We start from the raw sequence: 115343 nt of genomic DNA, 5'->3' as shown, positions 1-115343 counted from the left end.
TCCCCCACGTTCGGCGCTTTCTTTGCCTACGGCGGCGTCAGCTGCAAGGACTGGCCCTACCCCAGCACCCGCACCCCGGCGCCCGTGGCGTACACCGGATCTGCACCCATCGTGGTGGTAGGCACCACCGGCGACCCCGCAACTCCGCTCGAGTGGTCCCAGTCGCTGCGCAAGCAGCTGGAGAATGCCTCCCTCGTCACGTGGGAAGGTGAGGGTCACACAGCCTACGGCCGCGCGAACTCCTGCGTCAGCACCGCCGTCGATGACTACTTTGTTGATGGCAAACTGCCCCAGGACGGCATCAAGTGCTAGAGGTGCCTGGCTTCGCGCTTCTCCACCAGGAGCGGGAGCTGCTTGATGGAATCCACGACGGCGGTGGCTCCGGCCGCGCGTAGCGTCGCCTCGGAATGGGAACCGGTGAGGACACCCGTCACGAGGGATGCTCCCGAACGAACGCCCGAGAGCATGTCCGAGCTGGTGTCGCCCACCACGGCCACCTCCCGTACGTCGTCGAGGTCAAGGGCGAGCACCGCCGTCAGGATCATGTCCGGGTAAGGCCGTCCACGTCCAGCATCGGACGGGCACAGGCTTAGGTCCGCCAGCCCCATCCACCCGAGCGATTCCAGCACCATGTTCTGGGTATGCCGGCCGAATCCCGTGGCCAGGCAAACCTGCATGCCGGACTCACGCATCCATTCAATGGCATCTTCCGCGCCGGCAATGGCGCGGACACCGCCGTCTTCAATGAGCTCGTCATAGGTGTTCTCGAAGACCTTATTGGCACTTTCGGCAACAGCGGGGTCCTCGAAAAGGTGGCTGAAAACAGTCATTTTCGAGAAACCCATGGTGTCCCTGGCATAGCCGAGCATGCTCTCGAAGCGAGTGCTTCCCGGGTCAATCCCGTGGTCAACAAGCGCCCGGGACATGGCCCGCTCAGTCCGGCCGTCGTCCGTAATGGTGGTGCCCACCATATCCACCACAGCGAGCCTCAGCCGGTTCGGTGCGTGGCTGGCGTCCTTGGGCAATGCATCCTTCGTCATGGGGCGGCTCCTTCAGCGTCTGGCGTGGCCTCATGTCACCGCCACAGTTGATTCCCCAGCTTCCGGCTACCGGGAAACCTCCGCCTGAACCCGGCCCGACGCGAGGGTGAACATCCCCGCAACGGCCGCCGTCGCCCTCGTTTTGACCCGGGTGCGGTGCCTCTATTACAGTTATGTCTTGCGTGATCGCCCGGGAAACCGGTGATGAACGCGGTGCTTCCTTAGCTCAGTCGGTAGAGCGTTTCACTCGTAATGAAAAGGTCATCAGTTCGATTCTGATAGGAAGCTCAGAGAAAAAGCCCCGCTGGCTCGTTGAACCGGCGGGGCTTTTCGTTTGCCGAAGTCCAAGCCAGAGCCGTCCGCGCATGCCTGATGATGGAAATATCGAACATTCGCCCAAGTCATTGAAATGTTCAAGATATAGGACATTTGCAGTGTTGAGTCGTATGATCGATATATGGAACATTCCGATGAGCTGACACCGTTCTACCGGGCTGTTGATGCCGCCTCCCTAGGGCGGTCCATCGCCGAGGCGCGCAAGGAGGCCGCACTCACCCAGCACGATCTCGCGGTGAAACTGGGCGTCACCCGCGGAACCATCGTGCGCCTTGAAGCCGGCGAAGCAGTCTCCATGGTCGTGGCTATGCAAGCCATCAGGGCCGTGGGCCGCGACGTGGCCCTGGTGCCGCGCTTTTCGAAGCTGCAGGTGCGGCCATGAGCCCGCGCAAGACCCTTGATGTGTACCTGCGCGGGGACCGAATCGGTGAGCTGCGCGGCAACGGCCTCAAGCTGTCCTTCCAGTACGCCCCGCAGGTGCTAGCCGCATACGGTGCCGGGTCCATCCTGCTGTCACTGTCCTTGCCGCTGACCAGAAAGCGCTTGGACGGGGTGGAAGTCTACAACTTCTTTGACGGTCTCTTGCCCGAAGGCCAGGTCCGTTCCAACCTGGCCAAAGAACACGGTGTCACCGTCCCGGACGCTTTTGGGCTGCTCCGCGTCCTGGGCGCCGACTGCGCCGGGGCCGTCCAGGTCCTGCCGCCCGGGGAAGCCCCCACACGGGAAGGCGCTGCAGAGCCCATGACCGATGAAGAGGTCATCAGCGTGGTCGAATCCCTGCCTACGTGGGACCTGCCGGTTAACTTCCTGGTCACTGCGTCCCTGGGCGGCGTCCAATCCAAGGTGCTGCTGTCCCAACATGGCGACGGCTGGGCCTGGCCAGGCCGTGGTTCGGTGTCGACCCACATCATCAAGCCCGAACCACTCGAGTCCACCATCCCGGAGCTGCTCCCCGCCGAGGACTGGGCTTTGCGGACAGCAGCCGCGGCAGGGCTTCCCGCGGCCAAAGCCCATCTGGAAAGCTTCGGATCCCGTCGGGCCATCATCGTGGAGCGCTTCGACCGCACAGGCGAGGGCAGCCGGCTGCACCAGGAAGACTTCACCCAGGCCTTGGCCCTGGCCAGTGAAGCGAAGTACGAAGGCACCACCGCACCGCCCTCGCGCCTGACCCGGCTGGTCAACGCCGCGGTGCCGCACACCCGCGACGAGGCCGCGTTTCGCCGTGACCTGTTGCGCGCCGTGACGTTCAACCTGCTGATCGGCAACGGCGATGCACACTCCAAGAACTATTCCCTCACTCTGCGCGACGGTGGAGAAGTGCTGCTGGCTCCGCTCTATGACGTTGCGCCCACCCTGCTGCTGTACCAGCCGAGTGGCCTTGCCGGGCACGCCGTCAGCGGCCAAATCCGGCTGGGCTACATCACCTTGGAACATCTGGTCGCCGAAGGGGCAGCCTGGGGCATGGACGACGACGATGCCCGGCAGACAGCGGCCTCAACACTGGAGAGGGTGGCGGCAGCGGCGTCGGAAACAACGCCACCCGAGTCCCTCGGCTTCCTGCCCGAGCTCATCGCGGTCCGCGCCCAGGACCTGCTGAACGGCGGAACAGCTAGGCGGGTCCTGGCCCCGAAACACCAGTAGACGTCCCGCTCCTCTTGAGTGGCCACGCGCTCCACCCATCCGGAACGGTTCGGAGCCGCTCCTCAGCAGCGGCGAGTTGAGCGGTTGTGGCTCCCCTAGGACCAGAGCCGCTTTCGTTGCCGGATCCGTCTGCAGCGAAGAGTGCGTACTCCGCCCACTTCTTCCGGCCCACGGGGTAGCGTTCGCCGTAGCCGCCCGCTGCAACACCAAGGACCAACGTCTCCAAGCGGGACGCTTCGCTCTCAGCAGTCTCGTCACAAGCGTCGCAACCGCAGATAGGGAACGGAAAGTCGTGCAGGGCACCGGCGTGGACCACCACCCCCGGGGAACCTGTCACCACGAACGTCAGCGGAGCGGCGAGTGGGTCCCGAGGTGTAAGACGCGCGACGTCGATCACCTCGTCAGTGTTCATGGACACGTCCGCCGCGTGGGCCGGATCCCTGCTGACATCGACGTCGTACTCGCTCTCCAGATACTCGATCAAAGCCCGGGCCACCTTATGGAGCCCTTCGAACCGTTCCCCGTGAGTTTCCACGCTGTAGGAGTCCTCGGGTGGGCTATCGGCGCCCCATCGGTTCCCATATCCGATCGCTACGCCGTCAGCGTTGCGATACTCACGTGATGGCAGCTCCGGCCGTACAAAAGGTTCCCGGGCTTGCCCGGTGGGGACCGGCCGCAGCTCGGGGAGCGTCGGACCGTCAGGCTCGTCGCCCGCCCACTCCTCAAGGTGCGTGAGGAGGCCGGCCACCATCCCGTCGTCGGCCTCCCCCAGACCCTCAATCAAGCGGTCCACCGTGATCATCATGCTGCGGGCACCTACTTCTCGGGATCCGTCCGCCATCACTCTCCAGTGCGCTTCCGGGCGCATGGCCGCAATGACGTTTCCGACGAAGACGGTGGCGGCCTCACTCAGCCCGGGCTCAGCCGAGATCTCGCCGATGTTGGTGCGCAAGAACGCCAACAACGCGCTCACGTCCGACGCGAGCTGCTTGGCAGGAACTCCGCTACTTTCGCAAAACACCACGAAGGGCGCGTACCCGGCAAGGTGCTTGACCGGGGGCTCTTCCTCCGCCGCTGGCCTGTATTGGGCCGTCCGTCGAGACAGCACAGCTTTGTTCGAAAGCAGTGCAGGCAATCCTGATGCAAGCCCGCCAAAAAGATCTTCAATTTCCCCCATGGGCCCCATACTAGGGCGGGCCCGGACGTTTGGCACCCCGGACTGCTTGGGGCTCTGGACTGTTTGGGCCCTGCACTTTTGGGCCCCTGGGCCTGGGGATCAAGGGCGTCAGTGGCCCAGCCGGGACATCAGCGCGGCGACGGCGGCCGAGACTCCCCCAGCCAGCGAACCTTCCAGCTCGGGTGCGAAGTACGGGGAATGGTTGACGGGGACGGGACCAGGTCCTTCATGTCCGGCAGCGGGTGTGCCGCCAAACATCCAGAACACGGACGGCACTCCGATTGCGGTGCCCAGGTGCCCGAAGTCCTCGCTGCCCATCATGGGAGGAGTGATCTCCACAGCCTCGGGGCCAAGCGCAATCCGCAGGGCTTCGATGACGGGAGGAGCGGCGTCGGGATCGTTGAAGCATTGCGGGAAGCGGTACATCTCCTCGATATCCGGCCGCGGTGCCCCGGACGCGGCGGCCTCTGCCTCGATGATTCGGTGAACGGCGGCGAGAACCTGGCCGCGGACGTCCTCGTCGAAGGTTCGGATGTTGAGGGTGAACTCGGCCGAGGCTGGGATGATGTTCTCTTTGAGGCCCGCGTGGAATGTACCGACGGTGACGACGGCGGACTTCCGCGGATCCAGTTCGCGGGACACGATGCCCTGCAGCCGGGTGACCATGTGCGCGGCCATCACGATGGGATCAATGGAATCCTGCGGCTGCGAGCCATGGGACTGCTGTCCGTGAACCGTGACCCTGAGCGAATCCGCCATCGCGGCCACCGGCCCGGTGGAAATCGCAACAGTGCCCACCGGACGGGGCATGACATGCTGCCCGAAGACCACCTCCGGCTGCGGCGCCTTGTCCCACAGTCCGTCGTCGAGCATGGCCAGCGCACCGGCGGCAGTCTCTTCTCCGGGCTGGAAGATCAGCACCAGGGTCCCGGACCAGGCGTCCAGGCTGCCGGCCAGCACCTCGGCGGCACCCAGCAGGCTGGCCACGTGGGTGTCGTGCCCGCAGCCGTGCATCACCGGGACCGTGGTGCCATCAGGCAGAGTGCCCGTGTCCGTGCTGGCGTAGTCCAGCCCGGTGGCTTCTTCAATGGGCAGGCCATCGGAATCGGCACGGAAGGCCACCACGGGACCATCACCGTTTCGCAGGATTCCCACCACCCCGGTGCCACCGCAGCGGAAATGCTCAATGCCCAGGCCGTCCAGTTGGTCCTCGATCAGCGTGGCCGTTGCGAACTCCTGCATGGACAGTTCCGGATGCGAGTGAAGGTGCCGGTACAACGCGTGGAGCCGGGCGGTCTGGTGGGTATCGAGCTGAAGGGCTGTGGCTGTTGACGTCATGGGTCCTGTCTTTCCTGGTGGTGGCGGGGCTTTGGCTTGTGGTGTGGGCGTTGCTACTCGATGTGGATGGGCTTCGCCTCGGCAATGGTGGTCTTTCCGCGGAAGAACCACGCCAGCAGGATGGTGCCCAGAACGGCAATGGCGGTGGACACCATGGCGAGCGAGGGCACCAGCGGCAGCACCACGAAGACGACGACGGCCGAGACCAGCAGTGCGAATACGGTGGTGCGGGGCTGCTTCATGGACACGATGGCCTGCACCAGTACGGCTCCCAGGACGGTGGGCAGCACGTAGAGCCGGGTGACGAGCAGCACCGACGGCGGGATAACGCTGATGAGCCAGCTGCCCAGGAGACCGACGAAGATCGCCAAGGAGACCAGGTGGACTACCGCTGCACCGCAGATGGCAACGACGGCGGCGAGTTCCGCCCGCTTGCTGCCCGGCTTGGCACCGATATTGGTTTGGGCGATCAGTGCCGCTGGGAGGAGCTTATTGGAGATGTTGCCGATCATGAAGGCCTGGTACATCGCGGCCGGGCCCAGGATCGGATAGTACGTGAGGGGCTCGACGATCCAGATAATGCCGAACGTTGCGGCCACTGCCGCGGAGGCGATCCACAGCTGGGCGGGCGCAATATCCAGTCCGGTGGCGAAAACCAGGTACAGCGGACCCGCCACGGAAATCAGGAGGCCTGCGATCATGGTGATCTGGCCCCAGCGGGACGTGGTGCGGCTGAAGTCCGCCATGGCGGTGTTGTTGGCGGTTGGAGCAGAAGTGATGGAAGACATGAGGGGTGTTCCTTTCGGGCTCAGGGAATGACGACGTCGTTCGGCTTGCGGCAGCGCGTTTAGGCGCCGACGGCCGGTCCGACAGCAAGCAATGCGGCACCCAGGCCAATGACGATCGAGATTCCGAGCCCCCATTCACGCAACCAGCTCTTGCCGAGTTTCTTGGCCAGCAACAGGCACGTGCCCATGACCGCTGCGGAGACGACGAAGGACAGCACGTGGATTCCCGATTTGGGCAGCTCGGTGAGCCCCAGGCAGGAGAAGGCACCGATCAATGCCGCCGCAGGGACGATCGCCATGGCTGCCGGGTTCACCGAGCGGATCTTGGCGTCGCCCTTGCGCAGCAGTGGGGTCAGGATCAGGGTGGCAAGCATCCACATCGCTCCGCCGATGCTCATGGCGAAGAACGCCACCGCGAAGACACTTTGCGTGTAGCTGGCATCGCCGAGCTTGGCCCCCATGGAACCTGCTGCGATGCCTGCGGCCGAAACATCGTAGGCAGCTGAACCGATCAGGCCGATCCTGGACAACACAGCCGGCGCCCCGAAGAGACCCAGCAAAGCAATGGCCACCAGCGATACCGCGAGGGAGGGTCCGATGGCCGAGACAGCGCCGGAGCGGAACGAGGTCTTGATGTCCTGCGCACTCATGTCCACGGAGGGAGCGGCCCGCCGTGCGGCTTTCATGAAGATGAGGGACTGAATGATGATCACGCCGAAGACGCCCGCCACGCAGATCCACAGGACGGGATTGTTGGCGATGGCCATGATGTCGGTGGAGTCGTTGGGTGCGAGCGGTTGAAGAGCCAGGGGTTGGTGCATGGGAACCTCCGGTGATGGCCCCTCGGCAAGTCCGCATCCGGACGACGCTGTGCGGTATGTGGCGCTGTGGGGCAAATCCTTACCCATCGACCAGATCGGCCAGTGGGTTACCAATACCCTCCGCTATGAGCCGGATCACACACAATAGATGACGAAATCAGCCTCAGTTGTGGCCGAATCGTTCAAAGCTTGCCATTGGTTGATTCAGGACTTCCCCCCATCAATGTGACCCGGCACACTTTCAGGCAGTAGCAATCCAGCAAAGGAGCATCATGTCTGACACCCTTGGCGAGCTGTCCGCCGTCGAACTTTCCGCAGCCATTCGCAACAAGAAAGTCTCGGCTCGCGAAGCGTTGGCCGACCACCTGGAGCGCATTTCCGAGATAAATCCGGTGGTCAACGCCGTGGTGACGCTCGAAGAGGAAGGCGCCCACGCCTTGGCACACCGGGCAGACCAGCTCACCGTTTCCGGAGCAAAACTGCCACCACTCCATGGAGTGCCCATGACCCACAAGGACACCAATAACACCGCCGGGATGCGCACCACCCAAGGCTCACTCGCCTTGCGGGACTTCGTTCCCGACGCCGATGACCTCATCATCGCGCGCCTGAAGGCGGCCGGAGTGGTCAGCACAGGAAAATCCAATGTTCCCGAGTTCGGCGCCGGCTCCCACACGTTCAACGAGCTCTTCGGGACCACCACAAACCCCTACGCGCCCACACTGAGTGCCGGCGGCAGCAGCGGCGGGGTGGCCGCCGTCGTCGCATCCCGCGTCCAGAGCATCGGCGACGGCAGCGACATGGGTGGATCGCTCCGAATCCCGGCCTCCTTCTGCAACGTGGTGGGCTTCAGGCCATCGACGGCGGTGATCCCCATGCCGTCCGCCGTCAACGCCTACGCGTGGCTGGGAAGAACCGGCCCCATGGCCCGGAGCGTGGAAGACATCGCCTTGTTTATGTCCGTGACCGCGGGCAGCGATCCCCGCGTTCCCTATCCCTCCGGGCTGGACCCGGAGGTGTTTCGATCCACCCTGGAGACTGACATGCGCGGTGTGCGGATCGGGTGGTCCCGCGACTTCGGCATAGGGGTGCCGGTGGACCCTGAGATCGTGGATCACCTTGAGCGGCAACTGACCATCTTTGAAGATCTCGGAGCGATCATTGAGGAGGCCACCCCGGATTTCAGCGAGGCAGACCTGGTGTTCGGCAATACCCGCGCCCTGGACTTCGCAGCAGGGCTTGGCCCGATCCTGGAGCGTGCCGGTGACGTTATCAAGCCCGAAGTCCACTGGAACGTGGAGAAGGGGTTCGCCCTGACGGCGCGGGATGTCCTTGAGACCGCGGCCGCCCGGACCCGGCTGGAATTGAGTGTTCAGGACTTCTTTGGACGGTACGATCTTTTCGCCAGCCCCTGTGCGCAGGTTCTCCCCTTTGATGCCACCCTCCGGTACCCCGCGGACATTGCCGGGACGGCCTCGGAAACGTACTTGGACTGGATGCGGTCAGCCTGCCTCCTGTCCGCAACCGGTTTGCCTGTGCTCAGTGTTCCCGCGGGATTCAGCTCCGCCGGACTACCTATCGGCCTGCAGCTCGCCAGCAACCATTTCACGGACATGCAGTTGCTTCGCTATGGCCGCGCGTTCGAGCAGCAGACGGGGTACGCCGCCGTCGCACCCGCTATCAGGGCAGCGCAGGCGCCCCTTACGACGGTGACCGCATAACCCTTCCGCCGCGCTTCCGCGCATCAAGAAGGATGGAAACGTCTACGCCGGAGGCGTTTTGTGCCCATTCGGAGGTGGTGATGAAGCGGTAGAGCGCTGCCATGTCCTCCACGGTCACGTCCGCCATGATCTGGTAATTGCCTGCGATCGCCGCGGCATATCGGACGGTGGGAAGCTCAGCCAAGCTCTTCCCCACGTGCTCGACATGCTGCGGCGAAGCGCGGATCCAGAGCAGCGCTTCAACGCCAAGGCCAAAGGATGCGGGCTCCACGATGGCCCTCAAGTGGACCTGGTTATTGGTCAGCAACCATTCGCTGCGGCGGCGCGCAGTTGCCTCTGAAACGCCAACCCTGCGGCCCAAAGCCTCAAAACTCATCCGACCATCGGCACACAGCGCGTCCACGAGCTCGGTGTCCTGACGGCTCAAATCCTGCCGTGGCACCAGGGCGCCTGAATCCTGGGTGAAGGTAGAGCGGAGTGCCTCGGCTTTGTCCGCGGTGAGAATCTCCGGCCGCCAACCGCGGATGGTCCGGAAGTACCGAAGCACGGGATAACTGGTGGAATCGCGCAGACCAAGGGTGGCCGGCAGCTCATCAGAGAGGACCTCCGCCATGCGCGACGGCTCAGTGAGCACTTCGGCCACGCAGTCACCGGTGCCGGTAGTGGTGTAGACGAAGGTGGTGTCCGAGCGTTGAGAGAGTGCGTGGACTGCGGCACGTACCGTCCCGGGCATGCACCGCATTTCAACCAGCACCACCGACGGCTTGGGGCGGATTCCCACCACGGCCACTGCACCGGATTCCAGCAACTGCGATCCCCGGCGGGCAACAGTTCGTTCGGCTTCCCCTAAGACGGCCGCCATCTTCCTCCAAGGGCAGCGCGGATCCAGTTGCAGGGCAGCAACGATCTGCCGCTCCAATGCGTCAAACACCACCATGCCAAACTCCGTCCGTCTGCGTCGCTCAATTTCATCACGGACTCCGGCGGCGACGCGTCGCGAAGGCGGGAAGCGACGTCGGGCGTTAACTGCAGGTGCCCGGGCGTTAACTGCAGGTGCCCCCGTACCCACAAAGGGACAGGGGCACCGCGGTCAACCCGGTTAGGCTCGGGATTTAGGCGAAGTCAGAGACTGCCGGGTCCGGGCCGATGCGGCCTTCAGCACCGCGGTCCAGGCCGTTGATGGCCTCGACGTCGGTAGCGTCCAGCGTGACGTTGAGCGCCGCGAAGTTCTCCTGGATGCGGGACTCGGTGACGGACTTGGGGATCACCACGTTGCCGATGGCCAGGTGCCAGGCGATGACGACCTGAGCCGGGGTGGCGTCATGCTTGGCAGCAATCTCAGCCACGGTTGCACTCTCGAGGAGTTCACCACCCTGGCCCAGCGGGGACCAGGCCTGGGTCAGGATTCCCTTGGACGCATTGAACTCGCGAAGGTCAGACTGGTTGAAGAACGGGTGCAGTTCCACCTGGTTAATGGCCGGAACAACGCCCGTCTCATTGATGATGTGCTGCAGGCCTTCCTTGGTGAAGTTGGAAACACCGATGGACTTAACCCGGCCGCGCTTCTTGAGCTCGATCAGGGCCTTCCACGTGTCCACATACTTTTCCTGCTTGGGCTGCTGCCAGTGAATCAGGTAAAGGTCCAGGGTCTCGAGGCCGAGACGGTCCATGGACTCCTCGAAAGCGGCGAGCGTGGATTCGTAGCCCTGGTCAGCGTTCCACAGCTTGGTGGTGATGAAGATTTCCTCGGCGGAAAGACCGGAGGAAGCAATGGCACGGCCGACGCCTGCCTCGTTGCCGTAGATCTTGGCGGTATCAATGTGGCGGAACCCTGCCTCGAAAGCCTGGCGCACCACCTTTTCGGCTACATCGTCTTCAACTTGCCACACCCCGTAGCCGAGCTGGGGGATGGTGTTGCCGTCGTTGAAAGTAAGTGTTGGTGACGAAGTCATGTCTGCCATCCTGCCAGCCTCGGGCCACCAAAAGCTCGGAATATTACGCAGATCAGCTATGCGCGTAACTTTTTGCATGCAGGGAATAAGAGCGCACGCTGGTAGTTGCACACGCGCACCATTAGCCAATGTCAGCCTCAGGCGCCGAGTTGACGCTCCGCGTCGGCAACCTGCTCGAAGACCGACTCGGCCCGGCGCCTCACCGATAACGCGCCAACGGGAACAGGCCCCACCGCCAACCTCAACATGGCCGCAGCCTCAGCAGTGGTGGCCAAGGAATTTCCTGCTTTAGACAGCGCGCGGTGCACACCGGCAAGCGCTCCCGGGACATCCAGACCGTCACTCGGAGACCTTTTCTGCGCCTCAACACAGATGGTCCTCACGCGTGAGGACAATTCGGCCAGCTCGTTGGCTATTTGCACGAGCTCGTTGTAGAGCTGCTCATCATCAACACCCTCAAGGACTTGGTGGTACCGGTCCAGTCCCCGGTGAAAACGGTCATGGGCGCGGCGCCACAGCCCCTTGCCAAGCTCCAGATCGTCCTTACGCCCTTGCCGGACGGCCCCAAAGAAACCCACCTGCGAACTCAGAGGTACTGGCCCGGGCCGTGATCGGGGTCTTCCCGGCGGCCTTGGTTGGCAGCACCGGGCGCACCGGGTGCAGCCGCCCGCTGCGGTTGGCCGTTCTCGCCAATGACGATGCCCGGCGCAATGACAGTTCCCGGCGGGAGCTGACGGAGCTGCATCTGCGCGGCCGCGTGTTCCTTGGCAGCCTGCTGCGCGGCGATGGCAGCCTGGATGCCATGAAACAAGCCCTCCAGCCAGCCAACGAGTTGCGCCTGCGCAATGCGAAGCTCCGCATCGGAGGGCGCTTTCTCGTCAGGGAAAGGCAAGCTGATGCGTTCCAGTTCCTCGATGAGTTCCGGAGCCAGCCCATCCTCGAGTTCCTTGATGGACCGCTCGTGGATCTCGGCTAGGCGACCGCGGGCGGCGTCGTCCAAGGGCGCTGCTTTAACTTCCTCCAGGAGCTGGCGGATCATGGTGCCGATCCTCATCACCTTGGCCGGCTCATCAACAAGTTCGTGAAGGTTGGCTTTGAGTTTGGCATCCTTCGCCACCTCATCCGCCACCGGGTGCTGTCCCCCGGGCTGCTCAAGGCCCTCGTCCAGCGTGGTTCCCTCCACGGGGGTGTCGTCCGAAGCCTCATCCTTGGGCTGAATGTTGTTCAGATCGCTCATCCGTTCATACTCTCACGTGCTTCACGCGAACCCCTGTCCAAGCCCTGGTTTTGGACTTCGTTCGTAGCGAAACTTAGTACCGGACGCTTACGTCAGCAGCACCTGCCTTGCGGGTTGCTGTCCTGCCGATCCATCCGGTCCCGCCAGAACTCGCGTTCGGTCATGGCGGGACCGGAATGGCCGGTGGCTTCGAAGTGTTCCAGGTACTTCCGGTAGGCATCAGCCCCCATGAGCGAGCCCATGTAGGTGGCAAAGCCCCGAAGGCCCCTAACGACGGTATTCATCAGCTGCGCACTTCATGAGTGGTGCCGTTCATCATGGTGGTGTTCATCAGTGGTGGCCGGCCTTTTGGGTCCGCTTCTCCACCGGCAGGGCGTTCCATTCTGCGAGCAACTTCTTCTCGGCAGTGGTGGGGAACAGCCCTGCCGGTGCGTACACCTTGGAAGGAACGGGTGGGTCTTCATTATCCTGGCCGCCGCCTGCGCGGATTGCTTTGATGGTTGCCAGGAGTGCGGCAACGATCACGATGATGCTCAGGGTCACGAAGATGACGGAGAGCACGCCTTGGATCATGGTGTTGCGGACCACGGCCTCCATGGCGGCAACGGTCTTGGCAGTGCCAAACTCCGTCTTTCCGTCAGCCAGGGCCTTGGAGAACGCCTGGTTGTTGGCAAAGTAGCCCACTGCCGGGACCGGCGAGAAGATCTTGTGGAAGCTGGCGGTGATGGTCACGACGGCCGCGAAAGCCAGCGGAACTGCCACGATCCACAGCCATTTGAACACTCCGCGTTTGGCCGTGATGGCCAGGCACACAGCCAGCGCAATGGCTGCCAGCAACTGGTTGGCGATGCCGAACAACGGGAACAGCGTGTTGATGCCGCCCAGCGGATCGGTGACACCCATGATCAACACCGCGCCCCACGCTGCCACCATGATGGCTGTGCACAGCCAGGCCCCGGGACGCCATGAGGCTTCCTTGAACTTGGGAATGAAGTTGCCAATGGAGTCCTGGAGCATGAACCGCGCCACGCGGGTTCCGGCGTCTACGGCGGTAAGGATGAACAGTGCTTCGAACATGATGGCGAAGTGGTACCAGAAAGCCATCATTCCGGGTCCGCCAATGAACTGCTGCATGATGTGCGCCAAGCCGACAGCCAAGGTGGGAGCGCCGCCGGAACGGGAAATGATGCTTTCCTCGCCCACGTCCTTCGCGGTCTGCTCCAGCACGTCCGGGGTGATGTTCACGTTGGCCAAACCAAGGCTGTTAACCCATTGCGCTGCAGACTCCACGGTGCCGCCGGTGAGAGCCAGGGGTGCGTTCATGGCGAAGTAAATGCCACGGTCGATCGAGATTGCCGCTACCAAAGCCATGATGGCCACGAAGGATTCCATCAACATGCCGCCGTAACCGATGAAGCGGGTTTGCCGCTCTTTCTCGATCAGTTTGGGCGTGGTTCCGGAAGAAATGAGTGCGTGGAATCCGGACAGGGCGCCACAGGCGATAGTGACGAACAGGAAGGGGAACAGGGCACCGGAGAACACGGGGCCGTTTTCCCTGCCGGCGAACTCACTGAACGCCGGGACGGTGATCTCCGGGCGCACCACAATGATGGCGAGCGCGAGCATCACGATCACGCCGATCTTCATGAACGTGGAGAGGTAATCGCGCGGGGCAAGAAGCAACCAGACTGGCAGGATCGCGGCGATGAATCCGTAAATGATGATGCCCCAGGCAATGGTGACCTTGTCCAGGTGGAAGAAGGCCGCGCCCCACTCCGTTCCGGCAACGGCGCCGCCACCAATGATGGCAGCCATCAGCAGGACGAAGCCGATGATGGACACCTCCATCACCTTGCCCGGCCGGATGAATCGCAGGTAGACACCCATGAACAGCGCAATGGGGATGGTCATGCCCACCGAGAACACGCCCCACGGGCTTTCACCCAGGGCGTTGACCACTACCAGGGCAAGGATGGCCACAATAATGATCATGATCAGCAGCGTGGCCACCAAGGCCGCCGTACCGCCAATGACACCGAGCTCCTCGCGGGCCATCTGGCCAAGTGAACGGCCACCGCGGCGCATGGAGAAGAACATGACCAGGTAGTCCTGCACGGCGCCGGCAAGAACGACGCCGATGATGATCCAGATAGTGCCGGGAAGGTAGCCCATCTGAGCCGCGATGACAGGGCCCACCAGCGGTCCGGCGCCGGCGATGGCGGCGAAGTGGTGGCCGAACAATACGTTCCTGTCAGTACGGACGTAGTCCTTGCCATCAGCTTTGTACTCAGCAGGAGTGGCGCGGCGGTCGTCCGGCTTGAGCAAGTAACGCTCAATAACCTTGGAGTAGAAGCGGTAGCCGATCAAGTAGGTGCAAACAGCCGCGAAAACGAACCAGATGGCATTCACGGTTTCGCCGCGCACCAGTGCGAGCATAAACCACGCCACCGCTCCCAGCAGCGAAATGGCAATCCAAAGACCGATCTTGGCCGGGGTCCACCGGCTTTCCTCAGCTTCACGCACGGAGTCCTCCACAGCCGGAGGAGGCAGCGTGGGATCCAGTCCTTCCGCGAGTTTGGATTGGTCAGAAATCTTGCCCATATCTCCTCCTTGAGAACTGCTGCGGTGACGGGTACTGCTGCGGTGATTCAAACAGCGGCGGTGGGGACCGCGGCGTCGGGTACTTCTCTTCACCGTAACAACCGACACGGACAGGATAGGGCGGTACACGCCAATCGTCTGCAGGTACGCGGTGAACGGTCATTCCCCTGCGCCGGACGTCAGCCCTGCCGCCGGGGAGACGCCGCTTGGGCCGATCCGTTCACCTGGCCTTGGACCATACGGGCCTCACAGAGATCCAACCAGCGGACTTCCGCTTCAGCTTGGAAAATCAAGGAATCGAGCACCAGGAGCCAGGCAGTATCCGAGGACCGTTGGTTGGCCGAGACCACTTTCCTGGCCTGCGTGTGCTCCTGCAGGGCTTTGACCGAGACCTCGCGCTGGGACTGGATCACCGCGGAAGTGTCCACGCCCGGAATCGTCACTGCGAGCGCCAACTTGATGGCGATTTCGTTCCGTGGAGGATTGCCCCGGTCCACTGCACCGGCGAACCATGCCTCGACTTCCTCAGCCCCGGCGTCAGTGATGCTGTAGATGACGTGCCCGCCGCCGTCGTCGCCGTCTTTGCTGACCAGACCGTCGCGCTCAAGCCGGTCCAGGGTGGTGTAGACCTGCCCGATGTTCAACGGCCAGGCAGCCCCTGTACGGTCCTCGAATTCGACCCGCAGCTCATAGCCGTAGCGCGGCTGGTCCTGGAGCAGGGCCAGCAGGCTGTGCCGGATGGACATGTGGCTCCTTGCTGCAGTGACGGACACGCGTGAGGGGGTGGATCAGAGGAGCAGGAGGACCTTGCCCACGTGTTCACCGGAGTCGAAGTACTGGTGCGCTTCGCGAACCTGCTCCAGAGGGAAGGACTTGGCGACGAGGGGCCGGATCCTGCCGTCAGTGATCATGGGCCAAACGAACTCGCGGACCGCGGACATGATGATTCCCTTTTCCGCAACCGGCCTCGGCCTCAGCGCTGTTCCGATGACGGCCGCCCTTTTACTGAGGAGTTGCCCGAGGTTGATCTCGGCTTTTGCGCCGCCTTGCAGGCCGATGACGATGAGTCGTCCGTAGTCGGCGAGTGCGTCGATGTTTTGCTGCAGGTATTTGGCGCCCACGACGTCGAGGATCACGTCCGCGCCTTTGCCTCCGTTGTGCGCCTTGAGGCTTTCAGCGAACTCTTCTTCGGTGTAGTTGATGGCGATATCGGCGCCGAGGAAGGCCTTGGCTGTGCCTACTTTCTCGTCAGTTCCGGCCGTGGTTGCCACCTTTGCACCATAGGCTTTGGCCAGTTGAATGGCCATGGTGCCAATGCCGCCGGTTGCGCCGTGGATGAGTACGGTCTCGCCGGGTTGCAGCTGTGCGGTCATGATCAGGTTGGAGTACACGGTGGCTGCAACTTCAGGCAGGGAGGCCGCTGTTATCAGGTCCACGCCTTCGGGAACCCGCAATACTTGCTCCGCCGGGACTGCCACCTGCTGGGCGTAGCCACCGCCGGACAACAATGCCACCACCTTGTCTCCCACGGAGAATGCTTTGGTGACGCCGGGGCCGAAGGCGGCAATGCGGCCGGAAACTTCCAGGCCTGGTACTTCCGATGCACCCGGGGGCGGCGGGTAGAACCCTCTCCGCTGCTGGACGTCCGCCCGGTTCAACCCCGCAGCCACGACGTCGATCAGGACCTCGCCCTCGCCGGGCACCGGAGAAGGGACCTCGCGGATTTCGAGGACTTCGGGCCCGCCCGGCTCTGAGATGTAGACGGCTTTCATGACGAACTCCCGGTTTCTTGCTTGTCTTCCGGACCCCGGGGCAGGGGCCGGAAGACGTGATGTTTTGGAACAGCCAACTCCCTATGAAACACTACTAGGCGAGGAAGGTTGTCCGAGCGGCCTAAGGAGCTGGTCTTGAAAACCAGTGTGCGGTAACCCCGTACCAAGGGTTCAAATCCCTTACCTTCCGCAAGTAAGATGCCCCGGGTCCCAGGACCCGGGGCATCTTTGTGTCTGAGGCGAAGCTCCCGTACGGAACTGAGAACTGACAACCGGAAAATCATTGAAACTGTCAGAGGCCCCACATAGTGTTCTGTCTGTCTCCACATCGCAGACATCAGCTGCAGCTTTTGCAGCGGCATAACAACAGGAGCCTCACCCATGCCCAAGCCTGAAATCACTCCCGGTTCCCCTTGCTGGATCGACCTTGTGACGTCCGAAACGGAGAAAGCCAAAGCCTTTTACACGGCACTTTTCGGCTGGACCTACGAAACCGGAGACCAGGAGACGTACGGCGGCTACATCACGGCCTCCAAGGACGGCCGAATGGTTGCGGGCATCATGGAGAAGCAGGCGGATATGGGTGCCATGCCGGACGTGTGGTCCACTTACCTGCGCACTGACGACATCGCAGCCACTACCGCAGCCGCGGCGGCCAACGGCGGACAGGTGCTCCTGGAGCCCATGGAGGTCCCTGAGCAAGGCAGCATGGCCATGTACGCAGATGCCTCCGGCGCCGCCATTGGTGCTTGGCAGTTCGGTGGGATGAAGGGCTACGAGGTGGCGGCGGAGGCAGGTGCCCCTGCCTGGCACGAACTACTCGCCAAGGACTACGAGTCAGCTGTCACCTTCTACCAGAAGGTCTTTGGCTGGGACACGTCAGTCATGAGCGACACCCCGGAATTCCGTTACGTAACGCTTGGGGCCGGTGATAACGCCAAGGCAGGCATCATGGATGCCTCAGGCTTCCTGCCCGAACAAGTCCCCTCCATGTGGAGTGTGTACTTCGCGGTAGCGGACACAGACGCCAGTGTGGAGCAAGCCACGGCCCTGGGGGCCACCGTCATGCAGCCCGCGGAGGACACACCTTTCGGCCGGTTGGCCACCTTGTCGGACCCCACCGGAGCTGTCTTCAAGGTCATCCAGGATTTGGGTCAAACCAGCTAGTCGTGGAACTACCGGACCGTTGCACGGTCCCTCATTGTTGACCCTGGGTCAACCCTCCATTCATCCGTCCGTGTTCAGCTAGGTCCGAGGCAGCTTTACCCGGGAGTAACTTCCGGCATTCGCCCACTTCACAAGACAGTGGGCGCCATTCATGGAGCTCCACAGGGCTCACTGATGAAAGTTCGAGCGGATGAAATTTATGCATTGGAAATCCTTGGCGGGAACGGTCCTGTCGGTCGGGCTGCTTGCGGCCCCGCTGACAGCCGTCCCGGCCATGGCAGCGGACGATCCTGCCGCACCCGGTACCTCCCCGGTGGTGATCAACGAGGCCTATCTCAGCGGCGGAAGCAGCGGGGCCGCCTTCAAGAATAAATTCGTGGAGCTCTACAACTCCTCGGATGCACCGGTTAGCCTGGCGGGCTGGTCGCTGCAGTACCGGTCAGCCACCGCTACAGCAGCGCCCACGGGGATCACTCCCCTTGCTGGCAGCATTCCCCCAAAGGGGTACTTCCTGGTCAAGGGTGCCACCAATAGCGGGACTTCCACGGCGCCAGAACTGCCCGCTGCAGATGTTCAGGCAACCGGCACGCTGAACCCCGGCGGAACTGCCGGAACCCTGATCCTCGCCAAGCAGCCAGGCGCAGTCTCTCCCCTTCCGGCGGGTTCGGTAACGGGCAACGCCGCCATCGCTGACCTCCTCGGCTACGGCACGTCCAACACCTTTGAGACCGCCGCGGCCACGGCACCCACCAGCAATACGGACGTCAAGAGCCTGAACCGCACCAATGGTGGGGACAGCGACTCCAATGCCGCTGACTTCAGCCTGAACGCCACCATCACCCCCACGGTTTCCACCGGCGGCGGAACTCCTCCGGTTGATCCCCAACCGGAGCCCGGCGTCAAGGCCATCGCCGAGATCCAAGGAACCGGTACGTCCAGTCCGTTTGCGGGTAGCACCGTAACCACCAGTGGCAAGGTCACAGCCGTCTACGCAACCGGCGGCTTCAACGGCTACTACGTCCAGACCGCCGGAACCGGCGGCGAAAGCGCGGGGGCGGCAAGGACGGCGTCGGACGCTTTGTTCGTCTATTCACCCTCGACGACGGCCACCGTCCAGCCGGGCGACTACCTGCAACTCACCGGCGTTGTCAGCGAATTCGCCAGCCAAACGCAGCTCACCGTAGAGGCCGCCGGATTGAAGAAACTCACCGAGGCGGCACCGGAGGTCAAGTCCACTCCGTTCACTTTGCCTGCAAACGAGGCCGCGCGGGAAAGCCTGGAGGGTATGCTCCTGGCTCCCCAGGGTGACTTCACGGTCACGGACAACTACTCCCTGAACCAGTACGGCGAGATCGGCCTCGCGGCCGGCACATCCCCTCTGGTGCAGCCCACTGCGGTGGCAGCCTACGGCTCCGCCGAGTACGCGGCTGTGGTGGCGGACAACGCCCTGCGCGGCATCAAGCTCGACGACGGCGCGTCCACCAACTTCCTCAAGGACGCCACCACCAAGGCCCAGCAATTGCCGTACTTGACCACCTCTGATCCCGTTCGCGTGGGCTCCCCGGCACAGTTCCGGACCGATGTCATCCTGGGCTACGGCAACAATTCCTGGAAGTTCCAGCCCCTCACCGCACTGACTGCTGCCAACGCTGACTCCGTCCAGCCTGCAAGCTTCACCACCACCCGGCCGGACGGTCCCGCGGATGTTGGAGGCAACCTCAAGCTGGCTTCCTTCAATGTGCTGAACTACTTCCCCGCTACCGGTGACCAACTGGCTGGCTGCGTCTTCTACACCGACCGCGACGGCAACCCGATCACGGTCAAGGAAGGCTGCAACGCCCGCGGTGCTGCCAACGCTGAGAACTTCGAACGCCAGCAGACCAAAATCGTCGCCGCCATCACCAAGTCCGGCGCCGACGTCGTGTCCCTTGAAGAGATCGAGAACTCGGCACAGTTCGGCAAGAACCGTGACGACGCCCTGTCCAAGCTGGTGGACGCCCTCAACGTCAAGACCCCCGGCGTCTGGGACTACGTGCGCACACCCGCCAACGCTCCCCCGCTGAGCGATGAGGACATGATCCGTACCGCGTTCATCTTCAAGAAGGCCGTGGCCGAGCCCGTGGGCGAGTCCATTATCCACAACGACACCGTGGCGTTTGCGAGTGCCCGCAAGCCGCTGGCACAAGTTTTCAAACCGGTTGGCGGCGCTGATGACAAGAAGTTCATCGCAATCGTGAACCACTTCAAGTCCAAGGGCTCAGCAGCAACACCGGACGACACCGACAAGGGCCAGGGTGCCTCGAACATTGCCCGCACCAAGCAGGCCGAATCCCTGCTGGCCTTCTCCAAGGACCTTCAGGCCTCGAAGGGCACAGACAAGGTCTTCCTCATTGGTGACTTCAACGCCTACTCCAAAGAAGATCCCATCAACGTCTTGACGGGCGCCGGTTATACGGATCTGGAAGTCGGTACCGGCAAGCACTCTTACCTGTTCGGTGGCATGGTGGGCTCCCTGGACCACATCCTGGCATCCCCCGCCGCCCACAAGGTGGTCACCGGAACCGACATCTGGAACATCAACTCCGTGGAGTCCGTCGCACTGGAGTACAGCAGGTATAACAACAATGTGACCAACTACTATGCCGGTGACGAGTTCCGTGCCAGCGACCACGACCCCGTGGTGGTGGGCCTGAACCTGACTGCCGACGAAGCGACTACCGTTGACCTGCAGTTCCTGGGGATCAACGACTTCCACGGACGGATCGACTCCAACACAGTCCTCTTCGCCGGAACAGTCGAGAAGCTCCGCGCGGCAGCTGCCCCCGGCGCTACGGCCTTCATTTCCGCCGGCGACAACATCGGCGCTTCCCTCTTCGCGTCCTCCGTGGCGAAGGACCAGCCCACTATCGACGTCTTGAACGCCCTTGAGTTGCAGGCTTCCGCTGTGGGCAACCACGAGTTCGACGGCGGTTGGGCGGACCTGCGGGATCGCGTTGTTGCCGGAGGGAGCAACGCGAAGTTCGCCTACCTGGGTGCGAACGTGTACCAGAAGGGCACCACCACACCGGTCCTGCCGGAGTACAAGGTCCTGGACATGAACGGCATGCGGGTGGCGGTTATCGGTACCGTGACGCAGGAAGTACCGTCGCTGGTGACGCCGGCCGGAATTGCCGACCTTGAATTCGGCGATCCTGTGGAAGCCATCAACCGGGTGGCTGCCAAGATCAAGGCTGAGAACCTGGCCGACCTGATCGTCGTGGAAAACCACGACGGCGCTGCATCCGGAACCCCAGAGGGCGCCACCCTGGAACAGGAAGTTGCAGCCGGCGGACCGTTTGCCAAGCTCGTCAACGAAACCACTCCTGACGTCGCCGCGATCTTCACGGGGCACACCCATAAGGAGTACGCCTGGGACGCCCCCGTACTGGACGCCAACGGCCAACCGACCGGCAAGACCCGTCCAATCGTGCAGACCGGAAATTACGGCGAGAACGTGGGCAGCGTGACCCTCACAGTGGACACGGCAAGCAAAACGGTGAAGGCTTACAAGGCCGCCGTGGTGGACCGCACCACCGAGACCGCTGAAAGCCTCGTTGCTGCCTACCCCCGGGTGGCTGCCGTGAAGACGATCGTGGACAAGGCCCTCGCCCAGGCAGCAGAGATCGGCAACCAGCCGGTAGGTGCAGTGACCGCTGATATCACCACAGCCTTCACCCCGGACCCGACCGGCGGCGCCCCCAAGCGGGACGACCGCGCGAGTGAGTCCACGCTGGGCAACCTGGTAGCGGACTCGCTGGTGGACACGCTCAAGGCTCCTGAGCTGGGTGCGGCGGAGATCGGCGTCGTGAATCCCGGCGGCTTGCGCAACGAGCTCTACTACGCCCCGGACGGCACCATCACCTACGCCGAGGCTAACGCTGTCCTGCCGTTCGTGAACAACCTCTGGACCACTTCCTTGACGGGTGCGCAGTTCAAGACCCTCCTGGAGCAGCAGTGGCAGACCAACGCTGACGGCACCATCCCCAGCCGCCCTTACCAGCAGCTGGGCGTGTCCAAGAACGTCAACTACACCTACGATGCCGCTCGCCCCGCCGGGGACCGCATCACCGGCATCTGGGTGAACGGTGCTGTCATCGATCCTGCCAAGCAATACAGGATCGGTACCTTCAGCTTCCTGGCTACCGGCGGCGACAACTTCCGGATTTTCAAGGAAGGCAGCAACACCAAGGACACCGGCCTGGTGGACCGCGATGCGTGGATCAAGTACCTGCAGGCACACAATCCCGTGTCTCCGGACTTCGCGCGCCGCTCCGTTGCCGTGGCCAACACCACTGCGGCTGAGGTGAAGGCCGGAGACTCCATCGCCTTGGCTGTCTCCAAACTGAACCTGACCTCCATCGGCAGCCCGGCCAACGCAACGCTGAACGCTGTGTTCCTTGATTCCAAGGGCACGGCTGTTGCCCTCGGCGCGGTCCCCGTGACCGCGGGCGCCGCCACAGTGGATCTCAAGGTACCCGCAGCAGCGGCCGCAGGCACCGGAACCTTGGTGCTCACCGCCGTCGAAAGTGGAACCGTGGTGAAGGCGCTGGTGCAGGTGGCTGAGAGCGGTCCGAACCCGCCGCAGTGCACCGCACCCACCAAGCCGTCCAAGTGGTACGACATCGTGGGATGGCTCCGGTACGCGTTTGCCTGGCTGGAGTACCAGAGGTGCCTGAGGGGCTAACCGCTCCTTGGAGTGAAACAGCCGGGCCCCTCACGAATTCGTTCGTGAGGGGCCCGGCCTTTTGTTGATATTTTTGGCTACTTGTTTGCCGGTACCGCTTCCTGGTCTTTGTCCGAATCGACCCTGTCCGCATCCCGCTGGAGCTCAGCTTTGAACTCTTCGTAACGGGCCAAGTGCGCGGGGCGGCGGCGGAGAATCAGCCAGGCGACCCCCAGAACTACGAACCACGCGGGGGTGGCCAGCAGTGCCATGAGCGTGTCTGGCTGGGTGGTCAGTGCCCAGAGAACGAAGGCAAAGAAGGCGAACACTACCCACACCATCACCACTCCGCCGGGCATCTTGAACGCCGAGGACTCGTGCAGGTGCGGGCGACGCTTCCGGAAGGCCAGGTAGCTGGCCAGGATGATGGACCACACGAAGACAAAGCAAACAGCGGACACGGTGGTCACCATGTCGAACGCCTTGCCGATGTCCGAGCCTGCGTACATGAGGACGACGCCGGACAGCAGCAGGATGCAGGACAGGAACAGGGCGTTGCGGGGTACTTTGCGTCCGGAGAGCGCGCCGAACACCTTGGGCGCGTCGCCTTCCTGAGCCAGCCCGAACACCATGCGGGACGTGGAGTAGATTCCAGAGTTGGCGGAGGACATTGCGGAGGTCAGCACCACAAGGTTGACGATGGTGGCCGCTGCACCGAGGCCCGCCAGGGAGAACATGGCAATGAAGGGGCTGTGTCCGGCAGCGAACTGGGTCCACGGCGTGACGGACATGAGGATGATCAGCGCGCCGACGTAGAAGAGCAGCACACGGATGGGGATCGAGTTGATGGCCTTGGGCAGGTTCTTCTCAGGGTCCTTGGCCTCGGCTGCCGTAGTGCCCACCAGTTCGATGCCCACGAAAGCGAAGACGGCGATCTGGAAGCCGGCTACGAAGCCCATGAACTCGTTGGGGAAGAAGCCGCCGTGGCTCCACAGGTTGGAGAAGGTGGCAGGTCCGGCGTCGGACTGGAAGCCGCTGAAAATCATGAACAGACCAACAATGATGAGCGCGGCGATGGCCACGATCTTGATGAGGGCGAACCAGAACTCGGTCTCACCGAAAGCTTTCACAGTGGCCAGGTTCAGGAGCAGGAGGATGCCGATGGTGATCAGTCCCGGCACCCAGAGGGGCAGGGAGGGCCAGAGCTCCTGGGAGTACCCGGCGATGGCAATCACGTCCGCGATCCCTGTGATGACCCAGCAGAACCAGTAAGTCCAGCCGGTGAAGAAGCCGGCCCAGGGTCCCAGGAGGTCCGCGGCAAAGTCGCTGAAGGACTTGTAATTGAGGTTGCTCAGCAGCAATTCGCCCATGGCACGCATGACGAAGAACAGCATGAAGCCGATGATCATGTACACGAAGATGACGGACGGGCCGGCAGCGGAAATGGTCTTGCCGGAGCCCATGAAAAGGCCGGTGCCAATGGCTCCGCCGATGGCGATGAGCTGGATATGGCGGTTGCTGAGTTGTCGCTCGAGGTGGGGTGAATCGGGACCAGTGGAAGGCGGGCGCTGAATCGTCAAAGGAACTCCATCGTTCAGGCGGCACAGGGTGCCACATTGATTCGGGTTCCTCCCCGCTCTGTACGTGGACCTGAGAGTTTCCGCGGTCCTGCAGGGCAGGAACGCTTGCACCTTCGGTGAGCCCGGTGACCGGACTGCTTTCCAGAGTTGCCTCGCCGCGGCGGTACATGGGCCTGAGAGATTCCTGGGGAGGGTTTGCTCCTACGGCGCCTGACGGGATGTACCGGCAGGACTCTCCCGCCGCAGATCAAAAGCGCGCACCATCTATTCGGTGATGCAGCTCACACCCTAGCGAAGAGCGGAAGCACCTGCAAGCTGGTGTCGCTGGCGGCCCAGAATGCTGCAGGCAATCTCGTCCGCATCGCGCAAGGTCCGCTGTCCGCTCGCGTAGGCCGGGCCGGTGCGCGGTTTCGCTTCCGCAGCAATGGCTGTCCCCCACTGTGAAGCCGAGAGTTGGAGGCCCAGAACGTACATTCCTTCGGTGACCGATCCGTTGGCCGCCAGGGGCCGGTACGGGTGTGGTTCCACGTCAAGCCCGGTGGTCTGCATGGGCGTTCCTTCAACACTCATCATGATTTTGGTGCGCACCAGACCATCGGCCATGAGCTGTTCCAACAGGGGCGAGAGGTTGATGCCCACCCTGTTTGCCGGCGACATCGCCTCAATAAGAGTCCGGGCTTCAACCGGGGAATCGTGCACCCACGGCGAAACCGCCCGGAACACTCTGGCACCCCGGTCCACGCTGAACTTCGGATCCGGGCCCACAAAACTCACGACGCCGGCACGCGCCAACGCGGCCAGCTGCTCCGAACGCAGGGCGGGCGCTCCGCTGGCCAACCCTTCAACGAAGGACTCGAACCAGCCGCGCAACCCTGCCAGCCAGGACTCATCAGTGATGCCGCCGTCCGCCACGACCGATTTGAGGATGGCCCGTCCAGTGTGAAGCGCGCCGATGGCCATCTTGACTGGGTCCGCCTCGCCCAGTGCTGATCGGCGGGCATCGTCATCAAGGTAGGCCGTGATAGCTGAGTCCAGCTCGCTCCGGGAAGCGAACGTCCGGCCCGCGAGCGGCGCAGCGAGCCCCCGCAGATTCAAGCGGCGGGAAGCGAGGACGTGCTTTTCAACGAGGTTTCCCACCTCAATTTCCCAGTTGGCCGTGGTGTGAGCATGTGGTTGGAGCGCATCTTCAAGGTCTGTGAGGAACTGGGCGGGGTCCTTGATCGAGGCAGGTTGGGACCGGGCAAGCGTTGAGTAATAAGCCCACAGGGCATCGCGGTGCAGCAGCGGCCAGAGGTCGTGATCGAAACCGGGCTGGATACCGGCCGCGCGGAACCGGTCCACGGCGTCCTCGGTCAGGTAGCGCATGGTGATGCTGCTGGGGTAATAGCCCGCCAACCCCGCCTTGGCGCGATAGGGGGTGCCCCTTCGGGATGCAGCGATGATCCTTGGCTCCCTGCCCGAGGCCCGGTACTCCAGGACACCAGCGCCCGGCGAACCAGCCTCGACGAACTTGCCGCCGCGCCCCTCCGTCAACTGGCCCATGACGTCAAAGAAGTTCAAACCCATGCCGCGGACCAGCACGGGTTCGTTGTCCGGCACAGCCTGCCAATCGACGTCGGCCGGCGGAGCAGGTGGGAAATAGAGCAGCCCTCGGTCCAACGCCGCGCTCTTGAAGGACCGCTGTTCCGGATTGAGCCGCGACTCAATGTGGCCCAGCGCGAGGACCACGGAACCGACGGCGAGCGTGGTGCCGTTGGCGAGTTCGACGTCGAACCCGTCTTTAATCGGGCGCGCCGCAACGGCAAGCGTTCGGTGGAAGGTGACCTCGACGCCGTCGGGCAGCCGTTCCAGCAGTCCATCCAACGTCTGGCGAAGGTAGCGTCCGTACAGCGCGCGGCTGGGGAAGTCGTGCGATTCGAGCGTGGCCAGTTCGGCTTTCTCGGCGTCGTTCAGCCCCTCGCCATCACGACGACGTACCTCCCGCCACTGGTCGAACGGACCGCCCGTGAGCGGAGGGGCAAGCTCGGGGTCCTCCGGAATGAGGGTGGGATAGAACGACTGGGTGTTCATCAAGAACAGGCGTGACTGCTCCGGCTGCCACACGTGGCCCGAACCGGCCGGGTACGGATCCACAACATTGATGCAAAGCGTGGTCCCCGGCTGGCTGTCCGCAGCCCAATTCGCGAGCAACCGCTCAAGGACACTGGTGCCCCGGGGGCCGGCCCCAATCAGGGCAACACGGTTGGTTTGCGATTTAGCCACGCTCTAGCCTAACTTCTGCGTGACTTGCTTACTGTTGAACAGTGTTGCTTGGATGGGGCGATGACCACCACAGAAGCTGATCAGACGCCACCTCCCCAGAATGACGTAACGGCTTCCGGCCCGCGCCATGCAGCGGACGTCGCGCCTGAGCCCACGGATGAAAACGTTTGGCTCGAGGATATCCACGGCGAAGAGCAGCTGGCGTGGGTCCGCGAGCAGAATGCACGCACCGAAGACCTGCTGGAAGACACTGAGTACGAGGCCGTCGAGGCCGGCATCCTGGAGGTCCTGGACTCCACGGACCGGATCGCCATGGTCAACAAACGCGGCAATTTCTACTATAACTTCTGGAAGGACCAGGAACACCCCAAAGGACTCTGGCGGCGCACCACGTGGGAAAGCTATCTCACCGACGAACCCGAGTGGGATGTCCTGCTTGATATCGACGCCCTCGCTGCCTCCGAAGGCACCGAGTGGGTGTTCCACGGGGCCGGTTTCCTCCGCCCCGCCGACGGTTCCGAGTACCGCCTGGCCATGGTCTCGCTCTCCCCCGACGGCGGCGACGCGGACCGCCACCGCGAGTTCGACGTCGAATCACGCACCTTCGTGGACGGCGGCTTTGACCTGCCCACAGCCAAAGGCAACGTCAGCTGGCTGGATGCCGATACGTTGCTCGTCTCCAGCACCGCCGAAGGCTTGCCCGCGACTACCTCGTCCTACGCGCGGACCGGCGTCAAGCTTCGCCGCGGTCAATCCCTTGCTGACGCTGAACGGCTTTTCGATATCCCCGAGGACCACATGCTGGCCATGGTGGCCCACGACTCGACCCCGGGCTACGAACGAACCTTCGCCGTGGACTACATTGACTTCTACAACCGGAGCACCTCCCTGCTGCGCGAGGACTCCTGGCAGGTCATCGACGTTCCCACAGACGTGAACATCAGCGCCCACCGGGACTGGCTGTTGTTCCGCCCGCAGAAGGACTGGGACATTGCCGGCGTTGTGTACCCCGCCGGTTCCTTGCTGGCCGCCGATTTCGAGGCGTATCTGGCAGGGTCCCGTTCACTGCTGGTCCTGTTCACGCCGGATGCCCACACGTCATTGCAGTCCTGGAGCTGGACCAAGGACTACCTCCTGCTGAACCTCCTGCGCGATGTCTCCTCCGAGATCCGCGTGCTTGACCCGTCTGTTGTTGACTCGGATGGGTTGTGGGCATCCACTGTCTTGGACGCCTGCCCTCCGCTGCACGACGTCAATGCCTACGCTGTGGACGACGAAGACGCCGGCGCTGAAGGCAACGACTTCTGGCTGGTGGCCACTGGCTTCACGACGCCCACAACGTTGACTCGCGGCACACTCGTTGCTTCCTCGTCGGGTGGTGCTTCCTCGCCTGGGAGCTCCGGGGTGGCGAGCCGTCACGCCGAAGTGAAGCGGTCGCCGTCGTTCTTCAACGAGTCCCGCTACGAAGTCCAGCAGCACTTCGCCGTTTCCGCCGACGGGACCAAGGTTCCCTACTTCCAGGTCGCGTCCAGGGACCTGGTGTTGGACGGCCAGAACCCCACCCAACTGTCCGGCTATGGCGGCTTCGAGATTTCCCGGACACCGGCGTACAGCGGAACCATCGGCCGGGCATGGCTTGAGCGCCGAACCTCCGGTGCGGCCTCCGACGACGGAGCTGCCGCACACTCACGGGGCGGCGTCTACGTGGTTGCGAACATCCGCGGAGGCGGCGAGTACGGTCCCTCCTGGCACCGTGCGGCGCTTCAGGAGAACCGGCACCGCGCCTACGAGGACTTTGCCGCAGTGGCGAAGGACCTCATTTCGCGAGGTGTCACCAGCCGCCGCCGGCTCGGTTGCGTCGGAGGTTCCAACGGCGGCCTCCTGGTAGGCAACATGCTGACGCAGTACCCGGAATTATTCGGCGCGGTGTCCTGCGGCGTGCCACTCCTGGACATGCGCCGCTACACCAAGCTTTCCGCCGGATACTCGTGGATTGCCGAATATGGCGATCCCGACGTCCCGGTGCAATGGGACTTCATCCGCACATTCTCGCCCTACCACCTGCTTCACGACGGTGTTGAATACCCTGAGACCTTCATCTGGACTGCCACCTCGGACGATCGTGTGGGCCCTGTCCAAGCCCGCAAAATGGCGGCACGCATGCAGGCCATGGGCATCCCGAACGTCTGGTTCCATGAAGCCCTGGAAGGCGGACACGCGGGAGCGTCGGACAACAGGCAGGCGGCAGCACTTCAGGCCCGGAGTAACCACTTCCTCTGGCGTTCCCTGGCTGGGAGCCACTGACACCCAGGCTTCTGGACCCGGCTGCGATGGTTCCCTGCCCACCATGCCGTGCGCACGGCACTGCTGGCAGGGAACCATCGAAATGGGCAGCTTGACCGAGGCGTTTTGCGCTGGAAGGCACGTTCTGCGTATCCTTGGTGGGCTAGCAATAGCAAAGGGAGACGTGCCAGAGCGGCCGAATGGGCTTCACTGCTAATGAAGTGTGGGGCACAACTCCACCGGGGGTTCAAATCCCCCCGTCTCCGCGAATTGGTCCCGGTTTTCGAACCGGGACCTTTTGCGTTTAAGCGTGCTTCCTCCCGCGGGAATCCGCAGCCATAGCCAATGTGCGTAATTCCCGGGCGCGCAAAGGGCGGGAGCTCAACCGCGCTTCGCTCCGCCGCCGGGCCAGCTCAGCCGCGCTTCGTTCCGCCGCCGGGCTTAGCTCTTCCGGATTTGGCTCCGCCGCTGACTTCGGCTCCTGCATGACGGTGGAGGCTCAGGCTGTCCGCAGTGCTGATCAGCATCAGGACGGCCATGGCAATGAACGCCCCTTTGTAGGCCGCCACATGGTCCGCCCCGAACACATGGGTGGTTTCGAACAGGCGCAGGAACAGGGCGCCCACCGCGATTCCTGCCGCTGCCGCCAACTGAACAAGCGTTGCGGAAATGGCATTGGCTGAGGGCAACTGTCCCGGGACGATGTCCGCGTATTGGACGGAGGCGTACGCGGAGAAGCCGATGGAGCGGAACGCACCGCTGAACAGGAGCAGGGCGAAAATCAGAGGCTCGGGTGTTTGGGCGTCTAGCAGGGCGCACAACGCAAAGGTCACGGCGGAAGCAAACGATGCAAAGACGAGCACCGGCTTGAATCCAAAGCGCCTTATCAGGGGCGTGGTGGCCGGTTTGATGCCGATGTTGCCAACGAACACCGCCGCCACCATGACTCCGGCCTTCAGGGGATCCCAGCCAAAGCCGTCCTGGAACATCAAGGGCAGGAGGAAAGGAACCGAACTGATGGTCAGCCGGTAGATGAAACCTCCCGTGGAGGTGGCCCTGAAAGTCCTGGTGCCAAAGACGCTGAGATTGAACAGTGGGATGCGCGTTTTCCTCATCCACCACACGGCACCGGCCAAGGACAGCAAACCTCCAACTACCACCCCCACGGCGAGCACATTGGAAGCGTGGCCTCCCAGTGTTTCCAGTCCCACCACCAAGGCGCCCACGCCCAGAGTGGTAAGAAGCAAACCAAACCAGTCGAGGCGGCGCTTGGCATCAAAGGTGGTTCGGGGCACCAGCCTGAGCGCTGCAATGAAAGCGGCAAGGCCCAGCGGGACGTTGATGATAAAAATCCAGTGCCAGGACAGGAAAGTGGTCAGTGCGCCGCCCACCATCGGAGCCAGGACCGGAGCCAGCAAGCCAGGCCAAACGAGATACGCGGTGGCACGGAGGAGCTCCGATTTGGGGGTGCCCCTCAAAACCACCAGAGTGCCCACGGGAACCATCATGGCTCCACCCATGCCCTGGGCCACGCGGCTGAGAGTCAGCATGGTCAGGTCCGTGCTGAGGGCGCAGAGCAAGGAAGCTATGGTGAACACCGATATCGCCAGGCAGAAGATCCTGCGGGCGCCGAATCTCTCGGCCAGCCAGCTACTCAAGGGGATGCCCATGGCCACCGTCACCAAATAGGCGGTCATGGTGATGTTGATGTCCGCCGGCGCCACGCTGAAGTCGGAGGCGATGCTGGGAATGGCAGTAGTAAGGATGGTGCCGTCGAGGAACTCCATGAAGAACGTTGCCGCAACCAAGAGGGCCAGGCGCGGCCGCCAACTGGTTTCGTCGGAAGTTTCGACGTCGGCGCTGGGTTTTGTGCTCATGGCTCCGGTCCAAGTTCTGGCTGGTGGCCTGCGACGGGCAAGCAGGCGTGTTTGCTCGATCCTATAGACGCAGGGTGGGAGCGATCACAACATGACGTAGTTCTACCCAAGGCGAGCCCTCCAGTCTGCCTGGCAGCTACCCGGCGTCGGAAGCCATCAGTTCCGGCATCCCTAGCCCGCCTGAGCCAGCGCCAACGGCAGCACGGCGCTTACACCAGCTTGACGCAAGGCCCGGGCAGATACGGTCATGGTCCAGCGGCTGTCAATGAGGTCGTCCACCAGCAACACCGGCTGCCCTCCCGTACCAGCCAACGCCTGGGCAAGCTCGGGTCCCACAACGAGGCGGTCCCACACACCGGCCAACCTGTAAGCGCTGTTGCCTCCACGCGCACCGGTGGGTCCACCGTGGTGGGGCTGCAACTGTCCTAGGTAAGGCATCCGTCCTATTCCGGCAATTCCTTGTGCCAAGGACTCCACCAGTTGCGGCTTGCTCCGGGACGGGATGCTGACAACTGCCGCCGGGCGTCCGACGCCGCTCCACGGTGTTCCTCCTTCGGCCCCCGACCACTCGCGCAGGACTTGGACACAGGCCTGCAGCATGGCAGGATCCACGGCACGGTCCGGAGCCCCTGCGGCGAACAACTCCCTCAGGGCGCCGCCCCAACCCAGATCGGTGAGCCTGGCAAGGATCCGGCCTTCGGAGACGCTCTCATCCGGCTTGATCTTTCCCTTGACCGCCACACCCAGCCGGTCCATGCCGCTGGGCCACTGAAGGCGCGGCTCAATGGCTATGCCTGCGCGCCGGAGAGTTTGGCCAGCGGCGTCTGCTGCCGAAGCCGCCACGTCTACGGGGAACCAACGTCCGGCGCAGTTGTCGCAGCGTCCGCAAGCGGCTGCGGTTTCGTCATCCAGGACGGAGGTGATGAATTCCATGCGGCAGCCGGCTGTGTCCTGGTAGATCACCATGGAATCCTGCTCGTCCACTCGGGCCTCGGCGATGCGTGCGTAGCGCTCGGCGTCGTAATTCCACGGCGTGCCGGTGGACCGCCAACCGCCCCCAACCCGTTCGACGGCACCATCAACCGCCAGGACTTTGAGGAGCAACTCCAGCGGTGTGCGGCGAAGATCTACGCGGGCTTCCAGCGCGACTGTGGAAAGAGCCGACCCGGCCTCCCCCAGCACGCTCAGCACGGCGTCGGCTTTCTCGGCCGAGGGCATGGATGCCGTGGCGAAGTACTGCCAGATTTCGCGGTCCTCGGAGCCCGGAAGCAGTAGGACATCTGCATTAGCTGCTCCACGGCCCGCACGGCCTACCTGCTGGTAATAGGCAACCGGAGACGACGGAGCACCCAGGTGGATCACGAAGCCCAAGTCCGGTTTATCGAAGCCCATACCCAGTGCGGATGTGGCCACAAGGGCTTTCACCTGGTTGTCCTTGAGGAGTTGTTCAGCGCGCTCCCGGTCTGCGGGGTCAGTCCGTCCCGTGTAGGACAGGACGTTGTGACCGGCCTCCGCCAGGAGCCGCGCAGTGTCCTCGGCTGCCGAGACAGTGAGGGTGTAGATAATGCCGCTGCCGGGCATGTCTGCAAGGTGCGTCAACAGCCATCCGAGGCGATCCCGGGAATCGGGCAGCGTCAGGACACCGAGCCTCAATGATTCGCGACCCAGCGCGCCACGGATGGTCAGCACTCCCGCACCCAGCTGTTCCTCGATGTCGTGAACCACCCTGGAGTTGGCGGTCGCGGTGGTGGCCAGGACGGGGACAGAGTCCGGCAACTGGGCAATGAGGTCCGCAATGCGGCGGTAATCAGGGCGGAAGTCGTGTCCCCAGTCCGAAATACAGTGAGCCTCGTCAATCACCAGGAGACCGGTTCGACGGATGAGCTCCGGGAGCTGGTTCTCCCTGAAGGAAGGGTTGGTGAGCCGTTCAGGGGAAACCAGAAGGACATCTACCTCGTCCGCGGCCAACTGGGCCAGGACCGTGTCCCATTCCAGGGCGTTTGCGGAGTTGATGGCGACGGCCCGCACCCCTGCCCGGGCAGCAGCGGCCACTTGATCACGCATGAGGGCAAGCAAAGGCGACACAATGAGGGTTGGTCCGGCGCCCCGTCGACGCAGCAGCAATGATGCAACGAAGTAAACCGCTGACTTACCCCAACCGGTGCGCTGGACCACCAGGGCGCGACGGCCCGCGTCCACCAAAGCCTCGATGGCTTCATACTGCCCGTCATGGAACTGCGCTTCCGGGTGCCCCACCAACTCGCGAAGGACCGCCAGCGCCTGCTGATGGGTAGGTGATTGCACGGAAACTGCAGCGATTGGGGAGTTGTTGGCCATCAACCCAGTATTCCAGCCGACCCTGACAGCCAGAACCCTGTTGCTCCGCTATGTGGACAAAGCTATCCACAGGTCACGTGTTCAGGTTCAACCTCAGCTGCGTCGCCACAGTAGGATTGAGCCCGTGACTAGCGAGCAGAACAAGACATTCGACCTCTCGGCTTCCTTCAAGGCGTACGACGTCCGAGGCATCGTGGGTGAAACCATCACGGCTGAAATCGTCGAGGCCGTCGGCGCTGCCTTCATCGACGTCCTGGGCTTGGAAGGTGAAACGGTACTGGTTGGCGGCGACATGCGCCCCTCCTCTCCCGAGTTCAGCCAAGCCTTTGCCAACGGTGCCGCCACCCGTGGCGCGAACGTTCAGTTGCTGGATCTCATCTCAACCGACGAGCTTTACTACGCTTGTGGGGCCCTGAACGCTGCCGGCGCAACGTTTACCGCCAGTCACAACCCCGCCGCGTACAACGGGATCAAGATGTCCAAGGCTGGCGCCCAGCCCATCTCTTCAGAGAGCGGGCTCAAGGAAATTCAGGCCCTCGCTGAGCAGTACCTGAATACCGGCATGATCCCCGCGGCAGCCACCCGCGGCGAGATCGGCGTCCACGACGTCCTGAAGGACTACTCCGAGTACCTCCGGAAGCTCGTCGACCTTTCCGGCTCCCGCCCCCTGAAGATCGTGGTGGATGCGGGCAACGGCATGGCCGGTCTCACCACCCCGGCAGTACTCGGCGACAAACTCCTCCCGGCGCTGCCCTTCGACATCGTTCCCCTCTATTTCGAACTCGACGGCTCGTTCCCGAACCACCCGGCCAACCCCCTGGAGCCGGAAAACCTGCGAGACCTGCAGGCCGCCGTCGTCAAGCACGGCGCGGACATCGGCCTCGCATTCGACGGCGACGCGGACCGCTGCTTCGTCATTGACGAGAAGGGGGAGCCTGTTTCCCCGTCCGCAATCACCGGCATGGTGGCCCGGCGTGAAATCGCCCGCGCCCAGGCCGCAGGTGAAGAGACTCCGGTGATCATTCACAATCTCCTCACCTCCAAGGCTGTGCCCGAGCTCGTAGCCAAGGATGGCGGCCGTGCCGTACGGACGCGCGTTGGACACTCATTCATTAAGGCTGTCATGGCCGAGGAAGGTGCCGTGTTCGGTGGGGAGCACTCAGCTCACTTCTACTTCCGGGATTTCTGGAATGCTGACACCGGCATGCTTGCCGCCATGCACGTCCTCGCTGCGCTGGGTGAGCAGGACGGTCCGCTCTCAGAGCTCGGCCGCCAATACGAGCCCTACGTTTCCTCCGGTGAGATCAATTCCGAGATCGAAGACAAGGCCGGCGCTGTCGAACGCGTTCGCGTCGACTTCGAAACCGAAGACATCGACATCGACCACATGGACGGCAGCACGTTCACTGCCAGGGACGGCAGCTGGTGGTTCAACCTCCGCCCGTCCAACACTGAGCCCTTCCTGCGCCTGAATGCAGAAGCCAAGGACCAGGCCACAATGGAAAAGATCCGCGACCGCGTTTTGGCGCTGGTCCGGGCCTAGGAACAGGCCGTCATGACTCAGATTCCGTCCGAGGCTCGCACCTCCCCCGAATCCGAATTGGCTGCAGTCGTGGCCGAAGCCCTCAAACTGGCCGATGCTCAGTTGGTAATCAACAAGAGCCTTGCCCCGTTCGTCTTCATGCTCGACACTGCCGGCACCATCCACCGCGGCGAAGTCCCCAAGGAAATCCAGGGGACCATGCCCCCGGACCCACTCCTGTCCGTGAAGCTGACCATTGACCTCTTCTCGGGCAATGCCGAAAACCTCCTCGCGATGGTTGCTGTACTGGATCCGCAGGCGAGTAAGAACGAGGACACGCTCCACCTCTGGGCTGAACACCGTAGTGGCATCAGCCAGATCATCCGAGTGGACTTCACCCGCAAGAAGTTCTTGAAGCACCCCACCTTCAGTGAACCTCGGGCCGAGATTCAGGATGCCCACGTATGGACTGGAGAAGCGCCTGCATCTGCCGGGGAATGGTGGCATGAAGGGCTCTCAGAGCAGGCCATCCAAGACGTTTTCGATCTTGTTGGTGCAGCCGTTCCCTTCGCCCAGGATCAGTTGGGAAAGTACGGCTCGTTGGCGCCGTACGGCGTGACTACCGATCTCGGTGGCGAGATCGGCCAGCATATGGCCTACCAGGATCCCAACGAGGATGACGAGATCGATTCTGCAGAATCCGTCCGGATGATGACCGAAGGCTTCCGCCACAAGCTGGAGACATTGCGCGGGACGTGCATTATCAGCGATGTCCGTCTCACCCCCAGTAGCGGTGAGGGCGTTGCCCTTGACGCACTCAGGCTCCACATTGAACACACCGAGGGTCTTTCCATGCTCCTTTTGAAACCCTATGAGATTGACGAACAGTCTCAGACTGTCGCCTTCGGGGAGACGGCAGTGGTACCAACTCCTGCCCAGGTGTGGTCCGCATGAGCGAGCAGTCCTCCACCACACCTGGCGAGGGTGAGTCAGTCCAGGACCGGGAACTCCGCGAGACGCTGGGCACAGCCCTCGGGACCGCTCAAGAGCATCTCCAGCAGAACGGCGGGTTCCTTCCGTTTGCCGTCACGCTATCGGACGACGGCGAGCTCCGGATTGTTCTGGTCACTCCAGGGGAACCTGACGAGGATGGTGACATCGATGCCGGCGGCATGCTAGCCGACATCCACGAACTGCTCCGCCAGGGCCGTGATGACTTCAAGGCTGTAGCCGTTGTGAGTGACGTCAGCCTGCCGGATCATGGATCTGACGGCATCCATGGCGCAGCCGAACACCGGGACGGGGAAGTCCGTGCAGCGATTATTCCCTACACCCCCACCGTGGACGGCTTCGCCTTCAGCGCTATGGAGCCCGATACCCACGAACCATCCATTTGGGTGGACTAGACACTACCCGTGAGCTGATCCCATGAAAATCAACGCCTTCGCAGATGTCAGCCTCCGCGCCATCATGGTGTTGGCTGCGGCTCCCGAAGGCACACTGCTGACTACCCAAGCGGTGGCCGATGCTGTGGGAACGCCCTACAACCACGTCAGCAAGGCAATGGTCCGCTTGCGTGCGCTGGGTTACATCGATGTTGAACGGGGACGGCTCGGCGGTTCCCGGCTCAACGAATCCGGGCGCAGGGCCACAGTTGGGGAAGTCCTTCGACACTTGGACAGCCGCCAGGATCCAGCGGAGTGCCAATCCCCCACAAAGAACTGCCCACTCATCAATGAGTGCGGCCTGCGACATGCGATGAACCGGGCCCGGGAAGCCTTCTACACCGAACTCGATTCCGTGGTTATCGCTGCCCTCCCCCATGCACGCCAGATGAACCCGGTATTCCAATCCATCGGGCTGCGGCCGGAGTTCAGGACACCAGCACAGGCACAGTGATCGCTACGGCTGGCGACTCCTGCCCCTAAAGCTCCCCCACGTCGGCTCGCACAAGCTCCCCCGAATCGGCATGCCCTGGCGGGAATCCCTTTAGTTTGCACAACTCTTCTACATGGTGTAGAACTTGGGATATAAATATACGCATTCGAAATGCCTATATATATATCCGGTCGCCACCCCGACCCGACAATCAGGAGAACCATGCTCTCGGAAAAGTCCCGCCCCATCATCAAAGCCACGTTGCCCTTGGTGGGTTCACGGATCGGCACGATCACCGTCGACTTCTACAATCGACTTTTCACCGCGCACCCCGAGTTGCTCGACGGACTCTTCAGCCGTTCCAACCAGCGCTCCGGGGATCAGCAGCGGGCCTTGGCCGGGAGCATCGCAGCGTTCGCCACCCACGTGATCAACAACCCAGGAACCCTCCCGGAAACAGTTCTGTCCCGCATTGCGCACAAGCATGCTTCCCTCGGAATCAGCGAGGATCAGTACGGAGTTGTCTACGAGCACCTCTTCGCAGCCATCGCCGCTGACTTGGCCGAGGTCATCACCCCGGAAATCGCCGAAGCATGGACAGAGGTCTACTGGCTGATGGCCGATGCCCTGATCAAGCTCGAGAAGGACCTCTATGCTTCACAGTCAAACGGCAAGATGTGGATGCCATGGCGGGTCACAGCCAAGGATCCGGCGGGCACGGACGCCATGACCTTCACTCTGGAGCCCGCTGACGACACCCCTGTCACAGCAGCAAAGCCAGGCCAGTATGTGAGCGTAAAAGTCCAGCTCCCCGACGGACTCCGCCAAGTCCGCCAGTATTCACTGTCCGGTGACACCGGCACCAGCAGGGTCTTTACCACCAAGCTGAACGACGGCGGTGAGGTATCCACCGCCCTCCATACCGGCGTCGAACCTGGCGACATCCTTGAGATCTCGAATCCTTACGGCGAAATTTTCCTCAAAGAGGGAGATGGCCCGGTCATCCTGGCATCGGCGGGTATTGGTTGCACTCCCGCGGCGTCCATCCTGCGGGCGCTCGCGCAGACAGGTACCGGACGGCAGGTCATGGTGCTTCACGCTGAGAAGACCATGGACAATTGGGCGTTGAGGGGCCAGATGACAGCGGACGCCGCGAAAATCAACGCAGATCTGAAGCTCTGGCTCGAAACACCGCATGCCTCTGCCAGCCACGGTTTCATGTCGCTGCGCGAAGTGGACCTGCCCGCCGACGCTTCGCTATATCTTTGCGGTCCGCTCCCTTTCATGAAGAAGATCCGCGACGAAGCCATCGACGCCGGGATTCCGGCAACACGCATTCACTACGAGGTATTCGGCCCCGACGTTTGGCTCGCCAACTAGATCAAACGGCCTAGGTCACAGCACGACGGCGGCCCGCCACCTTTCATGCGAAAGGTGACGGGCCGTCGTCGTTCACTTAAGAACGCCGTTGTTCCTAAGAGGTCTAGCCCAGACGGGTCTTGAGACCGTCCAGCTCGGATTGGAGTGCCGCCGGGAGAGATTCGCCGAAGTTGGCGAACCATTCCTCGATGGACGCCAGCTCGGTTGCCCATTCCTCAGGGTCGACGCGAACAGCGGACTCAACCTCGGCAGGAGTCATGTCCAAGCCTTCGAGGTCGATGGATTCACCGGTCGGCACGAAACCGATGGGGGTTTCCACAGCGTCAGCCTTGCCTTCAAGGCGCTCGATGGCCCACTTGAGCACACGGGCGTTGTCCCCGAAGCCAGGCCAGGCAAAGCCGCCTTCAGCCGTGCGACGGAACCAGTTGACCAGGAAGATCTTGGGCAGACGATCCGGATTGGCTTTGGCGGACAGGTTCACCCAGTGGTTCAGGTAGTCGCCAGCGTCGTAACCGATGAACGGAAGCATTGCCATGGGATCGCGGCGGACAACACCAACGGCACCAGCGGCAGCGGCCGTGGTTTCCGAAGACAGCGTGGAACCCATGAAGATGCCATTGGACCAGTTGCGTGCCTCGGTGACCAGCGGGATGGTGGTCTTGCGGCGGCCACCGAACAGGATCGCGGAAAGTTCCACGCCGTCCGGGCTGAAGTACTCTTCGGCCAGCATGTCGATCTGGTTGATCGGCGTGCAGAAGCGGGAGTTCGGGTGTGCAGCCGGGGCGTCCGAGTCCGGAGTCCAGGACTCACCGCGCCAGTCGGTCAGGTGCGCCGGAGTTTCCTCGGTCATACCTTCCCACCAGACGCCACCGTCATCAGTCAATGCGACGTTGGTGAAGATGCTGTTTCCCTTGGCGATGGCACGCATGGCGTTGGGGTTGGTGCCCCAACCGGTGCCCGGTGCGACGCCGAAGAGGCCTGCCTCGGGGTTGACGGCGCGGAGCTCGCCCTCCTTGCCGAAGCGCATCCAGGTGATGTCGTCGCCAAGGGTCTCAACCTTCCAGCCCTTGATGGTGGGGTCGAGCAACGCGAGATTGGTCTTGCCGCAAGCGGACGGGAAGGCAGCGGAGACGTAGTAGGTCTTCTGCTCGGGGGAGGTCAGCTTGAGAATGAGCATGTGCTCGGCCAGCCAGCCCTCGTCGCGTGCCATCACCGAGGCGATGCGCAGTGCGTAGCACTTCTTGCCCAGGAGGGCGTTTCCGCCGTAGCCGGAGCCGAAGGACCAGATGGAGCGCTCTTCGGGGAAGTGAACAATCCACTTATCGGTGTTGCACGGCCACGCGACGTCGGCCTGGCCGGCTTCGAGCGGTGCGCCCAGCGAGTGCAATGCCGGAACGAAGAAAGCATCGGTCTGCGTGATGCGGTCAAGGACGTCCGTACCGATGCGGGCCATGATGCGCATGGAGGCAACAACATAGGCGGAGTCGGTGATCTCGACGCCAAACTTGGGATCTTCAGCATCCAGGTGGCCCATGACGAACGGTATGACGTACATGGTGCGGCCGCGCATGGAGCCGGCGAACAGTCCGCGCAGCTTCTGCTTCATCTCGGCCGGAGCCATCCAGTTGTTGGTGAAGCCTGCGTCGCGCTCGTTCTCGGAGCAGATGAAAGTCTGCTCTTCCACACGGGCAACGTCAGCGGGGTCGGAGAACGCCGCGAAGGAATTCGGGAACGTTTCCGGGTTCAGCCGCTGAAGCGTGCCGGCCTCAACCAGCTCGTCCGTCAGCTTCTTGTTTTCTGCTTCGCTGCCATCAACCCAGTGGATGCGGTCCGGCTGAGTCAGCTCGGCAACTTCCTCAACCCAGGCCAGCAGGCGTGCATGCGTAGTAGGTGCCTTCTCAAGCAGCGGCAGTCGCGCCAGATCGCCCATTGCGGTTCCCTTCCTCGGGTTCAGTGGTGTGTCCTAAACGATAGGGGCCGCGGACCAGACCAATCCGCTGTCAGACATCGGACATCCAAGGGGGCAGGAGGGGAAAACCGCTAGAAATAAGGGTTTGAAGATCACAGAAGCGGAATTTAAGTGACGAAGGTCACCTAGACCGGTCTAGTTGCCTAGATTACAGCTTTTCGATTTGGAACTTCACATGAACTTCTGTAAAGTTTATTGAGGTTCGAGGGGGTCAGAGAAACAGACCGCCGAGAATCACACGAAATGCGCCCATAGCTCAGCTGGATAGAGCGTCTGTCTACGGAACAGAAGGTCAGGGGTTCGAATCCCTTTGGGCGCACAGATGAAGACCCGCACCGGCTCACCGGTGCGGGTCTTTTGCTTTGCCCGTGCGGGCCCAAGTAGGTCGCAATTGATGCCGTTGTGAGCCCTCAGAACGGCATCAACTGCGACCTACTTGGGTGAGGCGAGCGCAGCGGCAGGTGACGTAAGCGCAGAAACGGCAAGGGCCGCCGTCGTACTTTCCGAAAAAGTACGACGGCGGCCCTCGCGTTCGGGCGTCAGCGCCCGGAAGCGGAGCGCTACTCCCCTACGGCCTCAGTAATGCGGCGACGGATGCCATCGAAATGGCGGTTGAGCAGCTCGGACGCCGAGACTTTGTCCCCGGCTGCGACCGCGGCATAGATGCTCCGGTGCATGGCGGCAGTTTTCGCCAGGTCCTCATTGCCAGGACCGATCTCCACATGGATTTTCCGGTAGACCTTCCAGAAGACACCCATCAGGTTGATCAGGAGCTCGTTGTTGAGGGGCTCGAAAAGGCGGCGGTGGAACTCGGCGTCCGCGGCAACAAAGTTTTCGCCGGCGGCAGCGAGTTCTTCCATCTGCTTCACGGCTTCTTCAATGGAGGCGAGCTGTTCCTTGGTCATGACATCCATGGAGGAGCCAATCAGCCCGGATTCGAGGGCTTGGCGCACGTCCACCAACTGCAGAGCTTCAAGTCCCTGATGACGCAGCGAAAGGCGGCCGCGGAAGGTCAAACCGTCGGCAAGGGCATCGAAGTTGCTCGGCGCCACGAACATTCCGAAGCCGTGCCGGATCTCAATGACACCAAGAGCCTGAAGAACTTTGAGGGATTCTCGGAGCGTATTGCGGCCAACACCAAGGGCTCCGGAAAGTTCGCTCTCGGTGGGCAATGGATCGCCTGCCTCGAGCTCGCGCTCAAGGATCAATTCCATAATGTCCGACTGCAGGGCACGCAGCCGGGCCTGTGCACTGAACCGCGCCTGCGGAACCACACCGGAAGTTGTCATGGCTTTCTCCTTGCCGATGCACCTGCCCCTGGACCCGCAAAAGCCAGCCCGGGAAACACGTGCGGTGTTAATATTGAGGCGAGCTTAGTGCCCAGCCAAGATAAGTGACTCGCAACATACAATATCGGATGTCCCACCTCCGTCATAGCTATGTACCGTGAAATCGCTGAGATTTCCCCCACGAACCGGCCGCAGCCGGCGAACCGCCCGGCGCGCGGCCGAGACCCAGGCGCCAATTCTTACTTGACGTTCCGTTGTGACCGCCCTTACAGTTTCAATACGAGCATCGGACGTCCTACATCCGATAACCCACGAAACGCGAATGGTGAGGCACCCTATGAGCAAGACGATCCAAAGCCTGCCGCTGGTCAACGACGCCAGCCGCCGGAACTTCCTGAAGCTAAGCGGCGCAGTTGGTGCAGCAGCCGCCTTCACGGCAACCCTTTCCGCGTGCGGCGGCGCTGCCAGCACCACCACGGGTACAACCACCAACACGGCGGCCGTCAACAAGGACCTCACCATTGAGGCCGGTATCTCCTACGCGCTGTCCACCGGGTTCGATCCCCTGAGCTCCTCCGGCGCCACCCCGATGGCAGCCAACCTCCACATCTTCGAAGGCCTCATCGAGCTCCACCCCGCCACCCGCCAGCCATACAACGCGCTGGCAGCAACGGATCCCAAGAAGATCAACGACACCACGTACCAGGTGACCATCCGCGAGGGCGCCACGTTCCATGACGGCTCCCCCGTCACCACCGAGGACGTCGCCTTCTCCTTCACCCGTGTGATGGACCCTGCCAATAAGTCCCTGTTCTCCCAGTTCATCCCTTTCATCCAGGACGTCAAGCCCTTGGACGCGAAGACGGTGGAGTTCACCCTTAAGTACGCCTTCCCGGGCTTCGGCCCCCGCATCTCCGTGGTGAAGATCGTTCCGAAGGCACTCGCCACAGATCTGAAGGCCTTCGACGCCTCACCCGTAGGTTCGGGTCCGTACAAGCTGATCTCGGCAGTCAAGGACGACAAGATCGTCTTCGAAGCGTTCGCCGCCTACAACGGTCCCAAGCCGGCACTGGCCAAGGGCATGACCTGGCTGCTGCTCTCCGACGCGGCAGCCCGCGTCACCGCAGTCCAGTCCGGCCGCGTTCAGGCGATCGAAGACGTTCCCTACCTTGACGTCGACGGCCTGAAGTCCAAGGTCAAGGTTGAATCCGTCCAGTCCTTCGGCCTGCTGTTCCTCATGTTCAACTGTGCCAAGGCCCCGTTCGACAACAAGCTGGTCCGTCAGGCGCTCCACTACGGCATGGACAAAGAATCCATCATCAAGAAGGCCCTGTTCGGCAACGCCAAGGCCGCCACGTCCTACTTCCAGGAAGGTCACCCGGATTACGTCAAGGCCAAGAACGTGTACGGCTTCGATACGTCCAAGGCAGAAGATCTTCTGAAGCAGGCCGGAGTCACCAACCTCGAGTTCGAACTCCTCACCACGGACACCGCCTGGGTCAAGGACGTTGCACCGCTGATCCTCGAATCCTGGAACAAGATTCCTGGCGTCAAGGTCACCGTGAAGAGCCTCCAGTCCGGCGCTTTGTACAGCGACCGCGTGGGCAAGGGCGATTTCTCCGTGGTTGCAGCTCCTGGCGATCCGTCAGTCTTCGGCAATGATGCAGACCTCCTCCTGAGCTGGTTCTATTCGGGTGCAACCTGGATGGACAAGCGCGCCTTCTGGACCACTCCCGAGCGCACCAAACTGCAGGAGCTCATGAACAAGGGCTCCCAGGCATCCGGTGACGAGGCCAAGAAGATCGTGGGCGAAATCGTGGACATGGTGTCCGATGAAGTGCCCCTCTACCCCATCTTCCACCGCCAACTCCCCAGCGCCTGGGATGAGAAGAAGCTCAACGGCTTCCAGCCCCTTCCCACCACCGGCTTGTCGTTCATCGACGTCGGACGAACTGCCTAAGCACCCTTCGAGTTGTGGGGCCCGCTCTGCGGCCTGAATCCCCCAAATAGTCCGCAGAGCGGGCCCCGCAACCAGCAGCACCCAACCAACCGGAGAACAAATTGGTCACGATATTGCGTCTGCTTGGTCGCAGACTTGCAGCATTGCCATTGATGATCCTGGGCATCACGTTGCTCGTCTTCCTCGTCTTGCAGGCCGCTCCCGGCGATCAGGCAAGCTCCGCCCTCGGTGACGGCGCCAGCGAGGAAGCCAAGCAGCAGTACCGCCAGGACAATGGCCTGAACGATCCCCTGGTCCTGCAGTACTTCCGATTCCTCGGCAAGCTCCTGCAGTTCGACCTCGGCGTCACCACCCCACCGGCCAAGTCGGTGGCATCCATGATCGGCTCGGCGTTTCCCCTGACGCTGCAGCTCACCTTCCTTGGCGTCCTCATTGCGATCGTGCTTTCCCTGGCGTTCGGCATTCTGGGAGCCCTGTATCGCGATAAGTGGCAGGACCAGTTGGTTCGTGTCTTCTCCATCGCCGCGATCGCCACGCCGTCGTTCTGGCTCGGCATCCTGCTCATCCAGTGGTTCGCCCTGGGTGAGAACCCGATGTTCCCCTCGGGTGGAATTGCGACGCCGGAATCCGGCTTTGGCGGTTGGCTCAACTCGATGGCCCTCCCGGCACTCGCCCTCGGCATCCCCGTGTCAGCATCGCTGATCCGCGTGGTCCGCACCTCGATGGTGGAAGAACTGGACCGCGACTATGTCCGGACCGCCATCGGCAACGGTGTCCCCTACCGCGAGGTGGTCTCCAAGAACGTCCTCCGCAACGCGCTCGTCACCCCGGTGACCGTGCTGGGACTCCGCGTCGGTTACTTGCTGGGTGGCGCCGTCGTGATTGAAATGATCTTCGCCCTGCCCGGCATGGGCCAGCTGATCCTCAACGGCATCACCAACCTGGACGTCAACCTGGTCCAGGGCGTGGTGCTCACCATCTCGGTCACCTTTGTTCTGGTGAACATCGTGGTGGACCTCCTCTACCTGCTCATCAACCCCCGAATCAGGACGGTATAGCTCATGCGCAGCAAGCTCGCAGAACGGCTAAGTGCCCCGGGCATTCGTTTCAAGGCCCTGCCCTGGGGCTCCCGTATCGCCCTGCTCTTCCTCATCGTGATTGTCCTGGCAGCAATTTTCGCGCCGGTCATCGCACCGCACGATCCTCTGGAGACGTTCATTCCGGCCACCCCACCGGGTGCCGAGCACTTCTTCGGCACCGACCGCCTGGGCCGCGACATCTTCTCCCGCCTCCTGTTCGGCGCGCAATCGTCGCTGATGATCGGCCTCGGCGCGGTTGCCCTGGCCATCCTTGCCGGTGCACTCCTCGGTTCCTTCGCGGCCACTTCCAGCAAGTCCGTGAACGAGATCATCATGCGGCTCATGGACATCCTCATGGCGTTCCCCGGCATCGCCCTGGCAGCCGTACTGTTGGCAGCGTTCGGCAACTCGGTGCCCACCATCATCATCGCGATCGCCATCATTTACACGCCGCAGCTGGCCCGCGTGGTCCGCGCCAACGTGCTGGCCCAGTACGGCGAAGACTACGTCCGTGCCGAACGCGTGATCGGCGCAGGCCGTTTCTACATCCTGGTCAAGCACATCGTCCGCAACACTGCCGCTCCCGTGCTGGTGTTCGCCACGGTCATGGTGGCCGACGCCATCATCCTGGAAGCCTCGCTGTCCTTCCTGGGCGCCGGCGTGCAGGACCCCGCACCGTCATGGGGCAACGTCATTTCCTACGGCCGCAACCTGGTCCTGTCCGGCGGCTGGTGGGCCACCACCTTTGCCGGCGTCACCATCCTGCTGACCGTGCTGTCACTGAACATCCTGGCCGAGGGCCTCACCGACGCCATGGTGAACCCGAAGCTGCGCCGCGCGCCTGTAGTAAAGGACGACGACGGTTCCGCAGCTGTTATCGCCGTGGACACCGAGGTGGCCACGTCCGTGGCCCAGCCTTCCGTGGTTGAGGAACACGAGCTCGACGGCGTCCGTGCGGCTTCCAGCGACACCGTCGCTTCAGAGGCGGGAACCTCAGCCGTCCTCACCGACGTGAAGCTGGCCGCCACGAATCCGCACCTCCTCCTGGACCGCGAACTGGAACTGCTCGCAGCCATCGAAGCGAAGCGCACCGACCGCCTCCCGCAGGTTTCTCCCGAAGCGCGAAACGTGCTCGAGGTGAAGAACCTGTCCATCCGATTCCCGGGCCGTTTCGGCGACATCGCGATCGTGGACAACGTCTCCTTCACCGTCCGCGAGGGCGAAACCATGGGCTTGGTGGGCGAATCCGGTTGTGGCAAGTCCATCACTTCCCTGGCCGTGATGGGGTTGCTCCCCAAGACTGCCCAAGTCACCGGCTCCATCAAGTTCGATGGCAAGGAACTCCTGGACTCCGCCACCATGCACAGCAACCCGAAGGCCTATGAGGGCCTCCGGGGCGAACAGATCGCCATGGTCTACCAGGACGCGTTGAGCTCCCTGAACCCGTCCATGAAAATCAAGGACCAGATGGAGCAGCTCACCAAGCGCGGCGGGCGCAAAACTCCTGCCGAGCTGCTGGAAATGGTGAAACTGGATCCCGTCCGGACACTCGCCAGCTACCCGCATGAGCTCTCCGGCGGCCAGCGCCAACGCGTGCTGATTGCCATGGCCCTCTCCCGTTCGCCCAAGATCGTCGTTGCCGATGAGCCCACCACCGCCCTGGACGTCACGGTCCAGAAACAGGTTGTGGACCTGCTCAACGAACTGCGCGAACAACTCGGCTTCGCCATGGTTTTCGTCAGCCACGACCTCGCCCTGGTGGCCTCACTGGCACACCGCATCACCGTGATGTACGCCGGCCAGGTGGTGGAATCCGCACAGGCTTCCGAGCTTCTGCAGAACCCCAAGCACGAGTACACCCGCGGCTTGCTCGGCGCGGTGCTCTCCATCGAGGCCGACGCTGTGCGCCTCCACCAGATCCCCGGCACTGTCCCGTCCCCGCGGGACTTCGCGACGGGCGACCGCTTCGCGGCCCGCTCCCTGCGATCCGACGCCGATCCCCACCAGAAGCTGGTCCTCACCACCGTCTCTTCGGTTTCCTCGGCGAACGGTGACGATGCCGACCACTACTGGGCGAGCCACCTGAAGGAGGATGCGAAATGAGTCAGTCAACCGGCAAGGCGGTCATCGAGCTCAAAGACGTCAAGGTATACCACCATGCACGAACCGGTGGCCTGTTCCGTCCGAACATCGTCAAGGCCGTGGACGGCGTGGACTTCACCATCAGCCGCGGCGAAACCGTGGGAATCGTGGGTGAGTCCGGCTGCGGCAAGTCCACGCTCGCGTCAGTTCTTGTGGGACTGCAGCCGCCGACGTCGGGCCAGGTTTTGTTCCATGGAAAGCCGGCCATCAAACGGAACGCAGCCATGCGCAAGCAGTTTGGCCGCTCCGTGTCCGTGGTTTTCCAGGACCCGGCAACAGCACTGAACCCGCGCATGACCATCCAGGACATCCTCACCGATCCACTGCAGATCCACGGCATCGGCAACGCGTCAACACGCGCCGCCAAGGTCAAGGAACTGTTGGCGCTGGTTGGCTTGCCGCAATCGGCAGCCGAAGTGACGCCGTCGCAGGTTTCCGGCGGTCAGCGCCAGCGTGTGGCGATCGCCCGGGCCCTTGCCTTGGACCCGGACATCATCGTGGCGGACGAGCCGACGTCGGCGCTGGACGTTTCGGTCCGTGCGCAGGTCCTGAACCTGCTGTCCGATCTGAAGACCCAGCTGAACCTGGGCATGGTGTTCATCTCGCACGATATCCAGACAGTCCGCTACGTCTCGGACCGTATTTGTGTCATGTACTTCGGCAAGATCGTCGAACAAGGCTCAGCCGCGCAGGTCTTCGACAACCCCAGTAATGACTACACCAAGAAGCTGCTGGGCGCCGCGCCAAGCCTGCTTCACATCTAGTTTTTCCCTTCACAAGCTACAAACAACGGAGAATTCTGTGTCCACTCAGTTCCAGGGCGTCATCCCCCCGGTCATCACCCCCCGCCATGCAGACGGAAGCATCGACACTGCGTCGCTGAAGAACGTCACCAAGCACCTGATCGACGGCGGTGTGTCCGGCCTTTTCGTCCTGGGCTCCTCCGGCGAAGTCCCCTACCTGACCAACGATGAGCGTGAAGTGGTGGTCTCCACCATCGCCGACGCCAACGCTGGAGCAGTTCCGTTGATCGTGGGCGCCAACGAGCAGACCACCACCCGCGTCATCGAAGAAGCGCGCAAAGTGGTGGACCTGGGCGCTGACGCGATCGTGGTTACCTCCATGTACTACGCAATCGGCAACGCAGCGGAGACGGAGACCCACTTCCGCGACATCCACGCCGCCATCGAGAAGCCGATCTTCGCCTACGATGTCCCGGTCCGTACGCACTTCAAACTGCCCACGGACCTCCTGATCCGTTTGGGCCGCGACGGCGTCATTGCCGGCGTCAAGGACTCCTCCGGCGACGACGTTTCCTTCCGCCAGTTGCTCCTCGCAGCCAAGGACATCCCCAACTTCGACATCTTCACCGGTCACGAAGTTGTGGTGGACGGCGCCCTTCTGGGCGGCGCGCAAGGTGTTGTCCCGGGCCTCGGCAACGTTGATCCGGCCGGCTACCGCCGCCTCTTCGACGCCGCGCAGGCCGGCGACTGGGCTCTGGCGGCAAGGGAGCAGGACCGCTTGGCCGACGTCTTCGAGATCGTCTACACCCCTAACGGCCGCGTGTCCGGCGGAGCCGCTGGTCTGGGTGCGTTCAAGACCGCGCTGCAGGTGATGGGCGTCATCGAGTCCAACACCATGAGCTCGCCGATGCTTTCCTTGAACGATTCCGAGACTGCTGCGATCCGTTCGATCCTGGAACGCAACGGGCTGGTCTAGGTTTCAATGCCCACCTCCATGACCCACGTGATCGGCGTTGACCTCGGCGGCACCAAAACCGCCGCCGGGGTGGTCTCCGCCTCCGGTGAGGTTCTGATGTCGGAGACCATTCCGACTCTGAACCGGGATGGCGGCGAAGCGATCCTCGACGCCACCGCAGCGCTGATCACGGGCTTGGTGGAGCGCGCTGCCGACGCCGGAATTTCAGTTTCCGGCGTCGGCATCGGCTCCGCTGGGGTCATCGATGCCTCTTCCGGGTCCGTCGTGTCTGCGACCGACGCGATTCATGGCTGGGCCGGGACTGAGCTTGTTGCCGGGCTTTCATCCCGTCTATCGCTTCATGTTTCGACCGTGCGGGCCGTCAACGATGTCCACGCCCATGCCCTCGGTGAGGCCTGGCTTGGCGCGGCCGCAGGTTCCTCAAGTTCGCTCATGGTGGCGTTCGGAACGGGCGTCGGCGGAAGTTTTGTGCTGGATGGTTCGCCTGTTCTGGGGCACCGCTTTGTGGGCGGGCATGTGGGGCACTTCGCTTCTTCTTATGCCTACTCCGATGGTGTTGCGCTGCCGTGTGTGTGCGGTGGGTCCGGGCACGTGGAGGCGATCGCTTCGGGGCCCGCGATTTATGAGTCGTACCTGCGGTTCGGCGGTTCTGCCTTGGCAGCCCTGGACACACGGGGAGTGTTTGGACTGGCCTCTGCTGCTGAAGCGGGCGACGGCGGTGCTGGGCTCGACGGCGGTACTGCTGAAGGTTCGGCGGATAACCGCGCCGCAGCCCTGTGTGCCATAGACGTGGGCGCAGCTGCGGCGGGTCAAGCCCTGGGCGGACTCATCAACATTCTTGACCCCGAAACCGTCGTGATTTCCGGTGGTTTGGCCGACGCCGGCGAGCTCTGGTGGAAGCCCATGGAGTTTGCCTTGCGTCAGGAACTGCTGGCTCCCTTGGTTTCCGTGCCTGTTGTTCGAGCACGCCTCGGCAACACCGCCGCCATCGTTGGCGCCGCAAAACTCGTCCTTAAGTAGTCCGTAAGTAAAGGGAGACATCATGATTCTCACCCCCGAAGGCCTCGAAGCCCTCCGCTCCCAGTTGATCGTCTCCTGCCAGGCGTACCCCGGGGAGCCCATGCGCGATCCCCGGACCACTGCGCAGGTGGCCGCGTCAGCGGTCATTGGTGGAGCCACGGCGATCCGTGTCCAAGGGCTGGCCGACGTGCAGTTCACGCGCACCGCCGTCGAGGTCCCTGTCATTGGCCTCTGGAAAGACGGGCACGAGGGCGTCTTTATCACCCCGACGCTGCGTCATGCCCTTGCTGTGGCGAATGCCGGTGCTCATGTTGTGGCGATTGATGGAACGCGTCGTTCGCGGCCCGATGGGCTTTCCCTTGCTGACACTGTTGCCGGCATTCACGCCGATTCCCATGCACGGGTCATGGCGGATTGCGGTTCGTTCGACGACGCCGTGGCAGCCGTGGAGGCGGGCGCAGACCTGATCGGCACCACGTTGTCCGGTTACACCGGCGAGCGCCCCAAAACCGACGGCCCGGACTTTGCGCTCTTGGAACAGATCGCCTCCGCTGGCCTGGGCAAACCACTTATCGCTGAGGGGCGCATCCATACTCCTGCGCATGCACGGCAAGCCCTCGACGCCGGCGCATTTGCGGTGGTGGTGGGTACAGCCATCACCCACCCGGCCAGCATCACGGGCTGGTTCAAGGGCGCGATGCACGCGTAGCCCTCGCGTTGCGAGGCCCGCTCTGCGCCCCAAAACCCACGCCAACCCCGCAGAGCAGGCCTCACAACGCGATGTCAGGCTAAATTGTTGTCTCCACGGGCCTGTCCAGTGCATGGCCGTACTGGGACCATCCGCCGACGAACAGCTTGCCGGTGCCCATTCCCAACTGCTCCATCACCAACAGGTTGTGGCAGGCGGTCACCCCGGATCCGCAGTAGGCAGTGGTGTTCTTCGCGGTCAGCACTCCGGCGCGCTCGAAGTTCGCGCGTATCTGTGGCTCCGCGAGCAGATGCCCCGTGGCGTCGAGGTTCTCACGGCATGGCACGTTCACGGCACCGGGTATGTGTCCGGGGCGGGGATCGATAGGATCTTGCCGGCCTTCGAAACGGTCACGATTCCTAGCATCCACTGTGAGGAAGGCGTCAGAGGAAGCTTCCGAAATGTCTGCCAGCAGGTCTGCAGGCCAGGCTTTGGCAGTGAAGCTCCCGGTCCGAGGCAGCGGCGTTTCCGTGGAGAGATCCCCGGGATAGTTGCCGATACCCCCGTCCAGGATCGCCGCAGTGTGTCCCGTGGATCGGAGCATCCAGACCAGCCGGGCTGCGATGACTCCCCCGGCGTCGTCATAGGCCACTACGGTGTCCGAATCACTAATACCGGCTTCACGCATCCCCTGGGCAAACACTTCCGGATCGGGTAGCGGGTTCCTGCCGGCTTCAGGTGATGCCGGCCCGGACAGCCATCTGTCCATGTCCATGAAGACTGCGTCCAGGAGATGTCCGGCGTCGTAGGCGTCCTTGCCCGAAGCGCCGTCCAAGTACCAGCGCGTATCCACGAAGACGACCCTCCCGAGGTTGCGGGCACACCAATTCCAGTCAACAAAAGGCTTCAGTTCTTCTCCCATGCATCGAGCCTAAACAGAGCTTCCATATTTTGAGATACCTATCCCAATATATGGACAGGTCCGTAGCGTTTGCGGGGCCTACTGTGCGCCCCAAAGCCCCCGCGAAACCCGCAGAGCAGGCCTCACAACACTCAGGGAGCGGTTGTAGGCTTTCCCCATGACTGCCGAGAGCTCCCGGGAATTCGACGTAATCGTGATCGGCGCGGGCGCCGTAGGAGAAAACGTGGCGGACCGGGTGGTTCGCGGCGGCCTCACGGCGGTGATCATCGAAAGCGAGCTGGTGGGCGGCGAGTGCTCCTACTGGGCGTGCATTCCCTCCAAAGCGCTCCTCCGGCCGGGGAACGTGCTCCACGCCGCCCAAGTGGTGCCGGGGGCGAAGGAAGCGATCACTGGAACCGTGGATGCCGAGGCTGCCCTTAAGCACAGGGACTGGTTCACCAATAATTGGCAGGACGGCAGCCAGGTTGAATGGCTGGACAGCGCCGGCATTGAGTTGATCCGTGGCCGGGGCCGCATCACGGGACCGCGGGAAGTTCATGTGGACGGGATCGACGGCAACAGTTACGCGCTCAAAGCCCACCATGCCGTAGTGATTGCGACAGGCTCAACTCCCACCATTCCAGACATTGACGGCCTCAGCGACGTACCCTTCTGGACGACCCGTGGCGCCACGGCAGCCAAGAACGTCCCGAAGCGTTTTGTGGTGCTCAGCGGGGGCGTAGCCGGAGTGGAGATGGCGCAGGCGTTCGCCCGCCTCGGCTCGGACGTCACGCTCATTGCCCGCGGCCGTTTGCTAAGCAACTACCCGGAGGAAGCCGCCGCCCTGGTGCTGGCCGGGCTCCGCGCCGACGGCGTCGCTGTCCACGTCCACACTGATGTCCAAAGGGTGGGGAAGAACGACGACGGCTCGGTCACGGTGACGCTCGACGACACGTCGCTCACGGCGGACCAACTCCTGGTCGCCTCCGGAAGACACCCCGCCCTGGCCAATCTGGGCCTGGAAAATGTGGGGGTGGAAGCGCAGGACGGTAAACCCCTGCGGCTCGCTACCGACCCCAGCGGACTGGTGGAAGGCCCGGCGAGCGATGGCACCAGCGGACTGTGGCTCTACGCCGCCGGGGATGCGGCCGGCAAGGTACTCCTGACACACCAGGGCAAATATGAGGCCCGGGCTACCGGCGACGCAATTGTGGCACGGGCCAACGGCAAGCTCACCGGCACTCCGAATCCATGGAGCCCCTTTGCTCACACGGCCAACCACCACGCCGTCCCCAGCGTGGTGTTCACGGACCCTGAAGTGGCCTCCGTTGGCCCAAGCCTGGAGCAGGCGCTGCTGCAGGGCAAGAACGTGACCGGCGTCGAATTGCCCATTAACGTGTCCGGCTCCCAGCTCCACTCCCCCGACTACAAGGGCTGGGCCCAGATGGTGGTGGATGAGGACCGAAGAGTGATCCTCGGAGCCACCTTCGTGGGCCCTGGCGTTGCCGAACTCCTCCACTCCGCCACGATCGCCATTGTTGGCGAGGTTCCCTTGGACAGGCTCTGGCACGCTGTTCCGTCATATCCCACCATCAGCGAAGTGTGGCTGCGCCTGCTGGAAAAATACGGCCTCTGATCCTATTTGAACTGACCAGTCAGTTCAGTTAGACTTTTCGCAGACACCATTTCTGCGAAAGGCTTCATTGTGCTGTCCGTACAGCAACTCCAGATCAACGGCCGCCGGGGCGACCTCCTTCCGGCAACGTCACTTCAAGTCCGCCGCGGCGAACTCCTGCTCGTCGCTGGAGAGGGCCAGGACCAGCGGACAGCTTTGGCGTTGGCCTTGAGCGGACGCATGAAGCCAAGCAACGGCGTCCTCAGCTGGGACACCACCACCAAGACCAAGAAGATCCGCCTCGCCAGCGCCTTGGTGGACTCCCCCGGCGTCAACGAACCCGAGCAACACCTCAGCGTCCGCGACCTCGTCACCGAGGACCTCTCCCTCATCCCCCGCCGTTACCGCGGCGCGCTCCTGAGCAAGCCGTGGCTGAAGGTCAACAGCTTTGAAGACATCGCCGGTCTCTGGATAGAACAAATTCCCGCAGCCCGCCGCCTGGAACTCCTCACCGCGCTCGCCCTGGCAGATCCGGCCACCGACCTCCTTGTGGTCGACTCCCCGGACCGCCACAGCGCCGATCCCTCGGCCTGGTTGCCCCGGCTTCAGGCATTGGCGTCCGACGCCGGGCGGCCGCTTGCCGTCGTCGCCGTCGTAGCTGCCCTCCCGGACAACTGGACCGGAGCTGCCGCGGTGATCGGAAACTCCGTCACGCATCCCCCTGAACCGGAAGCGGAACCCAAACCTGCCGAGCCCAAGCCGGCCGCCGCCGTCGAACCCAAGCCGGTAACCGCCGTCGAGCCCAAAGCCAAGCACGCAGCCGAAACGGTCCCGGCTAGCCCCGAACAACCCGCAGCCGTCAAACCCGCTGCCCACCCTGAATCCGAAAACCTTCAAAGGACTGCAAAGTGACTGTTCTGCGGCTGGCCCGCTCCGAACTCAAGCGCATGACCGGCGGGCTCCTGCCCAAGCTGACCATCCTCGCCCTGACCATGGTCCCGTTGCTGTACGGCGCGGTGTACCTTTACGCGAACTGGGATCCGTACGGCAACCTGAACCAGATCGATGCCGCCTTGGTAGTGGAAGACACGGGTGCGACGTCGTCGGACGGCACCCAGCTGCAAGCAGGCAAGAAGGTGGCAGACAGCCTGGTGGAGGGCCACGTCTTCAACTGGAAGCAGGTCTCCAGCGCCGAGGATGCAGATGCCGGTGTCCGCACGGGTGAATACGCCTTCGCCCTGCGCATCCCCAAGGATTTCTCGGCCAACCTGGTCTCCCCCGGCAGTTTCGATGCCGCCAACCAGGCCATGCTGCACGTCACTACCAACGACGCCAACAACTACCTGCTGAGCACCATCGTGGACAAGCTCACCACGGCAGTGCATTCAACGGTGGCCAAGGAAGTGGGCGAGGAAACCGCCAACCAGCTCCTCACCGGTTTTGGCACCATCCATGCGTCCATCGTGAAGGCCGCTGATGGTGCCTCGGAGTTGGCCACGGGTGTGGGGAAACTCAGTGATGGCGCCGCGACGCTGCACACCGGCACCACCCAGCTGGTCACCGGCGCGGACCAACTCGTGGCCGGGCAAACCCAATTGCGCGATGGCGCTGTGCAGCTGAACGCCGGTGCGGGCCAGTTGAGCTCGGGCCTTACCGAGCTCAGGAACAAGACGGCCACTCTGCCAACGGATTCCCAGAAACTCGCCGATGGGGCGGCTCAAGTAGCCGCCGGAAACGCCGAGCTGAACACGAAAGTCCAGGACGTCGTCGGGCAGCTCGAAGCGGCAGATAAGGGCCTCCGCAACCGCGTGGTCGAATCGAACGCGCGGCTGGTCACGGCCGGTGTGCTGACGCAGGAGCAGGCAGACAAGGTCCTGGCAGACTTTGATGCCGCCGCAGCGTCGAGCCCCGTCACCGATGCGAAGGCAAAAATTTCCGGTGACGCTGCCAAGATCCAGCAGCTCTCCGACGGTTCAGCCGCTGTGAGCGCCGGAGCGTCCAAGCTCGCCGCCGCCACACCAGCGCTGACCGACGCGATCTCGAAGGCCGCTGACGGGGCCGGGCAGCTGAACGCTGGCGCATCGACCTTAGCCGCCGGGCAGCAGACCGCCCTGGACGGCGCTGCCAAGCTCGACGACGGCGCCCACCAATTGGACGACGGTGCAGGCCAGCTCGCCAGCGGCGCAGTGACCGCGTCCGATGGTTCACATACCCTGGCCACCGAGCTCGCCAAGGGCGCGGGAGACATCCCCAACCCGAACGATGAGCAGAAAAACAGCGTCTCCAAAGTGATCGCGGATCCGGTGGCCGTGGACAACGTGTCCCAGGCCAAGGCTGGATCCTATGGTGCCGGGCTGGCACCGTTCTTCCTGACACTGGCCCTCTGGATCGGCGTGTTCATGCTGGTCCAGGCCATGCGACCCATCACTCAGCGGGCCTTGGCGTCGAACGCCCCCGCCTGGAAAATCGCCGTCGGAGGCTGGCTGCCGTTTTTCGTGGTCTCGGTCCTGCAGGCCACCATCCTCACCCTGGTGGTGAACCTTGGCCTGGGCTTGAACCCTGCCCACCCCATCGGAATGTGGCTGTTCATGTTGGCCGCGGTGATGGCGTTCAGCGCGATCATCCAAGGCATCGTGGCGCTCATGGGGACGCCCGGCAAGTTTGTGGTGCTGATCCTGTTGGTCCTGCAGCTCGTTTCCTCAGGCGGCACGTTCCCGTGGCAGACCACGCCCATGCCGCTCCATGTTGTGCACGAGGTTCTGCCTATGGGTTACGTGGTGACCGGCATGAGGCACCTGATCTACGGCGGCGAGCTCAGCATGATCTGGCCCACGGTACTTGGCCTGCTTGGATACACTTTGCTGGGAATGGCGCTGTCCACGCTCGCCGTCCGCAAGCACAAGGTGTGGACCCTCAAGACACTGAAGCCGGAGATCGCAGTATGAGCACCACCGAGCCGGACCCTTCCGAAACCGGCGCTGGTCTCTCGGAGAAGAAGCTCCGTCCCGGCCGCACCAACGCCACCAAGCAGCGCCTGTTCGAGGCCTCCATGGAGCTGATCGGCGAGCGCGGCGCGGCGGGGGTGACCGTGGATGAAATTGCGGCCGCCGCCGGGGTGTCCAAGGGGACTGTGTACTACAACTTCGGCAGCAAATCCGATCTGATTGCGCAGTTGCTGCGGCATGGTGTGGACATCATGCTGGGCCGTCTGCAGGATGTCCGCGGTCAGAGCAACGATCCCCTTGAGTCCATGAACAACATGGTGGGTCAGGCCATGGAGTTCATGGACGATTACCCCTCCTTCGCCCGCCTGTGGGTTAGCGAAAACTGGCGCACGCCCGGTGAGTGGAGTGCCGTATTTGCTGAGCTTCGGGCTGAACTCCTGGCCGTGATCGGCTCGGCCGTTGAAAGCGTCGCGGCAGGCTACAAGGTGGATGAGAGCATTGCCCGCGGCTCTTTGGAGGCAGCGATCTTCGGAGCCATCTTCGTGGTGGGCCTGGACCGGCAGACGTACAACCCCGAACGTACCCGCGAGCAAAGCGTCGCAGCCGTGATGACCATCATGCACGGGTACGTGATCAAGTAGCTCGGGCTCGCAACGGTATCCAACTGCAATGTACGACGGCGTGGCGTAGCCACTTGGTCGGCGATGATTAACCTCATGCGTCACATGGGGAACAGCGGGAAGCTTGCGGTGGTGGCCGCATTCGTCTCACTCGGGCTGTTGGTGCTGGCCGCCGTGGTCCTCGAGGAACTGGTTCTGTACTTGTTCCTTGGCGCTGTGCTGGTCTGCTATCTGGCCTCCCTGGTGCAAGTCTTTAGCCGCCGACGCTATCTTGTGGTCCTGCTTGGCGCAGCGGGAACCAGCCTGTTCATCGGCTGCAGCATCGCGTTCCTGCGGATGTGGGGCATCGCGTTCAACCAGGATGCCAACGCGCTGGGCGGTGCTGCACTGGGCAGCGCTGCGCCGGGCAGTTCCGTCAGCACCCAGGATTCGGACATCTACTTCTACTTGGCCGTAGCTGCAGGAATCGGAACGCTGGCGGTGCTGTTCCTCGGAGCGGTAGTTCCGTCGTTTGGTTCACGGGCTGGGGCCCCAGTCCGACGACCTGCGACTCCAGCCAAGCGGACGGCGTCTCCCCGCAAACCCGCAACCTCCCGGCCGGCTGTTCCGGCCAAGCGCCCAGCGGCCCAGACGCAACGCCCGTCGAGCACTGGCAAGGCCTCGTCCACCAAACGTCCCACAACACCCCGGACCCCTGCAGCGCCAGCCAAGCGTCCGACGTCGAACGCTTCCACCCAACGCAAGCCGGCCCCCAAGCGCTAGAGCCCCCAAGTAGGTGACAGCACATGTCGCAATGGGCGCTCATTGCGACATGTGCTGTTACCTACATGGGTGAGTCAGGAGTCGAAGCCCAGCCCCACGGCGTCGAGGGCTTTGAGGATGAGGTTCCGCTTCCCTTGGTTGTGATCTGCCCGGTCCATGGACCAACGGGTCAAGTTGATGCCCAGGGAAGCCAACGGCTCAGGCGGGAAGGGCAACGGCCGTTTCCGGACCATCTCCAACCGGGTGCGTTCAGTGTCGAGGCCGGCCAACAGGTCCAGGAGGACATCGGCGGCAAAGGCCGTGGCGCCCACCCCCAGTCCTGTGAAGCCAGCCGCGTACGCCACCCGCCCCTTCCGCGCCGTTCCGAAGAAGGCACAGAATTGCGTGCTCGAATCAATGGGTCCGGCCCACTTATGGGTGAACTTCAGCCCCTCGAGCTGCGGGAAAGTGGTGAAAAAGTGCGAGGCTATCTTCTCCCAGGTGGCCGGCTGGTGCTCGTGCTTTTGGTCCACGCGGCGGCCCCAGAAGTACAGGGCGTCGTAGCCGCCAAACAGGATCCGGTGGTCTTTGGTGATCCGGTAATAGTGGAACTGGTTGGCTACATCCCCAATGCCCTGCCGCTTGCCCCATCCGATGGATTTCAGCTGCTCAGCGGAGAGAGGCTCGGTCATGAGCGCATAGTCGTACACCGGCACGGTCATGAGGTGGTTCCGCTTCAGCAGTGAAGGAAACACGTTGGTACCGAGGACTACGTGCGCCGCTTCCACGTTGCCGCGCTCCGTGACAACGGTGACCCCGTGCTCGTGATCGTTCAGCTCGCGAACCCGCGTGCCTTCGTAAATCACCACACCCAACTCAGTAGCCACCCGCGCCAATTCAAGTCCCAGTTTGTACGGGTGCACCATGGCCACGGAGTCCTTGTGCCAGCGACCCGCCAGGTAGGTGGGCGAGTTGACCTCTGCCCTCACGGCTTCCTGGTTCAGGAAAACGCTGCCAGGGCTGTCGTCCTCCTGGAGCCAGGCCACCTGATGCGGCTCCACTGCAACGTTGAGCTCACCGGTGCGCTCCCATTCGCAGTCCATGCCGTACTTCTCCACGGCTTCCTGCATGCGGTCCAGGTTTTCCATGCCCAGCCGGTCCAGGGTCTCCAGCTCGTCCGGCCAACGGTTCTTGCCGTTCTCGTGGCCGTGGGTGAGGCTCGCCTCGCAGAAGCCGCCGTTGCGACCCGAAGCGGCCCACGCCACCCTCTCCCCTTCCAGCAGGATCACGGTCCGGCCAGGCTCGCGTTCCTTGGCGCGCAGCGCTGTCCACAAGCCGGTGTAGCCGCCGCCGACGATCACCAGATCCGCGGCAGCATCGCCGTCGAGTTGCGGATAGCGGGTGGCTGAGTCCTTGAGGTGGTCGATCCAGAACGGCCGGTGGGCCGCACCTTCCAGGGCACGGGCCACGACGGTGGCCTGGGGGACATTCCGTTCGAAAACGGTGGTATTCACGGGAAATTCTCCTGCTTCTTGGCGCACTCATGGAGGCGCCGGAACTGTTGTTGATGGCCAGGGCCGTTGTTGCTGGCCCGCCGTTGGCGACCGGTACTGCTTAGGCAGTTACCGGTTCGGCGTCCCACAAGGGCCGGGGACGGGAGGCGATGAGGTTCCGCGTGTAGTCATCTCCAGGGTCCTCAAGGATTCGCGCTGTGGGCCCCTGCTCCACGATCCTTCCCTGATGCATCACCAGAATCTCCGAGCACAAGCGTGAGACCACAGCGAGATCGTGGGTGACGAACAAGATGGTCAACCCGAGCTGGTCCCGGAGTTCCTCCACGAGCTCCAGCACCTGGGCCTGAACAGAGACGTCCAAGGCACTGGTGGCCTCGTCCAGAACCAGAAGTCGTGGGCGGGCAGCGAGCGCTTTCGCCAACGCAACGCGTTGCCGCTGACCACCTGAGAGGGCGCGGGGCAGGGCATCGAAGCGTTCCGGCCCGATTCCCACCCGGCCCAGCAGGTTGCGGGCACTGTCCTTGGCTTCCTTGCGCCCTTGTTTCTGATGCAGGCGGAAGACATCGGCCACAGCGTTACCTACCGGGATGCGCGGGTCCAAAGACAGGTAGGGATCCTGGAACACAATCTGGACGTCTTTAGCCAGTGCTTTCCGTTCAGAAGCTTTCAGGGGGCGGCGCGGACGGGGGACGTCCCGCAGAGTGAGCTCACCGGCCGTGGCGGTTTCCAGAGCCACCACCAGCCGGGCAAGGGTGGACTTTCCGGAACCTGACTCACCTACGATGCCCAGGGATCCGCCCTCCGGCAGGCTGAATTCGGCACCATCCAGGGCGGTGACCATGCCGCCACGGGGAAGGTGGTACGTCTTGGATAACCCTGAGACCTTCAGCAGAGGGGCTGGATCCAGCCCGGGCGCCGCATGGGAGGCAGAGCCCGCGCCGGTCTCAATGACGGGTGTCGCCTCCACCAACTGCCGTGTGTAGTCCTGCTCGGGAGTCAGGAACACAGCCCGGGTGGGCCCGTGCTCCACCACTTCACCGCGGCGGAGGACGTAGACGCGTTCGCACAAGCTGGCGGCAAGGTTGAGGTCGTGGGTGATGAAGAGCATGCCCATCCCCCGCGACTGTTGCTGTTCACGCAGGAGCTTCACGATCCCCGCCTGAGTAGTGACATCCAGGGCGGTGGTGGGCTCATCGCACAGCAACAGGTCCGGTGAGTTCAGCAATGCCGCTGCAATCATGACGCGCTGGAGCATGCCACCGGAGAGCTGGTGTGGGTGCTGATCCATGAGCTCTCCCGCGCGCCGGAGCCCCACCTGCTCCAACTGTTTGACGGCCCGTTCCGTGGCCTCCGCGCGGGACAACCCGTCAAAGCGAAGCAGGGTTTCGGTGAGGAAGTCCCCCACGGTCCGGACGGGATTGATCCCGGCCCTGGGGTCCTGGAAGATCATGGAAGCGTGTCTGCGGCGCAGCTCCATGAGGCGTTGCTTGCTGGCCGTGAGGGTATCCAGGCCCTGGACTGACACGAGGCCGGAGGACTCCGAGCCGCCGGGAAACAACCCCAGCGCGGCCCGGGTGGTCAGCGACTTACCTGAGCCGGACTCCCCCACCAAGGCGACAGCTTCGCCGTCGTTCACGTGCAGGGAGACACTCTCCAGCAGGGGCGGCCTGCCCGGAAAGCCGAGCGTAAAGTTTTCGATCTGCAAGAGCTGGCTCATGAAAGTTTTCCTCCGATGCGGTCTGAGAGTTCCTCGCCGATGACGTTGACGGCCACCACCACCAGGACCACTACCAACGCGGGCCAGAAGGCGGGGAGGATGTAGCCACCCAGCAGGGCGCCACGGGATTCCTCGATCATGGCGCCCCAGTCGCTGGTGGGCGGTTGCACGCCGAGCCCGATGAAGGAGAGCGCCGCGAGGTCGGCCAGCACATAGCCAAAGTTCAGTGTTGACTGCGCCCCAACAGTGGGAATCAGGTTGGGGAGAACCCGCCCCAGCACCACCCAGGGCGTCCGGAATCCGAGCACCCGGTAGGCCTGGACATACGGCCTGCTGCGTTCAGCCACCACCAAAGACTGCGCCAGCCTGGCAACGTAGGGAACGTAGGCGATGGTCATGGCCAGGATGGGTGCAAAGAGCCCCTTGCCGAACAAGGCGATGGCAAGCATGGCCATGAGCAGCGCGGGAAAAGCAAAGAGGAGATCGAAGAGGCGGCCCAAAACCTTGCCCAGCCAGCCCTCGGACCAGCCGGCCACCAGTCCAAGCAGCAGGCCTAGAACGGTGGATCCAATCACCACAATGGTGGGGCCCAGCAGCGAGGTCCGCCCGCCGTGCATGAGCCGGCTGAGAAGATCACGGCCCAGGGCGTCGGTCCCCAGCAGGTGCTGTGCGCCGGGACCGGCAAGAACATTGTTGAGATCCACATAGTCGGGGTCGTACGGTGCCAGGACCGGGGCGAACAGTGAGAGAAATACGACGACGGCGGCAACGGCGAGCGCGCCCCACGCCATGGGTGACAGGAGGTTGCCGTAACGGCGAAGCCCCGCCTGTGGCAACTGGATGGCTAACGTCATCGGGACTCCGTTCCGGCCGCGATCCGCGGATCAATGAGGGGTTGGACGAGATCCACCACGGTGTTGACCAGGACGAAGGCTGCAACCACCACCATGACGATCGCTTGGACAACACCGAAGTCCAGCCTGTCGATGGACTGCACCAGGAGTTGGCCGATGCCGGAGAGGCCGAAGGTCCGCTCGATGATGGCGCTGGAGACAAGAAGTCCGGCCACCAGTACGCCGCTCACGGTCAGGATGGGTCCCAGGGCGTTGCGCAGGACGTGGCGTGCCACCACCGATCCGCGGGTGAGGCCGCGGCTGGTGGCCACCTCAACGTGTTCGCGGAGCAGTTGCTCGTTCATGGAGGAACGGGTCACCCTGGCCACCATGGCGATGTAGGTGATGCCCAAGGCGAGTGCCGGGAGGGTGAGATGCCAGATCCGGTCCCAGCCGCCGTCGCCGCTTCCGAAGGAGGGGAACCAGCCCAAGCCCACGGAGAAGAGCGCTACCAAGGCGATGGCTGCCACGAACGGCGGAACGGCACCGGCGGCGGTGAGGGTGATGAGGATGAAGCGGTCACCGAAGCCCTTGTTCAGGCTGGCCACAATGCCGGCGAACAATCCCAGGACGGTAATGAATACTGCGGCGAGTGCTACGAGTTGCAGAGTGGTGGGCAGCCGTCCGAGCAAGACGTCCGAGACGTCCTGGCGGTACGTCAGCGAACGTCCCCAATCCCCTTGGAGAATCCCGCCCAGCCAATTCAGGTATTGTTCCCAGGCCGGTTTATCCAGGCCGAATTGCCGGGTGATCTCTTCAAGTGCCTCGGGTTTGGGGCTGCGTCCCCTCAGCAGGAACCGGGCGGGATCGCCGGGAACCAGGAAGCGAGAGAAGAACACGGCCAGTGAGGCCACAAACAATGTCAGCACCAGGGCCAGCAGCTTCTTCAGTATGTACATCGCCGGGCGGGTTGCCTTGCCTTTTTCCCGTTTACGGGTGGGAAGGGCCGGCGCCGGGGCCTGTACGTGATCTGTAGCGGTCATGTCAGCGACCTCCTATCTGGGCTGCCCACGGGAAGTACATGTAGTTGATGGACGGGTCCGCCCCGGTGATGCGCTTGCCCATCCACATGGACGTGACGGTCTCATAGAGCGGCCCCCACACCACGTCATCGGCGGCCAGCTTGGCGGCCTGGCCCGTGAGCTTGCCCCGGGCATCGGGGTCCTGCACGGTGTAGGCGGTATTGACCAGGTCATCGAATTCCGGGTTGCTCCAGCCGCCGTAGTTGCTGAAATCTCCGGTGCGCAGCACGCTGTACATTTCCAAGGGCTCGGTGCTGGAGAGGTACCAGGACGTCACCAGGAGGTCCACGTTCTTGCGGGCCTCGGGGTCGGAGAAGAGCGTGGTGTATTTGTCGTTGGACATGGTCTGAATTTCGGGGTCCAGGCCGATCTCCTTTGCCGCGGACGCGATGGCCCGGGCTGTGATGTCAAAAGCGGCGTTCAACGAGGCCGTGGCGAAGACGAACTTGCTGCCCTCGGCCCCTGCTTCCTTGATGAGTTTCCTGGCTTCTTCCAGGTCATAGGGCGCGGACAGCAAGCCGTTGAAAGCCTCATCCGTGGTCTGGGGTTGAACGTCCTTCCACACACTCTTGGTGGTCAGCGCGTCCGTTTTCTTCGCATAGCCCTGTTCCGCCGCTTTGATCAAGGCTTCACGGTTGATGGCCATCATCAGTGCCTTGCGCACCCGGACGTCCTTGAAGGTGCCGGCGAGGTTGGTGAAGACCATGCTTTGCACTGACGTGTCCTCGCCGAAGTACAAGGTTCCGGCGTCCTTGTTGGCTTTGAGGATGTCCATGGCATTGGACGGGATCGCGAAGCCACCATCTATCTCGCCGGTCTGGAACGCGTTGATCCGGGACGTGGCATCGGGGAGCATCTTGAAAGTGACCTGGCCTGATTTGGCTTTGAGTTCCGGGTCCCAGTAATCGTCAAAGCGTTTGAGCGTGATGCTTTCCCCGGCTTCCCATTGCTCGAACTTGAAGGGGCCGGTGCAGTTCACGCCGGTACTCGAGTTGCCGTAGTCCTTGCCCGCCGCTTCCAGCGTCTTGGCGGACTCCACCACGCCTGTGGCACCCACCAAAGAGCTGTTGAAGACGTGATCCGGCCGGGTGGTGGTGACCGTGACCTCAAAATCGCCGGTCTTCTCGATTGACTCCACATTTTGGTAGGCGGAGGCCCAGAACGAACCCACTTCCGGATCCAGATGGCGGCTCAGCGATGCCACAACATCATCCGCCGTCATCTCGCTGCCGTCGTGAAACTTCACGCCCTCCCGGATGGTGTAAACCCACGTCAACGGGTCCGGATTCTCCACCCTTGTGGCCAGGCCCGGCGACGTGGAAAGGTCCGCGTTCCAACGGAACAGCGACTCACACACATTGGACAGGACAGTGTTGTCCGGGTAATCGAAGGCGTACGCATAGTCCAAGGAGAACGGTTCCGCGTACATGGCCCAATTGAAGTTATCGATCTCCTTAGTGGGGGCCGGAGTGGAGTCGGACATGGTGAACTTGGCTCCGCCCGCGGCGTCAGTCACGCTGGCGGGCCGGACGCCGCAGCCGCCCAGGACCAGGCCAGCCACGACGGCGGCGACACCAACCGCGGTGATGCGCGCCGGCGTCGTCCGCTGTTTGGAGCGCACGGCACCCTTCGCAGTTGAGGGCGCAGGTGGCGGCGGTGTTGGCGGCCTCATGGCATCACCGGAGCAGGCCGGACTTGGTTGTCCCTGGCTCCAATGTTTCCGGCGAGGGCGCGGTCGTAGACGCACTCGCCCCCAATCCACGTCTGCGTCACTGCCGCGCGGTGCAGTTCCTCCGCAGGGAGGTCAAACACGTTCAGGTCCAGCACGGCGAGGTCTGCGAGCTTTCCCGGTTCCAACGTTCCCGTTTCAGCGTCCAGATGGTTGATCCAGGCGGAGCCGTGAGTGTAGGCATCCAAGCTCTGCTTGAGGCTGAGCTTTTGTGATTCAGGACCGAGCGGGGGCAGGTCCTCCCCCGGTGCTGCGCGGTTGACTGCGACGTGAATCGCCGCAATGGGGTCTGCCGTGGAGACCGGCCAGTCGCTTCCTGCCACCAAACGGGCGCCCGCTGAGGCCAGTTCGCCGAAGGGGTAGTGCCTTTCCTCGGCGCCCGGCTCAAGGAAAGGGAGGGTCAGGGTGTCCATCTGTTCTTCGTGGCAGGCCCAGAGAGCCTGTACGTTGGCTGCCGCCTTCAGTCCGGCAAAACGGGGAACATCCTCGCTGCGGACCATCTGCAGGTGGGCCAGGTGGTGCCGGTGATCGTTGGGCCCGTTGCTGTCCCGCGCTGCCTCGAGCGCGTCCAGGGCGTCAGTCACGGCGCGGTCTCCCAGCGCGTGGAAGTGAACCTGCATGCCGGATGCGTCAATGGCTGTGACGAATTCTTTCAGCTCATCCGGCTCGAAGAACTCAATACCCCGGTTGTCCGTGTGGTGTCCATGGTGATCGAGGTAGACGTGGTGCATGGCGGCTGTGTAGTTCTCTGCCACACCATCCACCATGACTTTGACGGTGTTGGCGTTGAGCTGAAGGTGATCGAAGGTGTTGGCGACTCTGTCCCGGCGTTCCACGATTGCTTCCAACTGGCCCATGCCAGCCGTCCGGTCCCACCATTGGCATGCGGTGACCCGGGCCTTGAGGTCTCCTGCCTTGGCCGCGTCCATGTAGACGTCCAAGTGATCGGCATGTCCACCCTCCGGGATGGGTACCCAGGCGTCCTGCCAGGCAGTAATTCCCTGTGCCACGAGCAGTTCCTGGGATGCGAGCAGGCCTCGATACGCCAACTCGTATGGCACTGCCGGCTTGACTGCGTTGAATAAGTCCATGGCACCTTCATGGACTGTGCCAGCCGGTGTCCCGTCCTCTTCCCGTTCCAGGCGACCGCCCTCCGGGTCCGGCGTTTCTGTAGTGATTCCCGCGGCCGCAAAAGCTGCGGTGTTGGCCCATGCCCCGTGGTGGTCCCGGTTGATGAGGTAGACGGGCCGGTCCGGCACCACCGCGTCCAGCAGTCCACGCGTGGGAGTGCCGCCGGGGAAGAAATCCATGGACCATCCAGCGCCCAGGATCCAGGGTTCGTCCGGGTTTTCCTCCGCGTAGCGGGCAACACGTGCCACCACCTCTTCTGCGCCGGCGGCCTCTGTCAGATCACACTGAAGCAGCTCGATCCCGGCGAAGATGGGGTGGATGTGGGCATCCTGGAAACCGGGCACCACCAGTTGACCTTGCAGGTCCACCCTGCGGGTCTCCGGCGTTACAGTTCCGTTGACGTCCTCGGGTGTTCCGATCGCGATGATCCGGCCTTCGGCTATTGCCAGGTTTGCGCGGAGGGGTCCGGCGTCGTTGCCGGTGTATACCCATCCGTTCTCAAACAAAATCTCTGCGTGCACGGTGGAGTCCTTTCGTGGGAAATTCAACTCTGCGAGACACACTATGAGCCGGATCACATTAAAGTCAACAGTGTTGACATCAATGATGACAAAGACTTTGACTGGACCTTGAAAGGAGGGGGCCATGAATCATGTAGGTTGATATTCAACCGGGGATCGCATGGAAGGCGGACATTTGATGGTGCAGCCAGCACAGTCGACGGACCGCCGTACGCGCCTGGACCCCGCCACCATCATTGACGCCGTCCTGCGGATTTCACGCCAGGAACTCGGAGAACGGCTCACAGTCCGCCGGCTGGGACAGGAACTCGAGGTGGACGCCACCGCCGTCTACCGTCACTTCCGGAACCGGGACGCGATTGTCAGGGCAGCGCTGGACCAACTGTTCATGATGTCCGTGGAGCGCACACTGGCCACCGCACGGGATCACCACTGGCGTGCCCGGCTGGAGGCGTACCTCGATGAACTCCTCAAAGCCTTCATGCAGCATCCATCGTTGGGGAGCGAATCGTTCGCCACGGACACCTACGGCCCTGGCGAGTTGAAGGCTATAGAGTTCGTTCTCCAATGCCTCAGCGACGCGGGGCTGGCAGAGGATCGCGTGGTGCACTACTACGCGGCCTTGGAGAGCTACACCCTTGCACTGGGTGCCGGAATTGCGGTTGAAATCCAGCGGCTCCCGGATTCCGAGGGCCACGATCCCTGGCTCAACCCCGGGGTTTTTACACGCATCACAGGTCACCCGCTGCTTGAAAAACACCACGCAGCACTGCAAAACCTCGACTCCCTCAAAGCGTTCCAGGCCGGCCTTGCCGCCATCCTGGACAGCGCCGAACGGGAAAGCACCAAGCAGGCCTGACCGGCCTACTTACCCGGCCCGCCTGCCTGCATTACCAGCAGCGCAACCCTCCCTCACTCACACGGCGCCACCACCCGGCGTCGTTCATTCAGCACTGCCCGGACAGCGACGCCCGGCAGGGAAAGCACGGTACCTACATGCACCAGTTCATCAACGGAAAACTGCAGTCCGGCACCTCTGGAAACAGCCTCGACGTCATTAACCCGGCCACGTCCGAGGTAGTGGAAAGAGTGGGACTCGCCTCACTGGAGGATCTGGAATCTGCCGTGGCCGCCGCCCGTAGCGCCTTCCCGGGTTGGTCCCGAACCGCCCCGGGAGAACGCGCCGGCATCCTGCAAAAATTCGCCCGCATCATGGAAGACCGCGCGGAGGAATTCGCCCGGGTTGAAAGCTCGCAGACGGGCAAACCTCTTCGCCTGACCAGGGAGTTCGACGTCCCCGGGACCATCGACAACATCGACTTCTTCGCAGGAGCGTCACGACACCTCGAAGGCAAAGCCACCGCGGAATATTCGCCCCAGCACACCTCCTCCATCCGCCGGGAATCCATAGGTGTGGTGGGGTCAATCGCCCCGTGGAACTACCCACTGCAAATGGCGGCGTGGAAGGTCCTCCCAGCCATCGCGGCTGGCAACACCATAGTTCTCAAGCCCGCCGAGATCACCCCGCTGACGTCACTTATGTTCGCGCAAGCGCTCAGTGATGCGGGACTGCCCGACGGCGTGGTGAACGTGGTGGTGGGCGACGGCGCCACCGTGGGGGCAGCCCTCATGCGGCACCCGGACGTGGACATGGTCTCCTTCACTGGCTCCACCGCAGTTGGCCGCACGGTCCTGGAAGCTGCCGCCGTCAACGCCAAACGCGTGCACCTTGAGTTGGGTGGCAAGGCACCGTTCGTGGTGTTCGATGACGCCAATCTGGACGCGGCGGTGCACGGCGCCGTGGCAGGATCACTGATCAACACCGGCCAGGATTGCACCGCCGCCACACGGGCAATCGTTCACCGCAGCGTGTACGAGGAATTCGTCGCGAAGGTGGCCGCCCGCTTTGAGGGGATCGTCTTGGGCGCCCCCGCGGACACCGACGCAGACCTCGGCCCTTTGGTTTCCTTCAAGCAGCGGGACCATGTGGCGGCAATGGTGGAGCGCGCCCGCGGATACAGCAAGATCGCGGCCGGCGGTTACGCTCCAGACGGGGGCGGTCTTGAAAAGGGCGCTTTCTACCGGCCGACGCTGGTGATTGATGCGGCGCCGGACTCGGAAATCGTCAAGGACGAGGTCTTTGGGCCCGTTCTTGTAGTCCTGCCCTTCGACACCGACGACGAAGCGATCCACCTCGCCAACGACACCGTCTACGGGCTCGCCGCCTCCGCCTGGACCACCAACCTCCAGCGGGCCTTGCGGGCAACCCGCGAGATCAAGGCCGGCTGCGTTTGGGTCAACGACCATATTCCGATCATCTCCGAAATGCCCCACGGTGGCTTCAAGCAATCCGGCTTTGGCAAGGACATGTCCGCCTACTCGTTTGAGGAGTACACCCAGGTCAAGCACGTGATGTTCGAGTTGGAGGACGTCGCGGAAAAGGACTGGCACCGGACCATCTTCTCGCTGCGCTGATTCTCTTTGCCTTGCCAGGACCCTCGTTGTGGGGCCTGCTCTGCGTCCCTCCGGGATTAGGGCCCACGCCGCCCGGGTTCCCTGGCTGAGCTTGCGAAGTGAGGGAGGCGGTGGGGATGCAGAGCGGGCCTCACAACGGGAGGTTGCGGAGGGATTCTGCGGCCGGCACCGAGTACTGCGGTGGCAACTCCCAGGAGCAGGATCAGCCCACCCAGGATCTCGGTCAATGTGGGAATCTCGTTCAACACCAGCCACGCGGCCGTCATCCCCACCACCGGGACCAAAAGCGTGAAAGGCACGACGTCGGAACTCGGGTACAGCGATAGCAGCCGGTTCCAAATGCCGTAGCCAATCAGGGACGCGAACACGGCAGTGTAGATAGCGCTCAGGATAGTGGCGGGCTGCAGGTCGGTGAGGGTCGCCCACACGGTGTCCGGCCCGTCCACCACCAGCGACAAAGCAGCCAACGGGACCGGAACCACCGCACCGGACCACACCACCAAGCCCAGTCCGGAGGCGGCTTTGGAGTGCCGGGCCACCACATTTCCTACGGCCCAGGACAGCGCCGCGGCAAGGACAATCATGAGCGGAAGCACCGGTGCCACGGCGCTGCGACCCAAAGCCACCACGCCCAGACCGGCAATGCCCAGCACCACGCCTGCCAGTTGGCGGCGACCCGGCCGTTCACCGAGTACTCTCGCTGCAATCAAAATGGTGACCAGAACCTGCGCCTGCAGGACCAGCGATGCCAGCCCTGCGGGCATTCCCAGTGCCATGCCCAAGTACAGGAGCCCAAATTGGCCAGCGCTCATGAAGAGCCCGACGCCGATGATCGCCTTCCAGCCCACGTCCGGTTTGCGGATGAACAGGATGAACGGAAACACCACCAGCAAGAAGCGCATGGCAACGAAGAGCAGCGGCGGGACTTCCCTGCCGTTCGTGTGCAGGCCGAGATCAATGGCGACGAAATTAATGCCCCACAGGACAGCGACTGCAACGGCAAGGGCGGAGTGGCGAAGGTTCACAAGTACACTCTGGCCCTGTTTTGGTTGAAGCACCAGCGTTGAATTCAACATGGAACAGCGTAGATTTGCTTCATGATCGATATCTCGGCGTTGAGGGCCTTAGTGGCCGTAGAGCAGCACGGCTCTGTTGTGGCGGCCTCGGACGTCATGGGCTTCAGTCCATCGGCAGTGTCGCAGCAGATCAAGAAGCTCGAGAAGCAAACCGGCGTCACCGTCCTGGAACGCAACGGCCGGGGGGTGCTCCTCACGGAGCGCGGCCTGGCCTTGGCGGGCTATGGCCGGCGGATCATGGGCGAGCTCGAAGAACTCCAAGCCACGCTGCTGGCCGATCCTGCGAAACCTTCCGGCTTGCTGAGACTCGTTGCGTTTTCCACAGCCTGCCGAGGCCTGGTGGGACCAATGCTGGGGCGCATGGCCACCGCCCACTCCACGTTGGACATCACCGTATTGGCCGAGGATCCCCGCGAGGCAGTGCAAAGGGTCGCTTCCGGCGAGGCAGAGCTCGCGGTAGTCCATAACTGGAATTCGGTGCCGCTGGTGATCCCGGAGAACCTGGTCCTTGAGGACCTTTGCATCGACCAGGCCGATGTCCTCGTCAACAGCACCCACGCGCTATCCGGAAGCGCCGCCGTCGAGCGTGAAGATTTGCTCAACGAAACCTGGATCAGCACCCCGGCGGGTGCCATCTGCAATGAGGCTTTGCTGCAGATCTTTGCGGGGCTTGGCAAGGTCCCCGACATCCGCATCTACGATCCCGACTTCTCCACGCACATCGCCATGGTGGAACAAGGTGTGGCGGTGGCACTGGTTCCACGACTCGGCAGGCCCCCACTTCCCGCCGGAGTGGTTGCCATCCCGGTGATCAACCCCGTGCAGCAACGGTCCGTGGGCGTGGTGTACCGGAAGACGATGACCGCCAGCCCCAACATTCGGGTCGCCGTTGGAATGCTTCGCGAGGTGGCAGGAGGGCTGCCCTTGCCCCAGGGATGACCAAGGCGATCAACGTCACACAGTGGAACATTCGACGCCCGGGCATCTGTTAGCTTAGGCTAACCTTACCTAGCTGCCGCGCCGCTCCGGAGCGCGGACGTCGACTCCTTGAAGGGGCCCGCACTGTGGAAGCAATCCTCTTTCCCACGGACATGAACCACCATCACACGTATGGCCTGGTGAGCTACATCATGATCGACGACGGACTCTATCCGAGCGCACATAATCGGCGGGATCCCTACGCGCTTCCGGCGTTCGACATCCGCGGCCAATGGGTTTATCCCAGCCGCTACAACGAATACCTGGTACCGCAGCTGCCGGTGTACATGTTCGACGGCGAATACCTGATCGCTACCGGGCACGGCGAAGAAGCCGCGGGCTTGCCGGTGTTCGAGATCCGTTGCATGTGCATGCCGCAACTGGCGCACGGAGACCCCAGCAACTCGCACTAGCGAGCTGTCATGGTGGCGGCGCAGTGCTTATGCGCGGCAGTGTCTACTTGCGGGGAACCGTGAAGTGCGTCAGCCGGGCGTCCTGCCCGTCCAACTCAGCCCACGACTTTTCCGTCTCCATCACCGTCAACGCACTCGTCGGGTACCTGGTGGCGGCATCCATATAGGCGTCGTGGTCAGAGTCGCGGGAGGCCAGGTGCATGGCAAGATCCTGGACGCCAGGCATGTGCGAAATAACCATCAGCGTGGTCACTGTGTCCGGAACGTGGTTGATGACCGTCAACATGCGGTTGGCCGAAGCAGAGTACAAGCCGTCCTCAAGTTTGGGCGTCGGCGCCTTGTCGCCCAACTCGTCGCACACCCAGGTGCAGGTCTGGCGGGTCCTCAGCGCTGACGAACACAGAATGAAGTCCGGCACCACACCGTGCTGGAGCAACCACTTACCGGCCAGCGGAGCCTCCCGATGCCCGCGCTCCTCCAAGGGGCGCTCATGATCAGGCACACCCGTAGGCCAATCAGCCTTGGCATGCCGCATGATCACCAGGCGCTTAATGTGATGGTCACTCATAACCCAACCCTATCCGCCGCAGGCTACCTCCCCCTCGGCTTCCTGACCTTCTTTGGTCCGAGGACGGCCCCTGGTCAACCCGATGCGGTTGCTTACGGGCTGTTGGCAGATCAAAGAGGGTCAGGACTCCACCCCGCCGGTCCGCCATCACCACCTTTGAATCCGCGGCGCCCCGGACACGCCGTGCAGCGGGTGTTTGAGGGCTTTCCGCGGCCAAAATGGGTGATGGCCGCACGCAGCCCCTCCACATCCCAGGCCCCTCGGCTTCCCGACCTTCTTTGGGAAGAGGACAGCCCCTGGTCAACCTGATGCGGTTGCCCAAGGGCTGTTGGCAGATCAAAGAGGGTCAGGACCTCACCCCGCCGGTCCGTCGCCACCACCTTTGCATCCGCGGCGCCCCGGACACGCCGTGCAGCGGGTGTGTTGAGGGCTTTCCGCGGCCAAAGTGGGTGGTGGCGGCACGCAGCCCCTCCACATCCCAGGCCCCTCGGCTTCCCGACCTTCTTTGGGAAGAGGACAGCCCCTGGTCAACCTGATGCGGTTGCCCAAGGGCTGTTGGCAGATCAAAGAGGGTCAGGACTCCACCCCGCCGGTCCGCCATCACCAACTTTGAATCCGCGGCGCCCCGGACACGCCGTGCAGCGGGCGTGTTGATGGCCTGCCGAGGCCAAAGTGGGTGGTGTCGGCACACTCTGACGCGCAGGACCCCCGCCGCGGAGGCCACTACTCTTCGGGGCGCGCAAAAGCCGAAAGGCGGCATATCCCGAGAGCGCCGTTGTTGCGTGAGGAACGAGCGCAGGCGCAGAGGGATGATGCCGCCTTTCGGCTGCAGTGATGCCTAGATCGAGTATTCCGGAGCGGCCCAAACAATAACTTCGGGGTGCTCGTAGAAACGGTAGCCCTGGCCGCGGACCGTGCGGACGGTGTTGGCGAGGCGGCCGAGCTTGGAGCGGAGGCGGCGGATGTGGACGTCGATGGTGCGCTCGTTGGGCACCTCTTCGGCGTTGCGCCACAGGCCCTCGAGCAGTTCGTCGCGGCCCACGGTGCGGGTGCCGTTTTCGACGAGGTAGTTGAGGAGTTCGAATTCCTTGAACGTCAGGTTCAGGGATTCGCCGTCGAGGTGCACTTCGCGGCGGGCGAGGTCGATCAGGACGCCGGAGGGGCGGGATTCCTGCTGCGGCGCGGGACGGGCGGCCTCGGTGCGCTGGCGTGCGGCAACGGTGGGGTCACCGAAGGTGGAACGCACGACGTCGAGTGCCGAGCCGGGTGCCCCGGCGGGGGCAACTGCGACGGCGGCGTAGCTTTCCGCGCCGGTCACGAGGGACTGCGCGTAGGCCCGGATTTCCTGGGCGAGCTTGGCGATGGACGTTCCTGCCGCGGCTGCGGTGTCTTCGTCAATACCCATGTACAGAACGAATCCGCGGGCCACATTGTCGTTGGCAACGGGGCGGAGCTTGTCCGACTGCGCAATCACGGGGGTGGGGGCAGTCATGGGTGCCGGCTCGGCCGTGGGGACGGCGCGCAGCTGGCCGTAGGAGTTGGGGTTGTAGCCCTGCGGTACGTAACCGGGGGCCTGCTGACCGGCCCCTTGCGGTGCCGGAGAGTATCCGGGGCGGTTACCGAAGCCGGGGCGAAGCCCTGCGTTCGACGCGGCCTTATTGGCGTTACGGACGGAGATGTGGACGTATCCAGATGCAACTGACATGGAGTGCTTACCTCAAAAGTGAATAGCCGTCATCGCGGCTTCGAATGCTGGTTGTCCCCGCAATGAGTTTGGGGAGGGGCGCCCAACGCTGGGCTAGGGGGCGAATGCCTGAAACTTCTTGGGGTGGAAAGTTAGGCTTGCATTCGACAACAGCGGTCATCATGGCCAGCGGGTGTGCTGGGCCAGGTTGCTGCGGCTGCAGGTGCTGTTGAGTTCTTGTTCACATTGGAAGTGTGCAACGTAACAATGGCAACACGCAAGTAACAAAGCGCCGAACCGTCCACATTTTGAGACGCAGAGGTCTATTGTGCCGCAAATCACAATTCAGCCAAGCCTATAAATGAATGGCATTTCATTCGGTCGTTGCGAGAAATATTCGCCATCAAGTGAATATTCTTCGGCAGATCGGGCATGATGTGCGTCGTCCTTCCCATGATCCGCTACATGGCGGAATCTCACGATCTGAAACAGTTGTTGTCCAATCGCGGGTAGCCTCGCTCAACAAATTTTTGAGAAAAATCTGCTACAAGCCGTAGAAACAGCTCACTCGGCAAAGGCTCCCGACAAGGGAGGATCACCGATCGGAAGGCTGACGGTTGCCCACCGTGTGGAGGAGTAGTGGCTCCCGCGACCTGTGGACAGGCGTGTTTCCGCACCTCCGCCTCGCTAGTGTTGTCTTCACAGCGTCCTCACAGGACCGGCAAAGCGCTGGCTAACCAGCAGAACGGAGAGTTGTCCCATGGCCTCCTCGCACTCCATGACCAACAACCTCCCCCAGCTGTCCCACCCGGACGGTTCCCCGATCCGCGCCCTGGTGGTGGACGACGAACCCAGCCTCGCGGAGCTCATGAGCATGGGTCTGCGGATGGCGGGCTGGTCCGTAGCTGTGGCTGGCGACGGTCCCGAGGCCGTAAAGCTTGCCAAGGATTTCCGCCCTGACGTGCTGGTCCTTGACGTCATGCTCCCCGGCTTCGACGGCGTGGAGGTCCTCAATCGCATCCGCACCTTCGCCCCCGAAGTTCCCGCGCTGTTCCTCACGGCCAAGGATGCCGTGCAGGACCGGATCGTTGGCCTCGCCGCCGGCGGGGATGACTACGTCACCAAACCTTTCAGCATGGAAGAAGTCCTCCTTCGCCTCCACCGCCTGGTCCAGCGTTCCGGGGTGGCCGCAATGGACACTGCCGAACTTGTGGTGGGCGATCTCACCCTGAACGTGGACACCCGCGAAGTCACCCGGGCCGGCGAGGACATCCCGCTCACCGCCACGCAGTTTGAGCTTTTGCGCTACCTCATGGAGAACCCCAAACGGGTGGTCAGCAAAGCCCAGATTCTTGACCGTGTGTGGGACTACGACTTCGGCGGCCAGGCCAACATCGTGGAGCTCTACATTTCCTACCTGCGCAAGAAGATTGAAGCCAACCATCCGCCCATGATCCACACCATCCGTGGCGCCGGATACGTCATCAAGCCAGCGGACTAGCGTTGAGCACACTTTCAGGAGTGGCCAGAAGCTCAGGACGCAGCTGGCTCAACCCATCCACCTGGCATTTGCGCACCCGCCTGGTCCTGGTGGCCATGGCCTTGCTGGTGGCAATCTGTGGAGCGATCGGCATCGTCAGCTATGCCTCCATGGACATGGTCTTCAACAAGCAGTTGGACATGCAATTGGAGCAGGCGTCCAGCCGCGCGATCGACTTCGGCAGGCCGCCGTCGAACTTTCCCGCGAACCCCTCTGGAAGGCCTGATCCGCTGGAAGCGCGTGGCCAGGCCGCTGGAACGCTCAACGCGAGGATCGACGGCTCAGCCGTGAGAAGTTCGGGGCTCATCGACGCCCAGGGCAATCGCGTATCCCTCTCCGGCGCGGACGAGCAAGTGCTGCTCTCTTTGCCCAAGGACGACCGCCCTGTGGACCGCTCGCTCTCCAACGGCGACTACCGGCTGGTGGCCGTTGAGTCTCCTTATGGCGATGTGATCGTGACCGGGCTGCCCTTGGCGGACAAGCAAAGCGCCGAGGCCTCGCTGGTGTGGACCATGGTGCTGGTTTCGTTGGGCGGGTTGGTTCTGATCGGGCTCGCGGGAACGGTGATCATCCGGCGGACCATGCGGCCGCTGGAGCAGCTCTCCGAGGTTGCCACCAAGGTTTCGCGCCTTCCTCTCGACGCCGGTGAGGTGGCACTTGCGGTGCGCGTACCGCCGTCGGCCGCTCATCCCGGAACGGAAGTGGGCAGCGTCGGGCATGCTTTGAACCTAATGCTGAACAACGTCTCCAACGCCCTGGAAGCGCGCCAGGAAAGCGAAACCAAAGTGCGCCAGTTCGTCGCTGATGCATCTCACGAACTACGTACACCGCTCACCGCGATCCGTGGCTACACCGAGTTGCTGAGGATGACCGAGACCTTCACCGATGACGGCAGGAAATCGCTGGCGCGCGTGCAAAGCCAATCCGAACGAATGACCACTTTGGTGGAGGATCTTCTCTTGTTGGCCAGGCTGGACGAGGGCCAGCCCGTGAAAGTCGAGGACGTGGACCTTACCCAGCTGGTGATCGAAACGGTCAGTGACGAAAAAGTCATGGCGCCGGACCACATCTGGCAGCTCCAGCTCCCCGATGAACCCGTGACGGTCCGCGGCGATGCGACGCAACTGCACCAGGTGCTTGCCAATCTCCTGTCCAATGCGCGCAAACACACGGACCCAGGCACCACTGTGGTTACGGGCGTCATGCTCTCCGCAGATGGCAGCGCCGTGGTCACAGTGACTGACAACGGCCCGGGCATTCCGGACGATTTCCAAGGCCGGATCTTCTCCCGGTTTGCCCGCGCTGACGCTGCAAGGTCAGGTTCCGAAGGCACCTCCGGACTTGGCTTGTCCATTGTTGAATCCATCGTTTCAGCGCATGGCGGTAGCGTGGAAGTGACCTCCCGGCCGGGACGTACCGAGTTTGCCCTCCGGCTCCCCACCGTCAACAACGAAGGCGCGTAACGAATCGGGCAAGGCGACTCACCGGCGCCGTGATCTCTGTTACCTAAATGTGACTTCTCGGGAAACCTCCTGTACCGTCGAAAGGGTGGGTCGCCCCAAGCAGGCCCACATCCGGGATGCGCCGAGCTCTGCCACTTCCCGGAGTCCGTTCTTTCTCCGAGGCAGAGACGGGGGACCCAGAGTCTCCGGACCCAGGCATTTTGCCGGTCCTTGGGGTGAAGCCGCAGCGTGATGCGCGGCCGGATGACCTCATCCGAACCCGACAGCTAACTCCGCAGGCGCTGAGAGGTAATCACATGTCTGAATTTAATGATCAGACGCGCCATTCTGCGCGTCACCGCGACGAACACAACGCACCGTTGACCAAGTCGCAGGCTGTCCTCAAGAACGCTGCCCGTCAGGGCAAGTCCGGCCACCGCATGTCAGTTGTCGCCGGGGTTGTAGCGGCCGCACTGGGCGTTGCATCGCTCGGAACGGCCGCAAACGCCGCACTGACACTTCCTGAGGCGAGCCGCGTTGCCGGGACCCAGGCCGCTGCCCAGGTCAGCACCAACAAGTCAGCTGAAATCTCCGCATCCCTGGATGCTGCCGCCGCCAAGGGCGCAGCTGACCGGGCTGCCGCGGACAAGGCAGCTGCTGAGAAGGCCGCTGCCGAGAAGGCTGCCGCTGACCAGGCAGCCGCCGCTCAGGCCGCAGCAGAGAAGGCCGCTGCAGATCAGGCAGCCGCCGCTCAGGCCGCAGCTGACAAGGCCGCTGCTGATGCCGCTGCCAAGCAAGCCGCCGACGCCGCTGCTGCCGCCGCCGCCGCAGAGGCAGCCGCTGCAGCCGCAGCCCCCAAGGCAGTTGACGATCCCGCAGCCGCCAAGGCGTACGCGCTCAGCATCCTGGGCGACTACGGTTGGAGCGCAGCTGAGATGACTGCGTTGAACACCCTGTGGGAGAAGGAATCCAACTGGAAGACCACTGCCACCAACGCTTCCAGCGGTGCCTACGGAATTGTTCAGTCCCTGCCGGCCGGCAAGATGGCCTCGGCCGGCGCTGACTGGCAGACCAACTACCAGACCCAGATCAAGTGGGGCCTGAACTACATCAAGGAGCGCTACGGATCCCCGTCCGCCGCTCTGGGCTTCCACTTGGCCAACAACTGGTACTAAGCCAGCCTGCTTGATTGCCGCGCCCGTTGCCGCCGTTCGCACCAGTACCCACTGGAGCGGATGGCGGGAACGGGCGCGGCTTTTGCCGGTTCACAGGTCCTGTTCGTAGTTCACAGTGGTGTCACAGCTTCCGCCTAAAAGCCTCATAATTGGCGGCCGCATGCTGAACACATGACGCTTACAGAACACCGGCCGGGACTGCACCAGCAATTGCAGCGCTCGCCCGTGGACACACGCGCCCTGGTTCCTGTGCTGGATGTCGCCGTCCCTGTATCCAACCAGGAAGCCCGTCTGGAAGCGCACCTTCGTAGGCTCCACGGTCATCTCATGGACACTTTTCCGCACACCTTCCGGATCACTGTGGCGGACAACGCCAGCACGGACAACACCCTGCGGATCGCCGAACGTCTGGCGAGGGAACTCCCGGAGATCAAAGTGGTCCATTTTGATCAAAGGGGCCGCGGAAACTCGCTCCGCCGGGTCTGGCTTTCCTCTCCGTCGCCCCTGCTGGCGTACGTGGACCTGGACCTGTCCCTCGACCTTTCGGCCGTGGCACCCCTTTTGGCTCCGCTGATCTCCGGCCACTCAGACCTTGCCGTCGGCACGCGGTTGGCAAGGGCTTCACAGGGGACGTTCAGCCACCGCCGTGAGGTCATTGCTCGCGCCTACAATTTTCTGTTGCGCGTGCTCACCGGGGCACGGTTCTCCGACGCGGAGTGCGGCTTCAAAGCCATACGTGCCGACGTCGCCCACCAGTTGCTCCCCCACACCGGCGATGAAGCGTGGTTCTTTGATACCGAACTGCTGATCATTGCCGAACACGCCGCTCTGCGCATTCATGAGGTCCCCATCGACTGGACCGACGATCCTGATTCGGGAGTCGACGTCGTACGCACCCTCGTGACCGACCTCGAAAGACTGGCGAAACTGACCAGCAAGCTGCACCGCGGGACCATTCCGATCGCCGGGCTACGCGCCGAACTGGGCCGCGGACCTCACCGCCGCTGACGGCCGGCACTGACAGCCGGCCCTGTCCACCACCCGCAGCGCTACGCCTCTGGTTCGGCCTCCACGGCACCCCTCACGGCTGCGATGGACGCTGCGACGTCGCCGGCATCCGTAGTCCAGTTACTAACCGAGATCCGCAGGATTTCCCGGCCGCGCCACGACGAACCGGACATCCACACAGCCCCCTCGGCCATGAGCCGCTGGGTGACGCGGTGCGTGCGATCGTCGCTGCCGAAGCTCACCGAAACCTGTGTGAACACGACGTCGTTGAGCACCTCCACACCAGGGATCGCGGACAGCCCTTCCGCCAAAGCACGGGCATTTGCCGCCAGGCGCTCCACCATGGAAATCACGCCGTCCCGGCCCAGTTGCCTGAGCGCAGCCCACACCGGAATGCCACGGGCGCGGCGGGACATCTCAGGAACCTTCTCAAAAGGATCGCCCGGTCCGGCGTCAGTGGCTATCAGATAACTGGTGTGCACGCTGAAAGCCCGTCGCAAGGCTTCCGGGCGGGCCACGATTGCCAGCCCACAGTCGTAAGGGACGTTCAGGGTTTTATGCGCGTCCGTTGCCCACGAATCAGCATCCTCCACACCGGCCAGCCGGGCACGCAGCGTGGGGGTTACAGCAGCCCACAAACCGAAGGCACCATCCACGTGCACCCACGCTCCGCGATCGTGGGCCACAGCTATGGCTTCCTCCATGGGGTCAAAGGCTCCGGAATGAAGGTTGCCGGCTTGCAGACTCACCAGGGACGGACCCGGCTGCTGATCCATAGCCTCGGCCAAGGCGTCTGGAAGAATCCTGCCCTCGTCGTCGGCGTCTACCGGAACACAAGCACCTAAGCCGAGGTATCGCAGCGCCAGATCCACTGCTGCGTGACGTTCCCGGCCTGCAAAAGTTGTAATCCGCGGCGCGCCACTCAGGCCCAGGGCTTGAAGGTCCCAGCCTGCCTCATCCATCAAGTACTGGCGGCCGGCGGCCAACCCCACGAAATTAGCCGTGGTGGCACCCGTGGTGAATCCGACGTCGGCTGTTGCCGGCAGGTGAAGGAGGTCCAAAAGCCAGGCAGCGGCAGATTCCTCGATGGCTGCAGCCGCAGGGGTGGCGAACCGGAGGCCGTTGTTCTGATCCCACGCGGAGACAAGCCAATCGGCGGCCATGGCAGCGGGCAGCGTTCCACCCATGACCCACCCGAAGAAGCGCCCGGACTGGATTGCCATGAGCCCGGGTTCGGCGAGTGCGGCGAGCTCATCAACTACCTCAGCCGCATCAGTGGCCCCGTCAGGCAGACGCGCCAGGATGCTCTCGGCTACCTGGTTAGCGTCGGAGGAAGGGCGGACAGAACGTGTGGGGACAGACGCCAGCCAGTCACCGGCGTGGACCATGGCCCGCTCCAATGCAGCACCGTACGCCTCCGGCATCGCAGACATGCGCACAGCCTACGCCCGGTTCACTGCGCCGAATAGACCGGGCAGAAAAGGTTAGAGCGTGAGCGTCAGGAGGTGCCCGCCGTCGTCGTCCTTCACCGCGGTGACAGTCACGGCCGAGTAGTCCTGGATCCGCCACATACCCGGCTCCAGCTCGCCGCCGGCGTCACCCACCACAACCGTTCGCATCCCCGCGGCACGGGCTGCGGCAATACCGGCAGGCGCGTCTTCGAAAACCACGACGTCGGCGGGGTCGGCTCCCAGGAGCGCCGCCGCCTTCAGATATCCCTCCGGGTGCGGCTTTCCGCGGGTGACAGACTCCGCGGTGACCGCGGTGGATGGCATGGTGAGCCCGGCGGCCTGCATTCGGATATCGGCCAGGATCCGATCCGCGGAGGTGACCAACGCAATGGCTTCGTCAGGAAGTTCCGTCAGCATGGCCTCGGCCCCGGGAAGGGCGATCACGCCATCGGTCCGGGAACGTTCCATCTCCCCGAGCTCAGCGGTCAAGGCTTCAAAGTCAGCACCAGCGGGCGCATAGCGACGCACGGTATCGCCGGCTTGGACGCCGTGGGAAGTGCGCAGGATCTCGTCGAAATCCAAGCCGTAGCGCTCGGCGAACTCGAGCCACACTTGCTCAACGATCGCCGTCGAATCCACCAGGGTGCCGTCCATGTCGAAGAGAACGGCACGGACGGTCAGCACTGAGGGTCGGGCGGCGGGTTCAGTGTGTGCGGCGGGTTCGGCAGGATGGCTCATGGTTCCATCCTGCCGCACGCTCATGAGGTTTTGCCGAAGTGTGACCTAGCCGTTCGGCCGCTGCGGGAGGTACTGCAGAGCCCACTTATTGCCGTCAGGATCCGCGAAGTAGACGAAGTGACCCCAATCCTGGACATCGACGTCGCTGACGTCCACGCCGTTGGCTTTCAGTTGCTCGTGCGCCTTGTGGATATCCGCCACCACCACTTGGAGGCTGGGCGCTGTTCCGGGAGGGGCGTCACTGAGACCCTCCCCGATAGCGATGGAACACGCCGAACCCGGCGGTGTCAGCTGCACGAAGCGGATGCCGTCCATGGGACGCTCATCGAAATCGGCGTTGAAACCAACCTTGTTGACGTAGAAATCCTTCGCGCGGTCGACGTCGGACACAGGGACAAACACCAGTTCAAGTTTCCAGTCCATGCGCCACAGGCTAACGGGGCGCGCCGGAAACCGGTAGGGGGCTTTCTTAACCCGCTACGCCGTAGAGTCGGTCTCCGGCGTCGCCCAAGCCAGGCACGATGTACGACTTCTCGTTGAGCTTCTCATCAATCGAGGCCAGGACGATCTTCACGTTGGCGTCGGAGAGCTCTTCCTCCAGCTTGGACAATCCCTCCGGAGCGGCCAGCAGGCAGATGCAGGTTACGTCCGAGGCGCCGCGCTTGAAGAGGAACTTGATGGCCTCGCGCAGGGTGCCGCCCGTGGCGAGCATGGGGTCAAGGACGAAGATCTGGCGGCCGGTGAGGTCCTCGGGGAGGCGCTCGGCGTAGGTGATGATGTCCAGGGTTTCTTCGTCGCGGGCCATGCCCAGGAAGCCAACCTCAGCGGTGGGGACCAGTTTGGTCATGCCCTCGAGCATGCCAAGGCCTGCGCGCAGGATGGGGACCACCAGCGGAGTGGGCTTGGTGAAAGCCGTGCCAATGGTGGTGGTGACGGGGGTTTCGATCTCTACTGGCTGCGTCTTGACCTCGCGGGTGGCTTCATAGGCCAGGAGGGTGACGAGTTCTTCAGTGAGCTGCCGGAAGACCGGTGAAGGGGTGTTCTTATCCCGCAGAACGGTGAGCTTGTGAGCGACCAGCGGGTGGTCCACGACGAGTGTGCGCATCCCCCAAAACTATCATTGAGACATGAGCGCCACCGAGCCGTATCACGCAGACCACATGGCCTGGATGGGCCTTGCCCTGGACGAGGCCCGGTTGGCGCTGAAAACTGACGACGTCCCCATCGGCGCGGTGGTGTTGGGGCCCGACGGCGGTGTGCTGGGTTCCGGACGCAACGAACGTGAAGCGCACGGGGACCCGACCGCCCACGCGGAGGTGGTGGCGATTCGTCAGGCGGCTGCTGCGTTGCGTCAGCGCGCTTTGGCCTCGGGCAGATCGGGTGACGGTTGGCGGCTTGAGGACTGCACCCTGGTGGTCACCCTTGAGCCGTGCGCCATGTGCGCGGGAGCCATTATCCTGGCCCGGATTCCCCGCGTGGTGTTTGGCGCGTGGGATGAGAAGGCAGGCGCGGTGGGCTCCGTCTTCGATATCCTCCGCGAGCGCCGCCTCAACCACTGGGTGGAGGTCTACGCAGGCGTCCGAGAAGAGGAGTGCGCTGCCCTGCTGAGGGAGTTCTTCGCCTCTCACCGGCTGCCCTAGTTCGTAGGATGTTGGAGCGCTTCAGCGTTGGAGCGCCTCCAGGACGGTGGCGGCAGTGGTGTCCCAGCCACGGAGATATTCGCGCGCTTGGAGTGCGTTGCTGCGCCAGGTTTGTTGAAGGACTGAATCGTCGAGCCAGGTCCGGAGCGTGGTGGCCAGGGTCCCTTCCTGCGTGAGGTCCAGCGCGGCGCCGGCCTCTGTGTGGCCCAGGGCTTCCACGGCACCGGTCCCCTGCCGCACCAGCACGGGGACTCCATGGGCCAGCGATTCCGTGACCACCATGCCAAAGCTTTCGGAGCGTGACAGGAGGACACTGAGGTCCGCCTTGTGCCACTGCTTCTCGAGGGCATCGCCGGTCAGCTCGCCCGTGACGCTAATGCGGTTTTCGAGGCCGTAACGCTCGACGGCGGCCCTCACCTCCGCTGCGTACCTCGGGTCAGCGTTCTCCGAGCCGATGAGGGCCGCGGTCCATCCCACGTCCTGCAGGTTGCCAAGGCATTCCACTAGTTCGAGTTGGCACTTGTTAGACAGCAACGCCGCGACCGCGACTATATGCAATGGCTGCGATCCCTCGGCGGAGTCTGCTTTTTCGGCTCCTGGCGTGGCGATGACCATCTTCCGCGTGCCATGCTTCGCTCGCAGTTCCTCGGCCGCGTGGGCACTCGGGCAGATGATGCCGGTCGCGGCAGCCAGCGCCTTGGCCTCAAGATCGGGGTGGTCCGCCAACGCCATGTGGGACAGTATCCACACCTGGGTACCGGCATTAGTCGCACCGGAGATCTCGTCCGGAGCCCCACTCGCTACCAGTCCGTCGGCAATCACTGTTGTGCCGCCGTCGAGCATGTCAGCGAAACGTTGCCGGTCCGCTGGACTCCCAACCGGCCAATCGCCGTCGACCGTTATTGTCTCAACTTTGGCGCCCAAGGCGGTCAGGTGCTCGGCGAGCATGGCGTTGTACTTGTTGCCGCCGGAGCCGTGCCGGACGTTCCCCGGGACCAGGAAGCGGATGTGCACTTACTTGACCTGTTTACTTGACCGGGAGCTCCAGCGAATAGCCCGCCCAGGCGTCAGGGTTTTCGCGGAGGACCACGTCAATGCCGGTGAGGGCCGGACCATCGGCGGTGTCCTGGATTCGGGCGGCCATGGCGTCGGCAATGTGTTTCGCGAGCGCCTCCGTGGTGGAGAGCTTGCCCTTGAAAGCGGGATGCTCGTCCAGGTTCTTGTAGTTCAGGTCTTCCAGGATTTCCTCAAGGATGCCGCCCGCGGCACCGATGTCCAGGACGATCGCGTCGTCGTTAACGTTGGGCCGGCGGAAGGTGACCTCGGCGACGAACGTGGCGCCGTGCAGGCCCTGGGCTGGGCCGAACGCTTCGCGGGGAAGGCTGTGGGCGATCATGAAGTGGCGACGGACGGTCAGGCTGAACATGTATTAATCCTCCGGGTGGGGGTAGGCGACCACGTGGCAGAACCCGCCAGGTCTCTCGAACAATTTTGTAAGCGTAGTGGGCAGGTTCCGGAACAGGCATTCGCTGGTCAGGAAGGTGTCGAACAGCGGATCCTTCAACTCGATTGCCGCCTGTTCAAGGCGCTGGGCGTTGGTTCGCCGGTGCCGCCTCGGAAGGGCGACGGCGCCCACCTGGCTTGAGCGGATGTTGAGGCGCCGGGCGTGGAAATCTTCGCCGAGCGGCAGGGCGACTTCCTTGTCCGCGAACCAGGAAAGTTCAATCACGTCCGAGTCGTCACCGGCCAGTTGGAGGCTCAGCTTGAGGCCCTCGTTGGAGGCGGAACAGTGGAAGACGATGTCGTTGTCGCTTTTTGCATTCTCTGGTTCGGCGAAGTCGACGTTGATGGTTTCTGCCAGCTTCCGCTTCTCTGGATCCGCATCCACCAGCTGCAGGCGGCCCAGCGGGTACTTCCGCAGGAGCGTCGCCAGGACGCCACCCACCAAACCACCACCGACGACGGCGACCCGGTCACCCAGCCTGGGCCCGGCTTCCCACAACGCATTGATGGCCACCTCAACGATGCCGGTGAGAACAGCGCGTTTCGCAGGGACTTCATCGGGGATCGCCGTGAGCTGGCTCGTGGAGATCACGTAGAAGTCCTGGTGGGGGTGCAGGCTGAAGACGGTTTTTCCCCGCCATTCGTCCGGACCTTCTTCCACAATCCCGACGTTCAGGTAGCCGTACTTGACCGGGCCGGGGAAGTCACCTTCCTGGTGCGGGGCCTGCATCAGGTCAGCCACCCGATCCGGGACGCGGCCTTCGTGGACCACGCGCTCCGTACCTCGGCTGACACCCGAGTAGAGCGCCCTGACCAGGGCTTCGCCTTCTTGCCTTGGTGGCAGGGCTTCCGGACGCAGCTCACCATCGCCGGTCTCCGTGACCCAGTAGGCGTGGGCTTCGTGTTCTTGTTCGTGCTCCCGCGAAATCGTCATGATACTTACGAATCTATCGTTGGGGCGCTGTGGACGGAAGTTGGCTGTGTTTTGGCTTGCTCTTCCCGCGGGGCAGTGGGGCCTCGTTTTGGGGAACCGGGCTGAACTCCGGTACCCTATTTCAGTTGGTGACGTGTCCGAGCGGCCGAAGGTGCAACACTCGAAATGTTGTTTGGTGTAAAAGCCAACGTGGGTTCAAATCCCACCGTCACCGCCAATGAGAAAGGCCCTGCTTCCCTTTGTTTATGAGGGATGCGGGGCCTTTTCTTATGTCTGGATTGTTCAAACGGTATCAACGGGCCTGGTGGCCAGCGCACTGCCCTGGTGCTAGGGAGTGTCCGGCGCGCACAGCAGAGCTGATTTCGCCGGATGGCTATCGTGTGGAGAACCCTCCACCACAGCGACTATTCCTCGCCCCGCTCAGCTGACCAGTGCTCGAAGAGGGCTTCAGGGTCCGCGGCGATGAGCTGAACGTTGCCACACTGGCGGCAGGCGAATGCCCTCAGTGGCACACTCCGCACCTTCCCGAAGACTTTGGCGGACCCCGGCGTCGCGACCAATACCTCGCCCTTTCCCATACCCGTCTCCGGATACAGATGTAGGGGGCCGAAGATGGAATCCGAGCCGCAGGCCGAACAGAGCAAGGGATGTTCTTCTTTCGCGTCGCTCATGCGCCAAGACTAGCCCAGCGCGGGTAGCGCAGCGAGGGGCGGAATCTCGGCACTTTCGAGGTTTGAAAGTGCCGAGATCTAACCCTTCGGCGCGGGCAGGCGTAGATTGATCACGGATGCCGCCAGACACCCTCGGAACCCATACGGACCGCGGAGACAACAATGGCCGGGACCACAAACAAGACAACGAAGAGCACCGACTACGCATTCGTCACCGTATGGCGGGTTGCGGGAACCTGCGAAGAAGTGGTCAGCGTCCTGGGCGACGCAAGCAGCCTCAAGCAATGGTGGCCCGCCGTATACCTCACCGTGAAACCCGTAGCCCAAGGTAGCCCGGATGGCGTAGGTGCCAGCTTCGACCTGCACACCAAAGGCTGGCTCCCCTACACGCTCAAGTGGCGGCTCACAGTTACCGAGCCGGTGACCCTCGACGGCTTCGCGCTCACCGCTGGAGGTGACCTGAACGGCACCGGCCGCTGGACTTTCGCGACCGACGGCCCCGAAGTGGTGATCACTTACGACTGGCGGGTCAGTGCCTCCAAGCCCCTGCTTCGCCGCCTGAGTTGGCTCCTCAAACCGGTGTTCTCTGCAAACCATCACTGGGCCATGGCTCGCGGTGAGGAAAGCCTGAAACTTGAGCTCCGCCGTCGGCGTTCACAGGCAGGAGCCGGTAGCGCGGCCAAAGTGCCGGAGCCGCCAAGGCCCACCTTCACGCGGTGGGCACAGCGCTAGGCCGACGTTCCTTCCCGGTTACCTCGGCCCGCAGCCCAAGGATGCCGCGGAATTCCAGGAGTCCAGGCAGGGCGAGCACCGGGAAACCGGAGGTAACTGGGGAGGAACGCAGCAACGTGCCCACATAGACACCAATCCGAGACCCGCCCGGCGCCGAACTCCCGATAGAATCAAGACGCTGACAGTCAGGCAGCGCCAAGAGAACGCCACAGAGATGAGGGAGGACCCGTGCGCACATCACAGCCCCGGGCACCCTTTCATGCGTTGCGTTCAGGCGTCATCTCGCTGATTGTGGTTCTTCTCGCCGCAGGAGCTCACATTGTGGGTGGCGGAGAACTTCCCACAGCCCCGGTCCTCCTGGCGCTGGTTGCGCTGACGGCCCTGGCTGCCACGCTCGCCACCCGGTTCAAGCTGAACCTTGTCACCATGGCCGGGATCTTGGGCGCGGGACAGTTGGCGCTTCACGAAGCTTTCACCGCCTTGGGCCCAATATCGGCAAACGTGCAGGAAACAAAGCACCACCTCGGCGCTGAACCTTTGAGCGCCGGGCTAGACATCGCAGCTACGCATACACATGAGCTCGGCACAGCATTCGGCACCATCATGTTCGTTGGCCACGTCGTCGCCACCATTGCTTCTGCCGTGGTCCTGGCCAAGGGTGAAGATGCCCTGTGGCAACTCGCCGCATGGTTGCGGCCGCTGCTTTCCCTGCCCTCCTTGGTGTTCAGGCCCGACGCCGGCGCCTCGCCTGTCGCAGTTGGCACACCCGACGTCTTCATCCCCCGCCCTTGGCGGAACCTTAGGCAAGACAGCCGCCGCGGCCCGCCCGCCGGCGTCGTACTTCCTTAGTTCCGCCCGGCACCTTCTGCGCGCGATAAATGGCGCGCTGCAACAGCACATCCTGTGCATGGTGACGGGTCTCAAACCCGTACCCCTGCGCCGCACCAGCCGGCGCCCCCGAAAGGCACTTCCCATGAAATCCTCGATTCGCCGCACCCTTTCCGCTACCGCCGTCGCCGGTGGAACCGCTGCCCTGATGATGGCCGGTTTGGCGGGAGCATCCGCCCACGTCGGCGCGGACCCCAACAAGACCGCAGCTAACTCGTACGCTTTGGTTACCTTCGGAATCCCCCACGGTTGCGACACTTCCGGCACCACCAAAGTGGCCATTTCACTCCCTGAGGAACTGAATGACGCCCAGCCGACCGTCAACCCCAACTGGAACGTGGAAAAGGTCACGGAGACGCTCGCCGAGCCCAAAAAGCTGGACGACGGCACCACCATCACCAAGCGCACAAGCCAGATTGTGTACACGGCCAAGGCGCCGCTGGACCCGCACCTGCGTGACGCCCTTGTTTTGTCGGTCAAACTGCCGGACGCAGCGGGCAAGACCATCTACTTCCCCACGCTGCAGACCTGCGAGACGGGCCAGACAGACTGGTCCGAGATCGCCAAGGAGGGCCAGGACCCGCACGATCTCAAGGCTCCGGCACCGTCGGTCACCATCACTCCGGCCGACGCAGCCGGTGACCACCACGCTGCAGAAGCCGTCTCCACAGAGCAGGCCGCCGCTGTAACTGACGACGGCTCGCAGGCGCGTAGCTGGGCCGGCCTGATCGCAGGCATCGCCGGCCTGGGCTTGGGCGGCGCTGCGTTCTTCCGCAGCCGCTCCGCCAAGCCGGCCGTGGCCACAGCAGACACCAAGTAGTTGACAGCGGTTCGGCGCCCGGAAGATCACAATCCGGGCGCCAATCCGCGCTCTTGGCCGTGGCTGAATTGACTCGGATCAGGGCCGGGGCAAGGCTGGTGCCCATGTGGACTCAGCGCATCAAAACCGGACTTGTGACGACGACGGCAGCCGCTGCGCTGCTCCTTCTTGCTGCTTGTGGGCCAAGCCCCAGCCCGTCGGGAACCAGCAGTGCCCCGCCAACCTCTTCGACGCCTTCGGCCTCATCTCCCTCAGCATCAGCGACGCCTTCCGCGACGGCGACGACGACGCCCTCACCCTCGGCGACAGCAACGTCCGCTGCACCCGCGGCCCCCGCGCTGTGCAAGGCGGCATCCCTCACCGCCGCAACGGACGCCACCGGCGGAGGTGCGGCCGGCAGCATCTATGAGAAGTTGATACTGACCAACTCCGGCAGCGCCCCCTGCATCTTGGAAGGCTTCGCAGGAGTCTCCCTGACTGCCGACGCCAACGGTGAACCGATCGGCGAACCGGCAACCCGGGAAACCACAACCCCGGTAACCAAGATCGAACTGGCTCCGGGCAAGTCGGCGTGGGCGGAAATCCGGTACACGCAAGCCGGCAACTACGGCGACTGCACCAAGGTGGCCGCCGCCGGTTTCCGCATCTACCCGCCGAACGACACGGCCTCACTGTTCATCCCGGAACCCCACGATGCGTGCAGCAACGCCGGCATCAAGCTCCTGACCATCACCGCTTTCCAGGCAGTCTGACCGTCTCCTTACGGCTCCGGCTTATTCTGTCGGAGCCGTGAGGCATGATGGAGGAATGCAGGAGCCGAAGGCGTCGGATGGCGCTATCAGCCGTTTCAGCCAGGCAACCAGGGAATGGTTCCTCGACGCTTTTTCCGAGCCCACACCCGCGCAGGATGGTGCATGGAACGCGATCTCCTCGGGCTCCCATGCCTTGGTAGTGGCGCCTACAGGTTCCGGCAAAACCCTGGCGGCTTTCCTGTGGGCGCTCGATCGCCTGCATTCCAAGCCCACTGACACGCTGCCAGGTCTTGAGACTGTCCCAGCCAATGGCAAGGGTCGGGCAAAGCGGCCTAAAACCAAGACCCGCGTCCTCTACATCTCGCCGCTGAAGGCGCTGGGTGTGGATGTGGAGCGGAACCTCCGGGCACCCCTGATCGGCATCACCCAAACAGCCAAACGTTTAGGCCTTCCCGCACCATTGGTGACGGTCGGCGTCCGTTCGGGAGATACGACGGCGGCGGATCGCCGCACGCTGTTGACCAACCCACCGGACATCCTCATCACTACGCCGGAATCCCTGTTCCTCATGCTGACCTCCCGTGCCCGGGAAACGCTCAGCGAAGTGGACACCATCATCATCGATGAGGTGCACGCCGTAGCCGGCACCAAACGCGGCGCACACCTGGCCGTTTCCTTGGAGCGCCTGGACGCACTGCTTCCGAAGCCCGCCCAACGAATCGGGCTCTCCGCGACGGTCCAGCCGCGGGAACTGGTGGCCCAGTTCCTGGCAGGCCAGGCTCCGGTGGAAATCGTGGCTCCGCCGTCCAAGAAGAACTGGAACCTCACAGTCACGGTCCCTGTGGAGGACATGTCGGACCTGCAAGGTGCTGCGGGAGCGTTCGACTCAGGGCCGGCGTCCGGTCTGCAGCCGCAGGCGTCCATCTGGCCGCATGTGGAGGAACAGATCGTGGATCTGGTCCTGTCCAAACAATCCACCATCGTGTTCGCCAATTCCCGTCGCTTGGCAGAACGCCTTACAGCCCGGCTCAATGAGATCTACGCCGAGCGCCAGTTGATGGCGGTGGGTGGCAGTGAGTGGGCCGCCCCCGAATCCAACCCGGGAATCCCGGCCTCGACGGCAACCCCGGCACACATGATGGCTCAGGCTGGAAGCACTACAGGCGCCGATCCTGTGCTGGCCCGCGCACACCACGGCTCAGTGTCCAAAGACCAGCGCGCCATGATCGAGGACGACCTCAAGTCCGGCAGGCTCCGCTGCGTGGTGGCAACATCGTCCCTGGAACTCGGCATCGATATGGGTGCGGTGGACTTGGTGGTCCAGGTGGAGTCTCCCCCGTCGGTAGCCAGCGGTCTGCAACGCGTCGGGCGTGCCGGACACCAGGTTGGTGAGATCTCCGAGGGCGTCCTCTTCCCCAAGCACCGGGCCGACCTCCTCCACACCAGCGTCACCGTTGAACGCATGCTCAGTGGGCAGATTGAGCGCCTGAGCATCCCGGCCAACCCCTTGGATATCCTGGCCCAGCAAACAGTGGCCGCTGCCGCCTTGGGCAGCATCGATGTGGAGGACTGGTTCAGCACGGTGCGCCGGTCAGCGCCGTTTGCGAGCTTGCCGCGCTCCGCATTCGAGGCCACTCTGGACCTTCTGGCCGGCCGGTACCCCTCAGACGAATTCGCCGAGCTCAGGCCCCGCATCATCTGGGACCGGCACGCCGGGACCATTGAAGGCAGGCCCGGAGCCCAGCGCCTAGCCGTCACATCCGGTGGCACCATCCCTGACCGGGGCCTGTTTGGCGTGTACATCATCGGCACGGAAGTTGAAGGCTCGGCCTCCCCCGCCAGCGCGGACGGCTCCGAACCCACGGCTTCGGCGCGTGCCGCCAAGGGTGGACGCCGCGTTGGTGAGCTCGATGAAGAGATGGTCTACGAATCCCGGGTAGGCGATGTCTTCGCGCTGGGTGCCACCAGTTGGAAGATCGAGGACATCACCCACGATCGCGTGCTGGTCTCCCCCGCGTTTGGCCAACCCGGCAAGCTTCCGTTCTGGAAAGGCGACTCCCTTGGCAGGCCCGTGGATCTGGGCCGCGCGCTGGGCGCCTTCATCCGGGAACTCTCGGCCGCGGACGAAGCCCCGGCCATGGAACGCTGCCAGGCCAGCGGCTTGGATGCCTTCGCCGCAAGCAACCTGATCCAGTACCTCAGGGAGCAAAAGGAAGCCACAGAGATTGTTCCCAGCGACCGAACCTTGGTGGTGGAACGGTTCCACGACGAACTCGGCGACTGGCGGGTAGTCCTCCACAGCCCGTTCGGCATGCCTGTTCACGCACCGTGGGCACTTGCCGTGGGCCAACGGCTGCAACAGCGCTACGGTTTGGACGGATCGGCCATGGCAGCCGACGACGGCATTGTCCTGAGGGTGCCCATGATGGAAGACGAGCCACCCGGCGCTGAGCTTTTCCTCTTCGACCCGGAGGAACTCGAACACATCGTCACCGCCGAAGTGGGCGGCAGCGCGTTGTTTGCCTCAAGATTCCGCGAGTGTGCCGCCCGTGCACTGCTCCTCCCCCGGCAGAATCCGGCCAAGCGTCAGCCTCTGTGGCAGCAACGCCAGCGCTCTGCCCAATTGCTGGATGTCGCCCGGAAGTACCCCTCATTCCCCATCGTGCTCGAAACAGTGCGCGAATGTTTGCAGGACGTTTACGATCTACCCGCCCTCAAAGACATTGCGGCATCCGTGGAGCGCAGGGAACTCAGGATCGTGGAGACCACCACGCAGCAACCCTCCCCCTTCGCGAAGTCCCTCCTGTTTGGGTATGTGGCCCAGTTCCTTTACGAGGGCGACTCCCCCTTGGCCGAACGCCGGGCTGCCGCCCTTGCCCTGGACTCCACGCTCCTGAACGAACTCCTGGGCCGCGTGGAACTGCGCGAACTTCTGGATGCCGAGGTCATCGACTCAACAGAATTGGAGTTGCAGCGCCTGAGACCGGACCGACGTGTCCGTGGCATGGAGGGCGTGGCGGATCTCCTTCGGCTGCTGGGCCCGCTCAACGTTGAGGAAGTCGCAGAGCGGCTCCAAGGGCCTGAGCAAACTGAGGATCTGGACCAGCTCGAGGAAACCCCGCAGGCCGCTCATGGCAGCGTGGCTGACGCCGGGTCCCACCTCGCGGCATTGCAAAAAGCCAACCGCGCGCTGAAGGTAACCATCGGCGGCGTCGAGCGTTTTGCTGCCATTGAGGACTCGGCACGGCTCCGTGACGCAATCGGGGTTCCGCTGCCGATGGGTGTGCCTCTGGCATTCATTGAGCCTGTCAACGATCCTTTGGGCGATCTCGTTTCGCGGTACGCGCGCACCCATGGACCCTTCACAGCCGCCGAAGCTGCGGCCAGACTGGGGCTTGGCGTCGCGGTGGTCAATACGGCCTTGAAACGGCTCGCTGACGACGGTCGCGTGGTGGAAGGCGAGTTCCGGCCCCACGCTGTCGCCGAACAACCTGCGGAACGAGCCGACTCAGAACTCATGACCCTGGACGCCCCGCCGTCCAGCGAATGGTGCGATGCCGAGGTCCTGCGGAAACTGCGGCGTCGTTCGCTCGCTGCGTTGCGGGCCGAAGTGGAGCCCGTGGACACGGCCGCCTATGGCCGGTTCCTGCCGGCATGGCAGAACGTGACCGCGCCCGGCAAATCCCGAAGCCAGGCTTTGCGGGGGCTGGACGGCATCATCACGGCGGTGGACCAACTTTCCGGTGTTCCCATCCCGGCCTCCGCGTGGGAACCTTTGGTTCTTGCGAGCAGGGTGGCGGACTACAAACCGGCCATGCTGGACGAGCTCATGGCGGCCGGCGAACTCCTCTGGTCAGGAGCAGGGTCCCTTCCCGGAAACGACGGCTGGATCAGCCTCCACGTGGCCGATTCCGCCGAGCTGACGCTCAACCCGGACCCCGAGTTCGAACCCGGCGACGCCCAGCAACGGCTCCTGGAACACTTCAGCGCCGGTGGTGGCTACTTCTTCCGGCAACTCACAGACGTGGCCGGCGGCATGGATGCGGTGTTAAGCGACGACGCCGTGGTTTCTGCCCTGTGGGACCTCGTCTGGGCCGGCCGGGTGACCGGCGATACTTTTGCTCCGGTGAGGGCCATGATCGCCGGGGGGAAGACCGCGCACCGGCAAGTGGCCAAGGCGCCGAGGGCCCGCGCCCCGCGCATGAGCAGGCTGGGCCGTTCCCACGGGACGGGACTGCTGGGTTCACCCGGGCTAACGGGTGGCCGTTATGGCTCGGTGACAGGCGGCGTCGCGGCTGCACCGCCGTCGGCCGTGGGTCGCTGGTCAGCGCTACCCGCGCCGGAACTGGACCCCACCATCCACGCCCGCGGCACTGCAGAGCTCTTGCTGGACCGCTACGGCGTGGTGACCCGCGGCTCGGTCATGGCGGAGAACATCATCGGCGGCTTCGGGCTCATGTACAAAGTCCTCGCCCGTCTGGAGGAAGCGGGTCGGTGCCGGCGCGGTTACTTCGTCGAGCATTTGGGGGCGGCCCAGTTCGCCGTCCCCGCCACGGTGGACCGTCTCAGGTCCTTCACCGAGGACGCGCGCATCTCCAAAGCCGAGCCATCCGCGCTTGCCCTTGCCGCGACCGACCCCGCCAACCCCTACGGTGCTGCTCTTCCGTGGCCCGCGCTTTCTGTCGACGCCGGTTCCGGTCACCGTCCTGGACGCAAGGCCGGGGCGTTGGTGGTGATGGTCGACGGCGCGTTGGTCCTTTACGTCGAACGCGGCGGCAAGACCCTCCTCACCTTCAGCCAGGACGACGCCGTGCTGACGGTTGCGGCCCAGGCATTGGTGGACGTGGTGCGGCGAGGTGCTGTGGACAAGCTCTTCATGGAGAAGGTCAACGGCCACGATCTCCTGGAAACTCCCATAGCCGTTGCTCTCGCCGCCGCGGGGGCTTACTCCACACCGAAGGGGCTCCGGATCCGTGCCTGAAGGCGATTCCATTTGGCGGGCTGCCTCACGCCTGAACGAAGCGTTGGCCGGGAAGGTCATCAAGGCCTCAGACTTCCGCGTGCCCCGCTTTGCCACCCTGAACCTTGCGGGTTGGACCATGACCGAGGTTGTTCCCAGGGGCAAGCACCTGCTCATGCGCCTGTCCGGACCCGTTGACGAGGAACCCGGTGCCAGCAGGAGACCCCGCGCCCTGACTATCCACTCCCACCTCAAAATGGAGGGGAACTGGATGATCTACCCGCCAGGGGGCCGCTGGACGAAACCCGGCCACACTGCACGGTGTGTGCTCCGCACGGACTCAGCCGACGCCGTCGGGTTCTCGCTCGGCATCCTGGAGGTGGTGCCCACGGCTGAGGAAGACAAGATTGTTGGGCACCTCGGGCCGGACTTGCTCGGTCCTGACTGGGACGAGGAAGAAGCGTTGCGCAGGCTTCGCGCCGAACCGGACGTCACCGTGGGATTTGCGTTACTGGACCAACGGAAGCTTGCGGGGATCGGCAATATCTACCGGTGCGAGTCGTGCTACTTGTCCGGCATACACCCTGCCCTGCCGGTAGGAGAAGTTCCGGACCTTCCCAAGACAGTCAGGGACGCCAAACGCCTTCTCGGCGAAAATCTGGGCCCCGGGCGGCGGACCACTCTGGGGCCACGCGCCCTGCGGCCCGGGTATTGGGTGTATGGCCGGGAACGCCAACCCTGCAGGCGCTGTGGTGCCACCATCCGCCGCGGTCTCTTGGCTGGACCGGACGGCACGGAGGAACGGGACATCTACTTTTGTCCGCGCTGCCAGCCTGCTCCCTGATCAAGAAACACCCTGCTAACAAACACAAGCAACCGGCCGGACCCGGCCACCCAAAAGCCAGCCAGGTCCGGCCACCAACCGCCGCAACGGCCGCGCGCAATGCCCAGCCCGGCCCGCTACTCCAGGAAGCTCCCCAGCCGCCCCAGCAATAGCCGCCGGACACCGCGCCCTGTGCGCCGCCGTCGGACGTTCTTTATGCCATCCGCCACCACTTTTGGTTGGTGGTACCGGCGCAATCCCACAGTTGCATGCTCGCACCGTTGGATGAATTCCAGTCGACTACGTCCACGCATTTGTTGGCCTGCGGGTTCACCAGATCCCCGGCACTGTTCACAACGAATTGCTGCGCCGGGCCGCCGTTGCAGCTGGTGAGTTGGACTGGTGCACCGTTGGCCGTTGATCCCCATGCCACGTCCATGCACTTGCCCAGTGAGCGGACGGTGCCGTTGGCAGCAAAGGTCCATTGCTCCGAAGCGGAGGTGTCGCATTCCCACAGTTGCAATGGGGCCCCGTCCGTGGCTTGCCTACCGGCTACATCGATGCATTTTCCGGCATAGCCCTGGATGCGTGTGCTGGACGCAGAAGCGGGCGTCGCCGGAACCGAAGCAAGCTCATATACGCGGACGTAATCAACCAGCAGGGTCTGGGGAAGCACCGTGCCAGAATCCGGCGCTCCCGGCCAGTGGCCGCCCACGGCAAGGTTCAGGAGGAGGAAGAAATTGTGGTCGAAGACCCACGGTCCGGAAGTTGTGGCTTTGCTTTTCCGTGAGTAGGAGATTCCGTCGATGTACCAGGTGATGGAATCGGGCCCCCAGTCAACGGTGAACGTGTGGAAGGCATCGCTCAGGGCCTGACCGCCGGGCAGTGTGTAGCTGGAATTTGAGGCGTTGGCCCCCGAGTAGCCGGGTCCGTGGATGCTTCCCCAGACCGTGCCGGGTTCCTTGCCAACGTTTTCCATGACGTCGAGTTCCCCGCTGGAGGGCCAACCGTCGGAGAACACGTTGTCTCCGAGCATCCAGAAGGCGGGCCACATGCCTTGGCCCTTGGGCAACTTAAGTCGGGCTTCGAACCTGCCTTGAGTCCGGCTGAACTTGCCGGCGGTCAACAGTCGGGCGGAGGTGTACTGGCACGTCCCGTAGTGGCACTCATATCCGGCAGGGTTTTCCCTGCGGGCAGTAATGGCCATGTTACCCTGACCATCAGCTGCGGCATTGCCGGTGCTGTTGGTGTAGTACTGCAGTTCGCCGTTTCCCCACCCGGATCCTCCGGTGTCGTGGGTCCATTTTTCGGGGTCGGGCGCCGTGCCGGCGGGGGCGTTGAATTCGTCGCTCCAGACCAGTGATCCGGGGGCTGGCATACCAGCGGCTGCCTGAGCAGAAGGCTCTGGAGCAATGAGGGTAGCTGCGATGGTCAGGCCGGCGACGAGCATCGTCAGGGGCATGAGTCTTCGCTTCATGGTGCAACTCTGAAGGCCCGTCCCTATGGCGCGCAAGCCTTTTCGATGCGACACGCAAAACGTCACGGCAAGGAAATAATCAACGCGGGTTTTCTTTTCAATGCCGTAACGAGGATGAAATGTCGGCGGGAGAAAGTGGAATAAGGAACCGATTGGCTTGACAAGAGTTTCAAGCCCATTGGCAGTAAGGACATTCCGTTCGCAACCGAATTCCTTCCCTTGAGCATCGACGATGCAGCTCCAGGCGCGTCAGCCGTGTCCTCCCAAATTCGCTCTGAAGAGCGTGTGGACATACTGGCGCGCCTTGGCCTTTTCCCCAGCAGTTACCGGAGGCTAAAGATGGGCATTTACAGACAAATACTGGTAAGGATCCTTGCAGTTCTAGTGGTTTCCTTTGGAGTGATCTACATCAGTTGGCGCTGGTCCAGCACTGTGGCTTGGGATGCTTGGTGGATCTCGCTGCCCCTCGTGGCGGCGGAGACCTACAGCCTTGGCGAATCAGCGCTTTACGCCGTGACCATGTGGAACGCACGACGACGTCCACCTCCCCCACCTGCCCTGCCGGGCAGATCGGTGGACGTATTCATCGCAACCTACAACGAACCACTGGACCTGGTGATGAAGACGGCCATTGCGGCCAGGGACATGGAGTACCCCCACGAAACGTGGATTCTTGACGACGGCGATCGGGCCGAATTTGCTGAAGCAGCCCGGCAGATCGGCGTCGGGTACATCACCCGTGGCCCCGAATGGGATGGCCGGCAGCGCTTCGCAAAGGCGGGCAACGTCAACAACGCCCTGTCCCTGACAACGGGCGAGTTTGTGGCCATCTTCGACGCAGACCAAGTCCCTGAGCCGCGCTTCCTGGACCGCGTCCTCGGGTATTTCGACGCCGAAGAAGTGGCCTTTGTCCAGACGCCGCAGCACTTTTGGAATGTTCCGGAGCGGGACCCCTTGGGAAGCCAGGCGGAACTTTTCTACGGACCCATCCAGCAGGGCAAGGACGGCTGGGACGCAGCGTTCTTCTGCGGTTCGAATGCTGTCCTTCGCCGGGAAGCCCTCATGGCGCTGGGCCTGACCCGTTACACCCGGACAGCCACTGAGCAGACGTGGCGTGCCTTACGCAGGGGCCGGTCGAGGCTCCAGGACCTTCATGGCGAACTGGGTAGGCGCCATCCCGCCGCCATGCCGGTCGCAGAACAGGCCTTGGAGGCAGTGGCGCGTGCGGAGCACCAGGTGCGCAGGGGCGATGTCCTTGCCGAAATCACTTTCGAGCTCCGCGTCGCCTTCCATACGGCCGCGTTGGCGGTGCCCGATTCGATGGACGATGTGGTGCCGGAACTGGACGCGGTCCTGGAATCCGTGGATGTTGCGCACACGGACCAGGCCTTGGCCATCCATCCCATGGACACAACCACCATTACGGAGGACATGGCCACCGCTATGCACCTTCACGCAATGGGGTGGGGCAGTGTTTACCACCACGAGGTCCTGGTTCATGGACTGGCCCCCGAGGACGTGTCCACCATGCTTTCGCAGCGGCAGCGATGGGCGGCAGGCACCATGCAGGTGTTTTTCAGTGATAATCCGGTCCTGCTTCGGGGCCTCACCGTGGCCCAACGGCTCATGTACTTGGGCACTATGACGAGTTATCTCAATGGCTTCGCTGCCCTGAGCTACATCGCAGCGCCTGTGGTGTACCTGGTGGCTGGGACCTACCCGCTGACTGCCAGCCCGGTGGTGTTCTTCTGCCTCTTCCTGCCTTTTTTCGTGACCTGCCAGCTGCTTTTCCAAGTGGCGGGCAACGGTTCCAAGGGACTGTGGCGTGGCCAGCAATGGTCCTTCGCACTGTTTCCCACCTGGATAGCGGCCACGTGTTCCGGTGCGGCGGCGGTCTTCCTTGGCAAGCACCTCACGTTCTCGGTGACGGCTAAGAGCAAGCAGGCTGCCGGACGCGGTTTTCAGCACGTCAGGCTGCAAGTGGCAGCCATGGCCTTGCTCGTTGGGTCCTCGCTCATCGGCATTGCCCGAGTGTCCTTCGGGGAAGCGCCGCTGTATCCCACCCTCATCACGCTTGCCTGGGTTGCTTTGGACCTGGCGCTGTTGAGCGTGGTGATCGGCGCGGCAAGATACCGGGGTCCCGGCGATCACCTGAAGGAGCCGATGCCCACTCCGAAGGAGCTCACCAGCGTCCTTGGTACAGCCTCCGCACCCAAACACTGACAGCAATCACACGCCGTTCCATCCCCCAGCAAGGAGCGACCCCCATGTCCATGCTCTCCCCTGCCCCAATGACCATTCACTCCGCACCGAAGACGGCGGATCTGATAAGTCTGGAGCTGACCGTTACCGGCGCTTTGGACGCCACTACCGTTCTCGCCGTTCGCCAAGCGTCCGCCAAGGCCGCCGCGGACGGCCCCATCCTGGTGCTGGTGGATGTCGCTGCCGTGACATCCGTGGGAGCCTCAGGCGTCGTAGGGCTGCTTGAGGTGCTGCACCTGCTCCGATTGCGCGGCGGAGATCTCCGCCTTTTCGGTCATTCCAGAGAGCTGCAGGAAACCCGCCTCCAAGCCCATCTGGGTCATGTGGCCCGCGTCTACGCAAACCGTCAAGATGCGGTCGACGGCGGCACAGCACTTGCGCGGCCCCGCGCGCTTGCGCCTCGCTTGAGTTGGCGGAGCCTCTTCGGGCGTCGCCGTCGTTCCCTGGGCTGGGGCTGACCGTGGCGCCGGCTCCTCCCACTTTCACGGGACACCCGAACACAAAACGCCGGCGGGCCAGCCTGCTCATCCCTTTGGTGGTCACTGCCCTGGCTGCCACGGGTTTGAGTTTTGCTTCCCAGGAGGTGGTCCCCGTAGTCCAGGCTTTGTCCCTCTGCCGGGCTGGGGATGCTTCCACCATGATCCCCAAGGATGGCGTGCTTCTGGGCGTGAACCTGGATTGGGACTCGGAGACCTTGTCCGAGCACCGGGAAAACCTCGGCCATGATCCTGCGGTGGTGGTGCAGTTCTCGGATATCCCCTACGACGACGAAACGTGGGCGCACACCACCAACGCCGTCACCCAGGTCCGCCCAACGGGCGGCGTGTTGCTCCTGACGCTCGAACCGCACGGCGGCTTGGAGACTTTGAGTGAGGAAGTGATCGCCAAACTCGCCACCGACTTACGGGCCATCAACGATCAGGGGACGCCCGTCGTCGTACGTTTGGCGCATGAAATGAACGGTTCCTGGTATTCCTGGGGCCAGCAGCCGCTGCGCTATGTGGAGGTGTTCCGCAGGGTGGCGGCCGCCGTGCACTCGCAGGCACCGGGTACGTCCATGATGTGGGCCCCGAACTACGGTGGCGGCTACCCGTTTACGGGTGGCCAGTTTGCGGCGCGTCCGGGCAGTCCGGATTTCGCTGCCCTGGACACCGACCATGATGGCGCGCTCACCATGGCCGACGATACTTATGCGCCCTACTATCCAGGGGACGACGCCGTGGATTGGGTGGGAGTTTCCCTGTATCACTGGGGCAATCAGCGGCCTTGGGGGAACAACGATGTCTCGGAGCCGGGCAAGTTCCTGGCCATGCTGACCGGCACGTACAGCGGCACCGCCGGTGACGACAGTTCCGTCCCGGATTTTTACCAGGTGTACGGGGTGGACCACAACAAGCCGGTGGCGATCCCGGAGACGGCAGCCATCTTCACCCCCGCCCGCGGCGGTGCCTCCGAGCTGGACGTGAAGCAGGCGTGGTGGCGTCAGGTCTTCTCAGCTGAAACCCATCAAAATTACCCGCAGTTGAAGATGATCAACTGGTTTGAGTGGAAGAAGTACGAGATCGAAATTAACGACGACGTCGACTGGCGGAGCGCTGGATCGCCCGCCATCCGTGATGCCTTCAGTGAGGACCTGCCGGACTGGTTGGAGTACGGCGAGGATTTGGAGGCCTGCCGCTAGGGGCGGATGGGCGGCTCTTCCTCAAGTGCTAAGGAGCGTCCTGCCATCCCCATCCGCGAACCCCGTGGACTCCCGTTGGACGATCCTGAAGCCCGATTTCACGGTTTTGGGTGCCGCCTTCTCATCCTTTTCCTGGATCCGGTTCACGAGCAGAGCCACAGCGGTCTCGGCAATCTCGTCCCTGCCGGGATCGACGCTGGTCAGGGACGGCAGCGAAAAACGGCCTTCATCAATGTTGTCGAACCCCATAACGGCAACGTCTTGGGGAACTCGCAGGCCGTACTGGGCAAGTGCACGCAGGGCACCCAGGGCGAGGGTGTCATTGAGGGCGAACACTGCGTCGAAGTCCACGTTGCTTTCACGGAGCCGCCGAATTGCCGCAACCCCTGTTTCCCGATGCCAGGTCCCGCCCCTGACCACAAGCCGCGGATCAATTCCGATCGCGGAATTTTCCAGTGCCTGACGGTAACCGCGCTCCCGCAGGTTAGCCGAGCTCGCCTCGTCAGCTGGCTGCTCCGGCGCTCCGATCAGCGCGATCTTGGTCCGGCCAATATTCAGCAGATGCTCCACGGCTGCCCGCGCTGAGGATGTGTTGTGCATGGTCACGTGGTCCGTTGGCCCACCGAAAATCCGTTCGCCGAGGAGGACCAAGGGATCATTCGTTGTGAGGACATCCACGTCCTGCTGGCCGATGGCGGCAGGACTGAAAAGCAGGCCGTCAATGAATCGCATTTGCCCGCCCGACAGCGTGGCAATCTCCAGGTCCCGGTCCCCATTGGTCTGCTCAATAACCACACGCAGACCTTTTTTGGCAGCCGCCCGAATCACCGAATCAGCGAGCTCTGCAAAATACGTCTCACGAAGAGAAGGAACGGCAAGACCGATCACCCCGGTCTTGCCCGAACGGAGCCCTCGGGCCGAGAGGTTAGGCCGGTATCCCATTTCATCCACGAGCCGCCGTATCCTCAGCCGGGTTTCGGGTCCGACCTTCGGGTTGTCGTTAAGCACGTTTGACACCGTCTTGATGGAGACACCTGCCGCCCGTGCGACGTCATGAATCGTCGGATTCACATTCATCCGCGTCCTTCCCGCCCCGCAGCATCTCCGACTAGGGCGTTGCCTTGATCATAGCTCCGGGGAACTTTGCGTCATTTCCTTGACGGTCCGCAGAGGCCCGCTCTAGCATGAGGTTCAACGTTGTACCCAGCTTACGGTCTCCTGCGAAATCCGAGAGTGCTGCCGCAGCCTAAGCCAGGGAAAACTACCCACGCCGCCTACCCGGATTGCCTTCACCCAAAAGGTACAACGTTGTACATAGCGAGCTGCACTGGCCAATTGCGGGAATTCCGGCCACCGAAACATCGATACGAAGGAGTATGCAATGCCCAAGAGAAGAATGCGGGTCGCAGCAGCGATTGCGGCGTCAGTTGTGGCCTTGGCCGGCTGCGCGAGCGGAGGAAACACTTCGCCCAATACCGAAGTTCCCACCGACCAACCCATCACGCTCACGGTGTGGAGTTGGGACGGCACGGTCAAGGAAGCCGTTCCGGGATTTGAAAAACTTCACCCCAACATCACGGTCAACGTGGTCAACGCCGGCTCATCTACCGACGAGTACACCGCCTTGGATAACGCCATTCAAGCTGGATCAGGGGTACCGGACATCGCCATGTTTGAGTACTTCTCACTCCCCCTTTTCGCCATTCCCGGCAAACTCACTGACCTGTCCGGGTTTGGGGCCAAAGACCTGGCAAAGGACTACGTTGATGCCGCTTGGGGCAATGTAACAATCGACGACAAGCCCTATGCGCTCCCCTCCGACTATGGACCTGCAGCAATGTTCTACAACCAGTCGGTACTTACGCAGGCCGGGGTAGCCGCACCACCAACAACCTGGGAAGAGTTCTATCAGGCCGCCAAGAAGGTGCGCGCCCTGGGCGGTGACCACTACATCACCAATGATTCCGCGGATATCTTCGTGCTGATGTCACTGATGTGGGAAGGCGGGGGCCGGCCCTTCAAGGTCAACGGCACGGACGTCACCATTGACTTCAAAGACCCCGGCAGCAGCCGCGCCGTCGCCTTCTGGCAGAAACTCCTCGACGAGGACCTCGTCAACACGAAAATTACCAACTGGTCCGACGACTGGAACCGCGGCCTGAATGAAGGAACCCTGGCCACGCAACTCATCGGCGGCTGGTTCACTTCAACACTTCCAGAACGCGCACCCCAGGCCGCTGGGAACTTCCGCGTGGCGCCGCTCCCCCAGTGGGAGGCCGGCGAAACATCCGGTGCCGAAAACGGCGGCAGCGCCATGGCCATTCCCGCAGCAGCGCAGAACAAGGCAGCAGCCTACGCCTTCCTCGAATACTTCACGCACGGAGATGGCCTGCAGTCACGCATTGACGCAGGGGCATTCGTCCCGAACCTCTCAAATCTCAATAACGAGAAGTTCCTGAGCGCCACGAACCCCTTCTTCGGTGACCAGAAGTACAACCAGGTCCTGGCAGATGCATCAAAAAACGTGGCAACAGGCTGGCAGTACCCGCCGTTCTTTGGCTGGGCACGCACAAGCTATGAGGACGTATCCGCTCCCCTGTACGACAGCAAGCAAGGGACGCTGGCAGAGGTCCTGGAGACCTGGAAGCAGCGCAGCATCGAGTACGGCAACGAACAAGGGTTCTCGGTCCGTTAGTGGTCTCCGGTGCCGTGCTGATGACCGCGCGGCACCGGACCTTTCCCGTTACACCAGATGAAACATGAAAGCAGGGCCCCATGAGCCGACAGCTGCTCACCCACCAAACATCGGTTTCAGACGTGGCAGCCGATCACCAAACGCTCCGAAAGCCAAAACGCCGGAACGTCGGTTTGGCGTTCATTGCACCTTTCAGCGTGTTGTTCCTCTTCGTCTTCATTGTTCCGATTGGCTACTCCGCTTATATCAGCATGTTTCAGAACAAACTGATCGGCGGAAAAGTCTTTATTTGGTTCGACAACTACATCAAGCTTTTTCAGGACAGCCAGTTTTACGATGGCGTGATCCGGGTGGTGCTCTTCACTGCCATCCAAGTGCCCATCATGCTGTTCAGCGCTATTGCACTGGCACTCGCCATCGACTCCCTGCGGCTCCACGGCTCACGGTTTTTCCGCATCATTGTGTTCCTTCCCTACGCGATTCCCGCGATCGTCTCCACTCTGATGTGGGGATTCATGCTGGGTATCCGTTACGGACTTATCGGAAGCCTTAACAAGGCAGCTGGTACCTCGTTCAATCCGTTCGCCCCGGAGACCACCATGATTTCCATCGGCGTGATGGTGACCTGGGGCTTCACGGGCTACAACATGCTGATCTTCTACGCCGCGCTCCGGGCTGTGCCCCGCGAGCTCTATGAGGCGGCCGCAATTGACGGAGCAACCGAGTTCCAGATTGTCCGGCACATCAAACTCCCGGCCCTGCGGAGTTCTCTCATAGTCACCATCATCTTTTCGATTATCGGCACTTTCCAATTGTTCAATGAACCCAACATTCTCACCACGCTTGTCTCCAACAGCGGCATAACGTCCTACTACACACCCAACATGTACGCATACAGCCTTGCTTTCACTGGTTCCCAACAGGGTTATGCAGCGGCGCTGGCCTTAGTCATGGCCATCTTCACTATTGCCATCGCCTATGCGGTTCAAATCAAGGGAATGAAGAATGCCTTCAACAAGTAGCCCCACAGCACCCACCACAGCACCCTCCACCAGGGCAGCCGCTCCGGCCCCCAAGCTACCCTCGGTACGCAAACGCAAGCTATACACCTTGGCCAACCCCAGGAAGAGCCTCACGCTGACAATCGTGACCGGGCTGTTTGCTCTCTACTGCATTGTTCCCATGCTGTGGCTGGTCATCAATGCCACAAAATCCCAGCAGGATTTTGTCTCTTCCTTCGGGCTTGGATTCGGTGGCCACATCGCGTTATGGGACAACGTGGTCCAAGTGTTCACGTTCCAGGACGGAATCTTTTCGCGCTGGCTCCTTAACACCGTTTTGTACGTGGTGATCGGTGCCGTGGTGTCCACGTTCCTGGCGGCTCTGGGAGGCTACGCACTTGCCAAGCATGACTTCGTGGGCCGGCGTGCCTTTCTCTTGATCGTGCTGGGTTCCATCTCAGTTCCCGGCATCGCACTGGCCATTCCGCAGTTCCTGCTCTTCGCCCAGCTGGGAATAACCAACACCCCGTGGGCTGTGCTCATTCCATCCTTCATCAATCCGTTCGGCCTCTACCTCATGTGGGTGTTTTCCGATCAGGCCGTGCCCACCGGCTTGATCGAGGCCGCCCGCATTGATGGCGCGGGGGAACTGCGCATCTTCCTGCGCATCGCTTTCCCGCTGCTTGCCCCGGCCACAGTAACGGTGTTGTTGTTTTCCTTCGTGTCCATCTGGAACAACTATTTCCTGCCGCTGATCATGCTGAAGGACCCGGCGTGGTACCCACTCACCATTGGAATCAACCAGTGGAACAAGCTTGGGTCCACCGCAGGAAACGGCGAGTTGATTCAAAACCTCGTCATTACCGGTTCCCTGCTCATGATCATTCCCCTGATCGTCGCTTTCCTGAGTCTTCAGCGCTACTGGCAGTCCGGTCTCTCGATGGGGGCAATCAAGGACTGAACGTCAGGCAGCTGATGCGGCCTCCACGGCTTCCGTGGGGGCCGTTGCCTTTGCCCGTTCAGGCACCATGAACTTTGGAAGCAGTACCTGCACAATCGGGCCGATGGCCAGGGCGTAGACCACCGTACCCACCCCGACGGAACCGCCCAGGAGGAAGCCCACGGCGAGGACAACCACTTCGATGCCCGTACGGACAAGCCGCACTGACCACCCGGTCCGGCGGACAAGTCCAGTCATCAGCCCATCACGGGCACCGGGTCCAAGACGGGCACCGATGTAGCACGCGGAGGCGATGCCATTGAGGATCACGGCACCTGCGAGCATGGCGATCTGTCCGCCAAGGTGCGAGAACTCCGGAATGAGCCAGAGCCCAAGATCGGCGAAGAGCCCCACCAGCACGGCATTGGCGATGGTTCCGACCCCTGGCATCTGCCGGAGCGGGATCCACAGGAGAAGGACCAGGAAGCTGACCGCGATGACCACGACACCAATGCTGAAACCAGTCTTTTCGGATACGCCTTGGTGGAACACATCCCAGGGGTCCAACCCAAGCCCGGCGCGAATGAACATGGCCAAGGAGATGCCGTACATTGCGAGGCCGATCAGGAGCTGAGTGATTCTTCGGGTCATCATGAAATACATCATCCAAGAGAACTGGCCTTGTATTCCATAGCCAGTTTGGAATACTGGTCTTATGTCCGGCTCACTGAACCCCACTGCACTCGTCCGCCTCCTGGGCTCCTGGAATTCCGGCGCCCTGCCCGCCTACCGCGAGCTGGCCGACGTCGTGCGTTTATTGGTGATGGACGGCCGCATCCCGCTGGACGTCGCCCTGCCCAGCGAGCGGGCGCTGGCCCAGACGCTGGGCCTCAGCCGCACCACGGTCACCGCCGCGTATGCGAGCCTGCGCGAACAGGGCTTCCTCACCGCGGGTCAGGGCAGCCGCGGGCGGACGTGCATCCCCCACCGCACCGCGCCAGTGAGCGCACCCGGACTCGCGGTCCCCGAAGGGCTCCTGGACTTGGCTTATGCATCCCTCCCGGCCGCCGGCGAGGTAGTGCACCGCGCCTTCGCTGATGCGCTGACCGAGCTGCCCGCCCTCCTGCCCGGGTTCGGGTACGACGCCGTGGGCGTTCCTGCACTCCGCGAAGCCATCGCAGAAAAGTACACCTCCGAAGGAGTGCCAACCACCTCTGGCCAGATCCTTGTTACCTCCGGCGCGCAGCATGCACTCAATATTGTCCTGCGCACCTTGGCCGGAAAGCAGGGCCGGGTGCTGATTGAACACCCCACGTACCCCAACGCCCTGGACGCCATTCGCGCCGCCGGCTGCAAGCCTCTTCCGGTCGCGCTGCCTGGGATCCAGTCGAGCACCTCGCCCGCCTGGGATATTGACGCAATGGTGGCCACAATGAACCAACAGCGCCCCGCCATGGCCTACTTGGTGCCGGACTTCCACAACCCCACCGGGCGCATCATGTCTGACCTGCAACGTCGGCGCCTCGCGCGGGCCGCCGCCGCTTCCGGAACCGTGTTGGTGGTGGATGAAACGCTGCGCGGGTTGAATCTCGACGGCGCCCGCACCGCACCGATGTCCTCCTTCAGTCCTGCGGTGGTTTCCATCGGATCACTCAGCAAGTCGCATTGGGCCGGGCTGAGGACCGGGTGGATCCGGGCAGACGAGGCCTTGATTGCCCGCTTCATCTCTACGAGGACCGTGATGGATCTGGGCGGGCCAGTGGTGGAACAACTGGCGGCGGCGCGCCTGGTCCGGTCTTTCGCCGAACCGCTTGATGCCCGGCTCGAGGAGCTTCGGCAAAACCGGGAATCACTGCTGGAGTTGCTGGCGGAGCGCTTGCCGGCATGGGAGGTGGAACGGCCACGCGGCGGGCTCACAGCATGGTGTCGCCTTCCCACGCCGTGCAGCACCGCGCTGACCGTACTCGCTCCCGACTTCGGCGTTCGCTTGGCGGCCGGACCCCGCTTTGGGGTGGGTGGCGCGTTTGAGCACTACCTCCGCGTTCCGTTCACTTTGCCCGCCGCACAGTTGGAGTTCGCCGTCGATGCCCTCCGCGCCGCCCAGGACAAGCTCGATGCCTCGCCCCACCTCCGCAGGACGCTCAAAGCAGAACGGCCAGTCGCCGTCGCGGTTGCCTAGGCTGCCGGGCCCGCCGTCGTACCCAACTGAGTCGCAGTTGGGGTCGTTCTCAGCACTGGGAACGACCTGATCTGCTACTTAGTTGGGGCCGGGCCAGCGGATCGGGCCGCCCCGCCCAAGCGCTGCTTCGCCGTGTTGCTGCCGGGTCCAACGGGAACATGCTTAGTGGCTTTGGCCAACCCGAAGAGCGGCATTCCGTTGTACACCACTTCAATACCCGACGCCGGCACCTGGTACGTCTCATGCCACACACCGATGTCGCCGCTGCCCGCGACCTCCTTCATGAACTTCCGCCACGGACCCAGATGCGGCGAGTCCTTATCCGCGGCAAAACGCCTCAGGTGCTCCGGGCTTTCCCAATAGCTGAGCAGCATGGTGGTCCGCCCGAACCATTGCTCACTGCCAAGCAGTCCTGCCTCCGGCTTGGCAGCGAGATGCTGCATCATGGTGGGCATTGCGGACGCAACTTTGGCCACCTTAGCCAGTTTCCACCATCGGTTTGCCCGCATACCGATAAGGAAAACGGTGACTGTTTCGCGCCCGACGTCCGCAGTGAAGCGGCCGGGGAAGATCTCCTGTGCCATGAGAATCCTTCAGTTGGGGAAACGTCGAGTTCCCGGATCCGGGTTTCGTAACGTTGTTATGAAACAATGTTATGAAACACTTGAGAGTATGGCAAGACCCATAATTCATGATCAACAGGTGCAGGATCGCCTTCTCGCGGTCACCGCTGAACTGGTGGACCGCGAAGGTCCAGCCCGCGTCACCCTCCGTGACGTGGCCGCTGCCGCAGAAACGTCCACCACCGCGATTTACTCGCTCTTCGGCGGGAAAGCGCAACTGCTGACGGCCGCCGTCGACGACGGTTTTCGCTCCTTTGGAGAGTCCCAACGCGAGGCCGCCAAGGACGGGCTGCTGGGATTGGGCCGGGCCTACCGCGCCTGGGCACTGGATCACCCGGCCCTGTACCGCCTGATGTTCGGCGGGGCGCTGGCCGCCTACGTTGATTGCAGTCCGACGCCGGAAGTCGCCTCCGATTCGATGCTCCCCTTGGTGGAGGCGGTGGTCGCCGCTCGGTCCTCGGGCGCACTGCGCAAGGACGATCCCGCACTCGTGGCCATGGCCATCTGGGGGCAGGTCCATGGTCTCGTCAGCTTGGAGCTGGCGCAGATGAACGACCCCGCCACCGATTGGGCCTCCATTTATGAGGCCGCCCTGGAGTCCGTGGCTCGGGCCTGGGCGGCCCCACCGGAGTTTTAGGCGTACACCTTCTCCAGGAATGCGCCCCAGGCCTTGGCCGTGAGTTCCGAATCGGCGGAGCCGCTGAACTCGTGCACCGTCATGCCCACCGGAGCGCCGAAAGCGTTCCTGCCGAAGAAGCGGTACATGGTGTCGGCAGTCCGCAGGCCCAGGAAGTTCTCGTTGGAAAAGTCCACTTCGCCGTTAAGCCGGCCAACGCCGTCGACGTCCACATCCACTGCACTACCGGCGGCCGTTCCGTCCACACCAAGGGCCTTCTTCAGCTGCAGGAAACCGTCCGCGGCCTGCGATGACGCCGGCGCTTGGATGTCCGTGAAGACCACCGGCTTGCCGTCGAAATACCGCAGGTACTGGCCCAGGGTGTGCAGGTAGAACTCGGTGTGCTTGCTGGCGCCGTCGTACTGCTCGTCCCAGTTGTCGGCGAAGATCCCACTGTGAACGTAGTGCAGCTTGGCTCGGCCACCTTCGAGCGGCTCAAGGATGTGCTCCAACTGGTTGAACCATCCGTCAGGACCGTCCATCCGGGACACCAGGTGGCTGGGGTATTCCTCCGTGGTCTTGACGTCAGGCCACTGATCCGTGGGGAACATCCACGCCGGCGTGTCCTTGGTGACCGCCTGCCATACCCGCTCGGGAGTGCCGGGCAGTTCGACGTCCGCTTCGATTTCGAATTTCCGGTTGTCAGTCATTGCTTTGATCCTTTTCTGCTGAATGCTCCGGGGAGGCTGTATCTGTTGAGGTGGGTTTTAGTGCCGTGGGTTTAAGTGCAGGGTGGAGGACGACGACGAGGCGGTGCTTACGTGCACCGTCCGCCACTGCGGCGGCACCGCCGTCGTGGTACTTATCCACGAGGTGAGTCACCGCTACGCCGAGCTCTTCCGCGAACGCTGACCGTTCGGCAGCAGAGCGGAAAGTGATCTCGCCGTCGATCGCGAAGCTGGCCAGCTTCTTCTTGGCCACCGCAGCACCGGCAATGAGTTTGCCCATCTCCTGCACAGTGCGGGAGGCCAGTGCCAGCAGCCAGAAAGCCGAAAACCGGTCAGAGAACCGCCGAGGGTCAGGCGCCACGGAAGCCAGGGCGACGGGCGAGATCAGGTAGGACGCCGCCGTGGCACGCAGCACCCGCTCGGTGACGTTGCCCTTGCGTCGTTCCTCCACAAGCTCCACGAGTCCGTGGCGCTCCAAGGCTTTGAGGTGATAGTTCACCTTTTGCCGGGGCAGTCCTACCTTCGCGGCCAGTTGTGTGGCGGACGCCGGCTCCACGAGCTCCCGCAGGATGCGGGTACGAATGGGGTCCAGCGAGGCTTCCGCCGCGGCCGGGTCCTCGATCACTTCGATGTCCAACATGCTTCAAGTATGCTTACCGACAACTTTTATTGTCAAGAACTTTTTTGTGTTCGGTTAGCTCTTCCGTTGCGAGGCCTGCTGCGCGTGCTTCGCGCGCAAATTGGGGCGCAGAGCGGGCCCCGCAACGTCCCCGGTAGAATTGTCCGGTGATGCAATCCCCCCTCCCCGTTCGCGACGGCGTGAACGCGACCCGCCTGCGCCTGCCGGACGAGGGCCCGTGGACCACCGCCATGGACTACATGATGCACCGCTGGGGACACATCGATCCCCAAGGCATCGAGGACCGGTTCGACGCCGGCGAGATCGTAGGCGAGGGCGGAATCCCCCTGGATCGCAGCACCAAACTGGAGGACCACACCTTCATTTGGTATTACCGCACGCTCCCGCCGGAGACGCGGCTGCCCGTGGAAATCAGCATCCTCCATCAAGACGAGCACATCCTCGTGGTGGACAAGCCGCACTTTCTCCCCACCACCCCCGGCGGCACCTACATCCAGGAATCCGCGCTGGTCCGGCTCCGGAAACTCCTCGACCTCCCGGACCTCATCCCCATGCACCGGCTGGACCGCATGACAGCCGGCCTGCTGCTGCTCTCCACCAACCCGGAAACCCGCGGCAAGTACCAGGTCCTCTTCGAGAAGCGCCAGGTCCAGAAGGAATACGAGTGCGTGTCCGCCGCGACGCCCGCCGCAGGTTTTCCCGCCGTCGAGTACCCCGCAGTGGTCCGCAACCGCATGACCAAGTCCCGCAGTTACCTGCTCGCCGAAGTCATCCCCGGTGAACCGAATGCCGAAACGCGCATCGAACAGACCAAAACGTTCGACGCCGGAACTCACCAGCGCGCGCTGTACCGGCTGGAGCCACACACCGGAAAGACGCACCAACTCCGTGTGCACATGGCCTCGCTGGGGTTGGGAATCGTCAACGACGCCTTCTACCCGGACCTGCTGGACAAAGCCCCGGACGACTACACCAAGCCCCTGCAGCTGCTGGCCCGAGGCATCACTTTCGTGGACCCCATCACCATGCACCGCGTGGAATACCGAAGCCAACTGGAGCTCAGCGAAGCGCACGGCTGAGAACTTCCTCAACCCATTCCACGCGACTCCGGCCAGGACTACCATGAGGATGCTGGGGTAGTTTTCGGGAGCAGGAAATGAACAATTCAGGTGAGCTACCCGGGGACAGAACCACAGCTGCCCTCGCCTATTCGGCTGCTGCCGTGGGTGCTGTTGGCGTCGCAACCCTCGCCGCCATGTACGCCGTGGAAGTGCCCAAGGGAGGCCCCTTTGTTTTCGGGACCATCAATGATGCCACCGGGGCTGTGTTCAACCTCTTGGCCATCCCGGTAATCCTCCAGATCCACAAGCGCATCCCTGCAACGCCCTGGAGTGAACCGTTGAAGTGGGTCACTGTGGCAGCCTGCGCAGCCGGGGCCACGAGTTCGACGCTACTGGTGCTCAAGGTCCTGGAATTTGGACCATCAACAGCAATTTCCGTCACCGCAATCGTCATCCAGGGGCTCTGGTTCCTCGTGGCGAACAACAACCTTCTCCATAGTGAGGACTACCCGAATGGGCTCGCAAAGCTTGGCCGGTTCATCGGCGGCGCCCTCCTGACCGGGCTTCCCGTGGCAGTCGTCGGCTTCCTCATTCCCGGGCCGGAGTGGCTCCGTTACGTCATCATGGGCGCGGGCGTCGTGGCCGGGGCTGCATCATGGGTCATGTGGCCCTATTGGTACTTCAAGGCAGGCAAATTCCTAGGGCACAAGCGCGCTGCTGAGGCGCCACGGGGCCCCACGCCGGAACCAGCCTGAATTTGCCCGGAGGCTCAGTCTCCCGGTGAGGAATCAACCCCCGGTGAGGAATCGAACACTGCCCGGAACACCGCCGTCGTGTCTTCCGAAAACAGCACGAACTCCACCAACTCAAGCCCGCTGTCCGAAGCGGCGCTCGCTGTAGACGACGACGAAAAAGAGCTCACGGCGTCGAACGCCACCTCCGCCACCTGGCGGGAATCCCAACCGTAAATTCCGGCGCTGATCGCGGGGAACGCCACTGACCGCGCACCAAGCTCAGCCGCCACCATCAAACTTTCGTGGAAGCACGAGGCCAGCAGGGCCGGATCTGCCTGTCCGGCGTGCCTGTTGGGTCCCACAGTATGGATCACCCAACGCGAAGGAAGCCGAAAAGCGGGAGTCGCAACAGCCGAACCCACCGGAAGTCCGTCCGGCAGTTCCGTCCGCCTTAACTCGCGGCACGCCTCAAGCAATTCCCCGCCCGCGGCCCTGTGAATAGCGCCGTCCACTCCCCCGCCGCCAAGCAAAGAGGAGTTAGCGGCGTTGACGATCGCGTCAACAGTGCGTGTGGTGAGGTCGCCGTGCAGAATGTCGATTCGCATGGCGCCAGTCTCACTCCGAAGCGGCGGACACGGCAAGTACGGTACCTTGTGCCCATGGACATCACTGCCCCGGAAACTTGGGGATCCGCGATTTACCTGTGGATCGTCCCCATTGTGCTGGGCGACGCCATCTTCCCGCCCATCCCTTCCGAAATGGTGGTCATCACTGGCGGGGCGCTCGCAGCCGACGGCCACACGAACTTCTGGCTCATCCTTTTCCTGGCTGCGTTCGCGTCCTGGTTGGGTGACATGGCGGTGTTCATGCTGTTCAAACGGCGTATCAGCCACGTTCTGGACAGGTGGGCCTGGGGCCGTCGCGTCCACCGAGGGATCCACGAGGCCATCGCAAAAGCCGGACGCTCCTCAACCTATGGCGCCATCATCGGGGCGCGCTTCATCCCGGGCGGCAGGCTCGCCACCTCATCTGCGGCAGGCATCGCCAACGTCTCGGTGCGCGGGTTCAGCCTCTGCGCAGGGCTGGGCGGAGTTCTGTGGGCCGTGTGGCAGGTCGGCCTGGGATACTTCACCGGCTCCACCACCAAGCTTCCTTTTTGGGCCAGTTCACTCATTGGAGTGGGACTGGGTCTGGTGATCGGCGTGGTGGTGGGACTGATTGTCACCCGGCGCCGCGGCAACCGATCCCCCGTGGACGAACCGTTCGACGCCGACAAGCCCGGCGACGTCCCGCAGCCCGAGTAGCGTTTGGGTTCAGACGGATTCTAGACGGGTGACCAACGTCCGCGGCTACGACGCAGCACGTAGAGGCTTCCGGTCAAAGCAACGCGCTCGACGGCGTCACGCATCATGGCTGCCGACGTCCGGGCCTCGTGGTTCTCGCCCAAGTAATCGCGGTCGTCCACTGTGAAGCGGAGGCTGAGCTGGGGTACTCCGCCCACGATGTCCAGCTGGTTCGATTCCACGTGGTGGCGGGATTCCAGCGCTTCCACCGCAGCGGCCATCACCGATTCAGGTGCGTTGCCCGGTTTGAGGCCAGTGATCTTCAACTTGGTCTGGAACGACGGCATCCCACTACCCTAACCTTCTCTCACATCCCGCGCCCTTGAGCGGTTCCCTCTCTCACCGGGTGAGAGAGGGAACCGGGGAATCCCGAGGGATGTGAGTGAGCGTTTGCTAGCCGGTGTTGCGGAGGCCGGCGGCTACGCCGTTGACGGTGATGAGCATGGCCCGCTGAAGCCGCTCATCAATCTCGCCTCCTGAGAGCTGCTCCTCGCGCACGCGCCGAAGGAGCTCCACCTGCAGATAGCTGATCGGGTCCAGATACTGATCGCGGATTTCCAGTGAACGCTTCAACGTCGGCTGGGCATCGAGGAGTTCGATCTCGCCGGTAAGCCGCTCAATTTCAGCAACAGTGAGCTCGTACTCATCGCGGATCATATGGAACAGCCGGTGCAGTTCTTTCGGGACCAGCGATGAAACGTAGTGACCCGCAATTTCCATGTCCGTCTTGGCCAAGGTCATTTCCACATTGGAGATGACCGAGCGGAAGAAGTGCCAGCGGTCCATCATTTCCAGCAACTGATCCGTGTCTCCGGCCTCGCGGGCAGCCTTCAAACCGGAGCCCACGCCGAACCAGCCCGGAACAATCTGGCGGGACTGCGTCCAGCCGAAAACCCACGGAATGGCCCGCAGGCCACCGAGTCCAGCACCGGAGTCCGGACGCTTGGAGGGACGCGAGCCGATGTTCAAGGAACCCAGCTGCTCCACCGGTGTGGAGGCGAGGAAGTAGGCCGGAAGCTGGGGGTCGTCAATCAGCGTGCGGTACCGGGCGAACGCTGCGTCGGAGATGGTTTCCATGACGTTGGCATACCGCTCACGCTCATCCTCCGAAGTCCGCGGAGTGCGGTGCAGTGCCGAGCCCTGCATCACCGCGGCCAGGGAAAGCTCCAGGTTTTCACGGGCGAGTTCAGGCAGGGAGTACTTGTCCGAGATAACCTCGCCCTGCTCCGTGAACTTGATTTCACCCTCAAGCACGCCGTTTGGCTGGGCCATGATGGCATCGTAGGTGGGTCCGCCACCACGGCCAACGGATCCGCCGCGGCCATGGAAGAGACGAACCCGGACGCCATGTTTGGCAGCCACATCGCGCAGCTTGCGCTGGGTCTTATGGATCTCCCACTGGCTGGTCATCACGCCGGATTCCTTATTGGAATCGGAGTAACCAAGCATGACCTCCTGGATATCTCCGCGGAGACGGACAAGTTCCCTGTAGGACGGGTCGGACAGCAGCTGGTCCACAATCTCAGCCGAAGCCCGGAGTTCTTCCACCGTTTCCAGCAGCGGAGCGAAGCCGATCTTTGCATGGGGCTTGCCGCTGAAGAGATCAATCAGGCCGGCCTCGCGGGCAAGAACTGCTGCTGCCAGAACATCATCAGCGCCGCGGGTCATGGAAATGATGTAGGTTTCCACGACCTCCGGGCCGTAGGTGTGCAGGGCCTGGCGGATACTCCGGAAGACGTCGTACGTTCCGTCTGCAGTGCCCTCAAGCTTGATCGGGTGGCCGGAGAGGGGACGGCGGGAAGCCAACTCTGCGCCCAGATACGTGAAGCGTTCCTCACGCGTCAGCTCGCCATAGGGCTTTTCCGTGCCGAGCCTGTCCACAAGCTGCCCCACGGCATCGTGATGGTAATCAGCATGTTCACGGATGTCCAAGGTTGCCAGGTGCAAACCAAAGGCAGCGATCGCCCGTCGGACGCGGGCCAGGGCACCGTCCGCCACCAGCCCGGCGGAGTGGTTCCGCAGCGAGGCCTCAAGCAATCCAAACTCGGCTAGCAACTCGGGAGTTGTGGCGTAGTCGCGGCCCGGCTCGTGATACGTCGAAGCTGAGATACGGCGACCGGTGTTGATGAGCTTGGCCTTGATGCAGGTCAGTTTGAGCCGGTACGGCTCTTGGGCATTCAGTTCAAGGATGCGCTTGTCCAGGCCGGGGAGGTTCTTGAGGTCCGTGGCGATCGAGTCCAGCAGTTCCTGGTCGGCCCCAAAGAGAGCCGTCGAGTTGGAGAGCACGGAGATGAGCTCGTCAATCAAGGCAATGCTGATGCGCACAGCATTCTGGTTCTGCAGCTGCAGGATCTCCCTGGTGACGGCGGCGGTAACGTTCGGGTTTCCGTCGCGGTCACCACCAATCCACGAACCAAACTTCAAAGGTGCGGCGGCAGCCGGCAGTGAGACACCGTGCTCAGCCAAAAGCTCCGAAAGGTCCGTCAGCATCTCCGGCATGGCATCGGTGAGGATGCTGTTCAGGTAATAGATGGCATTGCGTGCCTCATCCACGGGAGTGGGGCGCACCTGGCGGAGCTCGTCGGTCTGCCACATCTGATCAATGATTTCGGCGAGCTGACGGTCCTGGCGACGCCGCGCTGAGGTCCCCTCCGTGGTGGGCTCGGCGAGCACGTCCGAAAGCTTGCGGACCTTGTCCAGTACAGAGCGGCGGGAGGCCTCGGTGGGGTGCGCCGTGAAAATGGGGCGGACGTCGAGTTCGTTAATCACATCCTGCAGGACCTGCGGGCCAGCCTGGCCGGCGATCTCCGAGACCGCTTTTGCCAGCCATCCGTCCTTTTCCTGCCGGGTGCGCAGCCCCCGTACCCGGTGGACCTGCTCGGCCGCGTTGCTGAGGTGGAAGTAGAACGCAAAGGCACGGACCAAATCCGTGGCCTGGTCCAGCGGCAGGGAGGCGAGCAGCTCGCGGACCTGGGCAACGACGTCGTGCGCGCTCCATGGGCCGGTAGCATCCGCGCCGCCCCGGGCGGCTTCCTTGGACTCCTTGGTCAGCAAGCGCACCTGCTCCACGAGCTGGAGCAGCTCCGGTCCGTGTTGTCGGACCAGGGACTCGCCGAGAAGCGTGGAAACACGACGTACGTCGGCACGCAGTTCGGCAGCGAGATCGGTGTCTTGATGGGCAGTGTGAACCATAGATACTTACCTTCGGGATCTGGTTGGGCCCGTACACTGCGCTGGATACTGTGAGCCGGATTACTAATGTTTCCTACGGGATCTTACCCGCACCTAACTCAACACAAGGAATGTGTCTCAGATTTTGGCGTGGCCATCTGCTGACTGCCCGGAAGGCCGTGGCAGCACCACTCTTCCACCGAATACTTCCCGGCCTGCCGTGCCCGGGCCTGCGGACAGGGACTCGTGCCGGCGCTGCCTCATCTCTTCAACGGCTGCGGCCGCTTCCATTCGGGTGGGCGCACCCGTGGCCGGCTCGATCATGGAGAGAACACTCCCCAGGGTGCCGGTTGCTCCTTTTGAAGGAACGCCCTTCTGCACCAGCCGCGTGCCGGCCCAGATCGAACCCACAATGAGCGCCAGACTGACTGCGGCCGAAAACACTGCCTCAATCCCCATGGGCTCAGGGTACGCCCCGCGAGGAGGGGAACACAGTCATTAATCGGCACGGCTTCTTATCCGCACGGCCAAGTTCGGCTCAGTACACGGCAGTGAACCTTTTCGAAGCCAGCCCCGGTCCACTCAGCGTGTAGGTGAGGATCCTTTCATCCTTATTGGGCTCGTACTTGCCGTGCTTGAGGCTTGCTCCAAGCTGAAAGCTAAGATCAGTGCGCTGCACAGAGTCGGTGGAGCAGCTGACCACGCTCCGGCTCTCGAAGGTGCAGGTCCATCCGTCCGGTGCCCGAAAGGAGTCCTCAACTATCCACGAGTTCTTTCCCACTGAGAACACCGCTCTGCCCGTACTCAGAGGGGCGGCTCCGGAGACCCTGAAGTCGATTTCCATGACGGTGCCGTTGGAGTGAGTGTCCCCGGCCTCCCGAGCAGAGCCATTGACAACCGCTGGAGCAGCCGCCGGCGGAACTACCAAAGGCTCGGCAGATGATGTGGCAACTGGTACGGGAGCAGGGACCGGCACGATCGGTGGTTTCGCCGGAGCCTCCGGCACGGGTTCTTCTTCCACCACGGGCGGCACTTCAACTGGTTGCTCGTCCACGGACGGCGGCACAGCCGGCCCCGCTGGCTCGGGGATGACTGGAGACGGCGTAGTGGTTGGTGAAGGCGCGGTGGTTAGTGAGGGCGCGGGCGTCGAAGGGGCCTCTTCCCGTGGAGCGATGGCGGACTCCACAGCCCGTTGCTCTGTGTAGGCATCCGGCGTCAAGTGGTCAACGATGCCCACAGCCCCCAGCACGAGCCCCACCGCAGCTGCGGCAATGACCACCATCACAGCCGGTTG

Annotated in this window: 98 protein-coding genes, 5 tRNA genes, 1 pseudogene and 2 riboswitches (1 of these 106 running past the window's edge); of the genes and pseudogenes, 56 read left to right on the top strand and 48 right to left on the bottom strand. The window is 63.0% G+C overall.

Annotated elements, in window-relative coordinates; genetic code table 11:
- Positions 1 to 312 carry the end of an alpha/beta hydrolase gene (locus tag CQ020_RS11840; RefSeq protein ID WP_105692026.1) on the top strand. It extends 1326 nt beyond the left edge of the window, so the window shows 312 of its 1638 coding nt (coding positions 1327-1638); its start codon lies off the left edge, out of view; it ends in the stop codon at positions 310 to 312.
- On the opposite strand, the gene CQ020_RS11835 is transcribed toward CQ020_RS11840, so the two are convergent.
- Positions 309 to 1040, bottom strand: a complete 732-nt coding sequence (locus tag CQ020_RS11835) for an HAD family hydrolase (RefSeq protein WP_105692025.1) — start codon at positions 1038 to 1040, stop codon at positions 309 to 311. The genes CQ020_RS11840 and CQ020_RS11835 overlap by 4 nt on opposite strands.
- A gap of 215 nt (positions 1041 to 1255) precedes the next feature.
- On the opposite strand from CQ020_RS11835, the gene CQ020_RS11830 reads away from it, so the two are divergent.
- The 3 genes from CQ020_RS11830 (at position 1256) to CQ020_RS11820 (ending at position 3017) form a co-directional block, all read left to right on the top strand.
- Positions 1256 to 1328, top strand: a tRNA-Thr gene (locus CQ020_RS11830).
- 169 nt (positions 1329 to 1497) lie between these two features.
- Complete coding sequence (locus tag CQ020_RS11825; RefSeq protein ID WP_105692024.1) at positions 1498 to 1758, top strand: helix-turn-helix transcriptional regulator; 261 nt, start codon at positions 1498 to 1500, stop codon at positions 1756 to 1758.
- A complete protein-coding gene (locus CQ020_RS11820; protein WP_105692023.1) occupies positions 1755 to 3017 on the top strand; it encodes a type II toxin-antitoxin system HipA family toxin in 1263 nt (420 codons plus the stop codon). Before CQ020_RS11825 ends, CQ020_RS11820 begins: the two co-directional genes overlap by 4 nt.
- Here CQ020_RS11820 and CQ020_RS11815 read toward each other — a convergent pair.
- From CQ020_RS11815 to CQ020_RS11800, 4 genes are all read right to left on the bottom strand, one after another.
- Positions 2986 to 4194, bottom strand: coding sequence for a DUF6226 family protein (locus CQ020_RS11815; protein WP_105692022.1), 1209 nt, complete (start codon positions 4192 to 4194; stop codon positions 2986 to 2988). The genes CQ020_RS11820 and CQ020_RS11815 overlap by 32 nt on opposite strands.
- A 108-nt stretch (positions 4195 to 4302) precedes the next feature.
- Positions 4303 to 5532, bottom strand: a complete 1230-nt coding sequence (locus CQ020_RS11810) for an amidohydrolase (RefSeq protein ID WP_105692021.1) — start codon at positions 5530 to 5532, stop codon at positions 4303 to 4305.
- Positions 5533 to 5585: 53 nt separating this feature from the next.
- Positions 5586 to 6320, bottom strand: a complete 735-nt coding sequence (locus CQ020_RS11805) for a hypothetical protein (protein WP_105692020.1) — start codon at positions 6318 to 6320, stop codon at positions 5586 to 5588.
- Positions 6321 to 6379: 59 nt separating this feature from the next.
- Positions 6380 to 7141, bottom strand: a complete 762-nt coding sequence (locus tag CQ020_RS11800; RefSeq protein WP_024819640.1) for a DUF5058 family protein — start codon at positions 7139 to 7141, stop codon at positions 6380 to 6382.
- Here CQ020_RS11800 and CQ020_RS24190 point away from each other — a divergent pair.
- Both CQ020_RS24190 and CQ020_RS11795 read left to right on the top strand, forming a co-directional pair.
- Positions 7140 to 7289, top strand: a complete 150-nt coding sequence (locus CQ020_RS24190; protein WP_181151855.1) for a hypothetical protein — start codon at positions 7140 to 7142, stop codon at positions 7287 to 7289. The genes CQ020_RS11800 and CQ020_RS24190 overlap by 2 nt on opposite strands.
- A 124-nt stretch (positions 7290 to 7413) precedes the next feature.
- Complete coding sequence (locus CQ020_RS11795; protein ID WP_105692019.1) at positions 7414 to 8862, top strand: amidase; 1449 nt, start codon at positions 7414 to 7416, stop codon at positions 8860 to 8862.
- Here the strand turns inward: CQ020_RS11795 and CQ020_RS11790 are convergent.
- The 8 genes from CQ020_RS11790 to CQ020_RS11755 all read right to left on the bottom strand — a co-directional run bounded on the left by CQ020_RS11790 (position 8843) and on the right by CQ020_RS11755 (position 16424).
- The gene (locus tag CQ020_RS11790; RefSeq protein ID WP_105692018.1) at positions 8843 to 9799 is read right to left on the bottom strand and encodes an Lrp/AsnC family transcriptional regulator; all 957 of its coding nucleotides are present in this window, start codon (positions 9797 to 9799) and stop codon (positions 8843 to 8845) included. The two genes, CQ020_RS11795 and CQ020_RS11790, sit on opposite strands and share 20 nt — an antisense overlap.
- A gap of 175 nt (positions 9800 to 9974) precedes the next feature.
- Positions 9975 to 10814, bottom strand: coding sequence for an aldo/keto reductase (locus CQ020_RS11785; protein WP_105692017.1), 840 nt, complete (start codon positions 10812 to 10814; stop codon positions 9975 to 9977).
- A gap of 137 nt (positions 10815 to 10951) precedes the next feature.
- Positions 10952 to 11392, bottom strand: a complete 441-nt coding sequence (locus tag CQ020_RS11780) for a hypothetical protein (protein WP_062070409.1) — start codon at positions 11390 to 11392, stop codon at positions 10952 to 10954.
- 8 nt (positions 11393 to 11400) lie between these two features.
- Positions 11401 to 12051: a bacterial proteasome activator family protein gene (locus CQ020_RS11775; RefSeq protein WP_105692016.1), complete on the bottom strand. Its 651-nt coding sequence runs from the start codon at positions 12049 to 12051 to the stop codon at positions 11401 to 11403.
- 92 nt (positions 12052 to 12143) lie between these two features.
- On the bottom strand, positions 12144 to 12335 hold the full coding sequence (locus CQ020_RS11770) for a YbdD/YjiX family protein (RefSeq protein WP_105692015.1): 192 nt from the start codon (positions 12333 to 12335) through the stop codon (positions 12144 to 12146).
- 46 nt (positions 12336 to 12381) lie between these two features.
- The gene (locus tag CQ020_RS11765) at positions 12382 to 14652 is read right to left on the bottom strand and encodes a carbon starvation CstA family protein (RefSeq protein ID WP_105692014.1); all 2271 of its coding nucleotides are present in this window, start codon (positions 14650 to 14652) and stop codon (positions 12382 to 12384) included.
- 179 nt (positions 14653 to 14831) lie between these two features.
- Positions 14832 to 15398, bottom strand: coding sequence for a PadR family transcriptional regulator (locus CQ020_RS11760; protein ID WP_105692013.1), 567 nt, complete (start codon positions 15396 to 15398; stop codon positions 14832 to 14834).
- 42 nt (positions 15399 to 15440) lie between these two features.
- Complete coding sequence (locus CQ020_RS11755) at positions 15441 to 16424, bottom strand: NAD(P)H-quinone oxidoreductase (RefSeq protein ID WP_105692012.1); 984 nt, start codon at positions 16422 to 16424, stop codon at positions 15441 to 15443.
- A gap of 102 nt (positions 16425 to 16526) precedes the next feature.
- On the opposite strand from CQ020_RS11755, the gene CQ020_RS11750 reads away from it, so the two are divergent.
- From CQ020_RS11750 to CQ020_RS11740, 3 genes are all read left to right on the top strand, one after another.
- Positions 16527 to 16614 (top strand) — tRNA-Ser (locus CQ020_RS11750).
- Between the two features lie 191 nt (positions 16615 to 16805).
- Entirely contained in the window at positions 16806 to 17591 is a 786-nt protein-coding gene (locus CQ020_RS11745) for a VOC family protein (protein ID WP_105692011.1), read from the top strand.
- Positions 17592 to 17781: 190 nt separating this feature from the next.
- The gene (locus tag CQ020_RS11740; RefSeq protein ID WP_374955194.1) at positions 17782 to 22314 is read left to right on the top strand and encodes an ExeM/NucH family extracellular endonuclease; all 4533 of its coding nucleotides are present in this window, start codon (positions 17782 to 17784) and stop codon (positions 22312 to 22314) included.
- Between the two features lie 77 nt (positions 22315 to 22391).
- Here the strand turns inward: CQ020_RS11740 and cycA are convergent, their stop codons facing one another.
- Complete coding sequence (cycA, locus tag CQ020_RS11735) at positions 22392 to 23873, bottom strand: D-serine/D-alanine/glycine transporter (RefSeq protein WP_105692009.1); 1482 nt, start codon at positions 23871 to 23873, stop codon at positions 22392 to 22394.
- Positions 23874 to 24024: 151 nt separating this feature from the next.
- Positions 24025 to 24123, bottom strand: a riboswitch (glycine riboswitch).
- Between the two features lie 38 nt (positions 24124 to 24161).
- Positions 24162 to 26135 (bottom strand): FAD/NAD(P)-binding domain-containing protein, encoded by a 1974-nt coding sequence (locus CQ020_RS11730; RefSeq protein ID WP_105692008.1) that lies wholly within the window; start codon positions 26133 to 26135, stop codon positions 24162 to 24164.
- A 60-nt stretch (positions 26136 to 26195) separates the two neighbouring features.
- Between CQ020_RS11730 and CQ020_RS11725 the strand changes: the two genes are divergently transcribed.
- Both CQ020_RS11725 and CQ020_RS11720 read left to right on the top strand, forming a co-directional pair.
- Complete coding sequence (locus CQ020_RS11725) at positions 26196 to 28439, top strand: prolyl oligopeptidase family protein (protein ID WP_105692007.1); 2244 nt, start codon at positions 26196 to 26198, stop codon at positions 28437 to 28439.
- A 157-nt stretch (positions 28440 to 28596) separates the two neighbouring features.
- Positions 28597 to 28684 (top strand) — tRNA-Ser (locus CQ020_RS11720).
- A 147-nt stretch (positions 28685 to 28831) separates the two neighbouring features.
- Here the strand turns inward: CQ020_RS11720 and CQ020_RS11715 are convergent.
- Entirely contained in the window at positions 28832 to 30295 is a 1464-nt protein-coding gene (locus CQ020_RS11715) for an MFS transporter (RefSeq protein WP_105692006.1), read from the bottom strand.
- 171 nt (positions 30296 to 30466) lie between these two features.
- The gene (locus CQ020_RS11710) at positions 30467 to 32632 is read right to left on the bottom strand and encodes a RecQ family ATP-dependent DNA helicase (protein WP_105692005.1); all 2166 of its coding nucleotides are present in this window, start codon (positions 32630 to 32632) and stop codon (positions 30467 to 30469) included.
- 124 nt (positions 32633 to 32756) lie between these two features.
- Here CQ020_RS11710 and CQ020_RS11705 point away from each other — a divergent pair, with 124 nt between their 5' ends.
- From CQ020_RS11705 to CQ020_RS11685, 5 genes are all read left to right on the top strand, one after another.
- Positions 32757 to 34175 carry a phosphomannomutase/phosphoglucomutase gene (locus CQ020_RS11705; RefSeq protein WP_105692004.1) on the top strand — a complete coding sequence of 473 codons (1419 nt, stop codon included), beginning with the start codon at positions 32757 to 32759 and terminating at the stop codon, positions 34173 to 34175.
- A gap of 12 nt (positions 34176 to 34187) precedes the next feature.
- Positions 34188 to 35108: a hypothetical protein gene (locus tag CQ020_RS11700; protein WP_105692003.1), complete on the top strand. Its 921-nt coding sequence runs from the start codon at positions 34188 to 34190 to the stop codon at positions 35106 to 35108.
- Positions 35105 to 35560 carry a hypothetical protein gene (locus CQ020_RS11695; RefSeq protein ID WP_105692002.1) on the top strand — a complete coding sequence of 152 codons (456 nt, stop codon included), beginning with the start codon at positions 35105 to 35107 and terminating at the stop codon, positions 35558 to 35560. The genes CQ020_RS11700 and CQ020_RS11695 overlap by 4 nt, the downstream gene beginning before the upstream one ends.
- A 22-nt stretch (positions 35561 to 35582) precedes the next feature.
- The gene (locus CQ020_RS11690; RefSeq protein ID WP_105692001.1) at positions 35583 to 36053 is read left to right on the top strand and encodes an Rrf2 family transcriptional regulator; all 471 of its coding nucleotides are present in this window, start codon (positions 35583 to 35585) and stop codon (positions 36051 to 36053) included.
- Positions 36054 to 36254: 201 nt separating this feature from the next.
- Positions 36255 to 37412, top strand: coding sequence for a globin domain-containing protein (locus CQ020_RS11685; RefSeq protein ID WP_105692000.1), 1158 nt, complete (start codon positions 36255 to 36257; stop codon positions 37410 to 37412).
- Between the two features lie 103 nt (positions 37413 to 37515).
- Here CQ020_RS11685 and CQ020_RS11680 read toward each other — a convergent pair whose 3' ends face one another.
- Positions 37516 to 39342: a phosphoenolpyruvate carboxykinase (GTP) gene (locus CQ020_RS11680; RefSeq protein ID WP_105691999.1), complete on the bottom strand. Its 1827-nt coding sequence runs from the start codon at positions 39340 to 39342 to the stop codon at positions 37516 to 37518.
- 284 nt (positions 39343 to 39626) lie between these two features.
- Between CQ020_RS11680 and CQ020_RS11675 the strand changes: the two genes are divergently transcribed.
- Positions 39627 to 39700: transfer RNA gene (locus CQ020_RS11675), tRNA-Arg, on the top strand.
- A gap of 241 nt (positions 39701 to 39941) precedes the next feature.
- Here the strand turns inward: CQ020_RS11675 and CQ020_RS11670 are convergent.
- Positions 39942 to 40670 carry a FadR/GntR family transcriptional regulator gene (locus CQ020_RS11670; protein WP_024819609.1) on the bottom strand — a complete coding sequence of 243 codons (729 nt, stop codon included), beginning with the start codon at positions 40668 to 40670 and terminating at the stop codon, positions 39942 to 39944.
- Between the two features lie 337 nt (positions 40671 to 41007).
- Between CQ020_RS11670 and CQ020_RS11665 the strand changes: the two genes are divergently transcribed.
- From CQ020_RS11665 to CQ020_RS11635, 7 genes are all read left to right on the top strand, one after another.
- On the top strand, positions 41008 to 42630 hold the full coding sequence (locus CQ020_RS11665) for an ABC transporter substrate-binding protein (protein ID WP_374955193.1): 1623 nt from the start codon (positions 41008 to 41010) through the stop codon (positions 42628 to 42630).
- A gap of 101 nt (positions 42631 to 42731) precedes the next feature.
- Positions 42732 to 43688: an ABC transporter permease gene (locus tag CQ020_RS11660; RefSeq protein ID WP_024819607.1), complete on the top strand. Its 957-nt coding sequence runs from the start codon at positions 42732 to 42734 to the stop codon at positions 43686 to 43688.
- A gap of 3 nt (positions 43689 to 43691) precedes the next feature.
- Positions 43692 to 45812 carry a dipeptide/oligopeptide/nickel ABC transporter permease/ATP-binding protein gene (locus CQ020_RS11655; protein WP_105691997.1) on the top strand — a complete coding sequence of 707 codons (2121 nt, stop codon included), beginning with the start codon at positions 43692 to 43694 and terminating at the stop codon, positions 45810 to 45812.
- Positions 45809 to 46615: an ATP-binding cassette domain-containing protein gene (locus CQ020_RS11650; RefSeq protein WP_105691996.1), complete on the top strand. Its 807-nt coding sequence runs from the start codon at positions 45809 to 45811 to the stop codon at positions 46613 to 46615. The genes CQ020_RS11655 and CQ020_RS11650 overlap by 4 nt, the downstream gene beginning before the upstream one ends.
- A 37-nt stretch (positions 46616 to 46652) precedes the next feature.
- Positions 46653 to 47570, top strand: a complete 918-nt coding sequence (locus CQ020_RS11645; protein ID WP_105691995.1) for a dihydrodipicolinate synthase family protein — start codon at positions 46653 to 46655, stop codon at positions 47568 to 47570.
- An 18-nt stretch (positions 47571 to 47588) separates the two neighbouring features.
- Positions 47589 to 48590, top strand: coding sequence for an ROK family protein (locus CQ020_RS11640; RefSeq protein WP_105692051.1), 1002 nt, complete (start codon positions 47589 to 47591; stop codon positions 48588 to 48590).
- A 22-nt stretch (positions 48591 to 48612) separates the two neighbouring features.
- Positions 48613 to 49299, top strand: a complete 687-nt coding sequence (locus CQ020_RS11635) for an N-acetylmannosamine-6-phosphate 2-epimerase (protein ID WP_105691994.1) — start codon at positions 48613 to 48615, stop codon at positions 49297 to 49299.
- A gap of 79 nt (positions 49300 to 49378) precedes the next feature.
- Here the strand turns inward: CQ020_RS11635 and CQ020_RS11630 are convergent, their stop codons facing one another.
- Positions 49379 to 50200: a sulfurtransferase gene (locus CQ020_RS11630; protein WP_105691993.1), complete on the bottom strand. Its 822-nt coding sequence runs from the start codon at positions 50198 to 50200 to the stop codon at positions 49379 to 49381.
- Between the two features lie 157 nt (positions 50201 to 50357).
- Between CQ020_RS11630 and CQ020_RS11625 the strand changes: the two genes are divergently transcribed.
- The 5 genes from CQ020_RS11625 to CQ020_RS11605 all read left to right on the top strand — a co-directional run bounded on the left by CQ020_RS11625 (position 50358) and on the right by CQ020_RS11605 (position 56121).
- The gene (locus tag CQ020_RS11625; RefSeq protein WP_105691992.1) at positions 50358 to 51815 is read left to right on the top strand and encodes an NAD(P)/FAD-dependent oxidoreductase; all 1458 of its coding nucleotides are present in this window, start codon (positions 50358 to 50360) and stop codon (positions 51813 to 51815) included.
- Positions 51816 to 51884: 69 nt separating this feature from the next.
- Positions 51885 to 52706, top strand: coding sequence for an ABC transporter ATP-binding protein (locus tag CQ020_RS11620; protein WP_105691991.1), 822 nt, complete (start codon positions 51885 to 51887; stop codon positions 52704 to 52706).
- Complete coding sequence (locus tag CQ020_RS11615) at positions 52703 to 54739, top strand: YhgE/Pip domain-containing protein (protein WP_105691990.1); 2037 nt, start codon at positions 52703 to 52705, stop codon at positions 54737 to 54739. Before CQ020_RS11620 ends, CQ020_RS11615 begins: the two co-directional genes overlap by 4 nt.
- Positions 54736 to 55380, top strand: a complete 645-nt coding sequence (locus tag CQ020_RS11610; protein ID WP_105691989.1) for a TetR/AcrR family transcriptional regulator — start codon at positions 54736 to 54738, stop codon at positions 55378 to 55380. Before CQ020_RS11615 ends, CQ020_RS11610 begins: the two co-directional genes overlap by 4 nt.
- Before the next feature lie 84 nt (positions 55381 to 55464).
- Positions 55465 to 56121: a hypothetical protein gene (locus CQ020_RS11605; RefSeq protein ID WP_258141852.1), complete on the top strand. Its 657-nt coding sequence runs from the start codon at positions 55465 to 55467 to the stop codon at positions 56119 to 56121.
- A gap of 74 nt (positions 56122 to 56195) precedes the next feature.
- Here CQ020_RS11605 and CQ020_RS11600 read toward each other — a convergent pair whose 3' ends face one another.
- The 6 genes from CQ020_RS11600 to CQ020_RS11575 all read right to left on the bottom strand — a co-directional run bounded on the left by CQ020_RS11600 (position 56196) and on the right by CQ020_RS11575 (position 64627).
- Entirely contained in the window at positions 56196 to 57614 is a 1419-nt protein-coding gene (locus CQ020_RS11600; protein ID WP_105691987.1) for an FAD-binding oxidoreductase, read from the bottom strand.
- Positions 57615 to 57714: 100 nt separating this feature from the next.
- The gene (locus CQ020_RS11595; protein WP_105691986.1) at positions 57715 to 59331 is read right to left on the bottom strand and encodes an ABC transporter ATP-binding protein; all 1617 of its coding nucleotides are present in this window, start codon (positions 59329 to 59331) and stop codon (positions 57715 to 57717) included.
- The gene (locus tag CQ020_RS11590) at positions 59328 to 60185 is read right to left on the bottom strand and encodes an ABC transporter permease (protein WP_105691985.1); all 858 of its coding nucleotides are present in this window, start codon (positions 60183 to 60185) and stop codon (positions 59328 to 59330) included. Before CQ020_RS11590 ends, CQ020_RS11595 begins: the two co-directional genes overlap by 4 nt.
- Positions 60182 to 61207, bottom strand: a complete 1026-nt coding sequence (locus CQ020_RS11585) for an ABC transporter permease (protein ID WP_105691984.1) — start codon at positions 61205 to 61207, stop codon at positions 60182 to 60184. Before CQ020_RS11585 ends, CQ020_RS11590 begins: the two co-directional genes overlap by 4 nt.
- 1 nt (position 61208) lies before the next feature.
- Positions 61209 to 62918, bottom strand: a complete 1710-nt coding sequence (locus CQ020_RS11580; protein WP_105691983.1) for an ABC transporter substrate-binding protein — start codon at positions 62916 to 62918, stop codon at positions 61209 to 61211.
- Positions 62915 to 64627 carry an amidohydrolase gene (locus tag CQ020_RS11575; RefSeq protein ID WP_105692050.1) on the bottom strand — a complete coding sequence of 571 codons (1713 nt, stop codon included), beginning with the start codon at positions 64625 to 64627 and terminating at the stop codon, positions 62915 to 62917. The genes CQ020_RS11580 and CQ020_RS11575 overlap by 4 nt, the downstream gene beginning before the upstream one ends.
- A gap of 178 nt (positions 64628 to 64805) precedes the next feature.
- Here CQ020_RS11575 and CQ020_RS11570 point away from each other — a divergent pair, with 178 nt between their 5' ends.
- Positions 64806 to 65486 (top strand): TetR/AcrR family transcriptional regulator, encoded by a 681-nt coding sequence (locus CQ020_RS11570; RefSeq protein WP_258141850.1) that lies wholly within the window; start codon positions 64806 to 64808, stop codon positions 65484 to 65486.
- A 137-nt stretch (positions 65487 to 65623) separates the two neighbouring features.
- Positions 65624 to 67102 (top strand): gamma-aminobutyraldehyde dehydrogenase, encoded by a 1479-nt coding sequence (locus CQ020_RS11565; protein ID WP_105691981.1) that lies wholly within the window; start codon positions 65624 to 65626, stop codon positions 67100 to 67102.
- A 56-nt stretch (positions 67103 to 67158) separates the two neighbouring features.
- On the opposite strand, the gene CQ020_RS11560 is transcribed toward CQ020_RS11565, so the two are convergent.
- The gene (locus tag CQ020_RS11560; protein WP_258141848.1) at positions 67159 to 68127 is read right to left on the bottom strand and encodes an EamA family transporter; all 969 of its coding nucleotides are present in this window, start codon (positions 68125 to 68127) and stop codon (positions 67159 to 67161) included.
- Positions 68128 to 68199: 72 nt separating this feature from the next.
- On the opposite strand from CQ020_RS11560, the gene CQ020_RS11555 reads away from it, so the two are divergent.
- Both CQ020_RS11555 and CQ020_RS11550 read left to right on the top strand, forming a co-directional pair.
- Complete coding sequence (locus tag CQ020_RS11555; RefSeq protein ID WP_105691980.1) at positions 68200 to 69117, top strand: LysR family transcriptional regulator; 918 nt, start codon at positions 68200 to 68202, stop codon at positions 69115 to 69117.
- A gap of 125 nt (positions 69118 to 69242) precedes the next feature.
- Positions 69243 to 69569 carry a hypothetical protein gene (locus CQ020_RS11550; protein ID WP_258141847.1) on the top strand — a complete coding sequence of 109 codons (327 nt, stop codon included), beginning with the start codon at positions 69243 to 69245 and terminating at the stop codon, positions 69567 to 69569.
- 43 nt (positions 69570 to 69612) lie between these two features.
- On the opposite strand, the gene CQ020_RS11545 is transcribed toward CQ020_RS11550, so the two are convergent.
- Complete coding sequence (locus CQ020_RS11545) at positions 69613 to 70137, bottom strand: histidine phosphatase family protein (protein ID WP_105691979.1); 525 nt, start codon at positions 70135 to 70137, stop codon at positions 69613 to 69615.
- An 838-nt stretch (positions 70138 to 70975) separates the two neighbouring features.
- Positions 70976 to 71842, bottom strand: coding sequence for a winged helix-turn-helix domain-containing protein (locus CQ020_RS11540; RefSeq protein ID WP_024819583.1), 867 nt, complete (start codon positions 71840 to 71842; stop codon positions 70976 to 70978).
- A gap of 739 nt (positions 71843 to 72581) precedes the next feature.
- Here CQ020_RS11540 and CQ020_RS11535 point away from each other — a divergent pair.
- The 4 genes from CQ020_RS11535 (at position 72582) to CQ020_RS11520 (ending at position 76986) form a co-directional block, all read left to right on the top strand.
- Positions 72582 to 73322: a response regulator transcription factor gene (locus CQ020_RS11535; RefSeq protein ID WP_024819582.1), complete on the top strand. Its 741-nt coding sequence runs from the start codon at positions 72582 to 72584 to the stop codon at positions 73320 to 73322.
- A gap of 2 nt (positions 73323 to 73324) precedes the next feature.
- Positions 73325 to 74824, top strand: a complete 1500-nt coding sequence (locus CQ020_RS11530; protein WP_105691978.1) for a HAMP domain-containing sensor histidine kinase — start codon at positions 73325 to 73327, stop codon at positions 74822 to 74824.
- 109 nt (positions 74825 to 74933) lie between these two features.
- A riboswitch (cyclic di-AMP (ydaO/yuaA leader) is annotated at positions 74934 to 75119 on the top strand.
- A gap of 1 nt (position 75120) precedes the next feature.
- The gene (locus tag CQ020_RS11525) at positions 75121 to 75978 is read left to right on the top strand and encodes a hypothetical protein (protein ID WP_105691977.1); all 858 of its coding nucleotides are present in this window, start codon (positions 75121 to 75123) and stop codon (positions 75976 to 75978) included.
- 171 nt (positions 75979 to 76149) lie between these two features.
- Positions 76150 to 76986: a glycosyltransferase gene (locus tag CQ020_RS11520; protein WP_105691976.1), complete on the top strand. Its 837-nt coding sequence runs from the start codon at positions 76150 to 76152 to the stop codon at positions 76984 to 76986.
- A 41-nt stretch (positions 76987 to 77027) separates the two neighbouring features.
- Here the strand turns inward: CQ020_RS11520 and CQ020_RS11515 are convergent, their stop codons facing one another.
- Genes CQ020_RS11515 through upp form a run of 4 tightly spaced genes read right to left on the bottom strand, consistent with a single transcriptional unit; the run spans position 77028 to position 80280 of the window.
- Complete coding sequence (locus CQ020_RS11515) at positions 77028 to 78419, bottom strand: aminotransferase class V-fold PLP-dependent enzyme (RefSeq protein WP_105691975.1); 1392 nt, start codon at positions 78417 to 78419, stop codon at positions 77028 to 77030.
- Between the two features lie 51 nt (positions 78420 to 78470).
- Complete coding sequence (locus tag CQ020_RS11510) at positions 78471 to 79175, bottom strand: HAD-IA family hydrolase (protein ID WP_105691974.1); 705 nt, start codon at positions 79173 to 79175, stop codon at positions 78471 to 78473.
- A gap of 45 nt (positions 79176 to 79220) precedes the next feature.
- Entirely contained in the window at positions 79221 to 79598 is a 378-nt protein-coding gene (locus tag CQ020_RS11505) for a VOC family protein (RefSeq protein ID WP_105691973.1), read from the bottom strand.
- A gap of 46 nt (positions 79599 to 79644) precedes the next feature.
- Complete coding sequence (gene upp, locus CQ020_RS11500) at positions 79645 to 80280, bottom strand: uracil phosphoribosyltransferase (protein ID WP_017198151.1); 636 nt, start codon at positions 80278 to 80280, stop codon at positions 79645 to 79647.
- A gap of 22 nt (positions 80281 to 80302) precedes the next feature.
- Here upp and CQ020_RS11495 point away from each other — a divergent pair, with 22 nt between their 5' ends.
- Complete coding sequence (locus tag CQ020_RS11495) at positions 80303 to 80815, top strand: nucleoside deaminase (RefSeq protein WP_105691972.1); 513 nt, start codon at positions 80303 to 80305, stop codon at positions 80813 to 80815.
- Positions 80816 to 80836: 21 nt separating this feature from the next.
- On the opposite strand, the gene CQ020_RS11490 is transcribed toward CQ020_RS11495, so the two are convergent.
- From CQ020_RS11490 to CQ020_RS11480, 3 genes are read right to left on the bottom strand one after another with little or no spacing between them, the layout of a single operon-like run.
- Complete coding sequence (locus CQ020_RS11490) at positions 80837 to 81829, bottom strand: glycosyltransferase family 4 protein (protein WP_258141846.1); 993 nt, start codon at positions 81827 to 81829, stop codon at positions 80837 to 80839.
- A 13-nt stretch (positions 81830 to 81842) separates the two neighbouring features.
- Positions 81843 to 82241: a 6-carboxytetrahydropterin synthase gene (locus CQ020_RS11485; protein ID WP_105691971.1), complete on the bottom strand. Its 399-nt coding sequence runs from the start codon at positions 82239 to 82241 to the stop codon at positions 81843 to 81845.
- Between the two features lie 3 nt (positions 82242 to 82244).
- Complete coding sequence (locus CQ020_RS11480; protein WP_105691970.1) at positions 82245 to 83252, bottom strand: zinc-binding alcohol dehydrogenase; 1008 nt, start codon at positions 83250 to 83252, stop codon at positions 82245 to 82247.
- Between the two features lie 127 nt (positions 83253 to 83379).
- Between CQ020_RS11480 and CQ020_RS11475 the strand changes: the two genes are divergently transcribed.
- A tRNA-Ser gene (locus CQ020_RS11475) sits at positions 83380 to 83469 on the top strand.
- 187 nt (positions 83470 to 83656) lie between these two features.
- On the opposite strand, the gene CQ020_RS24025 is transcribed toward CQ020_RS11475, so the two are convergent.
- The gene (locus CQ020_RS24025; protein WP_146116654.1) at positions 83657 to 83923 is read right to left on the bottom strand and encodes a hypothetical protein; all 267 of its coding nucleotides are present in this window, start codon (positions 83921 to 83923) and stop codon (positions 83657 to 83659) included.
- 162 nt (positions 83924 to 84085) lie between these two features.
- On the opposite strand from CQ020_RS24025, the gene CQ020_RS11470 reads away from it, so the two are divergent.
- From CQ020_RS11470 to CQ020_RS11445, 6 genes are all read left to right on the top strand, one after another.
- Positions 84086 to 84655, top strand: a complete 570-nt coding sequence (locus CQ020_RS11470) for an SRPBCC family protein (RefSeq protein ID WP_105691969.1) — start codon at positions 84086 to 84088, stop codon at positions 84653 to 84655.
- Positions 84656 to 84883: 228 nt separating this feature from the next.
- On the top strand, positions 84884 to 85504 hold the full coding sequence (locus CQ020_RS11465; RefSeq protein WP_105691968.1) for a hypothetical protein: 621 nt from the start codon (positions 84884 to 84886) through the stop codon (positions 85502 to 85504).
- 124 nt (positions 85505 to 85628) lie between these two features.
- On the top strand, positions 85629 to 86363 hold the full coding sequence (locus CQ020_RS11460; protein WP_105691967.1) for a YcnI family protein: 735 nt from the start codon (positions 85629 to 85631) through the stop codon (positions 86361 to 86363).
- Positions 86364 to 86467: 104 nt separating this feature from the next.
- Positions 86468 to 87115 (top strand): DUF4232 domain-containing protein, encoded by a 648-nt coding sequence (locus CQ020_RS24185; RefSeq protein ID WP_181151859.1) that lies wholly within the window; start codon positions 86468 to 86470, stop codon positions 87113 to 87115.
- 55 nt (positions 87116 to 87170) lie between these two features.
- Positions 87171 to 92096, top strand: a complete 4926-nt coding sequence (locus CQ020_RS11450) for an ATP-dependent helicase (RefSeq protein ID WP_105691966.1) — start codon at positions 87171 to 87173, stop codon at positions 92094 to 92096.
- Positions 92089 to 92919, top strand: coding sequence for a DNA-formamidopyrimidine glycosylase family protein (locus tag CQ020_RS11445; protein WP_105691965.1), 831 nt, complete (start codon positions 92089 to 92091; stop codon positions 92917 to 92919). Before CQ020_RS11450 ends, CQ020_RS11445 begins: the two co-directional genes overlap by 8 nt.
- Before the next feature lie 193 nt (positions 92920 to 93112).
- Here CQ020_RS11445 and CQ020_RS11440 read toward each other — a convergent pair whose 3' ends face one another.
- The gene (locus CQ020_RS11440) at positions 93113 to 94375 is read right to left on the bottom strand and encodes a glycoside hydrolase family 16 protein (RefSeq protein WP_105691964.1); all 1263 of its coding nucleotides are present in this window, start codon (positions 94373 to 94375) and stop codon (positions 93113 to 93115) included.
- A 339-nt stretch (positions 94376 to 94714) separates the two neighbouring features.
- Here CQ020_RS11440 and CQ020_RS11435 point away from each other — a divergent pair, with 339 nt between their 5' ends.
- Genes CQ020_RS11435 through CQ020_RS11425 form a run of 3 tightly spaced genes read left to right on the top strand, consistent with a single transcriptional unit; the run spans position 94715 to position 98318 of the window.
- Positions 94715 to 96598 (top strand): glycosyltransferase, encoded by a 1884-nt coding sequence (locus CQ020_RS11435; protein WP_181151854.1) that lies wholly within the window; start codon positions 94715 to 94717, stop codon positions 96596 to 96598.
- Between the two features lie 44 nt (positions 96599 to 96642).
- Entirely contained in the window at positions 96643 to 97095 is a 453-nt protein-coding gene (locus CQ020_RS11430; RefSeq protein ID WP_105691963.1) for an STAS domain-containing protein, read from the top strand.
- A complete protein-coding gene (locus tag CQ020_RS11425) occupies positions 97086 to 98318 on the top strand; it encodes a glycoside hydrolase family 26 protein (RefSeq protein WP_105692046.1) in 1233 nt (410 codons plus the stop codon). The genes CQ020_RS11430 and CQ020_RS11425 overlap by 10 nt, the downstream gene beginning before the upstream one ends.
- Positions 98319 to 98339: 21 nt before the next feature.
- Here the strand turns inward: CQ020_RS11425 and CQ020_RS11420 are convergent, their stop codons facing one another.
- Positions 98340 to 99395 (bottom strand): LacI family DNA-binding transcriptional regulator, encoded by a 1056-nt coding sequence (locus tag CQ020_RS11420; RefSeq protein ID WP_105691962.1) that lies wholly within the window; start codon positions 99393 to 99395, stop codon positions 98340 to 98342.
- 304 nt (positions 99396 to 99699) lie between these two features.
- Between CQ020_RS11420 and CQ020_RS11415 the strand changes: the two genes are divergently transcribed.
- The 3 genes from CQ020_RS11415 (at position 99700) to CQ020_RS11405 (ending at position 102975) form a co-directional block, all read left to right on the top strand.
- Positions 99700 to 101013, top strand: a complete 1314-nt coding sequence (locus tag CQ020_RS11415) for an ABC transporter substrate-binding protein (protein ID WP_105691961.1) — start codon at positions 99700 to 99702, stop codon at positions 101011 to 101013.
- Between the two features lie 80 nt (positions 101014 to 101093).
- Positions 101094 to 102035 carry a carbohydrate ABC transporter permease gene (locus CQ020_RS11410; RefSeq protein ID WP_181151853.1) on the top strand — a complete coding sequence of 314 codons (942 nt, stop codon included), beginning with the start codon at positions 101094 to 101096 and terminating at the stop codon, positions 102033 to 102035.
- The gene (locus CQ020_RS11405) at positions 102019 to 102975 is read left to right on the top strand and encodes a carbohydrate ABC transporter permease (RefSeq protein ID WP_258141844.1); all 957 of its coding nucleotides are present in this window, start codon (positions 102019 to 102021) and stop codon (positions 102973 to 102975) included. The genes CQ020_RS11410 and CQ020_RS11405 overlap by 17 nt, the downstream gene beginning before the upstream one ends.
- A gap of 3 nt (positions 102976 to 102978) precedes the next feature.
- Here CQ020_RS11405 and CQ020_RS11400 read toward each other — a convergent pair whose 3' ends face one another.
- Positions 102979 to 103608: a YitT family protein gene (locus CQ020_RS11400; protein WP_105692044.1), complete on the bottom strand. Its 630-nt coding sequence runs from the start codon at positions 103606 to 103608 to the stop codon at positions 102979 to 102981.
- 61 nt (positions 103609 to 103669) lie between these two features.
- On the opposite strand from CQ020_RS11400, the gene CQ020_RS11395 reads away from it, so the two are divergent.
- Positions 103670 to 105133 (top strand): PLP-dependent aminotransferase family protein, encoded by a 1464-nt coding sequence (locus CQ020_RS11395; RefSeq protein WP_105691959.1) that lies wholly within the window; start codon positions 103670 to 103672, stop codon positions 105131 to 105133.
- Between the two features lie 74 nt (positions 105134 to 105207).
- Here CQ020_RS11395 and CQ020_RS11390 read toward each other — a convergent pair whose 3' ends face one another.
- Entirely contained in the window at positions 105208 to 105717 is a 510-nt protein-coding gene (locus CQ020_RS11390; protein ID WP_105691958.1) for a DUF4188 domain-containing protein, read from the bottom strand.
- 88 nt (positions 105718 to 105805) lie between these two features.
- Here CQ020_RS11390 and CQ020_RS11385 point away from each other — a divergent pair, with 88 nt between their 5' ends.
- Positions 105806 to 106393 (top strand): TetR-like C-terminal domain-containing protein, encoded by a 588-nt coding sequence (locus CQ020_RS11385; RefSeq protein ID WP_258141843.1) that lies wholly within the window; start codon positions 105806 to 105808, stop codon positions 106391 to 106393.
- Here CQ020_RS11385 and CQ020_RS11380 read toward each other — a convergent pair.
- Both CQ020_RS11380 and CQ020_RS11375 read right to left on the bottom strand, forming a co-directional pair.
- On the bottom strand, positions 106390 to 107082 hold the full coding sequence (locus CQ020_RS11380; RefSeq protein ID WP_105691956.1) for an SRPBCC domain-containing protein: 693 nt from the start codon (positions 107080 to 107082) through the stop codon (positions 106390 to 106392). The two genes, CQ020_RS11385 and CQ020_RS11380, sit on opposite strands and share 4 nt — an antisense overlap.
- The gene (locus CQ020_RS11375) at positions 107075 to 107740 is read right to left on the bottom strand and encodes a helix-turn-helix domain-containing protein (RefSeq protein ID WP_105691955.1); all 666 of its coding nucleotides are present in this window, start codon (positions 107738 to 107740) and stop codon (positions 107075 to 107077) included. Before CQ020_RS11375 ends, CQ020_RS11380 begins: the two co-directional genes overlap by 8 nt.
- Positions 107741 to 107889: 149 nt before the next feature.
- Between CQ020_RS11375 and CQ020_RS11370 the strand changes: the two genes are divergently transcribed.
- The gene (locus CQ020_RS11370; protein WP_105691954.1) at positions 107890 to 108819 is read left to right on the top strand and encodes an RluA family pseudouridine synthase; all 930 of its coding nucleotides are present in this window, start codon (positions 107890 to 107892) and stop codon (positions 108817 to 108819) included.
- A gap of 77 nt (positions 108820 to 108896) precedes the next feature.
- On the top strand, positions 108897 to 109556 hold the full coding sequence (locus CQ020_RS11365; protein WP_105691953.1) for a hypothetical protein: 660 nt from the start codon (positions 108897 to 108899) through the stop codon (positions 109554 to 109556).
- A gap of 14 nt (positions 109557 to 109570) precedes the next feature.
- Here CQ020_RS11365 and CQ020_RS11360 read toward each other — a convergent pair whose 3' ends face one another.
- Positions 109571 to 110140 (bottom strand): O-acetyl-ADP-ribose deacetylase, encoded by a 570-nt coding sequence (locus CQ020_RS11360; protein ID WP_105691952.1) that lies wholly within the window; start codon positions 110138 to 110140, stop codon positions 109571 to 109573.
- Positions 110141 to 110194: 54 nt separating this feature from the next.
- Here CQ020_RS11360 and CQ020_RS11355 point away from each other — a divergent pair, with 54 nt between their 5' ends.
- Positions 110195 to 110839, top strand: a complete 645-nt coding sequence (locus CQ020_RS11355) for a DedA family protein (protein WP_105691951.1) — start codon at positions 110195 to 110197, stop codon at positions 110837 to 110839.
- A 20-nt stretch (positions 110840 to 110859) separates the two neighbouring features.
- Here the strand turns inward: CQ020_RS11355 and CQ020_RS11350 are convergent, their stop codons facing one another.
- The 4 genes and pseudogenes from CQ020_RS11350 to CQ020_RS24180 form a co-directional block, all read right to left on the bottom strand.
- Entirely contained in the window at positions 110860 to 111165 is a 306-nt protein-coding gene (locus CQ020_RS11350; protein WP_105691950.1) for a hypothetical protein, read from the bottom strand.
- Between the two features lie 106 nt (positions 111166 to 111271).
- Complete coding sequence (ppc, locus tag CQ020_RS11345; RefSeq protein WP_105691949.1) at positions 111272 to 114070, bottom strand: phosphoenolpyruvate carboxylase; 2799 nt, start codon at positions 114068 to 114070, stop codon at positions 111272 to 111274.
- Positions 114071 to 114187: 117 nt separating this feature from the next.
- The gene (locus tag CQ020_RS11340) at positions 114188 to 114508 is read right to left on the bottom strand and encodes a hypothetical protein (protein ID WP_105691948.1); all 321 of its coding nucleotides are present in this window, start codon (positions 114506 to 114508) and stop codon (positions 114188 to 114190) included.
- Between the two features lie 79 nt (positions 114509 to 114587).
- Positions 114588 to 115343: pseudogene (locus tag CQ020_RS24180) on the bottom strand (RNA polymerase subunit sigma-70); the annotation flags it as partial.

Source organism: Arthrobacter sp. MYb23 (genome assembly GCF_002979775.1).
GTDB lineage: Bacteria > Actinomycetota > Actinomycetes > Actinomycetales > Micrococcaceae > Arthrobacter.
The sequence above is the reverse complement of the archived record's forward strand: the minus strand, read 5'-3'. Positions and strand labels throughout refer to the sequence as shown.

Bases quoted from the DNA above. Each gene is read 5' to 3' on its own strand.
- CQ020_RS11605 (WP_258141852.1), top strand. From the start codon at position 55,465: ATGGGGAACAGCGGGAAGCTTGCGGTGGTGGCCGCATTCGTCTCACTC.
- CQ020_RS11390 (WP_105691958.1), bottom strand. From the start codon at position 105,717: ATGGCACAGGAGATCTTCCCCGGCCGCTTCACTGCGGACGTCGGGCGC.
- CQ020_RS11520 (WP_105691976.1), top strand. From the start codon at position 76,150: ATGACGCTTACAGAACACCGGCCGGGACTGCACCAGCAATTGCAGCGC.
- CQ020_RS11370 (WP_105691954.1), top strand. From the start codon at position 107,890: ATGCAATCCCCCCTCCCCGTTCGCGACGGCGTGAACGCGACCCGCCTG.
- CQ020_RS11685 (WP_105692000.1), top strand. From the start codon at position 36,255: ATGCTCTCGGAAAAGTCCCGCCCCATCATCAAAGCCACGTTGCCCTTG.
- CQ020_RS11640 (WP_105692051.1), top strand. From the start codon at position 47,589: ATGACCCACGTGATCGGCGTTGACCTCGGCGGCACCAAAACCGCCGCC.
- CQ020_RS11725 (WP_105692007.1), top strand. From the start codon at position 26,196: ATGACCACCACAGAAGCTGATCAGACGCCACCTCCCCAGAATGACGTA.
- CQ020_RS11415 (WP_105691961.1), top strand. From the start codon at position 99,700: ATGCCCAAGAGAAGAATGCGGGTCGCAGCAGCGATTGCGGCGTCAGTT.
- CQ020_RS11635 (WP_105691994.1), top strand. From the start codon at position 48,613: ATGATTCTCACCCCCGAAGGCCTCGAAGCCCTCCGCTCCCAGTTGATC.
- CQ020_RS11650 (WP_105691996.1), top strand. From the start codon at position 45,809: ATGAGTCAGTCAACCGGCAAGGCGGTCATCGAGCTCAAAGACGTCAAG.
- CQ020_RS11480 (WP_105691970.1), bottom strand. From the start codon at position 83,252: ATGACGATTTCGCGGGAGCACGAACAAGAACACGAAGCCCACGCCTAC.
- CQ020_RS11395 (WP_105691959.1), top strand. From the start codon at position 103,670: ATGTCCGGCTCACTGAACCCCACTGCACTCGTCCGCCTCCTGGGCTCC.
- CQ020_RS11710 (WP_105692005.1), bottom strand. From the start codon at position 32,632: ATGGCCAACAACTCCCCAATCGCTGCAGTTTCCGTGCAATCACCTACC.
- CQ020_RS11375 (WP_105691955.1), bottom strand. From the start codon at position 107,740: ATGTTGGACATCGAAGTGATCGAGGACCCGGCCGCGGCGGAAGCCTCG.
- CQ020_RS11770 (WP_105692015.1), bottom strand. From the start codon at position 12,335: ATGAATACCGTCGTTAGGGGCCTTCGGGGCTTTGCCACCTACATGGGC.
- CQ020_RS11420 (WP_105691962.1), bottom strand. From the start codon at position 99,395: ATGAATGTGAATCCGACGATTCATGACGTCGCACGGGCGGCAGGTGTC.
- CQ020_RS11760 (WP_105692013.1), bottom strand. From the start codon at position 15,398: ATGTCCATCCGGCACAGCCTGCTGGCCCTGCTCCAGGACCAGCCGCGC.
- CQ020_RS11505 (WP_105691973.1), bottom strand. From the start codon at position 79,598: ATGGACTGGAAACTTGAACTGGTGTTTGTCCCTGTGTCCGACGTCGAC.
- CQ020_RS11625 (WP_105691992.1), top strand. From the start codon at position 50,358: ATGACTGCCGAGAGCTCCCGGGAATTCGACGTAATCGTGATCGGCGCG.
- CQ020_RS11350 (WP_105691950.1), bottom strand. From the start codon at position 111,165: ATGCCGTCGTTCCAGACCAAGTTGAAGATCACTGGCCTCAAACCGGGC.
- CQ020_RS11820 (WP_105692023.1), top strand. From the start codon at position 1,755: ATGAGCCCGCGCAAGACCCTTGATGTGTACCTGCGCGGGGACCGAATC.
- CQ020_RS11690 (WP_105692001.1), top strand. From the start codon at position 35,583: ATGAAAATCAACGCCTTCGCAGATGTCAGCCTCCGCGCCATCATGGTG.
- CQ020_RS11580 (WP_105691983.1), bottom strand. From the start codon at position 62,918: ATGAGGCCGCCAACACCGCCGCCACCTGCGCCCTCAACTGCGAAGGGT.
- CQ020_RS11630 (WP_105691993.1), bottom strand. From the start codon at position 50,200: ATGGGAGAAGAACTGAAGCCTTTTGTTGACTGGAATTGGTGTGCCCGC.
- CQ020_RS11790 (WP_105692018.1), bottom strand. From the start codon at position 9,799: ATGGTGGTGTTTGACGCATTGGAGCGGCAGATCGTTGCTGCCCTGCAA.
- CQ020_RS11555 (WP_105691980.1), top strand. From the start codon at position 68,200: ATGATCGATATCTCGGCGTTGAGGGCCTTAGTGGCCGTAGAGCAGCAC.
- CQ020_RS24190 (WP_181151855.1), top strand. From the start codon at position 7,140: ATGGGAACCTCCGGTGATGGCCCCTCGGCAAGTCCGCATCCGGACGAC.
- CQ020_RS11665 (WP_374955193.1), top strand. From the start codon at position 41,008: ATGAGCAAGACGATCCAAAGCCTGCCGCTGGTCAACGACGCCAGCCGC.
- CQ020_RS11430 (WP_105691963.1), top strand. From the start codon at position 96,643: ATGTCCATGCTCTCCCCTGCCCCAATGACCATTCACTCCGCACCGAAG.
- CQ020_RS11655 (WP_105691997.1), top strand. From the start codon at position 43,692: ATGCGCAGCAAGCTCGCAGAACGGCTAAGTGCCCCGGGCATTCGTTTC.
- CQ020_RS11470 (WP_105691969.1), top strand. From the start codon at position 84,086: ATGGCCGGGACCACAAACAAGACAACGAAGAGCACCGACTACGCATTC.
- CQ020_RS11695 (WP_105692002.1), top strand. From the start codon at position 35,105: ATGAGCGAGCAGTCCTCCACCACACCTGGCGAGGGTGAGTCAGTCCAG.
- CQ020_RS11485 (WP_105691971.1), bottom strand. From the start codon at position 82,241: ATGTTCAGCCTGACCGTCCGTCGCCACTTCATGATCGCCCACAGCCTT.
- CQ020_RS11405 (WP_258141844.1), top strand. From the start codon at position 102,019: ATGCCTTCAACAAGTAGCCCCACAGCACCCACCACAGCACCCTCCACC.
- CQ020_RS11570 (WP_258141850.1), top strand. From the start codon at position 64,806: ATGGTGCAGCCAGCACAGTCGACGGACCGCCGTACGCGCCTGGACCCC.
- CQ020_RS11410 (WP_181151853.1), top strand. From the start codon at position 101,094: ATGAGCCGACAGCTGCTCACCCACCAAACATCGGTTTCAGACGTGGCA.
- CQ020_RS24185 (WP_181151859.1), top strand. From the start codon at position 86,468: ATGTGGACTCAGCGCATCAAAACCGGACTTGTGACGACGACGGCAGCC.
- CQ020_RS11810 (WP_105692021.1), bottom strand. From the start codon at position 5,532: ATGACGTCAACAGCCACAGCCCTTCAGCTCGATACCCACCAGACCGCC.
- CQ020_RS11450 (WP_105691966.1), top strand. From the start codon at position 87,171: ATGCAGGAGCCGAAGGCGTCGGATGGCGCTATCAGCCGTTTCAGCCAG.
- CQ020_RS11700 (WP_105692003.1), top strand. From the start codon at position 34,188: ATGACTCAGATTCCGTCCGAGGCTCGCACCTCCCCCGAATCCGAATTG.
- CQ020_RS24025 (WP_146116654.1), bottom strand. From the start codon at position 83,923: ATGAGCGACGCGAAAGAAGAACATCCCTTGCTCTGTTCGGCCTGCGGC.
- CQ020_RS11755 (WP_105692012.1), bottom strand. From the start codon at position 16,424: ATGAAAGCCGTCTACATCTCAGAGCCGGGCGGGCCCGAAGTCCTCGAA.
- CQ020_RS11590 (WP_105691985.1), bottom strand. From the start codon at position 60,185: ATGACGTTAGCCATCCAGTTGCCACAGGCGGGGCTTCGCCGTTACGGC.
- CQ020_RS11585 (WP_105691984.1), bottom strand. From the start codon at position 61,207: ATGACCGCTACAGATCACGTACAGGCCCCGGCGCCGGCCCTTCCCACC.
- CQ020_RS11595 (WP_105691986.1), bottom strand. From the start codon at position 59,331: ATGAGCCAGCTCTTGCAGATCGAAAACTTTACGCTCGGCTTTCCGGGC.
- CQ020_RS11680 (WP_105691999.1), bottom strand. From the start codon at position 39,342: ATGGGCGATCTGGCGCGACTGCCGCTGCTTGAGAAGGCACCTACTACG.
- CQ020_RS11435 (WP_181151854.1), top strand. From the start codon at position 94,715: ATGGGCATTTACAGACAAATACTGGTAAGGATCCTTGCAGTTCTAGTG.
- CQ020_RS11385 (WP_258141843.1), top strand. From the start codon at position 105,806: ATGGCAAGACCCATAATTCATGATCAACAGGTGCAGGATCGCCTTCTC.
- CQ020_RS11380 (WP_105691956.1), bottom strand. From the start codon at position 107,082: ATGACTGACAACCGGAAATTCGAAATCGAAGCGGACGTCGAACTGCCC.
- CQ020_RS11740 (WP_374955194.1), top strand. From the start codon at position 17,782: ATGAAATTTATGCATTGGAAATCCTTGGCGGGAACGGTCCTGTCGGTC.
- CQ020_RS11785 (WP_105692017.1), bottom strand. From the start codon at position 10,814: ATGACTTCGTCACCAACACTTACTTTCAACGACGGCAACACCATCCCC.
- CQ020_RS11510 (WP_105691974.1), bottom strand. From the start codon at position 79,175: ATGAGCCATCCTGCCGAACCCGCCGCACACACTGAACCCGCCGCCCGA.
- CQ020_RS11495 (WP_105691972.1), top strand. From the start codon at position 80,303: ATGAGCGCCACCGAGCCGTATCACGCAGACCACATGGCCTGGATGGGC.
- CQ020_RS11355 (WP_105691951.1), top strand. From the start codon at position 110,195: ATGGACATCACTGCCCCGGAAACTTGGGGATCCGCGATTTACCTGTGG.
- CQ020_RS11340 (WP_105691948.1), bottom strand. From the start codon at position 114,508: ATGGGGATTGAGGCAGTGTTTTCGGCCGCAGTCAGTCTGGCGCTCATT.
- CQ020_RS11670 (WP_024819609.1), bottom strand. From the start codon at position 40,670: ATGACAACTTCCGGTGTGGTTCCGCAGGCGCGGTTCAGTGCACAGGCC.
- CQ020_RS11745 (WP_105692011.1), top strand. From the start codon at position 16,806: ATGCCCAAGCCTGAAATCACTCCCGGTTCCCCTTGCTGGATCGACCTT.
- CQ020_RS11540 (WP_024819583.1), bottom strand. From the start codon at position 71,842: ATGTCAGTTGCATCTGGATACGTCCACATCTCCGTCCGTAACGCCAAT.
- CQ020_RS11535 (WP_024819582.1), top strand. From the start codon at position 72,582: ATGGCCTCCTCGCACTCCATGACCAACAACCTCCCCCAGCTGTCCCAC.
- CQ020_RS11795 (WP_105692019.1), top strand. From the start codon at position 7,414: ATGTCTGACACCCTTGGCGAGCTGTCCGCCGTCGAACTTTCCGCAGCC.
- CQ020_RS11360 (WP_105691952.1), bottom strand. From the start codon at position 110,140: ATGCGAATCGACATTCTGCACGGCGACCTCACCACACGCACTGTTGAC.
- CQ020_RS11440 (WP_105691964.1), bottom strand. From the start codon at position 94,375: ATGAAGCGAAGACTCATGCCCCTGACGATGCTCGTCGCCGGCCTGACC.
- ppc (WP_105691949.1), bottom strand. From the start codon at position 114,070: ATGGTTCACACTGCCCATCAAGACACCGATCTCGCTGCCGAACTGCGT.
- CQ020_RS11800 (WP_024819640.1), bottom strand. From the start codon at position 7,141: ATGCACCAACCCCTGGCTCTTCAACCGCTCGCACCCAACGACTCCACC.
- CQ020_RS11805 (WP_105692020.1), bottom strand. From the start codon at position 6,320: ATGTCTTCCATCACTTCTGCTCCAACCGCCAACAACACCGCCATGGCG.
- CQ020_RS11515 (WP_105691975.1), bottom strand. From the start codon at position 78,419: ATGTCTGCGATGCCGGAGGCGTACGGTGCTGCATTGGAGCGGGCCATG.
- CQ020_RS11835 (WP_105692025.1), bottom strand. From the start codon at position 1,040: ATGACGAAGGATGCATTGCCCAAGGACGCCAGCCACGCACCGAACCGG.
- CQ020_RS11765 (WP_105692014.1), bottom strand. From the start codon at position 14,652: ATGGGCAAGATTTCTGACCAATCCAAACTCGCGGAAGGACTGGATCCC.
- CQ020_RS11610 (WP_105691989.1), top strand. From the start codon at position 54,736: ATGAGCACCACCGAGCCGGACCCTTCCGAAACCGGCGCTGGTCTCTCG.
- CQ020_RS11545 (WP_105691979.1), bottom strand. From the start codon at position 70,137: ATGAGTGACCATCACATTAAGCGCCTGGTGATCATGCGGCATGCCAAG.
- CQ020_RS11815 (WP_105692022.1), bottom strand. From the start codon at position 4,194: ATGGGGGAAATTGAAGATCTTTTTGGCGGGCTTGCATCAGGATTGCCT.
- CQ020_RS11825 (WP_105692024.1), top strand. From the start codon at position 1,498: ATGGAACATTCCGATGAGCTGACACCGTTCTACCGGGCTGTTGATGCC.
- CQ020_RS11525 (WP_105691977.1), top strand. From the start codon at position 75,121: ATGTCTGAATTTAATGATCAGACGCGCCATTCTGCGCGTCACCGCGAC.
- CQ020_RS11775 (WP_105692016.1), bottom strand. From the start codon at position 12,051: ATGAGCGATCTGAACAACATTCAGCCCAAGGATGAGGCTTCGGACGAC.
- CQ020_RS11460 (WP_105691967.1), top strand. From the start codon at position 85,629: ATGAAATCCTCGATTCGCCGCACCCTTTCCGCTACCGCCGTCGCCGGT.
- CQ020_RS11365 (WP_105691953.1), top strand. From the start codon at position 108,897: ATGAACAATTCAGGTGAGCTACCCGGGGACAGAACCACAGCTGCCCTC.
- upp (WP_017198151.1), bottom strand. From the start codon at position 80,280: ATGCGCACACTCGTCGTGGACCACCCGCTGGTCGCTCACAAGCTCACC.
- CQ020_RS11565 (WP_105691981.1), top strand. From the start codon at position 65,624: ATGCACCAGTTCATCAACGGAAAACTGCAGTCCGGCACCTCTGGAAAC.
- CQ020_RS11400 (WP_105692044.1), bottom strand. From the start codon at position 103,608: ATGATGACCCGAAGAATCACTCAGCTCCTGATCGGCCTCGCAATGTAC.
- CQ020_RS11715 (WP_105692006.1), bottom strand. From the start codon at position 30,295: ATGAGCACAAAACCCAGCGCCGACGTCGAAACTTCCGACGAAACCAGT.